A 115,343-nucleotide genomic window follows, 5' to 3' on the forward strand; every position below is an offset into this window, starting at 1 on the left:
GGCTAGTGCGAAGGCCGCTTCCTTGTGGGGGATCGTGACGTTGCCGCCGACAAAGCCCGAGCGGCCGTCCTTTAGTGTCTCGATGAATTCCGCGAAAGCCTCCGGCGCGACCTCTTTAGCCGAATAGCTTCCGGCGATACCGAAGCGTTTCAGCCAGTATCCGTGGATCATGGGCGATCGGGAATGGCGAACTGGATAGCCGGTTACAAATGCCGCCGGCGATTTTGTTTCACGTGAATCATGCATCCAAGACATCCAGTGTACGTAGAATTTGAAGAAGCAGCAGCAGGGGCAGACCGAGAATGGTGAAGTAGTCGCCTTCGATCTTTTCGAAGAGCTGTATCCCCTCGCCTTCGAGTTGATAGCCGCCGACACTCAGCAATGCCTTGTCTCCGACAGTCTCTATATAGCGGTCCAGAAAGCGATCGCTGAAGGCCCGCATGGTGAGGTCCGCGTGGCTGACAAACTGTTCGACCACAACGCCTTCGCGTGCAATCGCGACGGCACTGTTCAGGCGATGCGTGCGTCCGGCAAGCTTTGCCAGTTGTCGCCTCGCCTCCTCGGACGACTTCGGCTTGTGAAACAGCGTCCCGTCGAGCGACATGGTCTGATCGGATCCGATCACATAGGCGTTCGGATACCGGCGGCTGACCTCCAGGGCCTTTTCCGCAGCGAGACGGCTGGCGACGCCCTCCCCCGTTCTCTCCGCTGCCGGCATGCTCTCCTCGATCGCCCGCTCATTGATATCGGCGGAGACGCTGGAGAATTGAAGGCCGGCATTCTCCATCAGCATGCGACGGAAGGGGCTGGTCGAGGCGAGAATTAATGTCGGCTGCATGGAAGGCCTTTCGGTGACTGTCGCCGGATTATCGCAAGCGGGGGCGCAGGGCAACAATGGCCGCGGCCGTCTCCTCGATCGAGCGGCGTGTCACGTCGATCACCGGCCAGTTGTTTCTCGAGAAGATGGCCCTGGCATATTTCAGTTCCTCGGCGATCGCGGCCCTGTCGATGTAACTTCCCTTGTCGAAGCCGGGTGTGGAACCAAGATCGCGATTGCCGCGCACCTGCGAGATGCGGTCGCTGGTGGCGATCAATCCCACGATCAACGGTCTCGTCACCTTCACGAGCTGCTCGGGCAGCGGCACACCCTGGACGATCGGGATGTTGATGGTCTTGATGCCACGGTTGGCGAGATAGATGCTGGTCGGCGTCTTGGACGTTCGGCTGATGCCGACAAGAATCACATCCGCCTCGTCCAGATCCTCGGGCATCTGTCCGTCGTCGTGATCCATCGTGAAATTCAGTGCCTCGATGCGGGCAAAGTAATCGGCGTTCATATCGTGTTGCGCGCCCACTCGCCGCCGCGAGGGAGCACCGAGATAGGTCTGGAAGACGGAGATCACCGGCTCCAGCACATTGACTGACGGAATGCCGATCTCGATGCAGGTGTGATCGAGGATCGTGGCGAGCTCCTGATCGACGATTGTATAGAGAACGATTCCCGGTTCGGCATCGACCTTTTCCAGGACGGAAACCAATTGTTTACGATTTCGCACTAGAGGATAGACGTGTTCAATGGCGTGGCTCCCGTTGAACTGTGCCGAAGCGGCACGCCCCGCCGAGATGAGAGTCTCGCCGGTTGAGTCAGAAATCAGATGGAGATGGAAGAAGTTTTTTCTGTTCTCCACGCTAAGATCCTTTGCCTGTTGATAAGCCGGGACAATCTGGGCTGTCTGGAATCGGGCGCCCTAGCCTGTGGGAAAAAGGTCCAGATATCCACATTTCGACTTTCCGGGATGATTTGCCACTATGCCTGTGGGTTCTGGGGATGGCTGCCGTTTGTAAAACGTTATCAACAATCGATCCACAAGGCTCAGCGAATTTCATTCTGCCATATCTCTTTGAAATTCCTCGTGTTGTGAAGATAATCCCGATAATTTTCCATTCCTTGTGAATTTGTATCCCTTCAGCGGTTCAATTTCCTCGAACCGGGAACATTCGGTGAATTGATTTTAATCCTTGCTACTCACCGACTCTAAGAAATAGAAGCCTATTTAGATTCATTTCTTATTTATTGGGAAGGATGCGCTTTGCTGAGCGAAGAGCGTAAGATTATGCGGGTGTTGAGCGGACAAACCGTTTCTCCTCCGCCAATCTGGCTGATGAGACAGGCAGGGCGGTATCTTCCGGAATATCGTGAGACACGGGCCAAGGCAGGCAGTTTTCTCGATCTCTGTTACACGCCGGAACATGCGATCGAAGTGACGATGCAGCCGATCCGGCGTTACGGTTTTGATGCGGCGATTCTCTTTTCGGACATTCTCGTCATACCGGATGCCTTGAAGCGGAACGTGAAATTTACGGAAGGCTTCGGTCCGTCGATGGATCCGATCACCGAGGATGGCATCCGGAAGCTGACGCCGGAAGGCGTTCTCGATTACCTGGCCCCGGTCTTCGAAACGGTAACGGGCATTCGTTCAGCCCTGCCGCAGGAAACCACGCTGCTCGGCTTCTGCGGTGCGCCCTGGACGGTGGCGACCTACATGATCGCGGGGCATGGAACGCCTGACCAGGCGCCGGCCCGGCTTTTCGCCTATCAGCACCCGGAAGCCTTCGATCATCTGCTGGCGCTTCTGGCCGATATCTCAGCCGAATATCTGATCCGCCAGATCGATGCCGGCGCGGATGCGGTGCAGATTTTCGATTCGTGGGCTGGCGTTCTTGGCGAGCAGGAATTCGAGCGCTTTGCGGTGGGACCCGTTCGCCGGATGGTCGATCGCGTGAGATCGAGCCGGCCGAGCGCGAAGATCATCGCCTTCGCCAAGGGAGCTGGCTACATGCTCAAGGGATACCGTCAGGGTACGGATGCGGATGCGATCGGCCTCGACTGGTCGGTGCCGCTTTCCTTTGCCGCTGAGCTGCAGAAGGACGGAGCGGTCCAGGGCAATCTTGATCCGATGCGTGTCGTCGCAGGCGGCAAGGCGCTCGAGGACGGGATTGATGCGATCCTGCAGGTGCTCGGGAATGGCCCGCTGATCTTCAATCTCGGCCACGGCATTACGCCGCAGGCGAACCCGGATCATGTGACGGCGCTCGTCGATCGCGTGCGGGGCAACGGGTGAGAGGCGGGCGATGACGGGGAAGGCTGTCGACCGGATTGCCGGGCGGAAGGCTGCGCTACGCGCAGGGTTTGCGATCGCGGTGTTTCTCGGAATTCTGGGTGTCGTCTATCTGGCGCAACCGGACAATTTCTTCCTCTGGATCAAGGCTTTTCACATCGTTGCGGTGATTTCCTGGATGGCGGGTCTGTTCTATCTGCCCCGACTTTTCATCTACCATACGGATGCCCTGCCCGGCTCGGAGCTGTCTGAAACCTTCAAGGTAATGGAACGCCGGCTGTTTAAGGTGATCATGCGTCCGGCGATGGTGATCACCTGGCTTCTGGGTCTCTATCTCGCCTGGAGCATGTATGGTTTCATGGGTGGTTGGCTGCATGCGAAAATCCTTCTTGTCGCCATAATGACCGGATTTCATGAGCATCTCGGTCGGGCCGTTCGGAATTTCGAATCGGATGGGCCGAGAAAGTCGGTGCGCTATTGGCGCCTTGCCAATGAAGTTCCGACAGTCCTGATGATCTTCATCGTCATTCTGGTCGTGGTTAAACCGTTTTAGCCGGCGGCCCGTTCGAATAAATCGATGGCCTGAAAGGTTTTTCCTTGCGGGGTTTCACGTGAATCGCTATTTTCCGGCCATCTCTTCTCCGTGGTGCGTGCAAGATCGAGCTGCCGGCAAATGATGCTGGAGCAGCCCGCAAAAAGAATAAGCGCACCGATCTCCTCAGAAATTGGATATGGTTTCCCTTCATGGCTGAAATGAAGCTTCAAGAACTCAAGAACAAGACGCCGACGGATCTGCTGGCTTTCGCAGAATCGCTGGAAGTCGAAAACGCCAGCACGATGCGCAAGCAGGAACTGATGTTTGCGATCCTCAAGGTGCTGGCGAGCCAGGATGTGGAGATCATCGGCGAAGGCGTGGTGGAAGTGCTTCAGGACGGTTTCGGCTTCCTGCGTTCCGCAAATGCGAACTATCTTCCGGGTCCGGACGATATCTATATCTCACCCTCCCAGATCCGACGCTTCTCGCTGAAGACGGGCGACACGGTAGAGGGGCCGATCCGCGGGCCGAAGGAAGGCGAGCGTTATTTCGCCCTGCTGAAGGTCAACACGATCAATTTCGACAATCCGGAAAAGATCCGTCACAAGATCCATTTCGACAATCTGACGCCGCTCTATCCGAACGAACGCTTCAAGATGGAGCTGGAGAATCCGACCACCAAGGACCTCTCGCCCCGCGTGATCGATCTCGTGGCGCCGCTCGGCAAGGGCCAGCGCGGTCTGATCGTGGCGCCGCCGAGAACCGGTAAGACGGTTCTTCTGCAGAACATCGCCCACTCCATCACCGCCAACCATCCGGAATGTTATCTGATCGTCTTGCTGATCGACGAACGGCCGGAAGAAGTGACCGACATGCAGCGTTCGGTTCGCGGCGAGGTCGTGTCCTCGACCTTCGACGAGCCGGCCGTGCGTCACGTGCAGGTGGCGGAGATGGTCATCGAGAAGGCCAAGCGTCTCGTCGAGCACGGCCGCGACGTCGTGATCCTGCTGGACTCGATCACCCGCCTCGGTCGCGCCTACAACACCGTGGTGCCGTCCTCCGGCAAGGTTCTGACCGGCGGTGTGGATGCCAATGCGCTCCAGCGGCCGAAGCGCTTCTTCGGCGCTGCCCGTAACATCGAGGAAGGCGGCTCGCTGACGATCATCGCCACGGCCCTGATCGACACCGGCAGCCGCATGGATGAAGTCATCTTCGAAGAGTTCAAGGGTACTGGTAACTCCGAAATCGTGCTGGACCGCAAGGTCGCCGACAAGCGTATCTTCCCGGCCATGGATATCTTGAAGTCGGGTACGCGTAAGGAAGACCTTCTGGTGCCGCGCCAGGATCTGCAGAAGATCTTTGTCCTTCGCCGGATTCTCGCGCCCATGGGCACCACGGATGCGATCGAATTCCTCATCGACAAGCTCAAGCAGACAAAGAACAACGGTGATTTCTTCGATTCGATGAACACCTAATTTTTATTAGCCGGATTCTCTGACGGGTCCGGCGTTCCAGTCATTCCATGGCGATTGTCCGGCCCGTTACCCTGCATTGGGTTGACGGGCTGACTTTTTATTCCGACCTTCGCATAACGGTTTACTCTTGATCCCGTGGGCGTGCCGGCGGGGACAGTCGGTTTGGCTGACGTGGATATCGACACTTGAAATCATCGGTCGCATTGGCCATAAGCATTGGCCGTTGGCGGCGTGAAACGCATGGGGCCGTCGGCTTTCGCGCTTATGCTGCTTGGCAGCGTCGACGGCGTCGAACCCCCAATCGGACAAAGTAGCAGTGACATGGCATCCTCTTCGGATACAATCTATGCGCTTTCCAGCGGGCATCTGCCAGCAGGTGTTGCCGTGGTGCGTATCAGTGGTCCCCGTGCCGCAGAGATCTGCCATCGATTAACCGGCAATTTGCCTGCACCGAGGATCGCCACGCTCCGAACGATTCATGACCGGAATGATCATGTCCTCGACCAGGCGATCGTGGTTTGGTTCCCCGGCCCCGCGTCCTTTACGGGAGAAGATTGCCTGGAGGTGCACGTGCATGGTGGGCGCGCGGTTGTTGTTGGTCTTTTTGATGTTATTTCAAATGGTTATGCTGGTATTCGGCATGCCGAAGCCGGCGAATTCTCGCGAAGGGCGTTCGAGAACGGCAAGCTGGATCTGACGGAGATTGAAGGTCTTGGAGATCTTATCTCGGCAGAAACGGAGATGCAGAGGCGGCTCGCGGTCGAGCAGATGCGCGGTGGTCTGTCCAGGGTCTATGCCGGTTGGGCGGATCGCCTGACCCGTGGACGGGCATTGATTGAAGCGGAACTGGACTTTTCCGATGAGGAGGACATTCCCGGTGCGGTTTCGGATCAGATCTGGTCGGACATGAGGGCGTTGGTTGACGAGATCGATTCGCATACGAAAGGAATTATCGCCGGTGAAATCATCCGTGACGGTTTCAAGGTGGTGATCGCGGGACCGCCGAATGCCGGAAAATCCAGTCTTTTGAATACATTGGCGAAACGTGATGTTGCTATAGTCACCGATGTGGCCGGCACCACGCGGGACGTTCTGAAGGTGGATCTCAATCTGGGCGGTTATGTCGTTCATCTTGTCGATACAGCGGGCTTGCGGGAATCCATCGATGTAGTTGAAGCCGAGGGGATTCGCCGTGCCCGACATGAGATGGAATCGGCACACCTGGTGCTGTTGCTCTCAGAATGCGGCCAAGTGGCGGATCCCTCTGCGGTAGAAGGCTTGAATGTGCCCTTTCTGTGCGTTGGAACCAAGTTGGATCTTCATGATGACAATGATTCAACTGGATTTGATGTCGTCATTTCGTCGAGTTCCGGTTTTGGTTTGCCTGAGCTACAGGACCTGTTGCTGAAGGCAGTGATCGATTCGGTTCCGGTATTAAATGCAGCCCTACCCAACCGCTTGAGACACAAGGATTTTCTCGATGAGGCGAGGCGATCGATTGACGCCGCAGTGCGCTCGTCAACTCTGGATTTGGAACTGCGTGCGGAACTGTTGCGGCAGGCATCCAACTCGCTGGGGAGAGTTACAGGCCGTGTCGATGTTGAGGACTTGCTTGACGTGATCTTTCGGGAATTCTGCGTTGGCAAGTGACTCACGTGAAACATTCGACGGACAAGACGACATGACTTTACAATTCATGCTAATGTTTCACGTGAAACATATTGACATTTGTGCATTCTGAGGCAAACCGAAGCGCTGCTGGATAGGGCGATGAAATGAAGACTCGGTTCGACGTGATAGTGATTGGTGGAGGTCATGCCGGCTGCGAGGCCGCTGCGGCTGCTGCGCGCATGGGCGCAAGCACCGCGTTGGTGACACATCGTCGCGATACGATCGGTGTGATGTCCTGCAATCCGGCAATCGGCGGGCTGGGCAAGGGGCATCTCGTTCGCGAAATCGACGCGTTAGACGGTTTGATGGGCCGGGTTGCCGATGCGGCGGGTATTCAGTTCCGGATGTTGAACCGGAAGAAAGGACCGGCCGTACGCGGCCCCAGGACGCAAGCGGACAGGAAGCTCTACCGATTGGCGATGCAGGACGCGATCGGGGCGGTCGACGGCCTCGAAGTGATCGAAGGGGACGTGTACGATCTGAGACTGGATGAGGGCGGAATTGCCGGCGTCGTCACGTCCGATGGTCGTTCCTTTGACTGTCGTTCAGTGGTGCTGACTACGGGAACCTTCCTTCGGGGCCTGATACATATCGGCGACAGCAAGACCCCTGCCGGTCGTATGGGCGAGGCCCCTTCCCTGGGAGTTTCTGAGACGTTGAAGAGTTTTGGATTGCGGCTCGGACGCCTCAAGACCGGTACACCAGCCAGACTGGATGGAAATACGATCGATTGGTCCTCCGTTGATCGCCAGGCTGCGGATGAAGAGCCGGTACCTTTTTCTTTCATGACGGACTCGATCAGTAATCGGCAAATCGAATGCGGTGTGACCCGTACGACTGAGGAAACTCATCGGATCATCCGCGACAATATCGGACGGTCCGCCATGTATTCCGGGCAGATCGAAGGCGTCGGCCCGCGCTATTGTCCTTCTATCGAGGACAAGATCGTCCGCTTTGGCGATCGGGACGGTCATCAGATCTTTCTGGAACCGGAAGGTCTCGACGATCAGACGGTCTATCCGAACGGTATCTCGACGTCATTGCCGCTTGATGTGCAGGAATCCTTCATTCGTTCGATTCCCGGCTTGGAGCCGGTCAGAATTCTTCAGCCTGGATATGCCATTGAATATGATCACATTGATCCACGGGAATTGCGGCCCAGCCTGGAAGTCCGTAATGTAAGTGGTCTCTTCTTTGCGGGGCAGATCAACGGCACCACGGGTTATGAAGAGGCTGGCGCACAAGGCCTTGTGGCTGGTCTGAACGCTGCTCTGCTAGCGTCGGGAGCCGAAACCCATGTTTTCAGCCGCACCAATAGTTACATAGGCGTAATGATTGACGACCTGACCAGTCGTGGCATTACCGAGCCTTATCGCATGTTCACCTCGCGGGCCGAGTATAGGCTGTCCCTTCGTGCGGACAATGCCGATGTTCGGCTGACGCAGCTGGGTATCGATATAGGCTGTGTAGGCACAGCGCGGCGCGTGAGATTTTCCAGTTATATCAAGCAGCTGGATGCCGCACGGGCGCAGTTGATGGATCTGTCTGTGACGCCGTCCGAGGGGAGTGCCAAGGGTTTGAAGCTCAACCAGGACGGCCATAGGCGGTCGGCCTACGAGTTGCTTTCCTATCCGGAACAGTCGATCGAATCCCTTTCCCAGGTCTGGCCGGAGTTGCAGGGTATTAGAGGCAAGCTGCGGGAGGCCCTCGAGATCGAGGCGGCCTATGCGGTTTACCTTCAGCGGCAGGCATCCGATATTGCCGATGTGCGGCGGGAGGAAAGCCGCCAGATTCCCGAAGACTTCGATTATTCCTCGCTTCCCGGTCTTTCCATTGAGTTGCGGCAAAAGCTGCAGGCTGCCCGGCCCGCGAACATTGCCCAAGCTGTGAAGGTGGATGGCATGACGCCCGCGGCAGTGTCGCTTCTGATCGCGTGGGTACGGAAGTTGGGCCCTGCCAATGAAAACGAGAGAGTGGCATGACGTCGTTGCATCCGATCCCGGATATCGGCCGGGAAGTTTCACGTGAAACGCAGGAGCGGCTAAGCGTCTTTGCAGATCTCTTCCAGAAGTGGGCAAAATCCATCAACCTGGTTGCGCCTTCGACGGTGGCGGAACTGTGGCGCCGGCATATCGCGGATAGTCTGCAGATTCAGCCCTTGTGCCCTGATGCCGATACCTGGATCGATCTTGGCAGTGGCGGCGGATTTCCCGGTATCATCAGCGCGATCCTCTTGGCCGAGCGAGGTTCTGGCTGGGTTCATCTGGTTGAAAGCAATCAGAAAAAATGCGCTTTCCTGCGGGCCGCCTTGCGGGAGACGGGAGGACGGGGGTCCGTTCACCCGGTCCGGATCGAGGATGCGCCGGCGGTAATTGATCGGTGCGATGCCCTGTCGGCCCGGGCGCTGGCGGAGCTCGAGCTTCTGTTTGCCTATGCGGAGCCTTGGACTTTGAGGAATGCCAAGCTGAAGGCTTTCTTCCACAAAGGCCGGGATTACGCGGCGGAAATCGACAAAGCGCGTGGTCGCTGGGAATTCGATCTGGTACAACATCAAAGCAAAATCGAGACGGATTCGGTTGTTCTCGAGATCAGCGGCCTTAGACGGCGTACCAGCGCGTAGATATTGGGTTCAGCGGCATGATTGGCACAAAGAAAAATCGCGTAATTACAGTGGCTAACCAGAAGGGTGGGGTCGGTAAGACGACGACGGCCATCAATCTTGCCACGGCTCTGGCGGCAATCGGCGAGCGCGTCCTGATCATCGATCTGGACCCGCAGGGCAATGCCAGCACCGGGCTTGGCATCGGCCGGAAAGATCGCGCGCATTCGTCCTTCGACCTGCTCATGGGCACGCATAGCGTCTCCCAGACGGTTCTGAAGACGGTTGTTCCCAACCTCTACATCATCCCGTCGACCATGGACCTGCTCGGCATCGAGATGGAAATCGGGCAGGCGTCCGACCGCGCTTTCCGGCTGCGGCGCGCCATTTCCGGTGAGGAAGCGCTGGAATACTCCTATATCCTGGTGGATTGTCCACCCTCGTTCAATCTGCTGACGATCAATGCCATGGCGGCAGCACACTCGGTCCTCGTTCCGCTGCAGTGCGAATTCTTCGCACTGGAAGGCTTGAGCCAGCTACTCGAAACGGTCAATGAAGTGCGCCAAAGCCTTAATCCGCTGCTCGATATCCAGGGAATCGTGCTTACGATGTTCGATTCGCGCAATAATCTTGCGCAGCAGGTGGTAAACGATGTTCGAACCCATCTGGGTGACAAGGTCTATCACACCCTCATCCCGCGCAATGTGCGGGTCTCGGAGGCTCCCTCCTATGGCAAGCCTGCCATTCTCTATGATCTGAAATGCGCCGGCAGCCAGGCCTATCTGCAGCTGGCGTCGGAGGTGATCCAGAGGGAGAGGCAAAGGAAGGCGGCCGCCTGAGGTCGCAAGGTTTTATGTAAGTGAGCGCTGACATGAATGATGACGTATCGAAACGCCGGCTGGGCCGGGGTCTCGCCGCCCTGATCGGAGAGATGGACCAGCCGCTGACGACGGCGCAGCCGGCAAAGACGGTGAATCCCGACCGGATGATCCCGATCGAGTTCATCGCGCGCAATCCACGCAATCCGCGCCGCTATTTCGATGACGAGGAGTTGCAGGATCTCGCCTCCTCCATCCGTCAGCATGGCATCGTGCAACCGGTTGTGGTGCGCACGATCGGCGAGAACAATTACGAGATCATCGCCGGCGAACGGCGCTGGCGGGCAGCGCAGCTGGCCGGCTTCGTCGAAATTCCGGTCATCATCCGTGATGTGGACGATCGCACGGCCCTGGAGATCGCAATTGTCGAGAACGTCCAGCGCGCCGATCTCAATCCGCTGGAAGAAGCCCTGGGATACGAGCAGTTGATCGCCGATCACGGCTACACGCAGAACAATCTGGGTGAAATCATCGGCAAGAGCCGGAGCCACGTGGCCAACAGCCTTCGGCTGCTGAAGCTGCCCGAACCGGTGCGTGACATGGTTGCCGCGGGCAGTCTTTCCGCCGGTCATGCCCGCGCCTTGGTCTCCACGTCTGATCCTGAGACCCTGGCGAAGGCGATCGTTGCGAAAGGCATGTCCGTTCGTGATGCCGAAAAGCTCGCCCAGAAGGATATTCGCGGGCCCGGACCTGTTTCCTCATCGTCTGTTCAGGCGCCAAAGGATTCCGACACGCTCGCGCTCGAGCGCACGCTCAGCGACACGCTTGGCCTTGATGTCACGATCAACCACAAGGGTGAGAGCGGCCAGGTGCGCATCGCGTACAAGAGCCTGGAACAACTTGAGGAAATCTGCCGGCTGCTGGAGAGGCGTTAATACCCTCTAACGTTTATCTGAGCCGGCGTTTGGCTTGCAGGGCTGTTGAAAGCAGTGTTTGCCGGGCGATGCTGTCTTCGAGCGCCGGCCGCTGACGCGACTGCAGGATCGCGGCGTTGATCCGGTTTGTTTCCCGACCGATATCTGCTGAAGTCCAGGCCGCGAGCGCGCGTTCGATGATCGGTTTGCGCCGGAAGTGGAGATGACGCCCGCGGTTCTGCATGACCTTGGCGAGTGGCGCATTATCGCCTTCCATCTCTCCCCGCATCAGGTCCATGAGCTGGAACGTCCTGAGGCAGCTTTGCAGGACGAGAAACATCGGCGTTTTCGAAGTGGCGATCTTCTCAATGGCTGCCAAGAAGCTCTCGGTATTGCCGGCAAGAACCGCGTCGACCGCATCGTCGGCGGAGATCGCGCTGGCATCGCCGATGATTTCACGGATATGATGCTCCTCGATCATGCCGTCCTGGCGGCAATAGAGGCAGAGTTTCTCGAGTTCGCCACGCGATGCGCGCCTGTCGCCGCCGAGAAGCGTCGTCAGCAGCGATCGGGCGTTCGGAGCGATGCGGAGGCCATGCGCTCCCAAAACCTCGTCTATGAGCCCGCTGACGGCCCTCGCATCGTCACTGTAGCAGGGAATGGAGAGAATGTGCCGGCTACCGGCCGCGGTCTTGCGCAGCGATGATGTCTTTTTCAGGTCGCTCTGCTCGATGACGACGAAGCAGGCTTCCGGTGGCGTTTCCGCCAGGATCTGCAGCGGCCCGGAAAGTTGCTTCTCGCCGGAGCCGCCGCGTATCCAGATCAGCCGCTCGCCGCCGAACAGGCCGATGGAGTTGACCTCGTCCAGAAGACGGCCGCTGTCGCCCTGCAGGTCGCTAACATCAAGGCGTACGAGAGAAAACGGATCGTCGAGGGCCACCCCGGTCTTGCGGGCAATCTCTTCGGCTCTTTCGCTTACCAAACCGCCGTCAGGCCCAAAGATCAGAAAAACCCGTGATTCAAGCGGACCCCTCTGGATCAGGCGATCAAACTCGAATGCCTTGATTTCCGTCATCGGCTACATGGGCTGCTGCGAGAGCGTCACCAGCAGATCCGCACGGATCATTTCGGCCAGTTCCTTGGCCGCGCGATTCTCGGCGTCGCGTCCCGCACGGATCTTGGCAAATTCCTGTGACGAGTAATCGACGAGAGCGGTCGCCTTCCGGCTTGCGGCACGCAAGACTTCGCCGTCGGAGAGTCTGGTCAAGGTGTAGTCACCTGTCACGACGACGCGTCCGGCGTTGGCCGTATCCGAAGAACTGTCAATGAGAACGCCCTGGCTCTTCGTGTTGATCTTGAGATTCAACTCGTAAGCCGGATTCGCAGGCTCGCCGGCGCCACCGGACATTAGGAAGATCAATCGGTTGCGAACTTCGAGCCCGACACGATCGCCTGCTTGCGATATGCCGACGGATGCGAGTTCCGCCGGCACCTTGCCTTGCTGGGAATAAAGCGGCTGGACCTGGCAGCCGGCCGATGTCAGAGCGAGGCCAAGCGTTGCGGCAACGACAAGCCGGCGAAGGATGCTGGATTTCGACTTATACGACAATGTTGACGATCCTTTGCGGCACCACGATGATCTTCTTCGGCGGCTGACCGTTCAGGTGATGCTGGACCTGCTCGAGGGCCAGAACGGCTTCCTTGACGGCATCTTGATCGGCATCGCGCGCGATTGTCAATTCCGCTCTCTTCTTGCCATTGACCTGAATGGGCAGCACGATTTCGTTGTCGGCGACCAGAGCCTCGTCATAAGCCGGCCAGCCGGTTTCCGAAATCAATGTCTCATTGCCGAGAGCCGACCAGCATTCCTCGGCCAGATGCGGCGTCATCGGGGCGATCATGTGGATGAGAAGCTCCACTGCGTCGCGTGCAGCCGCCTTGTCCTCGTCGCTTCCCTCGCCTTTGGCCAGCGCAGCAAAAGGTCCTGCCATGGCGTTGACGAGTTCGTAGATGCGGGCGACGGCCTTGTTGAATGCGAGCTTGTCGTAGTCGCCCTGCACCGCCTTCAGCGTCTTGTGCGCTGCCTGCGAAACTGCAAGGAAAGCACCTTCCTTAGCCGGATTCGCCTCAACAGATCGCAGCAGATCGACCGTTTCCGAGATGATGCGCCAGACACGTTGCACAAAACGATGCGCGCCTTCGACGCCGGCTTCGGACCAAATCACGTCGCGGTCCGGCGGAGAATCCGACAAGACGAAGAAGCGGGCCGTATCGGCGCCGTAGGAGGCGATGATGTCGTCCGGATCGACAACGTTCTTCTTCGACTTCGACATCTTCTCGATCGAGCCGATCTTGATTTCCTCGCCGGAGGACATCAGGACGGCCCGACGGTTGCCGTCGGTTTCCTCGATGCGAATATCGGCCGGAGAAAGCCATTCGCGGGCGGCACCCTCGCCGCGGCTATAGGTCTCGTGCACGACCATGCCCTGCGTGAACAGACCCTTGAAGGGTTCATCCAGGTCGACATGGCCTGTCGCCTTCATGGCCCGGGTGAAGAAGCGCGAATAGAGAAGATGCAGGATCGCGTGCTCGATCCCGCCGATGTACTGATCCACCGGCAGCCAGCGGTTGGCGACGGCGGGATCTGTCGGCGCGTCTTCCCACGGGGCGGTGAAGCGGGTGTAATACCAGCTCGAATCCACGAAGGTATCCATTGTATCGGTCTCGCGGCGCGCATCCTTGCCGCAAACCGGGCAGGCCACATGGCGCCAGGTCGGATGGCGATCCAGCGGATTGCCGGGCAAATCGAAGCTCACATCGTCGGGAAGCTTGACCGGCAGGTCCTTCTTCGGCACTGGCACCACACCGCAATCGTCGCAATGGATGACCGGGATCGGGCAACCCCAGTAGCGCTGGCGGGAGATACCCCAGTCGCGCAGGCGGAAATTGACCTTGCGCTCGCCTTGCGGCTGGTTGCCGAGAGACTGGCTGGAGAGCTTTTCGGCAACGGCCTGGAATGCGTCCGAAGTCGTCATACCGTTCAGGAAACGGGAATTGATCATGACGCCGTCGTCGACATAGGCCGTGTCACCGACCGTAAAGCTTGCAGCATCGCCGTCCGCCGGCATGACGACCGGTACGACCGGCAGGCCATACTTGCGGGCGAAATCCAGGTCGCGCTGGTCGCCGGAGGGGCAGCCGAAGATGGCGCCCGTGCCGTATTCCATCAAAACGAAATTGGCCACGTAGACCGGCAGTTCCCAATTCGGGTCCAGCGGATGCCGGACGCGAATGCCGGTTTCGATGCCCTTCTTTTCGGCTGTTTCCAGCGCTGCCAACGACGTCCCTGCCCGGCGGCATTCCTCGCAGAAAGCGGCAATCTCGGCATTTTTCTCGGCCGCGGCCTTGGCCAGCGGATGATCGGCGGCGATGGCCAGGAAGGACGCGCCGAACAGGGTGTCAGGCCTGGTCGTATAAACTGTCACTTCGCTCATGCCGTCGGGCGCAGTTTCGCCGACGATCTCCCAGCGGACGGTCATGCCCTCGGAGCGGCCGATCCAGTTTTTCTGCATCAGGCGCACTTTTTCCGGCCACTGGTCGAGTGTGTCCAGCGAATCCAGCAGGTCCTGCGAAAAATCGGTGATCTTGAAGAACCACTGCGTCAGTTCGCGCTGCTCGACCAGGGCGCCGGAGCGCCAGCCGCGACCGTCGATCACCTGTTCGTTGGCAAGCACCGTCTGGTCTTCCGGATCCCAGTTGACCTTCGACTGGCGGCGATAGACCAGGCCATGCTCGAGGAAGTCCAGGAACAGATGCTGCTGGCGCTGGTAGTATTCGACGTCGCAGGTCGCGAATTCCCGCGACCAGTCGAGGGACAGGCCCATGGATTTCAGCTGGCCACGCATGGTGGCGATGTTCTCGTAGGTCCATTCCTTGGGATGGACCTTGTTTTTCATGGCGGCATTTTCGGCAGGCATGCCGAAGGCGTCCCAGCCCATCGGGTGCAGAACGTTGTAGCCGCGGGCGCGCTTGTAGCGTGCCACCACGTCGCCCATTGCATAGTTGCGGACATGGCCCATGTGGATGCGCCCGGACGGGTAGGGGAACATCTCCAATACGTAATATTTTTCGCGGGAATCGCCGTTGTCGGTCTCGAAGACCTTGTCTTCGGTCCACTTTTTCTGCCAGCGGGGCTCGGCGTCACGCGGATTATATCGTTCGTTGGCCATGGTCTTTCAGAATTCCGGAAATCAGGGAGAATTGGGGCTGACCTTCACCACGAAACCGCTGGAGCGTCAAGTTCGGCGGCGGCGGGCGCAAGGCAAAAGCGCCGCGCTGCGGGCAAAATTTGCCGGCGTCGGCTTGGCAATGAAGGTCTGGAAGGCTACTTGGCGATACATGGTGCAAAAGGACGCAATGACAATGGTTCTCGCAGATCGTCTCGCTGAAGTTCTCAACAATATCGCCGGAACCGCAAAGCGCGCGGGGCGGGCCGAGGACAGTGTGACACTGGTCGCGGTATCGAAAACATTTGATGCCGACACCATCAGGCTGGCGATTGCTGCCGGCCAGCGGGTCTTTGGCGAAAACCGTGTCCAGGAAGCACAGTCGAAATGGCCGGAGCTGAAGCAGGAGACCGGTGGCATCGAATTGCACCTGATCGGGCCGCTGCAGTCCAACAAGGCGGCGGACGCTGTGGCTCTGTTCGATGTGATCGAGACTGTGGATCGGGAGAAGATCGCCCGGGCGCTTGCTGCGGAAATCGAGCGCCAGGACCGGACGCTTCGCCTCTATGTCCAGGTCAATACGGGGCTCGAGCCGCAGAAGGCGGGAATTGCGCCCGATGACGCGGTTGCCTTCGTCGACTTCTGCCGCAACGAGCTGAAACTTCCCATCGAGGGCCTGATGTGTATTCCGCCGGCCGGGGAAAACCCCGGTCCGCACTTCGCGCTGCTGCAGAAGCTGGCTGGCGAAGCGGGCCTTTCAAAGCTTTCCATGGGCATGTCCGGCGACTATCAGACCGCCGTCGAGTTCGGTGCGACGAGCGTTCGGGTGGGGTCGGCGATCTTCGGCGAGCGTTGAAACTGACTTTCGTCAAACCTTTTAATTTTTATCGCGGATGCACCCGCGTTCCTGCGTTTTAGCGCTTTCGAATTGATTCGGATTTTCCTATCTTTTCCCGTGAGGAGCACATGCGAATGCATGTGTAATGGGAGGAGAACATGGCAGACAACTACAAGGCGGCCTATGCCGGATGGCAGGCCGATCCCTTTGGCTTCTGGAAAAGTGCGGCGCAAGCGATTGACTGGTCGGTCTTTCCGCAGACGATCTTCGATCCGGCGATGGGCACCTATGGCCGGTGGTTTCCCGGCGGCATCACCAACACCTGCTACAATTGCATCGACAGGCACGTCATTGCCGGCAACGGCGAGCAGGCGGCGCTGATCTATGAGAGCGCCATCACCGGGCGGGATCGCGTCTATACTTACCAACAGCTGTTCGAATCGGTGAACGCCTGCGCCAGCGTTCTGAAGGATTTCGGCGTCGGCAAGGGTGACCGGGTGATCATCTACATGCCGATGATCCCGGAAGCCGTCTTCGCCATGCTGGCCTGTGCGAGGATCGGCGCCGTGCACTCTGTCGTGTTCGGCGGGTTTGCGGCCCATGAACTGGCCAAACGCATCGAGGACAGTGGAGCACGGATCGTCATATCGGCGAGCTGCGGGCTGGAGCCGAACCGGACGGTGCCTTACAAGCCGCTGCTCGATCACGCGATCGAAATTTCGAAGGTCAAGCCCGACCATTGCCTGATTGTCCAGCGTCCGGAGCTGGAGGCCGATCTCCTGGACGGTCGTGACCATGATCTCCGCGCCCTGATCGAGGTCGCGCTGGAAAAGGGCGCCCGCGTCGATTGCGAGCCGGTCGATGCGACGGATCCCCTTTACGTCCTCTATACCTCGGGAACGACCGGACAGCCGAAAGGTGTCGTGCGTGACAATGGCGGGCACATGGTGGCGCTGATGTGGTCCATGCGAAACATCTACGGTGTTTCACCGGGTGAGGCCTACTGGGCCGCCTCGGACATCGGCTGGGTGGTCGGACATTCCTACATCGTCTATGCACCGCTCCTGAACGGCAATGCCACGATCCTGTTCGAGGGCAAGCCGATCGGCACGCCGGACGCCGGGGTCTTCTGGCGGGTGATCAACAAGCACAATGTCAGGGTGCTGTTCACGGCGCCGACGGCTTTCCGGGCCATCCGCAAGGAGGATCCGAACGGCGACTTCATCGCCGAAAACCCGATGCCGGGCCTGCGGGCGCTGTTCCTCGCCGGCGAACGGGCGGATCCGGACACGCTCAAATGGGCGGAAGAGAAGCTCAAGGTGCCCGTCATCGACCATTGGTGGCAGACGGAAACCGGCTGGCCCATGGCTGGCAACCCGATCGGGCTCGACCTGCTGCCGGTCAAGCACGGATCACCGGCGGTCGCCATGCCCGGCTACGATCTGCAGGTGCTCGACGATGCCGGTCACCCGGTGCCGAACGGCACTCTCGGCAATGTCGTGGTCAAGCTGCCGCTGCCACCCGGTTGCCTGCCGACGTTCTGGAATGCGGATGAGCGCTTCCACAGCTCCTGCCTCGACGAATTTCCTGGCTATTACAAGACGTCGGATGCCGGTTATCTCGACGAGGACGGCTACATTTTCATCATGTCGCGCACCGATGACATCGTGAATGTCGCTGGGCACCGCCTGTCGACCGGGGCGATGGAGGAAGTCTGCGCCATGCATGCGGATGTCGCCGAATGCGCGGTGATCGGCATTGCCGATCCGATCAAGGGCCAGGTGCCTTGCGGCTTCCTTGTGCTCAACAATGGCGTCGATCGCGACCCCAAGGAGCTGGAGCGCGAGATCGTCGCCCTCATCCGCGAGGAAATCGGCCCGGTTGCCGCCTTCAAGATGGCGATCCAGGTCAAGCGGTTGCCGAAGACGCGATCGGGGAAGATCCTAAGGGGCACCATGCAGAAGATCGCCGATGGCATGCCGTGGACGATGCCGGCGACGATCGAGGACCCGGCGGTGCTTGACGAAATCACCGAAGCGATCCGGTCTCACTCGGCGCAGCATGCCGCATGAATGAAAAAGGCCCCGTGAGGGGCCTTTTATCGTCTGAATGATCGTCCGTGCTGAAATCAGCGGAAATCGTCTTCGTCGTCCTCGACCGTGTCCGACTTCAGCGACTTGAGCTTGGCGAAGACGGCGTCTGCGTCGATTTCCTTTTCCTCTTCCTCGGCATAGTTCGAAGAGAAGTTTTCGGTCTCGCGCGCGGATTCGAGTGTCGCACCCATTTCGGCGGCGGTCGGCAGCGGCCGGCCCTTCGATGCCTTCTCGACTTCCATGTCGAGATCGATCTGGCTGCAGAGGCCAAGCGTTACCGGGTCCATCGGTGTCAGGTTGGCGGAATTCCAGTGCGAGCGGTCACGGATCTGCTCGATTGTCGACTTGGTGGTGCCGACCAGGCGCGAAATCTGCGCGTCCTTCAGTTCCGGATGGTTGCGGACGAGCCAGAGGATGGCGTTCGGGCGATCCTGGCGCTTGGAAACCGGTGTATAGCGCGGGCCGCGGCGCTTCGATTCCGGAACCCGGACCTTCGGTTCGGCGAGCTTCAGCTTGTAGGCGGTGTCTTTTTCAGCCCGCGCTATTTCGTCGCGGGAGAGCTGGCCGGTCGAGATCGGATCGAGTCCCTTGATGCCCTGTGCGGATTCACCGTCGGCAATGGCTTTCACTTCCAGAGGATGCAGTTTGCAGAACTGGGCAATCTGTTCGAATGACAGGGATGTGTTGTCAACGAGCCAGACGGCGGTCGCCTTCGGCATCAGCAGTTGTTGAGCCATAGATAAAGTCCTTCTGTCCGTCCGCTCCGGGGGCGCGGGCCGTGGGTCAAACCACAATTTCCGGGATTTTCGCGCCTTCTATAAACGCAATGTGTCATAAATGCAATTCTTTCGAATGCGAATTGCTGACGCTTGATTGCCTTGTTTATTTCAGTTCTTATCTTGCCAGAACAAGTGGGACGGGAGGACGTCCTGTCATGCACACGGGAGGAGATTATGTCGGTGAAAACCTATCCGGTTACGAAGGCGGTCAAGGATCGCGCGCTGATCGATAACGACCGCTATCAGAAGTGGTACCAGGAAAGCATTGAGGAGCCCGAGAAGTTCTGGGACAAGCACGGGCGCCGGATCGACTGGTTCAAGCCCTATACAAAGGTGAAGAACACCTCGTTCAAGGGCAAGGTGCCGATCAAGTGGTTCGAGGACGGCATTACCAATGTCTCCTATAACTGCATCGACCGTCACCTGAAGACGCATGGCGATCGTACCGCCATCATCTGGGAGGGTGATAACCCCTATATCGACAAGAAGATCACCTATAACGAGCTTTACGAGCACGTCTGCCGCATGGCGAACGTTCTGAAGAAGCACGGCGTGAAGAAGGGTGACCGCGTCACGATCTATATGCCGATGATTCCGGAAGCGGCCTATGCGATGCTGGCCTGTGCCCGCATCGGCGCCATTCACTCGGTGGTCTTCGCCGGCTTCTCTCCTGAAGCGCTTGCCGGTCGTCTGGTCGACTGTGAGTCGACCTTTATCATCACCTGCGACGAGGGCCTGCGTGGCCGCAAGCCGATTGCTCTCAAGGAGAACACCGATACCGCAATTGACATCGCTGCCAAGCAGTATGTCATCGTCAACAAGGTGCTCGTCGTCCGCCGCACCGGCGGCAAGGTCGGCTGGGCACCTGGCCGTGATATCTGGTATCACGAGGAAATCCACACCGTTAAGGCCGACTGCCCGCCGGCAAAGATGAAGGCGGAGGATCCGCTCTTCATTCTCTATACGTCCGGCTCGACCGGCAAGCCGAAGGGCGTGCTGCATACCACGGGCGGCTACCTTGTCTACGCCTCGATGACGCATGAATATGTCTTCGACTATCACGACGGGGACATCTACTGGTGCACAGCCGACGTCGGCTGGGTCACCGGGCATTCCTACATCGTCTACGGGCCGCTTTCTAACTGTGCGACGACGCTGATGTTCGAGGGCGTGCCGACCTTCCCGGATGCCGGCCGCTTCTGGGAAATCGTCGACAAGCACAAGGTCAACATCTTCTACACGGCGCCGACTGCCATCCGCTCGCTGATGGGCGCCGGCGACGAATTCGTCAAGCGGTCCGACCGCTCGACGCTGCGGCTGCTCGGCTCCGTTGGCGAGCCGATCAATCCGGAAGCCTGGGAGTGGTATCACCGCGTTGTCGGTGACGAACGCTGCCCGATCGTCGACACCTGGTGGCAGACGGAAACCGGCGGTATCATGATCACGCCGCTGCCGGGCGCGACAGACACCAAGCCGGGGTCCGCGACGCGTCCCTTCTTCGGCATCAAGCCGGAGCTGGTCGACAATGAAGGCAACCTGCTCGAAGGAGCGACGGACGGCAATCTCTGCATTGCCGACAGCTGGCCGGGACAGGCACGTTCGGTCTACGGGGACCACCATCGCTTCATCCAGACGTATTTCTCGACCTACAAGGGCAAGTACTTCACGGGCGACGGCTGCCGCCGTGACGAGGACGGCTATTACTGGATCACCGGCCGCGTCGACGACGTGCTCAACGTTTCAGGCCACCGTCTGGGCACGGCTGAAGTGGAATCGGCGCTGGTTTCGCATCACAAGGTGTCGGAAGCCGCCGTCGTCGGCTATCCGCATCCGGTCAAGGGACAGGGCATCTATTGCTATGTCACGCTGATGTCCGGCGAAGACCCGTCCGACGCACTCAAGGCGGACCTGATCAAGCATGTCCGCAGCGAAATCGGACCGATCGCCTCTCCGGACAAGATCCAGTTCGCGCCAGGGCTGCCGAAGACCCGTTCGGGCAAGATCATGCGCCGCATCCTGCGTAAGATCGCCGAGGACGATTTCGGCGCGCTCGGCGATACGTCGACATTGGCCGATCCCGGCGTTGTCGACGATCTGATTGCCAACCGGCAGAACAAGGCCGCGGCCGCCTGACGCTGCAGTTAAATGCTCAATGAAAAAGCCCTCCCACGTTTCCGCGGGAGGGCTTTTGTTTGACTTGGCTTACGAAGCGATCGGGGATCAGCTGAAATCTGCCGGCAGGATGTCGGCCGGGATGTTCTGGTAGCAGACCGGGCGCAGGAAGCGGCGGATCGACAGAGTGCCGACCGAGGTGGCGCCGAAGTTCGTAGACGCCGGGTACGGACCGCCATGGACCATCGAATCGCAGACTTCGACACCGGTCGGGAAGCCGTTGGCCAGGACACGGCCGGCCTTGCGCTCCAGGATCGGCAGCAGCTTGCGGGCGAATTCGCTGTCGCCTGAGTCGAGATGCAGTGTCGTGGTCAGCTGGCCTTCGAGCTTGCGGGCAATCACCAGCATGTCCTCCGTCGAGTCGGCGAGGACGATGAGGCCGAGCGGGCCGAACACTTCTTCGCCGAGCTCATGGTTTTCCAGCCAGGACTTTGCATCCGTCTGGAAAAGATACGGTGCGGCATCGCGGTTGTTGCACATGGAGGTCAAAAGCGACTGGACAGCCGTGTTGCCCTCGATACGACGGGCGCCGTTTCGGTAGGCTTCGGCGATGCCGTCGGTCAGCATGGTCTGCGGTGCGACGGCAGCAAGACCTTCCTTGGCGTCCGCGATGAAGGCGTCCGCCTGCGGTCCCTTTACCAGCACGGCGATGCCGGGATTGGTGCAGAACTGGCCGGCGCCCATGGTCAGCGATCCGACCCAGCCCTTGGCAATTGCGCTGCCGCGCGCCGAAAGTGCTTCCGGCAGGATGAACATCGGGTTGACCGAACCCAGTTCGCCGAAGAAGGGGATCGGTTCCGGACGCGATGCGCAGAGATCGAAGAGCGCGCGACCACCACCGAGGCTGCCGGTGAAGCCGACGGCCTTGATCAACGGATGCTGGACGAGCGACTGGCCGACTTCGCGGCTGCCGCCCTGTATCATCGAGAAGACACCCGGATGGATGCCACTGGCCTTGACGGCGGCCAGGCCGGCTTCGGCAACGATCTCGCCGGTGCCGGGATGGGCGGAATGGCCCTTGACCACGACCGGGCAACCGGCGGCGAGTGCCGCTGCCGTGTCGCCACCGGCAACGGAGAAGGCGAGCGGGAAGTTGGACGCGCCGAAGACGGCGACCGGGCCGATCGGGCGCTGCATCATCCGCAGTTCCGGGCGCGGCAGGGGCTGGCGATCCGGGAGCGCCGCATCGTGGCGGCGGTCGAGATAGTCGCCCTTTTCGATATGGCTGGCGAACAGGCGCAGCTGGCCCGTGGTGCGGCCGCGCTCGCCCTGAAGGCGTGCCTCGGGGAGCCCCGTTTCCTGGCTGCCAATCTCGGTGATCGCCTCGGCACGGGCCTCGATCTCGTCGGCGAACTTGTTGAGGAAGGCTGCCCGTTCGGCACGGCTTGAATAGCCGAAGCTCCAGAATGCCTCTTCAGCGGCCTTGGCGGCCTTGTCGACCTGAGCCGGTGTGCCGGCCGAGAATGTATGGCTGGGGCCGTGGGCAGGCGAGGAGTCGAACGTCGTGTCGCTTGCGACCCATTCTCCGGCGATAAGGTGTTTGCCGTGCGGTTTGAAAGTCATGGATACCCTCCTCTCAGGCGCGAGATGCTGTTGGGACAAGTCGTTGTTTGATCTTCGAGCATCACTGACGAAGGTGCGCCCGGGTGAAGATGTCTAAGCGAACTGGTCTGCTGTTTGCGGCAATGAACTAGCACAAATAGTTCTGTCGCCCATAAAAAAAAGCAGGCAGCGCCGGATTTTGACGGTCGGGGCCGGATGTGCGGAGCTTTGGCTGTCGATCAGGGACGGAGCCGGTCTGGTCGTTGCCTGTGACCGACGTGGATGGCCGCGCGGCTCGTGGGAAGTGGTGAAACTGGTCCCGCCACCGTCATCATTCCAGCTTTGCGAAAGGAATGCTGTCTAGGACAGAAACCGGACGGTCGCCTGGCAAGGAACAACCGTCCGGCAGAACCGGCAAGCCGGCTCGAAGACAGGTTCGGAATCCCGGACATTCATTGTCCGCGCCGGATACAGCGATCCGGCATGAGGCGTTCTGCCTTAAGGATTTCGGCCTGTGCATGCCGACGAATGACTGCCCCCGGGCATTGCCCAGCTATCGAGGCAGGGAAAAAGGGGCGAATCATGGGCCGGCGCTATAAATTTGGTCCTTGCCCAATTCCATGTCCAGACACGGCGACCGTTTCCCATGGGCAAAATCCCGCTCGCAATGCCGGACCACCCGGCAGGCCCGGGAATCGCTTCAAATTTTATTAATCGAAAATGCGTAAGACTGAGCGTCGATGATGATCTCCCTGGGTCATCTGCCGGCCTGCGCGCCGCTGTCTAGCTCCATGAAGGGGCGCTTTCAATCAATGATGCCATATGCCGGCGCGCGTTCCCCACGCGCGGCCATGATTTCAATGCGAGAGGCTCCATGCGGAATTTTGCCCAGCGGTCCATTGCCGCAAAACTGATCCTTGTGACGGGATCGACAATTGCTCTCCTTCTTCTCATTTCGAACTTCTTCCTCATTTCGCAGACCGGCGACCGGGTGCAGCATCTTGCTCTTGACCAGGCGCAGGCCGAAGCGAAGGCGATCGCGATGAGCATTGCCGCGGATGTCGGCGAGATTTCCAGCGCTGCCCGCTCGATGGCAGGCATCATCGGCCATACGCATGCCGGCAAGCTCCTCGACCGCAAGGGTACGATCGATATTCTCAGAGCTAACCTGGAGCAGAACCCGTTTGCCTTCGGCAGCTGGATGGCGGAAGCGCCGAACGCATTTGACGGTCAGCAGGCCGAGTTCAAGGGCAAGACTGAGTTCGGCGGCAATGCGGATGGAGCATTTTCGCCTTACTGGTCGAAAGACCGAAACGGCAACATCCAGTTCGGCACCTTTGCCGTGGACTACAATGCGGAATGGTACGCCGCCGCGGCCAAGAGCCTCAAAGGCGCGATCACCAAGCCCTACCTGGCCGAAGGAACCGACGTCCCGACGATCATGAGCTCGATCGCCTATCCGGTAATGTCCGGCGGCAAGCTGATCGGCGTCTCAGGCGCCGATATTTCGCTCGCCTCCCTTTCGCAGAAGCTCGGCGCCATGAAGCCGTTCGGCACGGGCCGGGTCATGCTTCTGTCCCAGGATCTGAAATGGCTGGTCGGCCCGACCTCGGACGCGATGATGAAGGAGTTCGACGGGCAGAATCCGGAACTGATGAAGGCAGCCCTTTCCGACGCCAAGCCGGGTGAGATCGACAACATCGCCGATGCCGATGGCGAGAGCTACAGCCGGCTCATCTATCCTTTCGATCTTCCTGGCGTGAATGCACGTTGGGTCGTCCTGGTCGATATTCCAAGCGCTGTCGTCGCCGAGCAGGTCGACGCACAGACCAAGTTGATGATCGCCGGTGGTCTCGTCGTTCTTCTCGCCGCACTCGGCGGCCTCTATCTCGCTGTCCGCCGCTTCGTGCAGAAGCCGATGGCGAGCCTGGTCAGCGATGTCGCCAATCTCAGCCGCGGTGACTACACCACGCCGGTGTCCGGACAGGACCGGGCGGATGAAACCGGCGCTGTCGCCAGTGCGCTGGAAGGTTTCCGGCACAAGCTGGCGGATGCCGTGCGGCTCGAAGGCGTGGCCAACGAGCAGCGCCAGCTGACCGAAGCCGAAAAGGCCAAGGCGGAACAGGAGCGTAACGCCGCGGCGGCGATCCAGCAGGACGTTGTCTCGCGTCTGGCCGATGGTCTGTCGCAGCTTGCTGCCGGCAACCTGACCTACCGCCTGCAAGGCGATTTCCCAGGCGATTACGCGAAGCTCAAGGCAGACTTCAATTCGACGGTCGAGAGCCTCGAGGAAACCATCCAGACGCTCTCGGGTTCGGTCAGCAGCATTGGCAACGGCACGCACGAGATCTCGCAAAGCGCCAATGACCTCTCGCAGCGGACGGAAAAGCAGGCTGCCAGCCTGGAAGAAACCGCCGCAGCGCTCGACCAGCTGACCTCGCAGGTCAATTCCAGTGCCGAGAACGCACGACATGCGGCAAGTTCCGTCGACAAGGCGAATGCCGATGCCGGCAAGTCTGGCGAGATCGTGCAGAAGGCAATTGCCGCCATGCACGGCATCGAGCAGTCCTCGCAGGAGGTGAGCCGCATCATCGGCGTGATCGACGAGATCGCGTTCCAGACCAACCTTCTGGCGTTGAACGCAGGTGTCGAGGCAGCTCGTGCCGGCGAGGCGGGCAAGGGCTTTGCCGTGGTCGCGCAGGAAGTGCGCGAGCTCGCCCAGCGTTCGGCCAATGCGGCCAAGGAGATCAAGGCACTGATCAATGCCTCGGAAACGCAGGTCGGCGAAGGCGTGGATCTCGTCGGCAAGACCGGCCGTGCGCTGGAAAACATTGCCCAGCAGGTTCTACAGATCAACGGCCTGATCCAGCAGATTTCCGGCTCCGCCTCCGAGCAGGCCGTCGGCCTCAAGGAGATCAACGCTGCCGTCAACCAGATGGATCAGGTCACGCAACAGAACGCCGCGATGGTGGAAGAAACGACCGCGGCTAGCGCTGCGCTGAACGATGAGGCCAAGGTGCTGCAGTCGCTGGTCGCCCGCTTCCGCACCGGCGGCAGCGCTGCGCATTCCGCCGCGACACGCTTCACTCCGCCGATCAGCCAGCCGGCGCGCAGCGAAGTGAAGGCACCTGTCCGGCGCATGCCGGCGGTTTCCGGAAATACTGCGCTCTCCCAGGACGACTGGGAAGAGTTCTGATCCAGGATAGCACTGCACGCAACAAAGGCGGCGCCTGATGGCGCCGCCTTTTTCATGTCTGGCCCGAAGCGGTGCGTTGTCAGAAATCGATGGCCCGGCCCTTGATTTCCCAGTCACCGAAACGTGCCGGGTCGGGACCGCCGCGCCCGCCGATCTCTCGCGGCATGGCGGCTTTCTCCGCGGCCTTCCGTCGTTCCTCGGCTTCCTTCAGCGCCCTCAAGGCCGCCGGGGGCAGGTCAGGCTTCCGATCTCCGGCGTCACTGTTGTCGTTTGCCAGGTCTGGCGAATTTTTCTCTTCCATCGTCTTTTCTTACCGCTTCGTAATTGACTGGCATATTGATATCGCCCGGGGCGATCGCCACTTCATCGATGAACCATATTATAGGCCAATGCGTTCTCATGCCAATGGAAGGACAGGAGACAGGACAATGAACCTCGTTAGGACTGCAATGTTGCTGGCGTTCATGACGGCGCTGTTCATGGGCGTGGGCTACCTGATCGGCGGCCAGAGCGGCATGCTGATCGCGCTGGTGATTGCGGCAGGCATGAATTTCTTCTCCTACTGGAATTCCGACCGGATGGTGCTCTCCGCTTACCATGCGCAAGAGATCGACGAGGCCAATGCGCCTGAGTTCCATGCCATCATTCGCCGGCTGTCGCAGAATGCCGGGCTTCCGATGCCGAAGGTCTATCTCTACGAAAGCCCGCAACCGAACGCCTTTGCCACCGGCCGCAATCCCGAGAATGCGGCTGTCGCCGCATCCACCGGCCTGCTCAACAGGTTGTCTCCGGAGGAAGTTTCCGCCGTCATGGCGCACGAGTTGGCGCACGTCCAGCATCGCGACACCCTGACGATGACGATCACCGCGACTCTTGCCGGTGCGATATCCATGCTCGGGAACTTCGCCTTCTTCTTCGGTGATCGGCGGGACAGCAACAATCCCTTCGGTTTTGTCGGTGTGCTCGTCGCCATGATCGTCGCGCCGCTGGCGGCGATGCTGGTGCAGATGGCAATCAGCCGGACGCGTGAATACGAGGCGGACCGGCGTGGTGCCGAAATCTGCGGTAATCCGCTTTGGCTCGCCTCGGCGCTGGCAAAGATCGCCGGAGCGGCCGAGACGACACCGAACATGGACGCGGAGCGCAACCCGGCAACCGCGCACATGTTCATCATCAATCCGCTCTCCGGGGAGCGGATGGACAATCTCTTCTCGACCCACCCGAATACGGAAAACCGGATCGCGGCGCTGCAACAGATGGCAGCGAGCGGTGAGATGAACCACTCGACGGAGACTGTCGCCCCTGCTAAGCCGACCCGCAAGGCGCGCTCGGTTCCTGCTGCGGGATGGGGACGCGGTGACAATCAACCGCCGAAAGGTCCGTGGTCTTGAATGAACGCGTAAGCAGGAAAAAACAGAACAGGCGCAACAATACCGGCGGCGAGGCCGGTAAGGCGGCTGTCGAGCGGGAGCAGAAGCCTGGCCTTGAAGCACGCGCTGCCGCGGCCAAGTTGCTCGGCGCGGTCGTCGACCGCAAGACTTCACTAGACGGCATGCTGGATGCCGAGGGCGGCAATCCCGCCTACAAGGCGCTCAGCGCCGCCGACCAGGCACTGGTCAGGGCTATCCTGACGACGGCGCTTCGCCATCTGCCGCGGATCGATGCGGCACTGTCCATGCTCATCGATAATCCGCTGCCCGAGGGTGCGCGTTCGCTCTACCACCTGCTGGCCGTCGGGGCTGCTCAGATCCTCTATCTCGATATTCCGGACCATTCGGCGGTGGATATCGCCGTCGAACTCGCGACCCGTGACCCTCGCAGCCGACGTTTCGCGAAGCTTGCCAATGCCGTCCTGCGCAACATGTCGCGCAGGAAGCCGGACATCCTGCGAGAGACTGCGTCCATTTCGGTGATTCCGGAATGGTTCATGGAAAGGCTGGTTGCCGATTACGGCAAGGAGACGGCGCAAAAAATCGCCGAATCCCATAATCAGCCGGCTGCGATCGACCTGACGGTGAAATCGGACCCTGCCGGCTGGGCGGAGCGGCTTGGCGGCCAGGTGCTGGTGACCGGCAGCGTGCGTCTGGGTGCGGCAGCCGGCTTCATTCCCGATCTCCCCGGGTTTGCCGAGGGAGAATGGTGGGTGCAGGATGCTGCGGCCAGCATTCCCGCGCGGCTGTTCGGGGACATACGTGGCCAGCGCGTGGCGGATCTCTGCGCGGCGCCGGGCGGCAAGACCGCACAGCTAGTCCTCGCCGGCGCCGAAGTTACCGCGATCGAAAAATCCCGCAGCCGGCTGGCCCGGCTTCGCTCCAATCTGGAGCGCCTTGGCCTCCGCGCCGAGCTCGTCGAGGCAGACGCAGCCGATTACCAGCCTGAGGCGCTCTTCGATGCCGTGCTCCTCGATGCGCCTTGCTCCTCGACGGGAACGGCAAGGCGGCATCCGGATGTCTTCTGGACGAAGACTGAGGCCGACATCGAGAAGCTTGCGGGCGTGCAGCAGCGACTGCTACGGCATGCCGCCGGGCTGATTCGGGTCGGCGGCACCATCGTTTTTTCCAACTGCTCGCTCGACAAGGCCGAGGGAGAGGCGATGATCGAGAAAATATTGAGTGAAATAAACGGCTTGGAGCGCGTGCCGATTCAGGCCCAAGATTGGCCCGATTTTGCATATCTGATTTCTGGTAAAGGAGAGATCAGAACTACTCCCGATATGCAGGTCAGTGCCGAAGGTAACGCCTTCGGACTGGACGGCTTTTTTGCGTGTATTCTCAAGCGGCGCTCTTGAGATAACCTGTTATTTCTTTTCCAATACTCTGCTGATATTGATGAGGCGCGAATCGTTTTGAGCCCCACCAAGGCCACGTGACTCCTCCGTGGCGCGATCGCTTAGGACTATGCGGAGACTTTGGAATTGACCGGTAGGATGTCGGATCGACGTCACAAGCTTCAACTGTATGGACGCGAGACCCTCCGCAGGGCCCGTCGGCGGTGGGCTTTGCTCGGACGGATGTTGGGCGGCAGCGGGCCGACCGGCGACCGTCTGCTTGTGGCACCGACGGACCTGAGGGCGATCGATTCCTTTGCCGGAAACGAGGTCCTGAACGGGCGATTCGCCCTGGCAGGCTATCTTTTCGATGCCGGCGGCAAGTCGCCGTTCCGTCAGCCGTTGCCTTCCGAAGGATTTGCCGTTCAGCTGCAGTCCTTTTCCTGGCTGCGGCATGTTAGGGCTGACCGTAGCGACGAGGCCTGTGCCAATGTGCGGCGCATCATCGATGACTGGATAGCCGCCAACGGCCGCTACAAGTCCGGCCCCGCCTGGCGCGACGAGGTCGTCGCCCGCCGGGTGACGGCGTGGTTGTCGCATTCGCCGGTCATTCTTCAGGGCGCGGAGCAGGGCTTCTACAAGCGCTTCATGAAGGCGCTGAACGCGCAGATCACCTTTCTCCAGGCAATATCGAAGACGGTGCCCGACGGGGAGAACCGCCTGCTGGTAAAGATCGCGCTGGCGATGATGTCGATCTGCGTTCCAATTCGGGGACGGGTGGTGGCAAGGGCGAGCCGGGATCTCGACCGCGAACTTGAACGCCAGATTCTTGCCGACGGCGGCCATATTTCGCGCAATCCGCGGGCGACGCTCGATCTGCTGATTGATCTCCTGCCGCTTCGCCAGACCTATCTCAATCTCGGCCTGGAAGTGCCGTCGAAGCTGATCCCGGCGATCGACCGCATCTATCCGGCGCTCCGCTTCTTCCGCCACCAGAACGGCGAACTCGCGCTCTTCAACGGTGCCACGGTGACGCCGGCCAACGAACTCGTGTCGGTGCTGCGCTATGACGAAACGGCCGGACAGCCGTTCAAGGCGCTGCCGCATATGGGGTTTCATCGTATGGCGGGCGGCGCGACCACGGTGATCGTCGACACCGGCCATCCGCAGTCTCCCGACCTTTCCAGGGAGGCGCATGCCGGCTGCCTGTCGTTTGAAATGTCGTCGGGCGGCTATCGCTACATCGTCAATGCCGGGCGTCCGGAACTGCCGCAGGAAGACCTGCAGCAGGCGGCAAGGATGACGGCAGCGCATAGCGCGGTGACCCTCAACGACAGCTCGCATGCGGAATTCTCGCATTCCGACTATCTCGGTCCGATCTTCCTGAACGGTGTCACGTCGGTGGAGGTCGAGCGCAAGCAGACCAAGGCCGGCCATGACAGCCTCGCTGCGGTCCATGACGGTTACCTGCCGTCGTTCGGGCTGCTCTGCGGCCGCGAGCTGATGATGAATGCCGAGGGAACGGCCATTGGCGGACGCGACCGGTTCTTTCCGCCGGAAGGTGGCCCGATCGATCCGCAGGAAGGCCATTATGCGGTTGCGCGCTTCCACATTCACCCGGCGATCGTGGCCGAGCAGAAGTCGGCGGATACGGTGCTGCTGAATGCGCCGAATGGAGAGACCTGGCGGTTCTATTCCTTCGGCAATGACATCGTGCTGGCCGAGAGCATCTATTTCGCCGATACCACCGGCATTCGCGGCACCGAGCAGATCGAAATCGGCTTCGATCTCGGCCAGACGCCGGAAATCCGTTGGGAAATTAGCCGGATTCGCTAGGATTCGGCAGAGATCGCCGGTTTTATCTTTCACCAAGCTATGGTAACGCGGCTGCGACTTATCCCTGATCGCCGCCCTTCCCGGGCGATTTCCCCCGTCCGGGGCAAACCGGAGCTCGAACACCATGGCCGTCATCTCGAAGAAAATCCCCGCGCCCGACAAGGTCAAGATCAAGACCGCGCTGCTTTCCGTCTCCGACAAGAGCGGAATCGTGGAACTTGCCCGGACGCTGAGCGAAGGCGGGGTCAGGCTGCTGTCGACCGGCGGCACGCACAAGGCGATCGCCGAAGCCGGCCTGCCGGTGACCGACGTTTCGGAAGTCACAGGCTTTCCGGAAATCATGGGTGGCCGGGTCAAGACGCTGCATCCGAAGGTCCATGGTGGTCTGCTGGCGATCCGCGACGACGAGGAACACCAGGCTGCGATGGCCAAGCACGGCATCGACGCCATCGATCTCGTCGTCATCAACCTCTATCCGTTCGAAAGTGTGCGGGCGGCGGGCGGCGATTACCCGACCACGGTTGAGAACATCGATATCGGCGGACCGGCGATGATCCGCGCCTCTGCCAAGAACCATGCCTATGTGACGATCGTTACCGATCCGGCGGATTATGCGGAGGTGACGGACGCCCTGAAGGCGAACGGCTTCGAGACCGGCTACGCGCTTCGCCAGAACCTTGCTGCCAAGGCATTTGCCCGAACGGCAGCCTATGACGCGGCGATTTCCAACTGGTTTGCCGAAGCGCTCGATATCAAGGCGCCGCGCCACCGTGTAATCGGCGGCGCACTCAAGGAAGAGATGCGTTACGGCGAAAACCCGCACCAGAGCGCCGCCTTCTACGTCACCGGCGAGAACCGTCCGGGCGTCGCGACGGCCACGCTGCTGCAGGGCAAGCAGCTCTCCTACAACAATATCAACGACACGGATGCCGCCTTCGAACTGGTCGCGGAATTCCCGGCTGAGAACGGCCCGGCCTGCGCGATCATCAAGCATGCCAACCCGTGCGGCGTTGCCACTGGGCCGACGCTGAAGGATGCCTATACGCGGGCACTCGCCTGCGATCCGGTATCCGCATTCGGCGGCATCATCGCTCTAAACCAGGTGCTCGATGCCGAGACCGCCGAGGAGATCGTCAAGCTCTTCACGGAAGTCATCATCGCGCCGGAAGTCACCGACGAGGCGAAGGCGATCATTGCCCAGAAGAAGAACCTGCGGCTTCTGACGACGGGAACGCTTCCCGATCCGCGCTCGCCGGCGCTGACCGCCAAGACCGTTTCGGGCGGCCTGCTGGTGCAGACGCGCGACAATGTCATGGTCGAGGACCTTGAGCTCAAGGTGGTGACGAAGCGTGCGCCGACCGCGCAGGAGCTTGAAGACATGAAGTTCGCCTTCAAGATCGCCAAGCATGTGAAGTCGAATGCGGTGATCTATGCGAAGGACGGACAGACCGCCGGTATCGGCGCTGGCCAGATGAGCCGTGTCGATTCAGCCCGTATCGCTGCCATGAAGGCCGAGGATGCTGCCAAGGCCATGGGCCTGGAAACACCGCTGACCCGCGGTGCGGCCGTTGCCTCCGAGGCCTTTTATCCGTTCGCGGACGGCCTGCTGGCCGCCATTGCCGCCGGCGCCACCGCCGTCATCCAGCCGGGCGGCTCGATGCGCGACGAGGAAGTCATCGCCGCCGCCGACGAACACAATGTGGCGATGGTCTTCACCGGCGTTCGCCACTTCCGCCACTAGGCGCATCCGTCATGCGGCAGTCCGGCCGGGCGAACCGGCCGGATATGGCGTTCCGATCAGGATCGCAAGCCCGCCGCACAGGAAGACGAGCAGCATCGCCATGCCAAGATGGGCCGAACCCGTCAGGTAGGCGACCAGCGAGAAGCTTGCGGTCGCCATGAAGCTCGTGGCGCGACCGGAGAGCGCGTAGATGCCGAAATAGCGGCCGGCCTCGTCGAGCGAGATGCTGCGGGCGAGATAGGAGCGCGATGACGCCTGTACCGGGCCGAAGGCCAGGCCGATCAGCACACCGTAGAGAATATAGGCCTTCTCCGCCGCCGTCGCGAAGATGCCGCCATTGTCCACCATCGACAGATGAACGAGGCCGAACAGGGTGTAGCCCGGTCCGGTGGATATGATGCCGGCGGTGGCGACCGTCAGGCAGACAAGGCTGGAAAGTACGGTCACCTTTGAGCCGAAGATCCGGTCGATGGCGCTAGCCGCCCAGCAGCCGCCGATCGCGACGACATTGAGGATGATGCCGTAGATGCCGATTTCCATCGTCGCCCAGCCGAACATGCCAGCCGCAAAGGCGCCGCCGAGGAAGAGAAGGCCGTTGACGCCGTCCTGGTAGATCATCCGCGCGACCAGGAAACGCAGGATGGCGGGCCGGCCTCGCAACTCCTTCAGGGTCGACTTCAGGTCCGACAGGCCGTGGCGGACCGCAGCGCCGAGCGCTTCGCCCTTTTTCGCATCGGGGGTGAAGAAGAACATCGGCATGATGAAGATGAAGTACCAGACGGCCGAAATCGGACCAGTGACGCGGGCGTCTTCGCCGGCTGCCGCGTCGAGGCCGAAGAGCGGCTTGGCGCCGAGGATGGTCAGCCCCGTCTCGGGGCTTCCGGCGAGGAAAAGCACCAGGAAAATCAGGACGATCATGCCGCCGAGATAGCCGAGCCCCCAGGCGATGTTGGATATCCTGCCGACATTTTCGGTGGAGACCAAACGCGGCATCATAGAGTCGTTGAAGACGATGGAGAATTCCGCGGAAATCGACGCCAGGATCATGAAGATGACCGGATAGATCAGCGGCGAGCCCGGGGCGGCAAACCAGAGCATGAACAGGCTGGCGATCTTGATCGTCGCGAAGAAGGCGATCCATGGCTTTCGCGCTCCGCTGCGGTCGGCAATCGAGCCGAGGATGGGCGAGAGGATGGCAATGACGATCGAGGCGATCGTGCCCATGTTGCTCCATACCGTCTGCGCCGACACGGGATCGGTCGTCAGGCGGGAGACGAAATAGGGGCCGAATATGAAGGTGGTGACCACCGTGAAGAACGGCTGGGCGGCCCAATCGAAGAACATCCAGCCCAATACGCCTCTGCGCGTGGCCGGCGCAGCGTGAGCCAGTGCATCGGATGCTGAATTCAAGGCATGTCTCCGGACGAGCGACCGCCGGGGCAGGCGGCCGGGTGACGTTCAGCCGCCTGCCGGAAGTCCGCTTTGGCGGCGCTCCCTGCGGACGGCGTGTCAGACAGTCTCACCTGGAGGCGGTTTGCGCAAGGTCGTTCAGGATGCCCGCGGCGACGGCCACCTTGGCGAGCGTCGGATCGGCCTTGTCTCCCAGAATGCGCAGTTCCGCAGCCATGCGCTCGATTGCCCCCTTGTCGGCGGAAATCCAGGCGCTGACCGGTGATTTGTGGTTCGGGTTGCCGGTCATGGCGGCCACGGCGATGCGGCGGCGCGCCGATGCGATCTGATCGAGGCAGCGCACCAGCGCGAGGGTGTCGTAATGGTCGGCGGTGACCACCCTGTTGCCGGAGACGATCAACTGGTCGACATGAAGTGCCTTGCCGGCCTCGAAGAAGGCGATGGCCGCCCGCTGCAGGCTTTGCGCCGAATCCGTGGCGATCTCGATGATGTCGGGGATGACGAGAAGGCCGCGCAGGGCGGCAATTTCCTTCGCCAGTTCTTCCGGAACACCGGCATCGATCATGCGCGCTTCACGCTCCCCGATTCCCGTGGCGATCTCCTCGGAAATCAGCGTCGGAATCACCGACTTGAGCTTCTTCACCGCAGCCTTGATGGCGTCGACGTGCTCGGCCATGCCGTTCGCCGACACGCCGGTCTTGGCAAGGATCTGCGTCGCCATGGCGTGCACGGCGCAGATTTCCGCGTAGATCGCGTTCTGCTGGCTGCCGTCAATGGCGCCGTCGAGCTTGTGGGTTTCCTCCCAGAGGCGGGTCAGGTCAAAGCCGTCGCGCACGACCGCCGCGGCCTTGACGATATCGGCGGACGTGGCGCCCGTGGCATCACCGATCTGCACGATGAAGCCCGGTCCGCCCCAGTTGATCGTCTCGTTGCCCAGCAGGGTAGATATGATTTCCCGGCGCAGACGGTGCCCGGCGATGTCCTGGGCGTAGGTGCGCTGCATCTTCTGCGGAAAATAGCCGGCAAGAAGATCGGCGAAATAGGGATCGTCCGGCAGGTCGCTCGCCACCAGTTCGTCGAAGAGGACGATCTTGGCATAGGACAGCAGCACGCCGATTTCCGAGCGCGTCAGCGTCTTGCCGCTGGCGTAGCGCTCGGTCATTGCGGCATCGTCCGGCAGGGTTTCGACATGGCGGTCGAGATGGCCGTCGGCTTCCAGCACATTCATCAGGCGGCCGAGTTCCTGGCCGTTCGCGGCACCCTTGTCGGCGGTCAGCGAAATGGCGAGCGTCTGCAGGTAATTGTTGCTGAGCACCAGCTCTGCGACTTCCGGCGTCATGGAGGCGAGCAGCGTATTGCGCTTTTCGCGCGTCAGCCGTTCGTCGCGCATGGCGCTTGCGAGCGCGATCTTGATGTTGACCTCGACGTCGGAGGAATTCACGCCGGCCGAGTTGTCGATGGCGTCGGAGTTGCAGCGGCCGCCCTTGAGCCCGTAGACGATGCGGCCCTTCTGCGTGACGCCGAGATTGGCGCCTTCGCCGATGACCCGGGCGCGGACATCGCCGCCATTGATGCGGATCGGATCGTTGGCGCGGTCGCCGACTTCGGCGTCGGTCTCCTCGGGCGCCTTGATATAGGTGCCGATGCCGCCGAACCAGAGGAGATCGGCCGGTGCCTTCAGGATCGCCGTCATGATCTCGAACGGCGTCGCAACGGTCTTGTTGAGGTCGATCGCGGCTGCGGCCTCCGCGGTCAGCTTCACCGACTTCTCGGCGCGGGAAATGATCATTCCGCCCTTGGAAAGCAGGTCCTTGTTGTAGTCCTGCCAGCTGGAGCGGCCGAGATTGAACAGGCGCTTGCGCTCGGCAAGCGAGGTCGCCGGATTGGGGTCCGGATCGATGAAGATGTCGCGATGGTCGAAGGCGCCGAGCAGGCGGATCTTCGGCGACAGAAGCATGCCGTTGCCGAACACGTCGCCCGACATGTCGCCGACGCCCACGACAGTAAACGGCGTCGTCTGGATATCCGTTCCCATTTCGCGGAAATGGCGCTTCACGGCTTCCCAGGCGCCGCGGGCGGTGATCCCCATCTTCTTGTGGTCGTAGCCGGCGGAACCGCCCGAGGCGAAGGCGTCATCCAGCCAGAAGCCGGCTTCCTGCGCCAGCGCATTGGCGGTGTCGGAGAAGGTGGCGGTTCCCTTGTCCGCGGCGACGACGAAATAGGGATCGTCGCCGTCGAGGCGGATCGTGTCGGCCGGACCGACGACATCATTGCCGTCGATGTTATCGGTGATCGACAGCATCGTGCGGATGAAGGTCTTGTAGGCCTCGCGGCCGGCGTTGAAGACCTCGTCACGGCTGCCGCCTGCCGGCAGCTGCTTCGGATAGAAGCCGCCCTTGGCGCCGACGGGGACGATCACCGCATTCTTGACCTGCTGGGCTTTCACGAGGCCGAGTACCTCGGTGCGGTAATCCTGCGCGCGGTCAGACCAGCGCAGGCCGCCGCGGGCAACCTTGCCGAAGCGCAGATGCACGCCCTCGACCTCGACGCCGTAGACGAAGATTTCGCGGAAGGGGCGGGGATTGGGAAGCCCTTCCAGGGCCGCCGGGTCAAGCTTGAAGGCGAGCACGGGCTTCGGCTTGCCATCGGGGCCGGTCTGGAAATAGTTGGTCCGCAGCGTCGCCATGATCGCATTCATGAAGCGCCGCAGGATGCGGTCCTCGTCGAGGTTCGGTACGGAAGAGAGGCTTTCCTCGATCTTCTCGGTCAGGGCTTCCGTTCGCCGTGCGCGCGTCTTGTCCGAGGCAGCCGGGTCCATCCGCTCCTTGAAGAGGGTGAACAGGTCGGCTGCGATATCGGGGTATTTGTTGAGGGTTTCGGCGAGATAGCCCTGCGAATAGGTGATCCCGGTCTGGCGCAGATAGCGGGCATAGGCGCGCAGGACATTTGCTTCGCGTGCCTGAAGTCCGGCTCCGAGGATCAGCCGGTTGAAGATGTCGTCATCGACCGTGCCGGCGAAGGCGGCGATGAAGGCTTCCTTCAGCGCTGCCCCCCGCCGCTCCAGGTCGACATTCCGGCCGTCCTGCGGTTCCAGTTCCATGTCGTGGAGGACGATCACCTGGTTGCTGTCGTCGCCGGTCGAGACGTGGAGTTCGAACGTGCGCTCGCTGATGACGTTGAAGCCCAGATGCTCGAGCAAGGGGACGCGGCGCGAGAGCGCGAGATGGGAGTTGGCATGGAAGATCTTCAGCGACAGGATGTCGCCGTGATCACTGGCGCTCTTGTAGAAGTCGATGCTGATTTCGGCGCCGTTGCGGCAGGCGATCACATGCGGAAGGTCGGCAACCGCCTCTTCCGGCGTGAAGGCTTCCTGAAAGGCCTGGTTGGTTTCGATGCGCGGCGCCTTGGAGCCGGCGAGCTGGGCGAAGCGGACATCCCAGCGGCTGGCGATCTCCCTGACGGCCTCTTCCAGCTTCGCCTGCGGCACCCGCGGCGTCTTGCCGGTCGAGCGGCCGATGATGAAGTGCACGCGCGCAACGCCGCCCTCCGGGAAGGCCGGGTAGTAAGCGGAAACGCGGCCGTCGTAGACGGTCTTGAAGTAATTGCCGATCTTCTCGCGGACGGCCGAATTGTATTCGTCCCTCGGCACATAGACGAGAAGCGAGACGAAGCGATCGAAATGGTCGATGCGTGGCAGGACCCGCACGCGCGGCCGTTCGCTCAGGTCGTTGATCTGCTCGCAGAAGCGGGCGAGCAAGGGCGCGTCGATCTGGAACAGATCGTCGCGCGGATAGGTTTCCAGCGTGTTCATCAGCATCTTGCCGGAATGGCTCTGCGGGTCGAAGCCGAAATGATCGACGACCTTCTGCACCTTGGAGCGCAGAAGAGGAATTTCCGAGGTCGCCTGGGTGTAGGCGGTGGAGGTGAAGAGACCGACGATGCGTAACTCGCCGATGACGTTACCGTCCTTGTCGAAGCGCTTGACGCCGACATAATCCATGTATGCGCGCCGGTGGACGACCGATTTCACATTTGCCTTGGTGACGATCAGGAAGTCCGGTCCGTCGAGGAATTCGAGGATTTCCGGGGTCGTGGTTACGGCCTCCGGTCCCTGGCGCAGGACGAGGACGTCGGGATCGGAGAGAAGACCGAGGCCTTGTCCCTGATCGCGCTCCACCTTCGCGCTCGCACCGCTGCCGGAATAGACGTAGTCGCGCATGCCGAGGAAGGTGAAGTTCTCGTCACGCAGCCAGGTGAGGAAGGCCAGCGCTTCGTCGCGATCGGATTTCTTCCGGCTGGCATTGTAGGCGGCAAGCTCCTCCATGGCGGTGTCGAGCTTGGAAAGCATCGGGCGCCAGTCGCGGACTGCCAGATGGACCTGCGAGAGGACGTGATAGAGTCGGGTGACCAGCTGTTCGGCCTGTTCCCGGGCGAGCAGCGGCAGGTGCAGCTGGATATGGCTGACGCGGGTTTCCGATTGCGACTTCTGGCCGGGCTGGGAGAGGACGACGCTTCCGTCGGCCGATACCTCGAGGATCGGGTGAACCGCGAGAAAGAGATCACGGTGGTTCTGCGAGACCTCGGTCATGACGGAATCGTAGAGGAACGGCATGTTGCGGTCGGTGATGCACAGAACGCTTGCCGCCTGTCCACCGGGCTCCACCCCTTCGACCTGAGAGATTGTTATCCGGGTGTTTTCCCCGTCCCAGCTGAAGATTTCGCCGGCGGCGTGCACGGCGGAGCGGGCGAGCATGTCAGCGGAGTAATGCTCCAGGTCGTCATTGCTGGCTCGTCCAAACAGGTAGGCGGGGTCGATATGGGGCGCACCGCTTTCCTTGGCGAGGGCGCGGGCCTGTTCGATAAGCCGTTCGTGTCTGGAGCTGTTCCGCGAAGCCATTTAGACGTCCTCCCGTGACGATTTCGGATAAAATCCGCAAATTTTGGGCTGAATTCGCTTCAGTCGCGTTCTGGAATCTGCATTTTCCCAGTCATAACGTCGATTTTCCCTCAAAGTCGAGCGCCTTTTCTCCTCCGCCATGATTGAATCGATTTGACTTATGCAAATAATCGTAAGGCTGACGAAGGTGTTGACATCGGCCGCCTAATGGGTTGATGAGCCTTAACGTGTTTGTGGTGCCCCCGATGTCAGACGTCTCTCCGGCCGTACTCGTCATATCCAGCCATGTGGTTCGCGGCTCCGTTGGAAACCGGGCTGCGGCCTTTGCTCTGGAGGCGCTCGGCCATCCCGTATGGGCCATGCCCACCGTCGTGCTGCCCTGGCATCCGGGCCATGGGCCGGCCACGCGGCTCTCGTTCGCACCGGACGATTTCGAGCGGGCGCTGGATGATCTGGCGAATTCGCCACGGGCAGGGGAGATCAAGGCGGTCCTGACCGGCTATTTCGCCAATGAGCAGCAGGTTCACTCCGCCGCCCGCCTGATCCGTGCGCTTCGGGCCCGGCGACCTGACCTCTTTTATGTCTGCGATCCGGTGATGGGCGATTTCGGTGGCCTTTACATCCCCGAGGCGACCGCGGCAGCCGTCCGAGACCAGTTGATCCCGCTTGCCTCGCTCGCCACGCCCAACCGGTTCGAACTTGGCTGGATGGCCGGCGCTTCGCTGGAAACCAATGCCGCCGTCATCGATGCCGCGCTGTCGCTCGGGCCGGCGCAGGTGCTGGCGACCTCGGCGGTTGCCATGATGAAGGGCAGCACCGGCAACCTTTTCCTGTCGGGCCGGCATGCCCTGATGGCCGAGCACCGGGCCATCGAAGGATCTCCGAACGGGCTGGGGGATCTGCTCGCCGCTCTCATGCTGTCGCGCCTCGTCAAGGGCGAGGACGAGGAGCGGGCGCTGCAGATGGCGACGTCCAGTGTTTTCGAAGTGGCCGCCCGTGCCGTCAAGCGCGGCAGCGACGAACTGATGCTGGAGACGGATATCGCCAGCCTCTCCACGCCGATGGCGATGGTGCAGATGCGCCGGCTTCATCATCCGGCCAAAAGCCGCTAGAACCATTCCAAACAGACCAAGAACAGGGATCAAAAATCATGCTGCGTTTTCCCAAGAGGCTGCTCGATGGCTACAACGACTTCATGGGCGGCCGTTATCATGACGAGCGCGATCGGTACAAAGCTTTGGCCGAGCAGGGCCAGAAGCCGCAGACGCTGGTCATTGCCTGTTGTGACTCCCGCGCCGCGCCGGAAACCATCTTCAATTGCGGGCCAGGCGAACTGTTCGTGATCCGGAATGTCGCCAACATGGTTCCGCCCTACGAGCCGGACGGCAACTATCATTCCACCTCCGCGGCGCTGGAATTCGCCGTGCAGTCGCTGAGGGTCAAGGACATCCTGGTGATGGGACACGGGCGTTGCGGCGGCATCAATGCCGCGCTCAACCCGGATGGCGAACCGCTTTCTCCCGGTGACTTCATCGGCAAGTGGATGGGAATGCTGAGGCCGACCGCGGCGCAGATCATCGGCAATACGCTGATGACGACATCGGAACGGCAGACCGCGCTCGAGCGGGTGTCGATCCGTAACTCGCTTGCGAATCTCCGAACCTTTCCCTGTGTCAAGATCCTGGAAGACAAGGGGAAGATCCAGCTGCATGGCGCCTGGTTTGACATTTCGACCGGCGAGCTTTGGGTGATGGACGCCGATACCGGCGATTTCATTCGTCCCAACGCATAACCGGCCCGCAAGGGGCCGGTCATCATCTCGTTTCAATTGTAATGGCGGCGGCCCTTACTGGGCGCTGTCGATCTGCTGACCGATATAGGCGATCGCCTGCTGGTAGACGCCGGCGGCGTTCCAGCCCTGGATCGCACCGAAATTGGCCTGGCCGGGCTGATAGCCGGCGCCGCGACGCCAGCCGTGGCCGACGAGGAAGTTGGCCGTCGAGGCAAGAGCGTCGGCACGCGAACCGATCAGGTCGACGCTGCGGTTGCCGTCGCCGCTGACACCGTAGCGGATGACGTTGCGCGGCAGAAACTGCGTCTGGCCGATTTCGCCATGGGCGGCGCCGCGTGCCGACGGGCTGAGGTAGCCCTTCTGGACGAGTTCCAGAGCCGCATAGAGCTGGTCGGTGAAGAAGGCCGAGCGGCGGCAGTCGAAAGCGAGCGTCGTGACAGCGGACAGGGTGTGCTGGTTGCCCTGGAAGCCGCCGAAGCCGGTTTCCATGCCCCAGATGGCTATCAGCGGACCGGCCGGCACGCCGTAGCGGCTTTCGATGGCCGCAAACAGCGAGGCGTTGGCGCGCTTGACCTGCTTGCCGCGCGAGATGATCGACGCACCGCCGCGCTTGCGCATGAACTGGTCGAAGGAGAGCTTGAAGCTGTGCTGGCCGCGATCGGCACGGATCGTCGGGACGTTGTACTTGACGCCCGAGAAGGCCTTGTTCAGCGTGGATGAGCTGATGCCGCGCGATTGCGCCTGCTGCTTGAAATCCTGAACCCAGTTGTCGAATCCGGCCGAGGTATTGCCGCATTTTGCTGCCGCCGATGCGCCGGAAACGGTGGTCAGAAGTGTTGCGGCTGCCAGTGCGGCGCTCGCAAGTATCGTTTTTACTGCTCGCATGAAATTCTCCTGGGGGATTCGGAAATTCGGCGGAAACATGCCAGTTTACCGGGTTTCTGTCACCACTGCCCTACTCCGAGAGCGTTAAAAAATGGCGCATTCTCCGGCCTGTGTTGCGATATATTGACACGTAAAAGAAAAGGCGGCCTCCGGGGCCGCCTTTGGAACGTGTTTTTCTTCGCCGAAGGGTCAGGCGGCCTTCTTCTTGGCGCTGATCAGACCGCGATTGACGAGCAGCTCGGCAATCTGGATGGCATTCAGTGCCGCGCCCTTGCGCAGGTTGTCGGAGACGACCCAGATGTTGAGGCCGTTCTCGACGGTTGCGTCCTCGCGGATGCGGGAGATGTAGGTCGCATCTTCGCCGGCGGATTCGTAAGGCGTGATGTAGCCGCCGTTTTCATGCTTGTCGATCACGAGGCAACCCGGGGCTTCGCGCAGGATGTCACGGGCCTGATCGGCCGTGATCTCGTTTTCGAACTCGATGTTGACCGATTCCGAATGGCCGATGAAGACCGGTACGCGCACGGCCGTGCAGGTGACCTTGATCTTCGGGTCGAGCATCTTCTTGGTTTCGGCCAGGACCTTCCATTCTTCCTTCGTGTAGCCGTCTTCCATGAACACGTCGATGTGCGGGATGACGTTGAAGGCTATGCGCTTGGTGAACTTCTTGTTCTCGATCGGGTCGGCGACGAAGACGGCGCGGGTCTGGTTGAAGAGTTCGTCCATGCCTTCCTTGCCAGCACCCGAGACGGACTGGTAGGTCGAGACGACGACGCGCTTGATCTTGGCCGCATCGTGCAGCGGCTTCAGGGCGACGACGAGCTGGGCGGTTGAGCAATTCGGGTTGGCAATGATGTTCTTCTTCTTGAAGCCGACGATGGCGTCCGGGTTTACTTCCGGAACGATCAACGGAACCTCGGAATCGTAACGCCAGGCCGAGGAGTTGTCGATGACGACGCAGCCCTGTTCGCCGATCTTCGGGGACCACTTCTTCGATACGTCGCCGCCGGCCGACATGAGGCAGATGTCGGTGTCGGAGAAGTCATAGGTTTCAAGGTTTTTGACCGTGAGCGTCTTGTCGCCGAAGGACACTTCGGTGCCGATGGAGCGGCTGGAAGCCAGCGCTACAACCTCGTCGGCGGGGAAACCGCGCTCGGCAAGGATCGTCAGCATTTCACGTCCAACATTGCCGGTTGCGCCGGCGACTGCAATTTTGAAACCCATTTTCCTGCTCTCTTTTCTGCCTCTCCTCGGTCGGTTTGGAGGTGAACGACCGCATGTTGCGGCGTTCCGTCCCCGGCTTACCGGGGAGAGAGCGGCAGGCCGAAGGACGTCAGACGGTTTTCGTCGTTTTCGTTTTGGCCTTGGTTTTGGTCACGAAAAGGGAACATGCGGCGACATGCGCTTCAAGCGCGTCTTGGCCGGCAATGTCAAAGCGGTCTTGCATAGGACGGTTCCCTTTCAAGCCGAGGTAATACGAGCATTTTTGCAGGAGTCAAGTGGTCCGTTTGGCCTTCCAGGCGCGGATACCGCTGAAGAGCGGCAGTCGGGGTGCCGGTATGCCGTGCCGGTCGATCAGGAACACCAGGCCGTAGCGGGAGAAGACGGCGGCCATCATGAAGGAGAACCAGCTTCCATAGGCGAGGCCGGCGATCACGTCGCTCGGATAATGAGCGCCGACGATGACGCGGGTCATGCCGAAGAAGACCGCAATCAGGAAAAAGGCGATGCGGTAGCGCGGGGCGAGCAGCGCGAAGGCCATGAAGAGCGCGCCGATGGTGGTCGCATGGCCCGAGGGGAAGCTCTCGAAGCGGCTGCCGCTGAAGGCAGAGAAGTGAAACGGACCCAGATCGTCGAAATAGATCGGGCGAGCCCGGCCGATGATGCGCTTGATGATGTTGGCCGAAAGACCGGAGAGCGCGATGGACAGAAAGACATAGGCGGCGAGATTGGCGTACATCAGGGCGCGAATGCCCTGGCGCGTGCGGTTTCTCCACCATGCCGCCGTTCCGGCGATGAGGATGAATGCGCTGAGGAAAAGGATCCAGCCGGATTTGCCGACATCGGTGATGTCGCTGCCAAGCGCCCGGGTGAAGGCGGGCAGTTCCCGTGCCGACATGCCCAAGGGGATATCCAGCGTCAGTGCGGCGATGAAGACGAGACCGGCGGTGACGGCAAGAGTCTGGCGCCAATAGAGATTGGGAAACAGCGTGCAATTGCGGCGCTTGCGCCCTTCAAGCCAATTCTGCCATTCACGGAAAGATGCCTGCAAGGATTTCTCGCCTCACCTGTTTTTATCAAGTTCTGTCAAGGCCGCGGAGCAATGATTCACGTGAAACTTTTGTTTCCCGCGGCGCGCTCCCCCAACAGATAGGGAAGCGCGCGCATGGAAAACAAGGGATCAGGCGGAAAGTGTCTTGAATTCCGCCAGAATGGCGTCGCCCATCTCCGTGGTGCCGACCTGGCGGCAACCTTCACCCATGATGTCGCCGGTGCGAATGCCGCTGTCGAGGACGTTGGCGATTGCCTTTTCGAGATTGTCGGCTTCGGTGACCATGTTGAACGAATACCGCAGGCACATGGCGAACGAGGCGATCATGGCGATCGGGTTGGCAATGCCCTTACCGGCGATATCCGGTGCGGAGCCGTGCACGGGTTCGTAGAGCGCCTTGCGCTTGCCGGTCTTGGCATCCGGTGCGCCGAGCGAGGCCGACGGCAGCATGCCGAGCGAACCGGTCAGCATGGCGGCGACGTCTGAGAGCATGTCTCCGAACAGGTTGTCCGTCACGATGACGTCGAATTGTTTCGGAGCCCGAACGAGCTGCATGCCGCCGGCATCCGCCAGCATGTGGTCCAGCTTCACGTCGGAATACTTCGCCTTGTGGGTTTCGGTGACCACCTGGTTCCACAGCACGCCGGACTTCATGACGTTGCGCTTTTCCATCGAGCACACCGCATTCTTGCGGGTGCGGGCCAGTTCGAAGGCGACCGAGGCGATGCGCTCGATTTCATAGGTGTCGTAGACTTGGGTGTCGACGGCGCGCTTCTGGCCGTTGCCGAGATCGGTGATCGTCTTCGGCTCGCCGAAATAGACGCCGCCCGTCAGTTCGCGGACGATCAGGATGTCGAGGCCTTCGACCAGTTCCGGCTTCAGGGAGGAGGCATTAGCCAGCGCCGGATAGCAGATGGCCGGGCGCAGGTTTGCGAAGAGCTCCAGATCCTTGCGCAGGCGCAGGAGGCCGGCCTCGGGGCGAACTTCGTAGGGCACGCTGTCCCACTTGGGTCCGCCGACTGCGCCGAACAGGACGGCGTCGGCGGCAAGCGCCTTCTGCATGTCGCCTTCGGAGATCGCCGCGCCATGGGCGTCGTAGGCGCAACCGCCGACCAGGCCTTCGTCGGTTTCGAAGCCGGCGTTCATCTCGCTGTTCATGTAGGCGATGACCTTGCGGACTTCGGCCATGGCTTCCGGACCGATCCCGTCGCCGGGCAGGAGAAACAGATTGCGGACGGTCATGAGGGCACCTTTTTTGACTGAAAATGAGGAGTTGGCGGTTCATAAACGGCGTCAGGGGGCTTTTCAAGCCGGATAGCGGCCTTCGCCGTACGGCGCGGTACGTTTCGGGGGCAATCTCAGCGGGGTCATTACCGGCTGGGTCCCCGCGCGGCTGAATTTATTCGCGGCAATGCGGGAACCTCGGTGCGGGTTGTGCGTTGCTGTCTTGGCGCGCTCTGTGTGCTCTGCCTAAAATTGTCACAGAAATGCGCCAGGCTAAAAAATAGCCATTATCCCTTGATGATGAACAGAGGAGCATCTAGCCTTAATCATCATGACATCAGAAAATTCAGATTACCTAAGCCGCATTCTACTCATTTCAACACACGGTTACGTCGCCGCCGATCCGCCGCTCGGCGCGGCAGACACGGGCGGGCAGGTCGTTTACGTCATCGAACTTGCCAAGAAGCTGGCGCAGCTCGGCTTTGCCGTCGACATCTTCACTAGGCGGTTCGAGGACCAGCCGGAAATCGACGAGGTCGACAAGAACGTCCGCGTCGTGCGCATTCCCTGCGGCGGCCGCGAATTCATTCCCAAGGAATACCTGCACCGCCACCTGATGGAGTGGTGCGAGAAGGCGATCCGCTACATCAAGCAGAACAATCTGCAGTACTTCTTCATCAACAGCCATTACTGGGATGCGGGCGTGGCCGGCCAGCGGCTTTCCGAATCCTTCTCCATTCCGCACATCCACACGCCGCACTCGCTCGGCATGTGGAAGAAGCGCCAGATGGAGACCGATTATCCGGACAAGGCAGACCAGTTCGAGACGGAATTCAACTTTTCCGAACGCATTCGCCATGAGCTGATCATCTATCGCAGCTGCGACATGGTGGTGGCGACGACGCCCGTGCAGCTCGACATGCTGATCAACGACTACAGTCTCAGCCGCGAGGCTGTGCACATGATTCCGCCGGGCTATGACGACAACCGTTTCTTCCCGGTGTCGGAAGCAACGCGGCAGATGCTGCGCAAGAAGGTCGGTTTCGAGGGCAAGACCGTGCTGGCGCTCGGCCGGCTGGCGACCAACAAGGGCTACGACCTACTGATCGACGGCTTCTCCGTGCTGGCCGACCGCGTCCCGGACGCGCATCTGCATCTCGCCGTCGGCGGCGAGAATATGGACGAACACGAACGCTCGATTCTCGACAAGCTGAAGGCTCAAGTCAGCACACTTGGTCTCGATAGCCGGGTAACGTTTGCCGGATTCATCGCCGACGAAGATCTGCCGGATTACTATCGCGCGGCCGATATGTTCGTGCTTTCAAGCCGATACGAGCCTTTCGGCATGACCGCAATCGAAGCGATGGCCAGCGGCACGCCGACCGTGGTGACGGTGCATGGCGGGCTCTTCCGGGCGATCAGCTACGGCCGCCATGGCCTGTTTGCCGATCCTTTCGACAAGGAGGATCTGGGCATCACCATGATGAAACCCTTCAAGCATGCGCGGCTCTATGGCCGGCTTTCGCGCATGGGCGCGCACAAATCCCGCAGCCTGTTTACCTGGACCGGCATCGCCCAGCAGCTGATCGCGCTGGTCGAGGGGCGTCCCATGCGCCAGGCCATGGCGCATGACAAGGAATGGGCCGAACCCTGGCACGATGACGACTGATGACGATACGGCTGTTTTCCTCCGACCTCGACGGCACGCTGCTCGGCAACACGCTGGCAGTTTTGCGGTTTCGCGATTTCTGGCAATCCCTTGATCCGGAGTCGCGGCCGTTGCTGGTCTATAACAGCGGCCGGCTGATCGACGATATGGAGGACGTCGTGGCGGAGGAAGGCCTGCCGCCTCCGGATATCTATATCGGCGGCGTCGGCACCATGCTCTCCGGCGACCATCCGGACGTCGACCGGGCCGGTTTTCTATCGATGCTCGGTGAGGATTTCGACGTGATGGCGATCGACGAGGTGATGCGGAGTATTCCCGGCATCGAGCGGCAGCCGGAACGCTACCAGCACGGCCACAAGTCCAGCTGGTATCTGCGCGACGCCGACGAAGCGGAAATTCAGGATATTGAACAGCGGCTGCAGGAGGCCGGCTATGCGGCAAGGCTCGTCTATTCGAGCAGCCGCGATCTCGATGTCCTTCCCGACCGGGCCGACAAGGGCGAGGCGCTGACCTGGCTATGCGACAGCCTCGGCATCAGCCTAGGCCAGGTCGTCGTCGCCGGCGACAGCGGCAATGATGCCGGCATGTTCCGCCTGTCGGAGGTGCGCGGCGTGGTCGTCGGCAATGCGCTGCCGGAACTGGTGGCCCTCACGTCGAAAGACAACCGCTATTACCGCGCGAAGGCGCATATGGCCGATGGCGTGATCGAGGGACTGAAACACTGGGGCGTCGGCCAATAAAAAACCGGCCCGCCGTTTCCGATGGGCCGGTCCGTTCCTGACATCCGCCGGGCTTCAGGCCCAGGGATGAACTTCGGCGTTCTTCTTTTCGAACGTGTCGATCGACGAGACCTTTTCCAGCGTCAGGCCAATGTCGTCGAGGCCGTTCAGCAGGCAGTGGCGCTTGAATTCGTCGATCTCGAAGGAGATCTTGCCGCCATCCGGACCGGTGATTTCCTGGCTCTCCAGATCGACCGTCAGCACGGCGTTGGCGCCGCGGCTTGCGTCGTCGAGAAGCTTTTCCAGCTCTTCCGGCGTCACCTTGATCGGCAGGATGCCGTTCTTGAAGCAGTTGTTGTAGAAGATGTCGGCGAAGCTCGTCGAGATGACGCAGCGGATGCCGAAGTCGAGAAGCGCCCACGGGGCATGCTCGCGCGAGGAGCCGCAGCCGAAATTGTCGCCTGCGACAAGAATCTGGGCTTTCTGGTAGGCCGGCTTGTTCAGCACGAAATCGGGGTTGAGCGAGCCGTCGTCAAGGTAACGGGCTTCCGCGAAAAGACCCGTGCCGAGGCCGGTGCGCTTGATCGTCTTCAGGTAATCCTTCGGAATGATCATGTCGGTGTCGATATTGACGACCGGGTAGGGTGCGGCGACGCCGGTGAGTTTGACGAACTTGTCCATAAGCCCTTCCTGCCTTCTCATACATGAACCGGACGGCGCCTTATGACCGTCCGGAATTTCAGTTGCCCCGGCAATAGAGCAAAATCGGGCAAAAATGAAGAAAAAACTTCTTCTCGCTCAAAGGTCGATGATGGTGCCGCGACCGTCGTTCCAGATGCGCATCCGGTCTTCCTCGCGACCTTTGGCGGTGCGGGCGTGAACGTGGGCCGGCTTCAGGCGAAGGGAGATGGCGCGGCCGATCATCACGAGGGCGAGAATGCCGGTGAAGGCAACCGTCAGCGACGCCGCGAAAACGAACGTCAGGCCGACAAGGGCGGCTCCGGCAACGGTGAGGAGGATGGCGCGAATGTTCTGCATCGGGAAAAATCCTTTCATGATGAGCAATGTGAGATTTCATTGCGGCGCTTTCAAGAGGGATGCGGCCATTTGTCGGAGCTTGCGCGGCGCGGCAAAGCTTGGCATGACTTTGTCATGATGCCTTCAGCGCCCATTCACCCCGTCCGTATCCGCCGCTCGGTGCTTTGCGTGCCCGCGGCCAACCAGCGGGCGATCGCCAAGGTCGCCTCGCTTGGCTGCGATGCCGTGATCTTCGACCTCGAGGATTCCGTCGCCCCGGAGATGAAGGTCGAGGCGCGGCAAAATCTCTTGGACGCACTGACCGACAGGCCCGCCGGCGCAATGGAAACGATCATCCGCGTCAACGAGCCGGGGACCGCGTTTCATACCGCCGACATGGACTGCGTTCTTGCCTGCCGGCCCGATGCCGTCCTCATCCCGAAGGTCGAGGAGCCGGAGGATATCTTCGCCGTGCTCGACCGCCTGGCCGAGGCCGATGCGCCGGAAAGCCTGCGCATCTGGGCGATGATCGAGACCCCCAAGGCGATCCTGAACCTGACGGCGCTCGCGGCGTCCGGCCTTACGCAGGCGTCACGGCTCGATTGCCTCGTCGTCGGGCTCAACGACCTGCGCAAGTCGACCGGCGTCCCGCCGGAGCCCTCCCGCTCCTATCTCGTCCCCTGGCTGATGCAGACAGTGCTGGCGGCGCGGGCCTATGGCCTCGACGTGATCGACAGCGTTTCCAACGATTTCAAGGATCTCGGCGCCTTTGCCGCCGAATGCGCGCAGGGCCGGGCCATGGGGTTTGATGGCAAGATGCTCATTCATCCGGCCCAGATCGGCCCGGCCAATGCGGCGTTCGGACCCAGCGACCTGGCGCTTCGGGAAGCCGAGGCGATCATTGCCGCGTTCGCCGTGCCGGAAGCGGCGGGCATGGGCGTCATCAACATGGACGGGCGCATGGTCGAGCGGCTGCATCTTGCCGAAGCCGAAGTCCTCGTCCATAAGGCGCGCATGATTGCCGAACGCAAAAAGGCCTGACGATGAAACTCTATCGCTTTCTGACCGGTCCGGACGATGCTTCCTTCTGCCACAAGGTGACGGCGGCCCTGAACCAGGGCTGGTCGCTCGCCGGTTCCCCGACCTATGCGTTCAATGCAGAGGCCGGCGTCATGCAATGCGGGCAGGCGGTCGTGAAGGATGTTCACGGCAAGGACTACCAGCCCGACATGAAGCTTTCCGAGCAATAGCTGCGCGGTAAGCTTCAGCGGCTGATCGTATCGGCGGTTTCCTCGATGCGCTGCATGTCGTCGTCGCTCAGGCCGAAATGGTGGCCGATCTCATGGATCAGCACATGGGTGACGATGTCGCCCAGCGTCTCGTCATTCTCGGCCCAGTAGTCGAGGATCGGACGGCGGTAGAGCGTTATGTGGTTCGGCAGCTCACCGGTTTCGAGCGAGAAGCGCTCGGAAATGCCACGGCCTTCGAACAGGCCGAGCAGATCGAACGGTGTTTCCAGCGCCATGTCCTCGAAAACCTCGTCCGTCGGGAAATCGGTCACCTCGATCACGAGGTTGCCGGTCAGCTGGCGAAACTCCTCGGGAAGATTGCCATAGGCCTCTATGGCCAGCGACTCGAAGACGCTGATCGTCGGCGCGTGGCTGTCCCGCCAGTTTTCACTCAAGTCAATGCGGGCCATGTATGCTCCTTGTCATGGCGCTCATATAGCGTTTCCTGCAGATCATTTCGAGACCCTGTCCGGCAGCAGGCCAAAATCCTGAGATTTTGGTTGACTCTTTTCGAGCGCTCTGGAATCCATAAGAACATAACGGGAACATTTGGACCGTAGAGTGCGCAACGCTCCGGGCCGGTTCTGTAAACGTCAAAATTTCCAAGGAGTGAACGTCATGGCAGAGCTGGCCGTGGCGCGGCAGACTGTTGCTGCCCTGCAGGCAGAGATCGATCGCATCGAAGGGCGTGGCGCCGTGGTCGCCGCCGCGCGCAGCGATGCCGCCTGGCAGAAGCGCCAGGAGACGCCGGATCCGGTCGTGCCTCTGGGCATCGCCGAGGTTGATGAGCAACTCCAGGGCGGCCTGCCGTCCTCGGGGCTCGTTGAGCTGCGTTCCGAGCGGTTGTCCGGGGCGGCGGCCGCTAGTGGCTTCGCGCTTGCCGTCTGCGCGCTGATGCAGGCGAGGCTGGAGGCGAAGGGCGGCCATGGGCGCCTGATCTGGATTGCCGATGCCATGGCCGGACGAGAGGCGGGCCTGCCCTATGCCGCCGGGCTCAAGGATTTCGGCCTGCGGCCGGAGAGCCTGCTTTATGCGGCGTCGCGCCAACTGGAGGAAACCCTCTGGTTGACGGAAACGGCGCTCGCTAGCGGCTCGTTTTCCGCCGTCGTCCTGGAGGTCTGCGGCAATCCCAGGCATTTCGGCCTGACGGAAAGCCGCCGCCTGCATTTGCGGGCGCGGGAGGCGTGCGTCCCCCTGCTTCTCGTCCGGCAGGGCGGAGAGGAGGAGGCGAGCAGCGCGCTCCTGCGCCTCAATGTCCGCCCGGCGCCGTCCGGCCTGCGCGGGCTTTCCGACGGAAGCCGGCTGGAGGCGAGCCTTGGCCATCCCGCCTTTCGTCTTACCGTCGAAAAAAGCCATCACGCGATCCTTGCCGAGTTCGAACTGGAGTGGAACCCCGATGACCGTCAGTTTTTCCGCCCTGCCTCTCATGCCGCCGCCGTTTCCGTCCCGGCGGGATCAACGCATTCTGGCACTGGTGTTTCCGCATCTGCCGACGGATCGCATCGCCCGCAGGCGCTGGGGGCTGTCCTGGCGTTCGACAGGGCGTCCTGATCATCCGCCGGTCGCCTGCGTGGCCAAGCTCAACAACGCCATGCGGGTGACGGCGCTCGATGAGGTGGCGGAACGGATGGGCTTCAAGCGCGGCCAGGGCGCGGCGGAGGCGCGCGCCATGTCGCCCGACCTCGATGTCATTGCCGCCGACGAGGCCGCCGACCTGCGCTTCCTGGAGGCCATTGCCGACTGGTGCGACCGGTATACGCCGCTTGTGGCGCTGGATCAGCCGGACGGTCTTTTTCTGGACATCACCGGCTGCGCCCATCTCTTCGGCGGCGAGCAGGCCCTGCTTGAGGATATTCTCACACGGCTTTTCCATATGGGGCTCGATGTGCGTGGCGCGATCGCCCCCTCGCCGGGGCTCGCCTGGGCCTGTTCGCGCTTTGGCGGGCCGGCGGTTTCGTTTCAGGGGGACGAGGCCAGGATCCTCGCTCCGATGCCGCTTGCCTGTCTGCGCCTATCGGCGGAGACGCTTCTGGCGCTTTCTAAGTCGGGGCTCAAGCGGGTCGGCGACATTCTCGGGGCACCCCGCGCGCCTCTGGCCCGACGGTTCGGTCCCGAACCGCTCCTCAGGCTCGACCAGGCATTGGGATCGGTGGGGGAATCGGTGTCGCCGCGCCGTCCGGTCGCCATCTTGTCCGCCGAGCGGCGGCTCTCCGAACCGGTCGGCGATGAGGACGATCTTCTCCATCTCGCCGGACAGCTGGCGGGCTCCCTGAAATCCGGCTTCGAGGCGCGCGGAGAGGGCGGATTGCAGTTCGAGCTGCTCCTCTTCCGGGTCGACGGCAAGGTGTTCCGCATTCTTGCCGGCGCTTCCCTGCCGATCCGCGAGGCGCCGCGCATCGGCGCGCTCTTCAAGGAACGCTTTACGGCCCTGCATGAGAGCTATGATGCCGGCTACGGCTTCGAGATGCTGCGGCTCAACGTGCTGCAGGCAGCGCCCTGCCGTGAGCAGCAGCCGGATTTTACCGGCGAGGAGGATGAGGGCCGGTCGTTTGCCGCCTTCGTCGACCGGGTGAGCGCCCGGCTGGGCGCCGATTGCCTGAGGGTGCCGATGACGCGGGAAAGCCATTGGCCGGAGCGCGCCTCCGTCCTGATGCCGGCAGGCGAGGCCGCCGACTGTCTGTCCGCCGTCGGGCAGCCCCGCCCGCCGCCCTTCAGGGCCGAGCGGCCGCTGCGCATCTTCCGCCACCCCGAACCGGTGGAGGCGATGGCCGACGTGCCCGAGGGGCCGCCCGTCCATTTCCGCTGGCGCCGGGCCCTTCACCGGGTTCTGCGAGCCGAGGGGCCCGAGCGGCTGGCGGCCGAATGGTGGATTGATGGCGAGGCGCATCCGACCCGCGACTATTTCCGGATCGAGGATGAAGCCGGGCGCCGCTTCTGGCTCTTCAGGGAAGGGCTTTACGAGCGGGAAGCCGGCGTGCCGCGCTGGTTCCTGCACGGAGTTTTCGCATGAATGCGGATCAGGGGTTTGCCGAGCTCGGCCTGAAGAGCAATTTTTCCTTTCTGGAGGGCGCGTCGCATCCGGAAGAACTGGCCGTGACGGCGGCGCGAATGAAGCTTGCCGGCTTCGGTCTCGCCGACCGGAACACGGTGGCCGGTGTCGTTCGAGCGCATCTGATGGCGAAGGAGGAGAACATTCCCTATCAGCCGGGCGCCCGGCTGGTGTTTTCCGACGGCACGCCGGACATTCTCGCCTATCCGAAGAACCGCAGGGGCTGGGGGCATCTCTGCCGTCTTCTGACCCAAGGCAATCTGCGTTCGAAGAAGGGGGACTGTACGCTTCATGAAAGCGATCTCTTCGAATGGGCGGACGATCTGCTTCTCGCGGTCCTGCCGGACCGCGATGCGGGCTTTGACGATCTGCTGGCTTTCCTGTCGCGGCTTCGTCGGCGAGCCGGTAGTGATGCCTATCTGGCGCTGGTTCCCCATTATGACGGGCGGGATCGCGAGATCTTTGCCGGCCTTGCCCGGTTGGCCCAGTCAGCCGGATTGAAGCTGCTGGCCACCAATGATGCCCTCTATCACCAGCCCGAGCGTCGCCCGCTTGCCGACGTGGTGACGGCGATCCGCGAGCATGTGACGGTTACCGCCGCCGGTCATCTGCTGTCGCCCAATGCCGAGCGGCATCTGAAGCGGCCGCAGGAGATGACGCGGATTTTCCGGCACTATCCCGAGGCGGTCGCCAACAGCCTTGAATTCTTCGGCAAGCTGCAATTCTCGCTGGAGGAGTTGAAATACGAATATCCGGACGAGTCGGTCGCGGGTGAAACGCCGGCCGAGACCTTGCGGCGTCTCACCTATGAGGGTGCGGCGGAACGCTATCCGGATGGTCTTCCGGAGCGGGTGCACCGGCAGATCGAGCATGAGCTCGCTCTGGTGGGAGAGCTTCGCTACGAGCCCTATTTCCTGACGGTGTGGGATATCGTGCGTTATGCCCGCTCCCAGGGCATTCTTTGCCAGGGGCGCGGCTCGGCAGCCAATTCGACGATCTGCTTCTGCCTGAAGATCACCGAAGTCGATCCGACCCTGACGGATCTCCTGTTCGAGCGTTTCATCTCGCCGGAACGCGGCGAGCCGCCGGATATCGACGTCGATTTCGAGCACGCCCGTCGTGAGGAGGTCATCCAGTATATCTACGCGAAATACGGCCGGGACCGGGCCGGGCTGGCGGCCACCGTGATCTGCTACCGCATGCGCTCGGCTGGCCGCGAGGTCGCCAAGGTCTTCGGCCTGTCGGAGGATGTGCAGTCAGCGCTTTCCGGCAGCATCTGGGGCTGGTCGTCGTCCGATTTCACCGAACGGGAAGCGAAGGCCGCAGGGCTGTCGATGGCGGACAAGGTCACGCAACGGGTTCTCGGCTATGCCACGGCCCTCATGAGCTTCCCGCGGCATCTTTCCCAGCATGTCGGCGGCTTCGTCATTACCCGTTCACGGCTGGACGAGGTCGTGCCGCTGATGAACACGGCGATGGAGGGGCGGACCATGGTCGAGTGGGACAAGGACGATCTCGACGCGCTCGGCATCCTGAAGATCGACATCCTGGCGCTCGGCATGCTGACCTGCATGGCCAAGGCCTTCCATATGCTGGCGCTCCATTACGACCGGAAACTGACGCTTGCGACCATTCCGCAAAAGGAGGAGCAGGTTTACGACATGATCTGCCGGGCCGATACGCTCGGTGTCTTCCAGATCGAAAGCCGCGCACAGATGAGCATGCTGCCGCGGCTCAAGCCCCGCTGTTTCTACGATCTGGTGATCGAGGTGGCGATCGTCCGCCCGGGTCCCATCCAGGGCAACATGGTGCACCCCTACCTCCGGCGCCGGCAAGAGAAGGAGAAGGTGACCTATCCCAAGGAGGAGCTGCGCGAGGTGCTGGGCCGCACGCTCGGCGTGCCGCTCTTCCAGGAACAGGCGATGAAGATCGCGATCGTCGCGGCCGGCTTCACGCCGGGCGAGGCCGACAAGCTGCGCCGCGCCATGGCGACGTTCCGCCGGGTCGGAACCATTCACACCTTCCGCCAGAAGATGATCGACGGGATGGTCGCCAAGGGCTACGAGGCGGAGTTTGCCGAGCGCTGCTTCCAGCAGATCGAAGGTTTCGGCGAATACGGCTTTCCCGAAAGCCATGCGGCCTCCTTCGCCCTCCTGGTCTATGCCTCGTGCTGGATGAAGGCGCATTATCCGGATGTCTTCTGCGCGGCCATGCTGAATTCGCAGCCGATGGGGTTTTATGCCCCGGCCCAGCTGGTGCGCGATGCGCGCGAGCATGGTGTGGATATCCGCCCGGTGGACATTAACCGGTCCTGCTGGGATTCGATCCTTGAGGACGGCGTTTTCGATCCGGTGAGGACCGAGCGGCGGCATGCCGAGATGCGCGGGACGATCCGCACGCGCAAGGCGCTGCGCCTTGGTTTCCGGCAGATCAAGGGGCTTTCGCAGGATGACATGACGGCGCTCGCCGCCAATCGAGGGGCGGGGTATGATTCCGTCCGCGATCTCTGGCTGCGTTCCGGATTGTCGAAGTCGGTGATCGAGCGGCTAGCCGATGCCGATTGTTTCCGCTCCATCGGCCTCGGCCGGCGAGAGGCGCTCTGGGCCGTGCGTGCGCTTGACGGGCAGAGTGCGGCCGAACGCTTGCCGCTGTTCGAAAATGCCGGCGGCGGCGACCTGCAGAAGGAGGCGGAGATGCAACTGCCGACCATGCCGCCCGGCGAGGAAGTGCTGAACGACTACCGCTACCTGTCGCTGTCATTGAAGGCGCACCCGGTCTCCTTCCTGCGCTGCGTCTTTAATGCCGATCGCATCACGATCAACCGGGACCTGGAGACGACAGCGAACGGTCGCATGGTGTCGGTGGCCGGCCTCGTGCTCGTGCGGCAGCGGCCGGGATCCGCCAAGGGGGTCATCTTCATGACGCTGGAGGACGAAACCGGTGTCGCCAACACCATTGTCTGGCCGAAGGTATTCGAGACCTATCGGCCGGTGGTCATGGGCTCGAGGCTGGTCAAGGTGACGGGCCGGCTGCAGAAGGCGGACGGCGTGATCCACGTGGTGGCAAACCGCATCGAGAACCTCAGCCCCCTGCTTTCGCTATTGGAGGAAAAGGGGGCCGGCATCGACTGCCTGGCCCGTGCCGACGAGGTCCGAAAGCCGCAGATGTCCCGGCAATTCGGCACGCCGCGGCAATCTTACGCAGGTCTTCTGGGCAAGGACAAAGGCGAGGATCAACGTGCGCTGGAAGGGCTGATGCCGAAGGGGCGCAACTTCCACTGACGAGTGCACAGCGTCGGAAAAGCCTTGATGCTGATCGCCTTGGCGATATTTCAGGAGAGCGTGCGGGGAGAAAATTCTTGACAAACGAGCCCATGTTTAGCAGATAACCAGATAGTAAATGTCATGTTTGACGGGTCGCTTGGAAATGCTCGTTTGTAGCTGCAACTTCATCACAGACAAGGAAATCGAAGACACCATTGTCGCCTTGCTCGACGAGGATTGCTGGCAATTGATCGTGCCTTCGAAAGTCTATCACGCGATGGCGAAGCGTGGGCGCTGTTGCGGCTGCTTCCCGAATGTCGTCGACATCATCATTCGCACGACAGAGCGTTACCATCTGGAACACCCCTCGACAGAAGCCGAAATGTTCGATTTCATGTCGCGCTTGAAACGATTCCATGAAGAACAAAGGAGAGCGGACATTGAAAGGCGACAAAAAAGTCATCGAGCAGCTTAACGAGGCCCTGTTTCTGGAGCTCGGCGCTGTCAATCAGTACTGGCTGCACTACCGGCTGCTGCAGGATTGGGGCTACACCAAGCTTGCCAAGAAGGAACGCGCCGAATCGATCGAAGAAATGCAGCACGCCGACCGACTGGTCGACCGCATCATCTTCCTCGAAGGCCACCCGAACCTGCAGACAGTCGCGCCGCTTCGTATCGGCCAGAATGTCAAGGAAGTGCTTGAGGCCGATCTCGCCGGCGAATATGACGCCCGCAAGGCCTACAAGAAATCCCGTGACATCTGTCATGACGCCGGGGACTATGTCTCCATGAAGCTTTTCGAAGAGCTGCTGATGGACGAGGAAGGTCACATCGACTTCCTGGAAACCCAGCTGGAGCTCCTCGGCAAGATCGGCGAAGAAAAATACGGTCAGCTCAATTCCGATTCCGCCGACGCCGCGGAATAAACGGACAAGCGATTGCAAAAATCAGAAACCCGGCTCGAAAGGCCGGGTTTTCTTTTGGGTGACAGGTTCTGCCTTTCTCAGCCGCCGGCGAGATGCGCGAACTGTGCGACCACCTGCTCGTAGACCTTGCGCTTGAACGGCACGATCAGCTCCGGCAGGTCGCCCATCGGCTTCCAGTCCCAGGCGTCGAATTCGGCCTCATGGCCACCCGGGGGCGGATTGATGGCGATATCGCTCTCATCGCCTTCGTGGCGGAACGCGTACCATTTCTGCGTCTGGCCGCGATACTTGCCTCTCAGACCGATGCCGATGAGGTCTGACGGCAGGTCGTAGTTGATCCAGCCGTCGCTTTCGGCGAGAAGCGAGACGGATTTCATTCCGGTCTCCTCGTAGAGCTCTCGGTAGGCGGCCTTCAGCGGCTCCTCGCCCTTGTCGATCCCGCCCTGCGGCATCTGCCAGAGCTGCGGCGACCCGTCATATTCGGAGTTTCCATCCGGGATCCGTCGGCCGACCCAGACGAGGCCGCCGGCGTTCAGCACCATGACGCCCACACAGGGACGATAGGGAAGATCTTCCGCTTTCACCTTGCCGGCCTTCTTGTTCATTGACTGTCCTCGTGCATATTCCATGTCGTTCATGGCTTACTGATCATTGGCGGTCGCCAGGGCGGACACTCCGACGATCTCGATTCCCCGGCGCTCGGCGTCCTTGCTCCATTGGGCAATGGCGGCAATGCTTTCGTCGAAGGCCGAGGCGATGCCGACCGCGGACCCCTTGCGCTGGGCGATCCGCTCCAGTTCGTCGAGCTTGCCCATGATGGCGGCACGGTTTAGATCGCCGTCGAGCAGAACGTCGCCCACCGAATAGGGCATGTCGAGCGTCTTGGCGAATGTTCCGGTTAGCGAACGGCCCGAAGAGCCGTCGTCCAGGAACAGCAGGCCGCGCGAGGCGATGTCCCGCATCACCGGGTCCAATGCGTCCGAATCCGCCAGGAAGCGCGATCCGAGATAGTTCATCACGCCGGTATAGTTGGTGATCTGCCCCATGGCGCGGTGCAGCTTTTCGATGTTTTCGCTGGCGCTCTCTCCGACCGTCAGCATGTCGCGCGACAGGTCGTTCGCTGGATAGGAGAGGGGCTCGAACGGCACCTGGATCAGGATCTCGTGGCCGCCGCGGCGGGCCTCCTGCATCCATCGCTGCAGGCTGTTGCCGCTGGAGGCGAAGGCGAAGGTCACTTCCGGCGGCAGGCGGTCGATGGCGTGCTTCGTGCCGGTCTGGCTGAGGCCGAGGCCGCTGACGACGATCGCAATCCGGTTGCCATAGGCGCCGGACCACGGGCGTGCATACTGGTCGACGGGCCGCAGGCCGCCGTCGCCGACCTTCGGCAGGTCGCCATAGGGGCTCGCCTCGATCAGGTCCTGGTTCGGCACCGCGGCCATGCGCGGGTCCTGTCCGACCTGCTGGGCGCTGACGATCACCGGTCCGCTGTCGTCGCGCGAGCCGGGCGAAAACTTGGTCACGACCTTGCCGTCGTCGGTCTCGGTCCTCTCGACCCGTGCACCGGAGCGCGCATCTGCACGCGGCAGTCCCTGCGCGACCGTCTTCGCGGCGTCGCCCGGCGCTGCGGCGGCAGAAGGAGGCGGTGTGCCGGCGGCGACCTCTGTGGCCGTAATGTCGCCGGGCGCAACCGTGCCGACAAAGCGGGATGTGGCGGTGGAATAGGCAGACAGGCCGAGGATCGGCACGACGATGATGGCCGCCGCAACATGCGTGCGCGTCAGCCAGCCGAGGCGCTTGCGGCGCGGCGGTCGATCCTGTCCGAGGGGGGAATGGAGGTCCGTCTTCACGCGGCTGTCCCGGTTGAAGGCTACGGAAGCGGCAGGGCGCGGTTCCCGAATGAGAACCGCGCCCTTCGCATTACTTCTTCAGAAGCTCGGCCTTTTCCGGATTGGCCGGGAAGGCCGGATCCGTCTTCTTGCCGCGCAACAGGTCCAGCGCATAGTTGAGCTGGATGTCGTCCTTTTCATCCGGCGGCACGTAGGCGATCGAGCCCGAACCTGCATCGGTTTCGCTCTGGCCCTGGATGTGGCCGCGCAGGCTGGATTCGCCTTCGGTGCGGATCTTGCCCTTCAGGTCGTCGGGCAACGGCTGTTCGACCGTGATGTCCGGCGTGATGCCGGTACCCTGGATCGATTTGCCGGACGGCGTGTAGTAGAGCGCGGTGGTCAGGCGAAGCGCGCCGGCATCGCCGAGCGGGATGATCGTTTGAACGGAGCCCTTGCCGAAGGACCGGGTGCCGACAACGGTTGCGCGATGCAGATCCTGCAGGGCGCCGGCGACGATTTCCGAAGCGGAAGCCGAACCGCCGTTGACGAGCACGATGACCGGCTTGTTATCGGCGAGATCACCCGGACCGGCGTTGAAGCGGCGGGTTTCCTCCGGATTGCGGCCGCGGGTCGAAACGATCTCGCCGCGTTCCAGGAAGGCGTCGGACACGTTGATCGCCTGGTCGAGGAGACCACCCGGATTGAGCCGCAGATCGAGCACGTAGCCCTTCAGCTTGTCTTCCGGCACCTGCTCCTTGATCTTGTCGAAGGCCTTTTCGAGATCCGGGAAGGTCTTCTCGGTGAAGGAGATGATGCGCATGTAGCCGACGTCGCCGTCATTCGCCTTCTCGACCCGCCACTTGACGGCCTGGACGGCGATGATGGCGCGTTTGACCTCGATATCGATCGGCTTGTCGGCGCCCTTGCGCAGGATGGTCAGCTTGATCGGCGAACCGACCTCGCCGCGCATCTTGTCGACCGCCTGTGCCAGCGTCAGGCCGCGAACATCGGCGCCGTCGATGGCGGAGATGAGGTCGCCGGAGAGAACGCCTGCCTTGGCGGCCGGCGTGTCGTCGATCGGCGTGATGACCTTGACGAGGTCATTCTCCATCGTGACTTCGATGCCGAGACCGCCAAATTCGCCACGCGTCTGGGTCTGCATGTCGGCCGCGTCCTGGGCGTTCATGTAGCTCGAATGCGGATCCAGAGACGTCAGCATGCCCGAAATGGCGGCTTCGATCAGCTTCTGTTCGTCCGGCGGCGTCACGTACTGGGCGCGAATCCGCTCGAAGACGTCACCGAAGATGGCAAGCTCCTTATAGGTCGAAATCCCTGCTGCCTGGGCGGGGATGCCGGCCGAATAGAGAACACCCATCGCCGTTGCTCCCATGAGAGCCCCTGCGACAACGAGAGAGACCTTACGTATCATTGCGTGCCTTTCCAGTGCTTTTCCCGGTCCACCAGGGGGCAGAATCAACCGGCTCCCCGTCATGTCTGAATTCAATGTAAAGTGTTGGCTGACTTGTTTCCAGCGCCAATGCGGCGGCGCTTGCAACTCGTGTCGCGCCCATGACCGCCAGCGGTTCGCCGGCAAAGACAAACTTACCCTGACTGGTCTTCAGCGAGTCCATGCCCGATAGGATCATATGGTAGCCATCACCCATGTCGAGAATGATCATCTGTCCGTAGCTGCGGAACTTGCCGGCATAGACCACCTGAGCGTCCGCGGGCGCTATCACGAGCATTCCCGCATTCGTCGCGATCGTCATACCCCTTGCAGGATGGCCTGTCCCGTCCGAATCCCCGTATTTGCGCACCACATCACCAGCGACCGGGAATTGCAGTTTATTCTTCAAGTCTTTGAACGGATATGCGGGCGCAATGCGGTTTTTATCGGGCAGTCCACCGTCGGCCAGGCCCTTTGCGTCGTCCGTCTGGCCCTCGCTGTTCTTCAGCCTTTCGACTTCCGCGGCCCTTGCCGCCTCCTTCGCGTCCCGCAGCGTGCCGATTTCACTTTCCAGTGAAGCGATCAAATCCTGCAGGTTGGTCGCCTTGGCGGCGAGTTCTTCGGACTTCTTGCGCTCCGCTTCCAGCTTGGCGGTGTTTTCGTTGTTGACGCGGTCGTTTTCGGCGAGAAGCAGGTCCATGCGCTTTTCCTCTTCCAGGTTCTGCTGGATGATGGAGGCGTAATTGGCCTTCTCGTTGCGCATCGCTGTCTCGACCGATGTCAGCTGCTTGAGTGCCGAAATGAGCTTGTCGGTTTCCTGGCGGATGCCCGGCACGACGGCGCCGAGCAGGATGGCGCTGCGCACCGAGGCGAGCGCATCCTCCGGGCTGACGAGCAAGGCCGGCGGCGGATTGCGTCCCATGCGCTGCAATGCGGCCAGAACTTCGGCCAGAACGCCGCGGCGCTCGTGTAGCGATTCGCGGATCTTGTCCTGCTCCAGACCGAGGGATGACAGCTTCTTTTCGCTTTCGATGACCTTGTCTTCGAGTTGCCGGCGCTTTTCGGCGGATTCGATCAGGGCCTGCTTGATGGAGGCGCTGGTTTTTTCCAGCTCCGCGATGCTGTCCTCGAGCTCCTTGGCCCGCTGGTCGGAGAGCTTCATGCTGTCGGCAAGCGCCTGCATCTCCGCGCGTGTCTGCTCCCGCTTTTCTTCCAGCGCCTTGGCGGGATCTTCGGGGGCGGCTGTATCGGCACCGGCGCCACCGGCAGGAATGGAGTCGGTCGGTGGTTCCTGGGAGTAGACCGGATCCGCAAAGCCCGGCACGCCGAAAAACACGAACAGCAACAGGCCGCCTGCCAGCAGTGGCGGCGCCAGAAGCCAGGCATGTCTCTTGTTGGCTGCGATCTTCATTCCCTCCCAGCGTAAGCCGGCAAGATTGCGCGAAACTATGGCCCGAGGCGGGCCGGCTCCCTCCTTAGCGGAAAAAAGTCAGGAGCGGGAGTGCGCGACGGGTCAGGCGGTCATGCCCGGTGATAGGGATGTCCGGACAGAATGGTGACGGCGCGGTACAACTGTTCTGCGATCAGGATGCGCACGAGCTGGTGCGGCCATGTCATGCGTCCGAGGTTGAGCACGTAATCCGCCTTCTGGTGCAGATCGGGATCGAGCCCGTCGGCACCGCCAATGGCGACCATTAGGTCGCGGCGGCCGTTGTCTTTCAGTGTCTCGAGAAGTTTCGCGAAATCTTCGCTGCCGATCGTCTTGCCGCGCTCGTCGAGGAGAATGAGTGCCGAACCGGTCGGCAGCGCCTTTTCCAGCATCGCGGCTTCTTCGCGCTTGCGCGTCGCGGCGTCGGAGGACCGGCTTTCCTGGACTTCGGTCACGCGGGTGAATTCCAGCCCGATCGCGGGGCCGGCCTTGGAGAAGCGGTCGAGATAGCGCGCCGACAAATCCTTCTCGGGCCCGGCTTTCAGCCGCCCTACCGCAAAAAGGCCAATTCGCATGCTTCTCCCGCCATTTTTTGCGGCGAGCATCCCTGCCGGCCCTTCGAGGCCGTCCGGCGTGCGTTGCCACAATTTTTAACTCAGGCGATCAGATCATGCCTGAGTGCTGCATCAATGCAGTGTTTCGTCCTGAATGTCCGGCGCGGCCCACATCTTCTCGAGGCTGTAGAACTCGCGTACTTCCGGGCGGAACACGTGAATGATGACGTCACCGGTGTCGATCAGGACCCAGTCTCCTGTTTCCAGACCTTCGACGCGGGCGCCGGAAAAGCCGTCATCCTTGAGATCGGAAATCAGGCGGTCGGCGATCGCGGTGACATGCCGGTTGGATCGCCCGGAGACCACGACCATGTAGTCGCCCAGCGCGGATTTTCCAGCAATGTCGATGGTGACGATATCTTCTGCTTTGGAGTCCTCGAGGCTGGCGAGGACAGTTTCAAGAGCACGGGCCGCGGCATCGGCGCCACGTTCCTGGCTCTGCGGGAGATGGACTGGCGTCCTTCCCTTTGCGTGTACTGTTGTCAGGGTTGTTCCTTTCGATCAAAAACAGCACTTTCGACTCGGCTAATGTTTTGCCGAACCGTTAACAAGATAGGCACCGAATGGTTAATGTTTCAAGACGCGGGCCGTCCGGCAGTTAATATCTTGTAAAATGCTGTTGCAGCTTTACCAGTCACTTGGGGCGATGTGGGGGCTCTCATTCGGCTGAGGCCTGGCTGCCGTTGCGTATGGCCGTCGAGCTCAGCGCGGAGCGGGGGCCGTGAATGAAGGTCCATGCCGGTGCCTTGCGGGCCGAGAGCGTGCCGGCATCCTCCTCGTCGATCCTGGCGCGGGCAAAGGTCTTTGCCATCTTGGAGGACAGGTAGGAGAGGGTCGAACCCGGCCGGTCGATGACGGCGATGGGAAAGGTTTCGGCGATGCCCTGCCAATGCTGCCAGCGATGGAAGGACTTCAGATTGTCCGCGCCCATGATCCAGACGAAGCGGACGTCGGGGTTGCGCGCCTTGACGAAGGCGAGCGTCCTGGCCGTGTAACTCTGGCCGAGCGACTTCTCGAAGGCGGTGATCTTGATCCGCGGATCGTGTGCAAGCCTCTCGCTCTGCTCCAGCCGTTCGGCAAGCGGCGCGAGGCCGGAATGGTTCTTCAGCGGATTTCCCGGCGTCACCAGCCACCATACCTGATCCAGGCGCAGGCGACGTAGCGCGATCTCGGCGACCAGCAGGTGCCCCTCGTGCGGCGGATTGAACGACCCGCCGAACAGGCCGACCGCCATGCCCGGTTCCACGTGCGGCATGATCAGGTGCCGTCGTTCTATCGCTTCCGTCCCCACGTCGGCAGTTTCCCCTCGGTTGGAGCCGGCTTACGGCCGGGTCTGGCCGCTGCCGCGGACACGATACTTGAACGAGGTCAGCTGTTCGACCCCGACAGGGCCGCGGGCGTGCATCTTGCCCGTTGCAATGCCGATCTCCGCGCCCATGCCGAACTCGCCGCCATCGGCGAACTGGGTGGACGCATTGTGCAGCAGGATCGCCGAATCGATCTCGTTGAAGAAGCGTTCGACGGCTGCCGGGTCCTCGGCGATGATCGCTTCGGTGTGGTGCGACGAATACTTATTGATGTGGTTGATCGCTCCGGAAACGCCATCGACAAGGGCGACCGAAATGATCGCGTCGAGATATTCGGTCGACCAGTCCTCTTCCGTCGCCGGCTTGAAGGCCGGGAAGACCTTCAGCACGGTGGCGGAGGCGCGAATTTCGCAGCCGGCCTCGGTCAGTGCTTCCAGGAGCGGCATCAGGTGCGTGCCGATTGCGGCACCGTCGACCAGCAGCGTTTCGGCGGCACCGCAGACACCGGTCCGGCGCATCTTGGCGTTGACGACGATCTTCTTGGCCATTTCCAGGTCGGCGGAAGCATCGACATAGATGTGGCATATGCCTTCCAGATGGGCGAAGACGGGAACGCGTGCCTCGCTCTGGACGCGGGCGACAAGGCTCTTGCCGCCGCGGGGAACGATGACGTCGATCGCGCCGTCAAGGCCGGTCAGCATCGCGCCAACCGCCGCGCGGTCGCTGACGGGCACGAGCTGGATGGCATGTTCCGGCAACCCGGCGGCCTTGAGGCCGGCAACCAGGCAAGCGTGGATCGCGCGCGATGAATTGAGCGAATCCGATCCGCCACGCAGGATAACGGCATTGCCGGCCTTGAGGCACAGTGCGCCGGCATCCGCCGTCACATTCGGGCGGCTTTCGTAGATCACGCCGATGACGCCCAGCGGGGTGCGGACGCGCTCGATCTGGAGGCCGTTCGGACGGTCCCAGGCGGCGATGACTTCGCCCACCGGATCCTTCAGATCGGCAATCTGGCGGATGCCCTCGGCCATGCCGGCAATCCGCTCTTCCGTCAGCGTCAGGCGATCGACGAAGGAATCGGCGAGGTCGTTCCTTGCGGCGTTCTGCAGATCGATCGCGTTGGCGGCGAGAATGTCTTTGCTGGCGGACGCCAGCGCGTCGGCCATGGCCAGCAGCGCCTGGTTCTTCCGCTCCGTCGAGGCGATGGCGACCTTGCGCGATGCCGCCTTGGCATTGCGGCCGATCTCGCTCATCAATGCATCGATGCTGATCATGCCGTCAGACATGGCTTGCGTCCTTCTCCCTGTCGGTCCTGCGTGCCGACGCTGTCGCCGTCATCACAAGATCGTCCCGGTGCACCATGGCCGAACGGCCGGCATATCCGAGTATCGCTTCAATTTCATTGGACTTGCGGCCGGTGATCTGGCGCGCCTCGCTCGCGTCGTATCCGGCAAGTCCGCGGGCGATTTCGCGGCCGGAAGGACCGAAAATCGCAATTGTGTCGCCGCGTTCGAACTGGCCGTTCACCAGCGTGACGCCCGCGGGCAGAAGGCTCTTTCCGGCGGAAAGCGCTCGTTCCGCGCCGGCATCGACATGCAATTCGCCGGCCGGCTGCAGCTTGCCGGCGATCCAGGTCTTGCGGGCGGTGACCGGCGTGCCGGACGGAGCAAACCATGAGGAGCGCGCGCCCTTGTCGATCGCCGAGAGCGGATGGTCCATCTTGCCGGAGGCGATGATCATGGCGCAGCCCGCCGACGTGGCGATCTTGCCGGCATCGATCTTGGTGCGCATGCCGCCGCGCGACAGTTCCGATGCCGCGCCGCCGGCCATCGCCTCGATTTCTGGGGTGATTTCGGCGATCGCCTCCAGGAATTTCGCATCCGGGTCGAGATGCGGCGGCGCCGTGTAGAGCCCGTCGATGTCGGACAGGAGAACCAGCAGGTCGGCGCCGGTCATGGTGGCGACGCGGGCGGCGAGACGATCATTGTCGCCGTAACGGATCTCGGTCGTGGCCACCGTGTCGTTCTCGTTGATGATCGGCACGGCGCCGAATTTCATCAGCTGGCTGATCGTGGCGCGGCCGTTGAGATACCGGCGGCGCTCCTCGGTATCGCCGAGCGTCAGCAGGATCTGGCCGGCGATGATCTCGTCGCGCGACAGCGCTTCCGACCATGCGCGTGCCAGCGCGATCTGGCCGACGGCCGCCGCCGCCTGGCTTTCCTCAAGCTTCAGCGTGCCGGAGGGAAGCTGCAGCACCGACCGACCGAGCGCGATTGCGCCCGACGAGACGACCAGCACGTCGGTACCCGCAGCCTTCAGCGCTGCAATGTCCGCGCAGACGCTGTCGAGCCAGGCTTTCTTAAGTCCGGACTTTCGGTCGACGAGCAGGGCCGAGCCGATCTTGACGACGATGCGCTTGTAAGCGGAAAGCGGCTGGCGCTGCTGCATGCTATTCCTCGTCCTGCGTCTCGATGTCGGAATGGCGGCCCTTGTCGCGCTTTTGGCGCGGGATGGCGAGGTCTTCCTCTGAGCCGCTGGAGACGATCACGTCGCGCACCGCCCTGAGCGCCTCGGTCATGCCGAGGCCGGTGACGGCGGAAAGCTGGAAGGGCGTCTTGCCGCTGGCCTTGGCAAGCGCCTTGGTCTTCTGCTTCAGCGTCTCCTTGTCGAGAATGTCGATCTGCGACAGGGCGACGATTTCTGGTTTATCGTGAATGCCGTGGCCATAGGCCTCCAGCTCGTTCTTCACGGTCTTGTAGGCCTTGGCGACGTCTTCCTCCATGGCCGAGACCAGATGCAGGAGAACGCGGGTCCGCTCCACGTGGCCGAGGAAGCGGTCGCCGATGCCGACGCCTTCGTGGGCGCCTTCGATCAGGCCAGGAATATCGGCCAGCACGAACTCGCGGTCGTCGATGGTGGCGACGCCGAGATTGGGATGCAGCGTGGTGAAGGGGTAGTTGGCGATCTTCGGCCGGGCGCGGGTGACGGAGGCGAGGAAGGTCGACTTCCCGGCATTCGGCAGGCCCACCAGCCCCGCGTCGGCGATCAGCTTGAGGCGCAGCCAGACCGTCTTCTCGACGCCCGGAAGGCCGGGATTGGCCCAGTCCGGTGCCTGGTTGACCGAGGATTTGAAGTAGGCATTGCCGAAGCCGCCATTGCCGCCAGCGGCCAGCCGGTAGCGCTGGCCTTCCTCGGTGATGTCGATGATCAGCGTTTCGCCGTCCTCTTCCAGGATCTGCGTGCCCACGGGCACCTTCAGGGTGATCGAGTCACCATTGGCGCCTGTGCGGTTGCGGCCCATGCCGTGCATGCCGACTTTTGCCTTGAAATGCTGCTGGAAACGGAAATCGATGAGCGTGTTGAGGCCGTTGACCGCTTCAACCCAGACGTCGCCGCCGCGGCCGCCGTCGCCGCCGTCGGGACCACCGAACTCGATGAATTTTTCGCGCCGGAAGGAGACGGACCCCGCGCCGCCGTCGCCGGACTTGATATAGATTTTCGCTTCATCGAGAAATTTCATGGCAATGCCGTTCTTTCGCTGGCCGAGGCCCTTATTTTCGCGGCTACCGATATAGCCGGACGGTTTCAAGGTCAAAGATAATTGTCACCGGAGGGGCCGCAAGGGCCCCGCCGGCAGATGAAGGATCGGGCGCCGCTTGAGGTCAGGGGCGCCCGATCGTGATGTCAGATCGGCATGTAGCTGCCGAAGGTCAGTTCCGTGGTGATCACGGTGACCGTTTCGCTGCGCGCGGCACACCAGACCTCCCTGCAGCCGGTGACCGCGAAGCCGATCTTGTCCTGGATGGCCAGCGACGCGGCGTTATCGGCGACCGCGCCGGAATGCAGCGTTGCTGCCAGCATCGCGCCGAAGAAACGTTCGGCGACGGCGCTTGCCGCTTCGCTCATCAGCCCCTGGCCCCAATGGGGCCTGGCAAGCCAGTAGCCGAGATGCCATTCGCCGTCGCGGTTCTCGATCGAGATCACCCCGATCAGAGGGCCGCCGTCACGGGTGATGGCAAAGCACCAGCCTTCGGCTTCACCGGACTGCCAGCGTCCCAGCCATTCCTCCGCATCCTCGCGGTAATAGGGCTGCGGAACCGGCGGCAGCATGCGCGCCACGGCATGGTCGTCCAGGCCAAGCGCAATCGCCTCGACATCCGTTGCCGTCACCTGCCGCAGGATCAGGTTCTGCGTGCGGATCTCGGGCTGGCGGGCAAAGGAGATGCGCGCAATGTGCAGTTCTCTTGCGATCGCGTTCATCGTCCGTCCCTCCAGCTCTTCAGCGACAGCCAGGTCTTCCGGTCGAGCCTGAACCATTCGACGGGCATCATGCCGCCGACGGCGAGGCACGGGATCATGCCGGAACCCTGGAACTGGAAGCCGCACTTCTGGATGACCCGGCGCGAAGCGACGTTGACAACCCGGCAGCGCGCATCGATCGCGTCGATGTCACGGGTGCGGAAGGCCATGTCGATGAGCGCGTGGGCCGCTTCCGTGGCGTAGCCCTTGTTCCAGTGCTGCTCGCCGATCCAGTAGCCGATCTCGACGATGCCGGCATCTTCCATATCCGGCTCTATGCCGCAGCAGCCGAGGAATTCTCCATTGGCGGCGTTCGTAATGGCATAGACGCATTTGCCAATCACGCCATTTTCCTTCGCACGTCGGACGAAGTCATGGGCATCGTTGACCGTGTAGGGATGAGGCATGCGCGACACCATGGTCGCAACTGCGGCGTTGTTGGCGAGATGGGCAAGGGCGTCAATGTCGTCTTCGTGCGGGGCGCGCAAAACCAAGCGCTCCGATAACAAGACGGGGCAATCGCTTCTTAACCTGTCCGGCCTTAACCGGCTTTCGGGAGACCGCGATTGGCTCTCCCTCAACAATTCTTCCTGCATGGTTCAGTCCTCCTTCGGAGCAAAAGATAAAGGGGAGTTGGGTGGCGCCCCATCTCCCCTTTTGATCTTGGCCTGAACCTTACAGTCAGCCGGGTCGATGCGACGCCGGCTGTTTAGAGAGTGACCGGCTTACTCTGCTGCTTCTGCCGTTTTCGGCATTACGGACACGTATACGCGGCCGTTGGCCTTCGTGCGGAAGGACACGTTACCCTCGGTAAGCGCGAAAATCGTGTGGTCCTTGCCGAGGCCGACATTGGCGCCCGGATGCCACTTCGTGCCGCGCTGACGGACGAGGATGTTGCCTGCTGCGACGGCTTCGCCGCCAAACTTCTTCACGCCAAGGCGCTTGGATTCAGAATCGCGACCGTTGCGCGAGGAACCGCCAGCTTTTTTGTGTGCCATTGGAGTTCTCCTTTAAACCTTCGTAATCCGTTGTCTTACTTGCCGGCCACGATGTCCGTGATACGGACGACCGTGTGGTGCTGGCGGTGGCCGCGCGAACGCTTGGAGTTCTGGCGGCGGCGCTTCTTGAAGGCGATGACCTTCTTGCCGCGGTTGTGCTCAACAACTTCAGCCTTGACGGCAGCGCCTTCTACGAAGGGAGCGCCGAACTTGGCATCGGCGCCGGCGCCGACAACGAGTACTTCGGTGAATTCAACAGTAGCACCGGCGTCTGCTTCAAGCTTTTCGATGGTCAGCACGTCGTTTGCTGCCACGCGGTACTGCTTGCCGCCGGTTTTGATGACTGCGAACATTTTTTTATCCTTTCATGTTCGTTCCGGCTCTCTCCGGGAAATCGCCCGGGCGGCCGTCTTTTTGTCAGTCGATGTTAAGCAGCGTTTTCAAGAGGTTGAGGTCTCGAACCCGGTCTGCCGGTGAAGCTTTGCAACCATGCAAAGAATTGGTGGGCCTTTTACGGGCTTTTCCAGTCGAAGTGGCTGATACGTGAGAAGCCAAAATCTGTCAAGGCGACATCCCCGGAAACATTTGATTTTCGCCCTTGCCAGCCAGAATTTTCATCGCTATGAGACACCCCGCGCAAATCAAGCGCCGACCAGTTATGCGGAGAGGTGGCAGAGTGGTCGAATGCACCGCACTCGAAATGCGGCATACGGGCAACCGTATCGGGGGTTCGAATCCCCCCCTCTCCGCCATGGTTTTCCTGGGTTTGCCAGGGTTTCCCACTAAATGTAGTTCGCCTTTGCGTTTGACTGTTTCTGCTTGTGTTCGGCAGGGCCACAGTCGGGGCGCTGGTCGGCGAATTCTAGTGCGTCAGCCATTTCACTTTGCTCGCTTCAGATGTGTAAGCCAAATCCATTTCGTTTAACGTATGGGCGTGACGTGTTAAGAGAATGCGTATTTTTTAACGCATCGAGTCGCACATGTTAAAGCCATCCTACCAGTTGCCCAATCTCACAGAGATTGACGGATTGGAGACCGTCGAGGTTCTCAAGGCCCTGGCTTCTGCCAACAGATCTCTTGCTGAGCTGAAAGGGCGCGCGGCAGCAATACCCAACCAAGGCATTCTGATCGACACCCTTGCTCTTCAAGAAGCAAAAGCCAGTTCCGAAATCGAAAATATCGTCACTACCCAAGACGAGTTGTTTCAGGCCGATCTGTTTCCTGAAGGACCCGAGTCGCCGGCTGCGAAGGAGGTGGCGCTCTATCGTGATGCGGTGAAATATGGATTTGCACAGCTGAGCCAGTTCGAGGGCTTGATTACCAATTCAACAATTATTGGTATGTTTCAGCTTCTCAAGCAGCGAGATGATGGGTTTCGGCGGACGTCAGGAACGGCGTTGAAGAACGACCGCACCGGACAAATTGTCTATGTTCCGCCGCAGGACCAGCGGGAAATTGTTGCGGCTATGGATGCCTTGGAGCGGTTCATCAATGATGATCGCTTGTCGTCGCTCGATCCCCTCATCAAGATGGCACTCGTTCATCACCAATTTGAGAGCATACATCCATTTCCTGATGGAAATGGCCGGATCGGCCGAATTTTGAATGTGCTCTATTTGACGCGAGCCGATCTGCTCGAAATTCCGATCCTATATCTCAGTCGAGCGATCAATAATTCGAAGAGCGAATATTACCGCCTTCTGCAGCATGTGCGTGATACTGGAGAGTGGGAAGATTGGATAGTCTACATTCTCAGAGCGGTTGATGAGACAGCAAGGACGACGCTAGATCTTGTCGAAAATATTCGTGACCAGATGGCTTCAATGAAGAGAAGGCTTCGGGAAGAGCTACCGAAACTCTATTCTCAGGACCTGTTGAACAATCTCTTCCGGCACCCATACACGCGGATCGATTATCTTCAAAATGATCTCGGCGTCACCCGACAGACCGCAGCAAAATATCTGGACACTCTTGCGGAGTATGGCTTTCTTGAGAAGCACCAAAGTGGCAGGAATAATTACTACATCAATGAGCCATTGGTTGCTTTGTTTTTGAGCGTATCTGAATAGAGTGCGACGTCCCAAAACAAATAGCCGGGATAATCCTTGGCACCCCTCCAGGGGCATCCTACGCGTAACCTTCAATATCCGTTGGAGGTCACATGGCGACGATCCGGAAGCTCAGAGGGCGCTGGCAAGCGCAGGTGCGTCGGCGTGGTATGAAACCCCGGTGCAAATCCTTTGACAGCAAGCTCGAAGCCGAGAAGTGGGCGCGCGATCTGGAAGCCCAAGTCGATCGCTTTGGTGCTGCTCCAGACACGAAAATCCTTGAAAGCACGACGCTCGGCCAGCTCCTGGAGCGCTACCAACGCGAGATCTCGCCCACCAAGCGCGGGTCCGTGCAGGAGATCCAGCGGATCGACGTTCTGCGTCGTCATGATCTCGCCTACCGCACACTGATCGGGCTCAGCCAGCAGGACATCGCCTCGTTCCGCGACGAGCGCCTACAGTCGGTAGCTCCATCTACCGCTGTCCGCGAGCTAGCGATCCTGAGCCACGTCCTCGAGGTCGCCATCCGTGATTGGGGCTTTCCACTTGCCAAGAACGTCGTCAAGCTGGTTCGCCGTCCGGTGATCCGCAATGAGCGGAGCCGGCGACTGACTGGTGACGAGGAGCAGCGTCTGCTTGATGGCTGCGACGGCGGACAGACGCCATACCCAAAGACGCTGCTCATCCTGGCAATCGAGACCGGGATGCGCCGAGGGGAAATCCTTGGGCTGCGCTGGTCCGACATTTCGCACAATCGCCGTGTCATCACACTCGCCCTGACTAAGAACGGTTCCGGTCGCGAGGTGCCGCTGTCCCAGCGTGCATTCGACGCGCTGATGGATTGGAAAGATCGTGCGCCGGTAGATCAATCTACAGTTTTCCCGATGACGCCTGGAGCTCTGGAACAGGCATGGCGCCGATTACTGATCCGGGTAGGGATTAAGTCGTTACGCTTTCACGATTTGCGCCACGAAGGCGTCAGCCGTCTCTTCGAGCGCGGGCTGAACGTGATCGAGGTTTCCACGATCAGTGGACATAAAGAACTCCGGATGCTTAGGCGCTACTCACATCTATCAGCCGACGATCTGGTCGCGCGCTTGGGATAGATTCATCTACGGCTAACGGCGTTGCCTTGCGCAACGTTTACATCAACCTTGCCTGAGAGCCGCATGCGACAAGGTTGCGGGCAAAATTGGCATCAAATACGTATCCAAGGTTGCGGAAATCCTTGCCGAAACCTGCGGAGATGCCGAATTTTCATTGCCGACCTTTACATGAAGTTTACATTAACTTGACGGATTTGCCCGTTTCGAGCGTTTTTGGCGTTTGTGTAAAGGTTGCGCAACGCGCCTGGGTTGCATTGGTCGGTTGGCGTCTCTTTCCTATGAATCAACCAGCTCTGACTGCCAAATTTCGCGACCGGGGGACGGTTGAGCCGGATGTGGGACGCTACCAAGCACCTTTGGTGCCAGTGGCAAAAACATATCTGCCGGCGCGCCAGGACGCAGCCGTAGGTCCATCCATGTGACTGCGCCGACGCGTAAGAATAAGTATGACCCGCGACGAGAAGCTGACAGCAGTCGCGCGATGCCAACCGCCTCATCTTTCCGTGGACGATCCAGAGCAGAGCTTCCACCTCTCGTTCACGTCCGCCCGGTGCCGCCGGACCTCCTCTGCTATGGCCGCGGATATGGTCAGTCATAGTCCAGTCTGATCACCGGACATCGAAGTCCTAGAAAAAATCAAGCTGCACGATGGGGATGCCTTCCGTAGCGGCGATGATTGGGTGCTCTATCCTCCCATGCCTGCGACGATAAGGCAGAGATGTGTCTGTGGCAGTTGCTTAGCTCTGAACTGCTACCTTTTTGTCGAGGTTGTTCCCTGGCACTAGCTGTCATACTCAGATGGGTGAAAGTAGCTGGCGCCGACCGAGCGCGCCGGTGAGCACCTGTGTAGATCCCCTCCCGGATGAGAACTCCATTCCCGTCCATCTATCGTAAATATGTATATATACTAATAGAATATATATACTTAATATTACGGTGAATTCATTCTCGTCCGGGAGGGAGAGGACTTTCATGCCGGCATTGCGGAACAGCGTCGCTAATGAAAACTCTGCAATCGTTTAGAGTTTTCACTGTGCGTGGAGTTGCAGTCGGTTCAGAAGGTTCTTGCATCCGTTGTAAGACCATTTAGAGCCGCGTGCTGGCTGTATTCCTTGCTCATTAAGGTGGTGCATCAACTTTGTCGGTGTAAGCGGCTCTCCGATCGGCGGAACTGGAACAACAGTATTGCCCAGCTTCGTGGCATTGATGTTCGCTTGGCTGGCCCCCGGAGTTGCAATTGAACGAAGAAAATTTTGATAGCGCGGAGATGACAGGACGGCGTGAATAAAAAATGGATCGTTGAAACGATTAACTCGCAATCTGATGAGGTAGCTGGCGAACGAAGCGTCTATGGTTTCTCTCGCAATTGCAATCTTTCCAACGAGTTCGCGACTATTCGTTCGATTGAATAGTAGGTCGCCGCGCAAGATGTTATGTTTTTCCTTGGTAGCGTCATCAAGCACGGCATACTTCAGGCCGCCCAACGAAAGTTCGCCGTCCTGGATGTTTCCCATTCTCAAAATAGGCGTTCCAACGGGCGCAGATCTCAGAGATGCATTCAGGCCATAGGTGCTGCTATCGAGCAACGTTGAAAGCGGAGCGACCTCCCACTCCTCCGGGATTTCCCCGATCTCCGTTTGCTTGAGCCGCGTATGCCCGATGCCCCTAGTGAGCAGACGCTCCAGCACGCCGTGCTTGACCTTCCGGGTCTGCACGATCACCGCCCGGGTTGCCGCAATGGCCTCTTCGACGCTGGACAGGACTTCAGCAATACGACGTTGTTCGTGGAGCGGGGGCAGCAGTATTGGCATCGTCTTTAGCGCGCCGACGTTGAGGTTTTGTTGCGCCCCGCCAGCCTGCAATTTTTGAACGGCTACACCACCAAGATCTGAGTTCATCCAAACCACAAGGAACGCCGGCAAGAGGCGGTTTTTGTCTGGGCGCGTTATCAGGGTGGTAAATGTTTGAGCACCTTCAAGACATGCAGGAACCAAGGCTGAACGACCGGGATATCCAGTTCTCATAGAAACAACGTCACCAACCCTCACGCGTTTCGACGCGTTCAAAGCATCGTATTCTGGAGAAAGGTAGAGCAGTTCGCTAGTGTCAATGCGTCCATAATTGATGTTCTGGTTGCGAATAAGAGGCACGCCTGTCGTCCGGTAGGCGTGGGTGGCGGATGAAGCGATGCCAACAGAAATATCTTCACAAACGTCGTCGAGCTGTTCGTATACCCATCCCTCCGGCACCTCACGCGACATAACCAAGCTCCCGCAGAAAGACCATTATCCGCGCTTCCGCCGCATCCCGCTCGGCCTGAAGCTGGACCAGCGTTTCCACTTCCGCTGCAACATCGACCTCAGCTGCCTCTTCGCCCAGATGCACATAGCGGCTGATATTGAGGTTGAAATCGTTCGTCTCGATCTCGCTTGCGGGCACCAGTCGCGCCAGCCGCTCCGCGTCGGTAAAGTCGCCATAGGTCTTCGCCAGCGTGGCGACATTGGCGTCCGACAGATGGTTTTGCGCCTTACCTTCGACGAACTGCTCGGCGCCGTTGACGATCAGGATCTTGCCCCTGCGCGCCGCTGGCTTTTGCTTGCGCAGGATCAGAATGCAGGCCGGAATGCCCGCGCCGTAAAACAGGTTGGGAGCGAGGCCGATGACGGCCTCGATCAGATCGTCTTTGATCAGACCCTCGCGGATCTTGCCTTCCGCGCCGCCGCGAAACAGCACGCCATGCGGCAGCACCACGCCGCACACGCCGTCTTCCTTCAGGCTCGCCACCATATGCTGCACGAAGGCGAGGTCGCCATAGGATTTCGGCGGGCAGCCATAGCGGTCGCGGCCATAGGCATCGCCCTTTGACCAGATATCATGGCCCCAGCTTTTGAGCGAAAAGGGCGGATTGGCCAGCACCCGATCAAAGGTGCGGATGGCCTTTACGCTGTCGCCCGTCAGATGTTTGGGCTCCAGCAGCGTATCGCCGCGCGCCACCTGTGCGTCGTCGATATCATGCAGGAAGAGATTCATCTGGCAGATGGCCCAGGTGTTGAGGTTCCGCTCCTGGCCGAACAGCGACAGGCTTTTCGGGTTTTTGCCCTGTCGCTCCAGATGATGCACGGCCTCCAGAAGCATGCCGCCCGAGCCGCAGGTGGGGTCATAGATCGACATGTCCTCTTCCGGCTTCAGGCATTCGACGATCAGACGCACGACCATCTTCGGCGTATAGAACTCGCCACCCTTCTTGCCGGCATCATCGGCAAACTGCGCGATCAAATATTCATAGGCCTGGCCCAGCACATCCGGCTCGACATCGGAATTGCGCAGCCGATAGGTCTCGAAATGCTGCAGCAGCTTTTCCAGCATGGCATCCGGAAAGCGGTCCTTGTTGTTGAAATCGACATCCTGGAAGACGCCGCGCAGCTTCATGTTCGCGTCTTCAATGGCGCGGAAGGCGGCGTTCAGATGGGTGCCGATATCGGTCGTGTGCTTGCGCACATCCTTCCAGAAATGGCCCTTGGGGATATCGAAGCGATGCTCATCCGGATCAGCCGCCAGATCGGCATCGTGATAGCGCGCCAGCCGCTCCTCATACTCCTCCCCCCAGACATCCGAGAGACGTTTGAAGAACAGAAGACCGAAAATGTAGTGCTTGTAATCGCCGGAATCGATAGATCCCCGCAGGATATCCGCCGCCCGCCAGAGATGGTTCTCCAGCTGCGAAAGGGTGAGTGTGCTCACGATATGCCTTCCCCCGTCATGCTTTGCGCCCACAATAGCAAATCGGAGCGCCAGGGCAATTTAGCTGGACATGAAGCTCCAGGCGAATAGAAATTCGTATGCAATCAAAAGTGATGATGATCGGGGTGGGGCGTGAGCGATATCAAACTGTTTCAGTTCGGGCAGGAAGGCGTCGCCGAATTGCCGGGAACGGCTGTCCAGGTCGAAAAATCACTGCAGCTGATGTTCGAAGCGAACCTCGAGGCCCTTCTTGGCGTGCGGTTCCTGGCGAGCGAACACTCGACCGGACCGATACACGGCGGCCGGATTGATACGCTCGGCCTGGACGAGGACAATTCGCCTGTCATCATCGAATACAAGCGCTCCGTGAACGAGAACGTCATCAACCAGGGCCTCTTCTATCTCGACTGGCTGATGGACCACCGGAAGGAATTTCAGTGGTTGGTGATGGAGCGCCTGGGGCAAGAGGTTGCGAATTCCGTTGATTGGTCAGCGCCGCGGCTGCTCTGCATTGCCGGCGACTTCACGCGCTATGACGAGCACGCCGTAAAGCAGATCGCCCGCAACATCGAGCTCATCCGCTATCGGAGGTTCGGAGACACGCTGTTGATGATGGAACTGGTGCATGCGCCGAAGACTGCGAGCGTTAGCACGCGTCAGGGTGTAAGGACAAAGCCAGCAATATCCATTGATGCTGTGACCGATGAGGAGGCTGGCGATGAACTCGATCCTTACTGGATGAGCCGACAAGCCTACCGCCTGTCCCAGGCCTCCAGTGAACTGAGAGACATCTTTGATGCAGCCTACCAGTTTCTGGTGGGTATCGGTGATGACGTGCAGGTGAAGGAGCTCAAGCAGTATACAGCGTTCAAGCGAATCAAGAACTTCGCCTGCCTTCAGATCTACCCACAATCTCGCAACGTCACGGTCTATCTGCGCCTTGATCCGGCGACCGTAGAACTTGAGGACGGGTTCACTCGCAATGTCACTGATGTTGGTCACCAAGGCACGGGCGACCTGGAGATCATGCTGCGATCGATGGCCGACTTCGAGAAGGCGCAACCGCTGTTGCGGCGGGCATATGAAGGTGGGTGATAGACGAACTGTTCGTTTGCCCACCATTTTTCGGCCTTTTTGGACGGCAAACCTGTTTGTAACCCTTCCGCGGAAGACAAGACGATTTGACTTTCACAAAGAGTCCTGAGTGGAAGTCAAGCTGCATTGAGTCCCACAGGCGGAACTCAAATGATTTTGTCTCTCAAAAAATAGATATTTTGACAGTCAATTGGTCGTTGTGTCATACCGGCGCGGTCAGGCTTTAAGTTAAAGTTGCACAACTGGACCAAATGTCATGAACCGCCCTAGTCTCGATCTCAGCGAAGCCGTGACCTATCATTACGATCAGTTCCCGCCTTCAAATATGGATGCAAATCAGCTGATTATGCCGATTGCTTCGGCGTCCGCGGCGCTGGCACGGTATGACCAGATGCTCAAGGGAATGCATAACAGCGAAATCCTGCTCGCTCCTCTGCGAAACCAGGAAGCCGTCGTCTCATCGCGTATGGAGGGCACCGTTAGCACGCTCGACGAGGTTCTGCGCTACGAGGCCGACCAAGAAGACAATGAGGATGTCGCCAGCGGCAACTACCGCAATGAGGCCGTAGAAGTCTTCCTCTATAGCCGAGCCTTGACCGCTGCCCAGCGAGCTATGGAACAAGGTGCCCCGTTATCGAGCTTTCTGATCAAGAGCGCACACAAGGTGCTTCTTGGTTTCGGGCGAGGTGCGCAGTTGTCGCCAGGCGAATTCAAGAGTGAGCAGAATTATCTAGCCGACAGGACAAGGCGAAAAGTCTTGTTCGTGCCGATGCGCCCCGAACAGCTCAACGACGGGATGGAGCGACTATTCGCCTTCATCCAGTCCGAAGAATGGCAAATCCTTATCAAGACGGCGCTCGCTCATCTCGAATTTGAGGCGCTGCATCCATTCAAGGACGGTAATGGCCGCATCGGTCGGATGCTTATCACGTTGATGCTCTGGCAGTCTGGTGCGATCTCGGCACCCCATTTTTACATCAGTAGCTACTTTGAGGATCGCCGCGATGAATATATCGACCGAATGAGGGAGGTTTCGAAGTCTGGCGCGTGGACAGAATGGACTGTGTTCTTTCTTGAGGCCCTGGAGGCACAAGCCCAGAAGAACCTGACGACAGCCGAGCGGATCCGAGACCTCTATGAAGAGCTAAAAAAAGAGTTTCCTCAGCTTCTCAGCTCTCAATGGGCTACGGCAGCGCTCGACTTCTTGTTTTCACGCCCGGTGTTCCGCAACAATATTTTTACCAGCCGGTCTGGCATTCCCGAGACCACGGCACACCGTTTCACACGCATTCTGGTCGAGAGTGAGCTGATCCGCACACTAGAGCCGGCAGCCGGGCGTCGACCGGCGCTCTACAGCTTCGAACCGTTGCTGCAAATTGTTCGAGACTGAGGCACATCTCGGCCACAGCCTCCGGGCTGGTCTGTCCAGTTTCCGGACGAGCCAGCTAGATCAACTGTCGCTATGTGAAAGCCCGCGCAGCAATGCGTCGACCAAATCACGCGGAGAGGTGGCTGAGAGGTCGAAAGCACCGCACTCGAAATGCGGCATACGGGCAACCGTATCGGGGGTTCGAATCCCCCCCTCTCCGCCAACTCAATAAAACTTTTCCATAAAGTTCAATTACATGATCAGTTGGATATGGCTAACGCCCCCAATTGACCCCACATTTTCTTGGCTGTTTTGTACGCGCAGTGTGACTGGCTTCATCACCGGTATTATCTGCTGCGGAAACATGTCGCCTCATCGGCACTCAGAATTCGATGTTTGAAAAAGATGCTGCATGGGTTGCCAGAAAATCCGTCAGATGCGGCCTGCTCTTGGCGAGCAAATAAACCTGACAACACCCTGGCAGATCGTCGATCTTGGAGCCGATTTCCGAATGCGGCGGATAACGATAAACGATCGTTTGTGAACGTCTCTAGTGTGCGTCCCCGCTATCCTATTGAAGCTGAAGCGGATGAAAGCGGATTTTTTGCTCCATGGAATTTGAAAAAGGTGGGCTGGCTTAACGTGGTGTCGGAAAGCCTGACAGCAGTTCACTGAGTATTCTGACCATCGTCAATACCCATTCCTGCTTTGCAACGACCACTGATCTTCGGTTCAATGATCGGGGTGAAGAGTTCGTCTAAATCGTGCAACGGGATTGCCCGGTGGTGGTTTATCCGTAGACGATCAGGCTGGACAACGTCGAAGCATAGGGGAAAGCTCGGTTCGAGAAGTCGGGTAGAGGGGCATCTGTACGCGACTGAATGCCCTTGAAATCTTTACTCAGGCGGGCTCCGCCGTCTGAGCTGCCCGGACATCAGATGCGGCGCAAGCAGGCATGGCCACACTTCGCTCTCGGCTGATCGCCGACTGAATAGTTTCAACGTCTAGGCTGTTGATATCCATATGCGCCATTGCGCAAAGATCCGCTCCATTTATTTTTGAAAACCATTTGACGAAATAGCGATGCGGTGGCAATCTTGCCCTCATCAGGAGAAATTCAAATGACTTTGCGCGGAACCAATCAGGAATCGGGACGGCCCTTCAACAGGCGTATCGTGCTTGAATCGATTCGCCTTTATGGTCCGACGACGCGCGGCGACATTGCCGCCCGCGTTGGACTGACGGTCCAGACCGTATCGACCATCGTGCGTGAGTTGGAGGAGCAGGGGCTCACCCTTTCCGTCCGGGAAGAGCCGAAGGGCCGCGGCATTCCGCCGTCAAAGCTGACCATCAATCCGGAAGGCGGCCATGCTGTCGGCATCCACCTAACGCCGCTCGGCATAGAGGCCGCTCTGGTAAATTTGCGTGGCGATGTCGTTGAAAGCCGCCGGCGCGACGCCTCCAATCCCACACCTGATGAAGCCTTCGGTCTGATCAGCGACATAGTCAGCGAACTCAAGGCCAGCCCGCTGCGTGGCCGGCTTCTTGGCGCGGGCCTGGCATTGCCGGGTCCTTTCGACGTGGAATCCATGAGTTTCGTTGGCCCGACAACGATGACGGGCTGGAAGAATGTTGATATTCCCCAGCGCCTTGCTGCAGCGACAGATCTGCCGGTTTTCATTGAGAACGATATGGCTGCTGCGGCTCTTGGCGAACAGCTTTACGGCCTTGGCCAGCAGTTTTCCGATTACTACTACCTGTTTTTCAGCGTCGGTCTTGGTGGAGCCATGATGAGCGATGGCATGGTGATGCGCGGCGCATGGGGCAATGCCGGAGAAATCGGCCATATTCCCGCGATACCCAATGGAGAGCCGTGCCCTTGCGGAAACCACGGCTGCCTCGAACGCTATCTGTCGCTTGATGCCTTCAAAAGGCGCGGTCTCTCAGAGGCCGAATGGGTCTGTGAGGTCGCGCCAATGTTCCGCCATGCGATCCGAACGATCGAAAATCTGTTTGATCCGCAAACCGTTGTGATAGGGGGCCTGGCGCCGCAATCCCTGATCGAGCGACTGACAACGCTGGTCGAGGGGCTCGACAGTTCGGTGTCCGCGCGCGCCAACCGCATCCATCCACGCGTCGTCGCGGCTAGCGACTGTCAACATTCTGCGCTTCGCGGTGCGGCCGCGCTCGCGGTCTTCGGGATCCTGTCGCCACGACACGGGCAAATGTTTGAATCACAAGAAAAGGGGAATGCCAATGAACGAGAAACTACTCGTCCTGGATAACATACGCATGAGCTTCGGAGCAATCGAGGCCCTCAAGGGCATCAGTTTCTCCATTGGCAAGGGCGAGGTCGTGGCTCTTCTGGGCGACAACGGCGCCGGAAAATCTACCCTGGTCAAGATCATTTCCGGTGGGCAGAAAGCGACGTCCGGGCGCATGATTTTCGAGGGCAAGGAGTATCAGGCAAACACGCCTGCCGAAGCCAAGGCCGCCGGCATCGAAACCGTTTATCAGGATCTTTCGCTCTGCACCAATATCGACGTGGTCGGCAATTTTTTCATGGGCCGCGAAATCACCCGCAAGATCGCCGGCATCCCCTTTCTCGATGAGCGAGCGATGGAGGAGGTCACAAGCAAGGCCCTCGCCAATGCCGGCACCCGTATTCCCTCCATGCGCGGTAAGGTCGAACATCTGTCGGGTGGTCAACGCCAGGCCATCGAACTGAACCGTTTCGTTCACTGGGGCGGCAAGCTGATCCTGCTTGACGAACCTTTTGCCGCGCTTGGCGTCGAACAGACGCGGCGTGGGCTGGAAATGATCCGCCATGTCGCCAATCAAGGCATCGGTGTCGTCATCATCACCCACATCATGCAGCAGGCCTTCCAGGTCGCAGATCGTATCGTCGTCATCCGCCAAGGCGTTGTCGCCGGCGATGTCGAATGCAGCAAGACAAACGCAGATGCCGTGATCGAGATGATCACAGGGCAAACACTCGCCGGAGCCGGATCGGCGAGCAAATAATGAAAAGGGAACCGGCCTAAACTGGAGAAAATGATAATGAGACGAATAGTGATGATCTTGCTGGGCAGCTTGTTGCTCGGCCTATCCATGATCACAACGGTAGCCGCTCAGACCAAGGGCATGGTCTACTATCTAGTGCCTACCTTGAACGATGAGTTCCAGACCGGCTCGGTCAGCGCCTTGGGCATGTTCCTGAAGCAGGTTGGCTATGACCTGACAACACTCAACGCCGACAACAAGACAGAAGCACAACAATCGCAGATGAATGACGTCATCGCGCTGAAACCCACAGCGATCATTCTTGCCGCGGTCGATTTTAACGCGTTGAAGCCTTCCATTGAATCGGCTCGTGCCGCCGGCATCCCGGTCATAGAGTTTGACCGTCAGATCACCTCGACCCCGTCCGACTTCACCTCAGTCGCAGGCACTGTCGAAATCGGCCATATCGCTGCCGAACAGGCCGAGGCCATGCTTAAGGACCGAAATGGGGCTGTAAGCGGCAAGATCCTTCAGGTTCTCGGCGATCCTGGCGATCCCTACACGCTCGACATCCAGAAGGGCTTCGAGGAGAAGATGAAGGCCTTTCCCGACGTCAAGATCATCTCGCTACCCGCCCTGCAGTGGGAAGCAAGCAATGCCGGAACGATCGTTGCCGACCAGCTGCAGTCCAACCCCGACATCGACCTGATCTTCCTGCATGCTGCCAGTCTTTCGGTCGCAGCGGCCGCCTCTCTTGAATCGGCTGGCAAGAAGCCCGGTGACATCATGATGATGAGCTCGAACGGTGCCCCCGTGGGTCTCGACCTGATCCGCAAGGGTTGGCTGAATGTCGAAGTGGAACAGCCCCTTTATGCTCAGGCTGCCGCCATTGCCATGTTCATGGACAAGATCGTCGCAAAGCAGGAAATCAAGCCCGGCGAATATGACGTCATCGGCCTCAAGGGCGTCCTGACAAACGAAAGCTGGGGACCGAACATCAAAATCCCTGGTACTGCAATCACCAAAGCCAATGTCGACAATCCTGCCTTCTGGGGCAACCTGAAGCCGCCGACAGGCGCCATCCAGTCCGTCAAGTGACGGCTTTTCCACCGGGGTCCTGGCGGCCCCGGCCTTTTCCTCCTCCAATCCGGATTTGCCGTATGACTCCTGGAACACGCAAAACTCTTGAATTCATCCTCAATAATCTTGTCTGGTTCATGCTCATTGTCGTGCTTGCATTGTTCTCAGCCCTGATTCCGAACTATTTCCAACTCGGTATTTTCGCTAATATCATCGAAGCCTCGAGCGTTCTCGGCGTCATGTCGATTGGCCTTGCCATCGTTATCATCACCGGGCACATGGACCTTTCGGTCGAGTCGGTTGCCGCCTTGGGGGCGATGGCCGTCAGCATCCTTTTCTGCTCTGCAGGCATCGGTCTTGGTTACAAGCTGTCGCCTGAATGGTTGATGGTACCTGTCTCTCTGGCCGTTGCGTGCGCCATTGGCGCGCTGATCGGCTTTCTGAACGGCATTCTCGTCGTAAAGCTGAAGATGAGCGCCTTCATCATCACGCTCGCCTCCTTCATCTGGGTCCGCGGTCTTGTACTTGCCGTTTCGGGCGGACGTTCCGCGCAGGATCTTGCTCCGGCCATCCGCTGGTTCGCCATCGAACGCCTTTTCGGCATTCCGCTGTCGGCCTGGATCGCGATTGCCTGCTTCCTCATTTTCTCGATCATGATGGAAAAGACGCCCTTCGGCCGCCATCTGATCATGATCGGCGGCAATGAAACCGCGGCCTTCCGCGCGGGCATTCCCGTCAGGCGCAATCTGATCATCGCCTTCGTCATGGCTGGTGCCATTGCTGGTCTGGCGGGCTGGCTGCTTTCGGTGCGCACTTCGGGCGCTACAGCCAATCTCGGCGTCGGTCTGCTGTTCAACGCCTTTGCCGCCGTCGTGATTGGTGGCGTCAGCCTCAAGGGCGGGGTCGGAGCATTGCCCGGCGTCTATGCCGGCGTGCTGCTGCTCTCGGCCATCAACACCGCCATCAATCTCATGGGCCTGCCGGCAACCTACACCCAGGTCATTCATGGCCTGCTGGTGCTTGCGGCCGTTCTTCTCGACACATTCAAACAAAGGCTCCACCAGAGGCTCGCATGACAGAAAGATTGAAAGACAAAGTCGCACTGGTCATTGGTGCATGCCGCGGGATCGGCAAGGCTGTGGCCGTGCGTTTCAAGGAAGAAGGGGCCAAGGTCGTCATCGCCGATTTCGAGGAAGAGGCTGGCCGCCTTGCCGCCGAAGAAATCGGTGCCGACTTCGTCATGACCGACATCTCAAAAATGGACGACGCGGTCGCGGCTGTCGATTTCGTGCTCAAGCGGCACGGCAGGCTCGATTCGATTGTACAGAATGCAGGTATCTATCCTTGGCAGCTGATCGAGGACACGACGCCTGAGGATTGGGACCGGGTGCTGGCCATCAACTTGCGCGGCTGCTTCAACGCCGCACGCGCAGCCCTGACGCCAATGAAAAAACAGGGCTCGGGACGGATTCTCTTCACGTCTTCGATTACCGGACCGCATGTGACCAGCCCTGGCCATGGACACTATGCCGCCAGCAAGGCCGGCATCAACGGTTTCATCCGTTCGGCAGCGCTGGAATTCTCCTCCTATGGCATCACGGTCAATGGTGTCGAGCCTGGCAACATCCTGACCGAAGCAATCCAGTTGCACCGTAGCGCTGCGTTTATCGAAAATATGGAGGTCGCAATCCCGCTCGGACGTCTAGGCTCTCCCCGTGATGTCGCCAATGCTTTCCTGTTCCTGGCGTCTGACGATGCCAGCTACGTGACAGGAACCACTATTGTCGTAGACGGCGGACAATTGCTGCCTGAGGGTGCCGATTTCAGGCTCCTGCCTCCCTAAAGCTAGATTCCGATCATATCCCACATCAACATGCCGACGGCGCGCAATCGCCGTTGGCATAGACACATTCCTGATCGCATTGGTATCAGACGCTCGCTCCGTGGGCGAGCGATCGGCCATCATGCCGCGAACCCGAATATGACCGCAGGCTGCTGCAATTTACCAGGTACACCTGCTGCGTCAGGTTGATCAAAGACGAGGACAATGGGAAATGGAAATGACTAACCGCGCGAATCTGGTGTTGGAAGGATCAAGCGGACTGCGTGCCGAATTCGCCCCGAGCGGTGCGCGACTGTTGCGGCTCGATATTCCCGACAGCAAAGGCGGCAGCACACAAATCGTCATGGCCACTGCCCAGGACGCTGCCCAACCGAATGGCGACACCTGGGGCGGCACGATTTGCGGCCGCTTTGCCAACCGGATTGCAGACGCGATTTTTGAGCTCGACGGCGTCCGTTACAGACTGCCTGCCAATCACGGTTCGAGTTCCCTGCACGGCGGACCGCAAAGCTTTGCCCTGCGCGACTGGGAGGTCGAAAGCGGGGAGCAGACACTGACCTTTCGGCTGACATCGCGCGATGGCGAGATGGGCTATCCGGGCAACCTCGATGTTGTCGCCATCTATGGCTTTTCAGAAAAGACATTCTGGCTGGAAATGACCGCTCGGACTGACAAGCCCACCATTGTCAACCTGACTCATCACGCCTATTGGAACCTCAAGGGCAAGGGTAATGCGCTGGGGCATGAGATAGAAATCCCCGCTTCGTACTATTCTGCAGTCGATGAACGGTTGATTCCGCTGGGTGCGCCTGAGGCTGTGGATGGAACGATTTTCGACTTCCGCGCAATGCGCCCGATCGCCATGCCCTATGATCACAGTTTTTGTCTGGATGCAGGTCGCGGTAGTCTGCATCTGGGAGCACGTGTGCGAGAACCCGAGACGGGGCACGTCATGGAGGTGTGGACAACGGAACCCGCCATTCAGCTCTACACAGCAAATCATTTTTCCAGCGAATTGGTCGCGCCTTACTCAGAGATGGTCGTGAACGGCGCAATTGCATTGGAACCGCAGACATATCCCAATGCGCCCAACGAGCCGACCTATCCTAGCGCGGTCCTACGACCGGGAGAAACCTATCGTCATCGCATCGAGTGGCGCTTTTCCGGCTTCTGAACGTTAAGTTAGAGCCCAGCGGCCTTGGTGAGGTTGACCCGGAAGCGATCGCGCCGGCGCTGGTAGCGGCGGGTCATCTCGGCGGACGTGTGGCCGAGTTGCTTCTGGACGTAGCGTTCGTCCACCTCGGCGGAAGAGGCGAGACCTGCGCGCAATGAATGGCCGGAGAAGAGCCTGACACGCTCGGCCTCCGGCAGATCGCCGCGAATGCCGGCGGCGAGCACGGTTTTCTTGACGAGCCGGGCGATTTCCTGATCCTTCAGGCGTTCCGTCCCGACCTCCTTGCCCCTGGCGCGCACGCGGCGGAAGAGGGGGCCGTGAGCGATCCTGCCGAGCTTCAGCCAGGTCTCGACGGCATGGACGGGGCAGGTGAGATCGGAGGAGCCGCGGCCGATCTCCACCTCGCGCCAGCCGGTCTTGCCGCGCAGCGTCACCAGCAGTCCCTTGTCGAAGATCTCGATCCAGCCGGCGCCATCCGGCGTCTGGTCGCGGCCGCAATCGAGCGCGACGATTTCCGAACGGCGCAGGCCGCCGGCAAAGCCGATGAGCAGCATGGCGCGATCGCGCAGGCCCCTGAGCGTGCCCCGGTCCAGCGTCTCGACCATGGCGATCAGCTCCTCAGGCAGGATCGCTTCTTTCTGGCGCGGGAGTGCGGCGTGGCGGTTGCGGATGCCGGCGAGTACTGTGGCGATGTGGCGGTCGCGACGGTCGAGCAGCAGACCGCGCTGCGTGTAGTTCCAGGATATGGCCGACAGGCGCCGCTCGATCGTGGCAACCGAGCTTGCCTTCGCTCTGGGAGCGGCTTCACCGGCGGCGAGCGCCGTGATGTAGAGCCCGACGGTCTCGGGATCCGGGGGGAGGGGAGAGAGCCCCTGGCGCCGGCACCATCCCGAAAAATGCTTCCAGTCGGCCGTGTAGGCGCGTCGGGTATTCGCCGAACTCGATGCTTCGACATAGCCGCGCGCCCGCTCCACCAGCGGCGCCAGATGCGCCGCCGCCGCCACTGACAACCCGGAAGGCTGCGTATGCTCATCCAGAGCCGTGCTGAGAGACGGAGCAGAGTACGGATTGCGACCGTTTTCGGCAGCAGGTCACCGCTCTCATCAAACTATATTGGATGAGAATGAGCAAGCTTCATACACGACCCAACCGGGGCTTGGTTGTGCCGGGATGCTCCTTGGCACCCCTCCATGCGCATCCAACCACCGCCTCATTCGCCACAGCTCCGCCCTCAAATTCGCCTCTTATCCGCATTGCCTCCTGCAACATTCCCGTTACAATCGCCCTGTCAAAAGACGGACAGCTTTGGGAGGAGTGATACGTGAGACGGATGTGGCCAGACGAATACGCCTTTCTGCTGGATGACGCGGAAGAGGTCGAGCTTCATATTCCGGCGGTGGCGCAGGAGGATGGTTCGCCGGGCAAGGCAATCACGCGCAAGGCCTTGAAGGTCCGCATCAGCCAGCAGGACTTCGAGAAGATCTGGCCGCTTGCCGAGGCGCGCTACCGGCTTGGCGGACGGTTTTCGGGCAAGGCGATCACGCTGATCACCAACAACCCGCATTACAGCAACTGGCATCCGTCCGACGGCGGCAGTGTCGAGAGCGTCTCCGACAGCGGGAAGTATTACACGACCTCCTATGTGGTCGTGCATTTTCTCCTCGATGACGTGCGGGAGACGGCCGAAGCCTGAGGCTAACGCGACCGCTTCAGCGTCTGCGATCGTGCTGGCCGGTCTCGAAGAGCTTGAAGGAGTTCTTGCCCTCGCCCTTGGCGGCATAGAGGGCACGGTCGGCGCGTGAGAAGACGTCCTTCGGCTCGATCTCGCCATTGACCGGCGCGCCGCCGACCGAGCTGGTGATCGTCAGATTGCCGATGCCGAGATGCCATTGCATGCCCTCGACGATGCGCTCGCCGAGCTGTTCGAGACAGTCGGGGGAGCGGCATGGATGGAGGACGGCGAATTCGTCGCCGCCAAGCCGGCTGACCAGCGTCGCGTCCGGCAGGGCCGCGGTGAGGCGGTTTCCGGCTTCCTTCAGGCACGCGTCTCCCGCCTGGTGGCCGAGACGGTCGTTGACCGCCTTGAAACCGTCGAGGTCGATCAGCAGCAGCGCATGCGGAACCTCGGCCGCGGCGGCGTAGACATCTTCGAACACGGCCTCGAATTTCGCGCGCGAGGCGAGCCCGGTGACGGTATCGACTTCCGCCAGATGGCGAATGTGGTCGATCATCGCCTTCTCGGCGGTGATGTCCTGCTTCATGCCGAAGAGGCGGACAGGGCTGCCGTCGACACGCTCGACGATCGCGGTGATCCTGATCCAGCGGCGATTGCCGGTCGCGGTGATGATCTCGGCATCAAGCGTGAAGCTGTCGCCGCCGGCGATCGTGGCGCTGCGGACTTCCGAGAGCTTCCTACGGGATTCTTCCGTGTAGAGCGCGACGATGTCATCGCGGCTGAGCGCGCATTGCGGCTCCAGGTCGAACAGTTCGTAGACCGTGTCGGTCCAGGTGAGGACCTCGTCCGGCAGGCTGCATTCCCAGATGCCGATGCGGGCCGCCTTGAACGACTTGTCGAACAGCGCCTGCAGATGGTCGAACTGGGCCGAAGGGGTCGCATTGGCGGTCTGCCTGTCCGGACGCATCCTGTGCAGCCGCGCCGTTGTTTGCAACGTTTTCGACACCTGTTTCCCCCTACGCTTTATAGCGCTGATGGATCAGAGCGTAAGGACAAAACGTTGCTGTTGCGTTTCCGTCTGTCCTGGCAACAGGAAAAAACTGACAATTCGCAATCCGGCCCGCGCCGGATCTGCTGCAAGGGTTTTGATCTTCGACTTCAAGGAGATGGCGCTTCCCGGTTGCGCTCGCCGTCGGCGATCAGCCAGTCGCGCACCGCGCGGGCACGCTGGCTGAGTTCACGGGTGCGGGGCCAGACCACGTAAAAGGCGGCGCCGGTATGGACCACATGCGTGGTGACCGGCTGCAGCAGGCCGGCTTCCATCTGCGGTTCGATCAGGTGGCGCCAGCCGAGCGCCACCCCCTGGCCGGCCAGCACCGCCTGGATGACGAGCACATAGTCATTGATGACCAGCCTGCGGGCCTGGCGGGGCAGGGCGAAGCCGCCGGCGGCAAACCATTGAGGCCAGTCGAGCGCTGTGCGCACCGGCTCGTCCAGCCAGATCAGCCTTTGGCGGGCAAGCGTTTCCAGGCTGTCGTCGATGCCGTTCTTCTCCACGAAGGCGGGGCTTGCCACCGCGTTGATCACTTCCGAGGCGATCGGAGCGGCATGATAGTGCGGCCAGTCCTCGGGGCGACCGCCGCGCACGGCAAGAGGCACGGGTTCGTTGACGAGATCAAGGTCGCGCACACTCGTCTGGATCCGCAGGTCGATGTTCGGCAGGTCCTCGCGGAACCGTTCCAGGCGCGGCAGCATCCACATCGAGGCAAAGGCGCTCGATGCGGCGATCGTCACGCTCGCATCCCGGCTCTTCTGGCGGATGTCCTCGACCGTCTTCTGGATGCGGCCCATGCCGGTGGATACGTCGATGAACAGGCGCTCGCCGGGATCGGTCAGTTCCACGGCGCGGTGAACCCGCAGAAAAAGCTGGACGCCGAGATCGTCCTCCAGTGCCCGCACCGCCTGCGAGACGGCGGCCTGGCTCACGCCCAGTTCCTTGGCAGCACGGCTGAAATTCAGATGCCGGGCGGCGGCCTCGAAGAGGATGAGACGGGACGCGGAAGGCAGCAGGCCACGAAGATTTTCCATAATTATATCTTATAGGAAGGAAAAGAAATTTCCAAGATTACAGGTCATCCGTGTCTCGATACTCTAATTCAAATTTATGGGAGATCGCCAATGGACGCCGCAGACATCACCATCGAAAGACGGCCGCGACCAGCGGGGCGCGGCGTGCGGCGGGACAGTTCCGCGAAGATCAAGGGTGTTCCCTATATCGTCCGCAATATTCCGACCTATGACATTCTCGGCGAGGAAAGCCTTCTTCGCATCGAGGGTACGGCCGACCGCATCTTGAGCGAGGTCGGTATCGAATTTCGAGACGACCCGGCGACGCTCGATCTCTGGCGTGACGCCGGCGCCAGGGTCGAGGGCGTTCTCGTCCGCTTCGAACCCGGCATGCTGAAGGAGATTCTTGCGAGCGCGCCGATCGAGTTCACCCAGCATGCGCGCAATCCGGAAAAGTCGGTCAGGATCGGCGGCAGCAATGTCGTCTTCTCGCCGGCCTATGGGTCGCCCTTCGTCATGGATCTCGACAAGGGGCGGCGATACGGCACGATCGAGGATTTCCGCAATTTCATCAAGCTGGCGCAATCGAGCCCCTGGCTGCATCATTCCGGCGGCACGATTTGCGAGCCGGTGGACCTGCCGGTCAACAAGCGCCACCTCGACATGGTCTACAGCCACATGCGCTATTCGGACCGTCCGTTCATGGGATCGATCACCGCGGAGGACCGCGCCGAGGATTCGATCGCGATGGCGCGCATTCTCTTCGGGGCCGATTTCGTCGACCGCAATTGCGTGATCCTCGGCAATGTGAACGTCAATTCGCCGCTCGTCTGGGATGGCACGATGACGAAATCGCTCAGGGCCTATGCACGAGCGAACCAGGCCGCCGTCATCGTTCCCTTCATCCTTGGCGGAGCGATGGGGCCGGTCACGAATGCCGGAGCGATCGCGCAATCCTATGCGGAGACGATGGCCGGCTGTGCGCTCACGCAGCTGGAGCGCAAGGGCGCGCCGGTGATCTTCGGCAATTTCCTGTCCTCGATGTCTCTGCGTTCGGGATCGCCGACCTTCGGTACGCCGGAGCCGGCGATCGGCTCGATGGTGATCGGCCAGCTCTGCCGTCGCCTCGGCCTGCCGATGCGCTGTGCCGGCAACTTTTCAAATTCGAAGCTGCCGGATGCACAGGCGATGCAGGAGGGCGTGATGTCGATGCTGTCGGCGGTCCATTGCGGCGCCAACTTCATCCTGCATTCGGCCGGCTTTCTCGACGGGCTTCTCTCGATGTCCTACGAGAAGTTCGTCATGGACGCCGACTTCTGCGGCGCGCTGCACTCCTATCTCGCCGGCGTCGTGGTCGATGACAATACGCTGGCCATGGACGCCTTCACGGAAGTCGGGCCTGGAAGTCATTTCCTCGGCTCCGCCCATACGATGCGCAACTACCAGACAGCATTCTGGGATTCCGGTCTTTCGGACAACGAGCCGTTCGAAAAATGGAGCCAGGAAGGCGGATCGACGGACATGGGGACGCGCGCCAACCGGCAATGGAAGAAGATGCTCGCCGAATACGAGGCGCCGCCGCTCGACGAGGCCGTCGACGAGGCGCTCCTGGATTTCGTCACCCGCAAGAAGACGGCTCTGCCGGATGCGTGGTACTGACGGGCGTTTCTTCCCCGCCCGCTAGGGTTTGTCGTTCTCGGCAAGCCATGTTTCCAGCGCGGCAATGACGGCAAGCCGCAGGCTCGAGCCGTGGATCAGCGCCCGGGCGAGCGTGGTGTCGCGCCTGTCGAAGCCCATTTCCGCCATGATGTCGGCAGGCTTCATCTTTCGGCGGATCATGATGCTCTCGACCCGCGCCGCCGCATGCGGCAGCAGATATCGGCCTGCGGCGATCGCGGAGGCGCGGGGACCGACAAAGCTCGGCGAGGACGGCATTGCCGCTTTTCCCGGCGGCTGCGGCTGCTGCATGGCTATGCCACCGAGCCATGTCAGGAAGTCGTCCTGTTCGCCGCGGCTCGCTTTTGTCCAGGCGGCCTTCAGATCGTCCAGCCGGTCGCGCCGCTTCTTGATGCCTGCGGCAATGGCGGCGTCCGCGACGCTTGCATATTTTCCGGCGCGCAGATCCTCGTGGATCTCCGGGAATTCCTTCTTGAGCCGCTTCTTGTAGTCGGCGCGGCCGCGTTTCGGCTTCGGGGACATCCGCTCTCCTGATGCTTGCGGCCTCCTCATAGCGGCGTCGCCGTCGAACCGCCACCGCAAACTCCGCGCCTTCAAGGCCGGCACGACCCTGAACGGCGTTCGGCAGGTGACTTTGCCGGCGGGCCGTGCCATAGGGGGCGCGATTTTCCTCAAGGCCATCGCTTCCATGATCCGCATCGAAAACATCAGCAAGTCCAACAGCCATCGCATTCTCTACATCGAGGCGTCGGCCGCCCTGAACCGTGGCGAGAAGATCGGCCTTGTCGGTCCGAACGGTGCCGGCAAGACGACGCTGTTCCGGATGATCACCGGGGAGGAGCTGCCGGACGAGGGGCAGGTTTCCGCCGAAAAGGGCATCACCATCGGCTACTTCAACCAGGATGTCGGCGAGATGGCCGGCCGTTCGGCGGCTGCCGAGGTCATGGAAGGCGCAGGGCCCGTCAGCGAAGTGGCGGCCGAGCTGCGCGATCTCGAGGCTGCGATGTCCGATCCCGACCGCATGGACGAGATGGACACCATCATCGAACGCTACGGCGAGGTGCAGGCGCGCTACGAGGAGCTCGACGGTTATGCGCTGGAAGGACGGGCTCGCGAAGTGCTGGCGGGCCTGAGCTTCAGCCAGGAAATGATGGATGGTGACGTCGGCAAGCTCTCCGGTGGCTGGAAGATGCGCGTGGCGCTGGCCCGCATCCTCTTGATGCGTCCCGATGTCATGCTGCTCGACGAACCGTCGAACCATCTCGACATCGAAAGCCTGATCTGGCTGGAGGCGTTCCTGAAGAACTATGACGGCGCGCTGATGATGACCTCGCATGACCGCGAGTTCATGAACCGCATCGTCACCAAGATCATCGAGATCGATGCCGGGTCGCTGACCAGCTATTCGGGCGACTATGAATTCTACGAGGGGCAGCGGGCGCAGAACGAGAAGCAGCAGCAGGCCCAGTTCGAGCGCCAGCAGGCGATGCTGGCCAAGGAGATCAAGTTCATCGAGCGCTTCAAGGCGCGCGCCTCGCATGCAGCCCAGGTGCAGAGCCGGGTCAAGAAGCTGGAAAAGATCGACCGCGTCGAGCCGCCGCGCCGGCGCCAGACGGTGGCGTTCGACTTCCTGCCGGCACCGCGTTCGGGCGAGGACGTGGTCAACCTCAAGGGCGTGCACAAGGCCTATGGCAGCCGGACGATCTATGACGGGCTCGACTTCATGGTCCGCCGCCGCGAGCGCTGGTGCATCATGGGCGTCAACGGCGCCGGCAAGTCGACGCTCCTGAAGCTCGTCACCGGCACGGCCGAGCCGGACAAGGGTGTCGTGACGCTCGGCGCCAGCGTCAAGCTCGGCTATTTCGCGCAACATTCGATGGACCTGCTCGATGGCGACCTGACCATCCTGCAATGGCTGGAGGAACGCTTCCCGAAGGCCGGCCAGGCGCCGCTCAGGGCGCTTTCCGGCTGCTTCGGCTTTTCCGGCGACGATGTCGAAAAGCGCTGCCGGGTGCTGTCGGGCGGCGAGAAGGCGCGGCTGGTGATGGCGGCTATGCTGTTCGACCCGCCGAACTTCCTCGTGCTCGACGAACCGACCAACCACCTCGACCTCGACACCAAGGAAATGCTGATCAAGGCGCTGTCCTCATTCGAGGGAACCATGCTCTTCGTGTCCCACGACCGCCACTTCCTCGCTGCTCTTTCCAACCGCGTGCTGGAGCTGACGCCGGATGGCATCCATCAGTACGGCGGCGGATATACGGAATATGTCGAGCGCACCGGCCAGGAAGCGCCGGGGCTGCATTCCTGAGCGCCGCGGCCGGTTTCGAGCCGGCAAGATGGGGCTTGTCTGGCTAAGTCCCGGCCTGACGGGATCGATCGGCTGCGGGCGGCTTTGGCTTTCGAGACGCACAGCCTTGCGACCCTTTGTCGTTCCCCGGCCTCGGCCTAAATGCCGCGCGCCCGCTGGACTTGGGTGATCGGAGTCCCAAGTGTTCTCCCTAACGGTCGCAACCGAAGGAGGACAAACTCATATGGTAGGGTTCATACGCCGCACCATCATTCCCATCACCGCTTTCATCATCTCCATCCTCTGTCTTTTCCTGATGGCGCGGAATGTCTGGTGGTTCCTGCTTCTGGTGCCGGCTGTCGGGCTCGTGGTGCTCGGGCTCTACGATTTCTTTCAGACACGCTGGACCATTACCAGAAACTATCCCGTTGCCGGGCGCCTGCGCTGGTTCTTCTATGATCTTCGCCCCTTTCTGCGCGCCTATATCGTCGAGGACGATCTCAACGGAACGCCGTTTTCCTTCGAGGCGCGCAATCTCGTCCATGCCCGGGCACGCGGGGTCACCGACACGCATCCCTTCGGCACCGAGCGCGACACCGACGCCAGCACCTATCACTGGCTGTCGCACTCCATCGCGCCGGCCGAAAATCCGGATCGTTCGCCGCGGGTCCATGTCGGCAACGACCAGACGCGCAAACCCTACGACGCTTCGATCCTGAACATCTCGGCCATGAGCTTCGGCGCATTGTCCGCGAATGCGGTCGAGGCGCTCAACATGGCGGCGAAGAAGGGCGGCTTCTATCACGACACCGGCGAGGGTGGTGTCAGCGACTATCACTTGAAGCATGGCGGCGACCTCGTCTGGGAACTGGGCTCGGCCTATTTCGGCGCGCGCGACAAGGACGGGCATTTCGACGCCGGGAAGTTTCGCGACGGTGCGCAGCGCGACAACGTGAAGATGACGGAAATCAAGCTCAGCCAAGGTGCGAAGCCCGGCCATGGAGGCCTGCTGCCGGCCGCCAAGGTGACCGAGGAGATCGCCCGCATCCGGCAGATCCCGGTTCATCAGGATGCGCTGTCGCCGCGCGGTCATACGGCCTTTTCCACGCCGATCGAGATGCTCGAGTTTGCCGCCCGCATGCGCGAGCTTTCCGGCGGCAAGCCGGTGGGGCTGAAACTCTGTGTCGGCCAGCCGCATGAGGTCTTCGCCATCGTCAAGGCGATCCTGAAGACCGGCATCACGCCGGAATTCATCGTCGTCGACGGTGCCGAGGGAGGCACGGGTGCCGCGCCGCTGGAGCTTTCCGACTGGGTCGGCATGCCGCTGAAGGAAGGGTTGATCCTGATGCGCAACGCGCTGGTCGGGGCCGGGCTAAAGCCGAAGATCAAGCTCGCCGCCTCCGGCAAGGTCTATTCCGGCATGGGGCTCGCCTACAACATGGCGATCGGGGCCGACTGGTGCAACGCGGCCCGCGCCTTCATGTTCTCCGTCGGCTGCATCCAGGCGCAGCGCTGTCATCTCGGCACCTGTCCCACCGGCGTGACGACGCAGGATCCCTCGCGAATGCGGGCGCTGGTGCCGGAGGTACAGGCCGAGCGAGCCGCGCGCTTCCACGCCAAGACACTCGATTCGCTGGCCGACATGATCGCTGCCGCCGGCCTCGAACATCCGCGCGAACTGTCGCCGCATCACGTCATGCACCGGGTCGGGCCGGAGAAGGCCGAGACCATGGACCTGATCTATCCCTTCCTGCCGGAAGGTGTGCTGCTCGATGCACCGGAGGACACGGTCTATGCGGACTGGTGGCAGGCCGCGACGCCGGAAAGTTTCAAACCGCGGACCGATCTGGAGAGCGTCCGCGCCAAAAAAGGCAGCCAGCAGGCCGTCGTCTAGGAGTATCCCATGTCAAAAACCGTATCCGAGGTCATCGTCGACACGCTTCTGAAGGCAGGAGCCGAGCGCTGCTACGGGATTGTCGGCGACACGATCAATCACTTCGTCGATGCCATTCATTCGTCCGATCTTCGATGGGTGCATGTGCGCCATGAGGAGACCGGCGCGTTTGCCGCCGGCGGCGAGGCCTACATGACGGGCGAACTCGCGGTCTGCGCCGGGACGACCGGTCCGGGCAGCCTGCATTTCGTCAACGGCATCTTCGAAAGCCACCGTAACGGCGCACCGGTGGTCCTGATCGCCTCCAACATCGACCGGCAGGAGGTCGGGTTCGGCTTTCCGCAGGAGGTCGACCAGCAGCGGATCTACGAGCAGGCCTCCGTCTTCTGCAAGCCGATCTCCCATCCCGACCAGGCCCGGCGGATCACCGCCATGGCGGCGCAGGCGGCCCTCAATCGCAAGGGCGTGGCGGTGATCATCGTCAATGGCGACATGTTCAAGGAAAAGGTTGCCGACGAGACGCCTTGGGCCGTCAACCGGCCACGGCCCGTAATCCGGCCGAGCGACGATGAGCTCGGCGCGCTGGCCCGGCTGATCGGCGAGCATGAGAAGGTGACGATCTATGCGGGCATTGGCGCCCGCCACGCGCATGACCAGGTGGTGGCGCTTGCCGAAAAGATCGGCGCGCCGGTCGTTCATACCACCCGATCGAAGGAGTTCATCGAGCCGAACAATCCGCATAATGTCGGGATGACCGGCATTCTCGGCAACCGCGCCGGCATGGACGCCATCGGCAGCTGCGACCTGCTCCTGTGTCTCGGCACGGATTTCGCCTATTCGCAATTCTATCCGGAGAAGGCGAAGATCGCTCAGGTCGACATTTCGACGGACAATATCGGCAAGCGCACGCCGGTCGATCTCGGCTTGGTCGGCGATGTCGGTGCGACGATCGACGCCTTACTGCCGATGATAGAGCAGCGGCCGGGCGGCAAGCATCTCGATGCAGCTCTCGAGCAATGGAAGGAGGATCGGGATGCCTACGCCGCCTCCGCGGAGGAAAAGGACGACAGCCTCATCCATCCGCAATTCGTGACGCAGATGCTCGATGAGCTTGCGGACGAGGACGCGGCCTTCACCGCCGATGGCGGCAGCCCCATGCTCTGGAGCCTGAGGCACCTGACGGCCAATGGCCGGCGCCGGTTCCTAACGAGCCTTCTGCACGGCACGATGGCGAACGCCTATCCGCAGGCGATGGGAATTGCCGCGGCCTATCCCGGGCGGCAGGTGGTGGCGCTTTGCGGTGACGGCGGCATGACGATGCTGATGGGCGATCTGCTGACGCTCGTGCAGGAGAAACTCCCGGTCAAGCTTCTGGTCTACAACAACGGTTCGCTCGGCTTCGTGGAAATGGAGCAGCGGGTGGAGGGCATGCTCGATGCCTTCACGGAACTGAAGAACCCTGATTTTGCCCGGCTGGCGGAGGTTTGCGGCTTCTGGGGCCACCGGGTGGATCGCGCCTCCGATCTCAGGCCGGCGATGGAGCGCTTCCTCGCCCATGACGGTCCGGCGCTTCTCGACGTCAAGGTGAACCGGATGGAGCTCATCATGCCGCCGAAGGTCGAGTTCGGACAGGTCGCCTCGACCGCGCTCTTCGGTGCCAAGGCCGTTCTCAACGGGCGCACCGACGAGGTGATATCGCTGCTGCGCGACAATTTCCTGCGGTAAGCACGGCGCCGGTTGCTGGGGCTTCCCACAAAAGCGAAAGGGCGACGTCCGATAAGGCGCCGCCCTTTCCAATGGAGTGCCTGCCGCGATCAGTGACGGGACGAACGCGGATCCAGTGCGTCGCGCAGCGCATCGCCGACATAGTTGATGCTTAGTACCGTCAGCGAGATCGCCAGGCCCGGCCAGAAGACGCGGGCCGGGGTGATCTGCAGGAAGGGCGAACCGTCAAACAGAAGCCGGCCCCAGGTCGGATAGTCGGACGGGAAGCCGAGCCCGAGGAAGCTCAGCGCCGATTCCGTGATGATCGCCGAGGCGATGCCGAGCGTCGCCGAGACCATGATGGAGCTCATCACGTTCGGCAGCAGGTGGCGCAGGATGATGTTGTATTCCCGCGTGCCGCCGCTCTTGGCCGCCAGGATGAACTCCTGGTTTTTGATCGCCAGCACATCGCCGCGCACAATTCTGGCCGTATGCATCCAGCTGGTGATCCCGATCACGAAGACGATCAGGATGAAGATGCCGGTGGTCGGGCCGAAGGCCGAGCGCAGAGTATCGCGAAAGAGCATGATGACGACGAGCAGCAGCGGCAAGAGCGGCAGGGCCAGAAACAGGTCGGTCAACCGCATCAGCGGACCGTCCAGCCATTTGATGTAACCGGCAAGGACACCGACAAAGGTGCCGATGACGATTGCAAGCAGCATGGCGGTTATGCCGACCGCGAGCGACACCTTCCCGCCGGCCATGACCTGCGCCAGCATGTCGTGGCCGAGATTGTCCGTTCCGAAGGGATGGAGAAGCGAGGGACTCTGGTTCTTGGCGCGAATGTCCAGCTTGTTCGGATCCACGGTGTGGACCAGCGGCCCGAGATAGACGACCGCCAGGATGAAGAGGAAGGTGAACAGGCCGACCGCTCCGCCCTTGTGGCGGCGAAAGCGGTGCCAGAGGTCGCCGAGCGCGCTCCGGCGCTTTTCCGGCAGGGCTGGCTGGGCGATGTCAGTCATAGCGGATCCTCGGGTCAAGAATGCCGTAGAGCACGTCCGCGATCAGGTTGAAGAGCACGATCAGGACGGCGAAGATGAAGGTGAGCGTTTGCACCAGCGGCAGGTCGGCGCCCTGTATCGCGGTGATCAGCAGCTGGCCGAGACCGTTCACGCGGAAGATCTGCTCGGTGATGATGGCGCCGGAAAAGATCGTCGGCACGCCTAGGGCGATGACGGTCACGACCGGAATCAGGCTGTTGCGCAGCACATGCACCAGAAGCACCGTCTTTTCCTTCACGCCCTTGGCGCGTGCCGTGCGCACATAGTCCTGATGCAGGTTTTCCAGCATCGAGGCGCGGACGAAACGGCTGATCTGCGACGTGTTGTAGAGGGTCAGCACCGTCACCGGCAGCACCATCTGCTTCACTTGCGCGACGAAGGATGACCAGTCTGTCACGGAAAGCGTCGTGTCGTAGACGGACGGGAACCATTGCAGGGTGGAACTGAAGATGACGATGAAGAGAACGCCGGTGAAGAAGGTCGGCACCGAATAGCCGACCATCGAGACGAAGGTGCCGATCTGGTCGAAGATCGAATACTGCTTGTAGGCGGAGATGACGCCGATCGGAATCGCCAGCATGATGCCGAAAACATAGGACAGGCCGACCACCCACAGGGTCTGCGGCATGCGCTGCACGATCAGGTCGACAACCGGGCTCCTGGTCGCCCAGGACAGGATCCGCAGCCGATGCGGATCACCGATCACGATGCCTGTCGTCTGCTGCAGGATGTTGAGCGGCTCGTTGACGAAGAACTGGTGCAGCCATTTCAGGTATCGGATGAGGAAGGGCTGATCGAGGCCGAGCGCGTTCCTGATCTGCTCGCGAACTTCCGGTGGAATGGTCAGGGGAAGGTCGCTCAGGGGATCGGCAGGCGCCAGATCGAGCAGGGCGAAGATAATCAAACTTATGACGAGCAGCGTCGGAATTGCGAAGAACAATCGACGCAGCGTGTAATTAAACATGGGAATTTGCTCCGGTCCGCATTACCGCTTCATGCAAGGGCCGGACCCGGGCGATCTGCCCGGGTCCGGCAAAGCGGATTACTTCTTGCGGGACCAATCGGCCACGTTCCAAAGCTCGGAATCCCAGCCACTCATGCGCACGCCTTCGAGCGTGTTGCTGACCGCGGAGACCTGACCGCGGTGGATCAGCGGGATCTGCGCGAACTCGTTCGTCAGCATGTCGTTGAGCTTCTTGGCAATCGTCGCGCGCTCTTCGAGCTTTGCGGTCTTGCCGAGTTCCTTCACCAACGCATCATATTCCGGATTGCAGTAGCGAACGATGTTTTCGCCCTGCCAGCCGTTGGCCGGGCCCGGGATCTTGTCGCACATCCAGCTCGCCATGTACTTCTCAGGATCGGTTCCGTCGAAGTTGTTGGTGTACATCTGCACGTCGGCATAGAACTTCTGGAAGGTGTCCGGAGATGCCGGGTCGCCGCCGAAGAAGACGTTGGCGGAGATGTTGCGCAGTTCGGTTTCGACGCCGATCTGGTTCCACCAATCCTTGATCAGGGCCTGGCTGCCCTGACGGACGGAGTTGGTCGAGGTCTGGAAGAGGTAGGAGAGGCGAACGCCGTCCTTGACGCGCACGCCATCCGGGCCGGGCTTCCAGCCGGCATCGTCGAGAAGCTTCTTGGCGCCTTCGATGTCCTGCTTGAGGCACCAGTCGACATCGGTCGAAGCATAGATTTCCGGAGCCGGCAGAATGTTGCAGGTCGGCTTGCCGGCAGCGCCGTAGCCGGCTTCAACCAGCACTTCGCGGTCGATGGCGAGCGAAAGTGCCCGGTCGACGGCGGGATCGGCTAGAGACGGATGCGGACCGGCTTCCTTGGTCGAACGCTTGTCGCCGAGCGCGGGATCCGGGTTGTAGTGGTTGATGTCAATACGCTCGACCTGTGTGCCGAAGGCGGTTTCGAGATGGCCCTTGCCGGCCTGCATCATCTGGTCGAGGATTTCCGGCTCGACCTGCATGTTCCAGGCGTAATCGAACTCGCCCGTTTCCAGAACGGAACGTGCAGCCGAAGCAGCGTCGCCGCCGCCTTTCAGCGTGGCGGTCGCGAAGGCCGGCTTTTCAGCGTCGCGATAGTTTGGATTGGCTTCGAAGGTCACGACGTCGTTCGGCTTGAAGTCCTTGACGACGAACGGGCCGGTGCCGATCGGATGGAAGTTGGCGTCCGTGCATTCCGGTGCCTTGATGCCCATGCAGTCCTTGAACTGTGCTGCCTGGATGATCGGCGACTGGGCGCCGACGAAGGCGCTGTACGGATAAGGCTTGGCTTCCGAGAAGGTGATCTTGACCGTCTGCGGATCGACGGCCTCGACATTGCTCACGCCTTCGAAATAGGCGCCCTGGGCGCAGCCGCCATCCGGCGCCGTGCAATATTTCCAGGTGAAGACGGCATCGTCAGCCGTGACCGGCGAGCCATCCGACCATTTCAGGTCAGGCTTCAGCTTCCAGGTCATGCTCTTGAGGTCGGACGCCACGCCGCCGTTTTCCACGGTCGGAATTTCCGCGGCGATCATCGGAACGAGATTGCCCTTCTCGTCGTAGCGGGCCAGCGGTTCGATGACCATGGACGCCGCGTAGACTTCCTTCGTTCCTCCCGAAAGATACGGGTTCATGGTCGAAACGGCCTGCCAGAAAATGATCTTCAGATCGCCGTCCGTGCCGCGTGCCGCATGCGCGACGCCGCCGAGAACGGACACTGCCAGAGCCGTACCGGCCATGAGAGCCTTCAGTTTCTTCATAACACTATTCCCCTTGTGTTTTTGTCATGAGAGCAGCCAGGTCTTGATGATTTTCAGACCTGGAATGTCTTGGCGCGCCCTATTTTAGTCGTTGATAATTATGGGTTTTTCCCAACGGGCGGCAGAAAGATATTTGTGAGTCTCCTCAAGCGTTTGACAGGGTTGTGCCAACAGCCCCACTAAAATCGCTGGCATCTAAGCACGCTCCTATTTTCCATTCAAGAAAGAAAATTGCACCTTGCAAAACCTGTTTACGGCTGTGCAATATCCCGCTCAAACATCCATTTTTATAACGAACGGGAACTGAAAATGCCTTTGATCAATCGCGCCACGGACATGCTGGAAGAGGTTTCCGGCTGGCGTCGCCACATCCACCAGAACCCCGAATTGCTTTACGACGTGGTCAAGACGTCGGCCTTCGTTGCTGAGAAGCTCAAGGAGTTTGGCTGCGATGTGGTGGAGACTGGTATCGGCCGCACCGGTGTCGTCGGCCTGATCAAGGGCCGCCACGGAGAGGGGCCGACCGTCGGCCTGCGCGCCGACATGGATGCGTTGCCGATCAGTGAGACCAGCGGCGTGCCATGGGCGTCGAACACACCCGGCAAGATGCATGCCTGCGGGCATGACGGGCATACGGCAATGCTGCTCGGTGCCGCCCAGTACCTCGCCGAGACGCGCAATTTCAAGGGTTCCGTTGCCGTCATCTTCCAGCCTGCCGAAGAGGGCGGTGGCGGCGGCCTCGCCATGGTCAAGGACGGCATGATGGAGAAGTTCGCTATCAGCGAAGTCTACGGCATGCACAACATGCCCGGCCTGCCGGTTGGTCAGTTCACTACCCGAAAGGGTTCGATCATGGCGGCGGCCGACACCTTCGACATCACCGTCATCGGCAGGGGCGGCCATGCCTCGACGCCGCACAAGACGATCGATCCGGTCGCCATTGCCGCCCATGTCATCATCGCCCTGCAGTCGTTGGTGTCGCGCCAGACGGATCCGCTGGAATCGCTGGTCATTTCCGTCACCATGCTGCGCGGCGGCGACGCCTACAACGTCATTCCGAACGAGGTGAAATTGTCGGGTACGGTCCGCACGCTATCGCCGGAAGTCCGCGAATTCGCAGCGACCCGGATCGAGGAAGTGGCAACGGCGACCGCAGCCATTTATGGCGGTAGTGCCAAGGTGGATTACCGCCGCGGCTACCCCGTCACCGTCAACCATGACCGCGAAACCGATTTCGTCGTCTCCGTCGCCCGCAACGTTGCCGGAGCTGCCGCAGTCGAGGACGAGGTCGCGCCGTTGATGGGCGCCGAGGACTTCTCCTACATGCTGGAAAGCCGGCCGGGCGCCTTTGTCTTCATCGGCAATGGTGACACGCCGATCCTTCATCATTCATCCTACGATTTCAACGACGAGGCGATCCCGTACGGCATCAGCTACTGGGTGACGCTCGCCGAAACGGCTCTTGCTGCCTGACGCTCAATCAAAAGGCCGAAAAGGTCGATACTATAAGGGGAAATCATGCTCGGCGCCGAAACATCGCAAATGCAATCGGGGGGCCTGGCCGGCCCGGTTCTCTCCGTCAGGGATCTGACGACCGCGTTCCGCGTGGACGATCAATGGCGGACTGTCGTCAATTCGATCTCCTTCGACATCAACCCGCGCGAGACCGTGGCGATCGTCGGTGAATCCGGCTCCGGCAAGAGCGTGACGTCGCTGTCGATCATGCGGCTCCTGCCGAAGAATACGAGCCGGATTACCGGGCAGGTGATGCTCGGCGGCCGCGACCTGCTTGCGCTTCCCGAAGAGGAGATGCGCAAGGTTCGCGGCAACGACATCTCGATGATCTTCCAGGAGCCGATGACCAGCCTCAATCCGATCTTTCCGATCGGCAAGCAGATCGCCGAGGCGATGACCTGCCACCGCGACATTTCGGCGGCGAGCGCGAGGGCTGAAACGATCCGGCTGCTGGAGAAGGTGCGCATTCCGAATGCCGCCAACCGCTTCGACGAATATCCGCACCAGTTTTCCGGCGGCATGCGCCAGCGCGTCATGATCGCCATGGCGCTCGCCTCGAAGCCGAAGTTGCTGATCGCCGACGAGCCGACGACCGCGCTCGACGTGACGATCCAGGGGCAGATTCTCGATCTCATCAAGGAGCTGCAGGAAGAGGAGGGCATGTCGGTCCTCTTCATCACCCACGACATGGGCGTGGTCGCCGAAATCGCCGACCGCACGGTCGTCATGTTCCGCGGCGACGTCGTCGAGGAAGGGCCGACCGAGGATATCTTCCACCGTGGCCAGCATGCCTACACGCGGGCGCTCCTCTCGGCCGTGCCCAAGCTCGGCTCGATGGAGGGCAAGAAGTGGCCGCTGAAGTTCCCGATCGTTGACATCAATACCGGCGAGAGCAGCGAGCCGGTCGAGGTCGACAGCACGATCGACAAGAGCCGCAGGCCCATTCTCGAAGTCAAGAACATGACGACCCGTTTCGACATCGTCTCCGGCCTCTTCGGGCGCAAGAGCGGTGCGGTTCATGCTGTCGAGAACGTCTCGTTCAATCTCTACGAGGGCGAAACCCTGTCGCTCGTCGGCGAATCCGGTTGCGGCAAGTCGACCACCGGCCGATCGATCACCCGTCTCGTCAACCCGACCAGCGGTTCGATCATCGTTGACGGCTATGACGTGATGAAGCTGTCGAATTCCGAGTTGAGAAAGATGCGGCGCAGCATCCAGATGGTCTTCCAGGATCCGTTCGCCAGCCTCAATCCGCGCATGAGCGTGGGCTCCGCGGTCGCCGAACCGTTCCTCGAACATGGGCTCGGTAGCCGTTCGCAGGCCCGCGAAAAGGCCGCTGACCTCCTGGAGAAGGTCGGTCTGAGCGCCGACATGATGAAGCGCTATCCGCACGAGTTCTCGGGCGGCCAGCGCCAGCGTATCTGCATCGCCCGCTCCCTGATGCTCGATCCGAAGATCATCGTCGCGGATGAATCCGTCTCGGCGCTCGACGTGTCGATCAAGGCGCAGGTGGTCAATCTGCTTCTGGAACTGCAGCAGAGCCTCAACCTCGCCTATCTGTTCATCTCGCATGACATGGCGGTCGTCGAGCGCGTCAGCCACCGCGTCGCTGTCATGTATCTCGGCGAGATCGTCGAGATCGGTCCGCGCGAGGCGGTGTTCAGCGATCCGCAGCATCCCTATACGAAGAAGCTGATGGCTGCGGTTCCCGTACCCGATCCGTCGCGTCGCGGCATCAAGCGCAACCTGTCGGCCGACGAAATCAAGAGCCCGGTGCGGCCACTGGGCTTCGAGCCGCCGCGGCGGCAGTACAAGACGATCTCCGAGGGCCACCTCGTGATGATGTAAGCGGCCTCGCCCGCTGTCAGGCTCAGAGGCCGCCGGCGATCCAGCGGGCGGCCTTTTCGGCGATCATCAAGGTCGGCGCATTGGTGTTGCCGCTCGTGATCGTCGGCATGACGCTGGCGTCGGCAATTCTCAGCCCCCTGATGCCCCTCACTCTCAGATGGCTGTCGGTGACGGCCAGAGGATCATCGGCCTTTCCCATCCTGGCGGTGCCGACCGGGTGGAAGATCGTCGTCGCGATGTCGCCGGCGAGGCGTGCGAGTTCCTCGTCGGACTGGTACTGGACGCCCGGCTTCCATTCTTCCGGCTGGTATTTCGCCAATGCCGGCTGGCTCGCCACCTTGCGGACATGACGCAGGCTGTCGGCGGCGATCTTCCGGTCTCCCTCGGTACTCAGATAGTTCGGCGCGATTGCCGGTGCGGCACGGAAGTCGGGGCCCTTGAGGCGCACGGCCCCGCGGCTTGTCGGGTTGAGATTGCAGACGCTCGCGGTAAAGGCCGGAAAGGCGTGCAGCGGTTCGCCAAAGGCGTTCAGGCTCAGCGGCTGCACGTGGTATTCGATGTTGGCGTGCGGCTGGTCGGGATCGGACCTGGCGAAAGCGCCGAGCTGCGATGGCGCCATGCTCATCGGACCGCTGCGCTTCAGCATGTATTCGAGACCGATCATCGCCTTGCCGAACATTGTGCTCGCCAGTGTGTTGAGTGTCTTGACCCCGTTCACCTTGAAGACGGCGCGGATCTGCAGGTGATCCTGCAGGTTGCCGCCGACGCCCGGCAGTTCATGCACCGTGTCGATGCCGTTCTCGCGAAGATGGTCGGCCGGTCCGATGCCGGAAAGCTGCAGGATATGCGGCGTGCCGATCGCGCCGGAAGAGAGCAGCACTTCGCCGCGCGCGCGGACCGTCCGCCGCTCGCCGCCGCGATGCACGACGACGCCGGTGCAGCGCAATGCGCCGTCGGCGCCAGCGCCAGGCTCCAGGACGAGCTTTTCCGCCTGAGTGTCCGTCCAGATCTCAAGGTTTGGCCGGCCGGCCGCAGGCCGCAGGAAGGCCTTCGAGGAATTCCAGCGCCAGCCGCCCTTCTGGGTCACGTCGAAATAGCCGACGCCTTCATTGTCGCCGCTGTTGAAATCATCGGTGCGGGGAACGCCCGCCTGCACCATGGCGTCCTGGAATGCGTCCAGCACATCCCAGCGCAATCTTTGCTTTTCAACGCGCAGTTCGCCGCCATGGCCGTGCACATCGGAAAAATGCTTGTTGCCGGCGGATGGCGGATCCTGTCCGTCGTCGAGACGGTAATGGTCCTCGTGGGCCATGAAGTCCGGCAGGGCTTTGTTCCAGCTCCAGGCGTCGTCGCCGCTGGCGTCTGCCCAGCTGTCATAGTCGCGGGCCTGGCCGCGCATGTAGATCATGCCGTTGATCGACGAGCAGCCGCCGAGCGTTCGCCCGCGCGGGTAAAGCAGGCTGCGGCCGTTCAGGCCCTTCTCCGCCTCGGTCTTGAAGAGCCAGTCGGTGCGCGGGTTGCCGATGCAGTAGAGATAGCCGACCGGAATGTGGATCCAGTGGTAATTGTCCCTGCCGCCGGCTTCGATCAGCAGAACACGCTTCTCCGGATCGGCGCTCAGCCGGTTGGCAAGCAGGCAGCCGGCGGTACCAGCCCCGACGATGACGTAGTCGAATACTGTTTCTGGCATGGGTTTCGGGTCTCCTCCCCGTAATGCTCCCATCATCCTTAGCGGGCGGAATGGATTTTTTCAAAGCGACCATTTTGCCGTCGTCCGTTTTCCCTGCCGCCTCGCATGGAAAAAACCATATCTATGCCGTCTGCCGACAGGAACCTATGATGAAGATCAATATGGTCATCATGTCTTCGGAAATTCGGATTTCGCACATGCAGAACAATGACATCTGTCTTTCACGACTGGAGTGTGGGCCCCGCCGCAAGGCCACTTTGCTGCGATGGCCGGACTTGCCACTCCTCACGCTTGCCGGCTCGATCCTCTTCGTCTGCGCGCTGACGGCCGGCTTCATTTCCTGATTTTCAATGTAAGCAGCGGCTTTTTCTTGAGTGGAATTTTTTTACCTCGAGGATAGAATTTCAATGGCTGTCACATTACTGTGCTAGTGCAGCAGCAGTGAATGAGGGGTGGAATGGCGAAATCCGTGGCGAGCAGTGACGTAGTCGAGGGCATTCCCGCCGTGGAATATGCGGCCAGCAAGACCTCCCTCAGCCAGGATCCCCATAGCCATCGTGATCCCAAGGTCAACAATCTCGAGATCGCCATTGGTCACGAGGTTCGTGCCTTCCGCAAGAAGCTCGGCATCACCGGCGCGGACCTTGCCTCGGCGACCGGTATTTCGCTCGGCATGCTTTCCAAGATCGAGAATGGCAACACCTCGCCCTCGCTGACCACCCTGCAGTCGCTGGCGCGCGCGCTCGGTGTACCGGTGACGGCGTTTTTCCGCCGGTTCGAAGAAGTCCGAAATGCGGTGTTCGTCAGGGCCGGATCCGGTCTGGAGATCGAGCGGCGCGGCACCCGTTCCGGTCACCAGTACAATCTGCTCGGCCATATCGATCACTCCGCCGGCGGCGTCCAAGTAGAGCCCTACCTGATCACGCTGACCGCGGATTCCGATGTTTTTCCGGCTTTCCAGCATGAGGGTATCGAGTTCATCTACATGCTGGAGGGCGAAGTCAAATACCGGCACGGCGACAAGCTTTATACGCTTCTGCCGGGCGACAGCCTGTTTTTCGATGCCGACGCGCCGCATGGGCCCGAGGTTCTTGTGACGTTGCCGATCCGGTTTCTTTCCATCATCTCCTATGCGGATAGAAATGGTGCAATATGAGCGCCGGTCGTGATGAACGCTCCTCGCACAAGTCTAAATGCGGCCATTATTCTATTGCACTGCCACAGGCGCAATTCTTGCGATCATCCTTGGTCCGGCGTTTTCGCTGGCCGGCTTTTCCTGAAGGGATCTAGAGCCTCGGAACCAACCCGATCTTGAAACGTTTAGCGTTCAATTTGCCGCCGTCCTCGCGCCATCCGTTTGCCGGGGATCAGAGATGAGCCGTTCCGAGAGTGTGACTTCGACTTTGCCGTACAGGACAGGTGCGGCAATCAATTTCCCGGAAATACAAGAATCCCATCGTTGACATCATGACATCTACACCTCAGCCCCCCGCGACCAATCCCGAAGCCGAAGCCAGCGTGGTGGACCATAATGGTTCGATCCGCGCGGAGTTCTTCAACGCTGATGAATTGCGAGAATACGGCGAGCGGGCATCGCGCGAAGGCGTGAGCGCGCTGCCGCTGCTCGTCCCTTTCGATTTCCACTCCCGCAGCCGCGACAACGAGAAGGAAATCCTGCGGGTCTATCGCACCACGGCCGCGGATGTGGAGGAAGGCGAGACCATCACGCCGGCGGCGGAGTGGCTGCTGGACAATCATTACATCGTCGAGGAAGCGATCCTGCAGGTGCGCCGGGACCTTCCGCGCAAGTTCTATCGCCAGCTCGCCGAGATCGAAGTCGGTGGCATGAAGATGCCGCGGGCGCTGGCGCTCGCCTGGCTTTACGTCGCCCACACGCACAGCACGGTCTCGCAGGCGAGCCTCAAGGCACTGGTCGACGGCTACCAGACCAACGTCACGATGGAGATCGGCGAGCTTTGGGCCCTGCCGTCGCTCCTGCGATTCGTCCTGATCGAGAACCTGCGGCGGATTTCCATCCGGGTCGAACGGGCGCGGCGCATGCGCGGCAAGGCGAACGATCTTGCCGACCAGCTCATCCGTCTGGCCGATCCGGCCAAATGCGCCGATCTGCTTGCCAATGCCGCGCCGATCGCGGCCGATTGCACCTTCGCGACGCAGTTCCTTTACCGGCTGCGTGACGGCTCGCAGACCTCCGGTTTCGCCGTTTCCTGGCTCGACGATTGCCTGAAGAAAGCCGGGACCGACAGCGAGGAGATGATCCTCGCCGAGCACAACCGGCTTGCCTCCGGCAACGTCACGATGGGCAACATCATCAAGAGCCTGCGTGAGATCGACGATGCCGAGTGGCCCGTCTGGTTCGAGGATGTCTCCGTCGTCGACAAGATCCTGCGCGAAGGCACCGACTTTGCCGACCTCGACTTCGGCACCCGCGACGTCTACCGCGATCGCGTCGAGCGTCTCGCCCGCCGTTCGGAACTTTCCGAAGAGGAAGTCGCGCGCCGTGCCATCTCCATTTCCGGCCATTGCGGCGAAGCGCTCGTCGATGGCAGCGAGGCGGAAAATGTCGGCGAGTTTCTCGTCGGCTCAATGCGCGCGACCTTCGAGAAGAATATCGGCTACCAGCCGAGCGTCCTCGATCGCCTGATTGCGCTCGGCCGCCGGCTGAGCTGGATCTCCATCGCCCTGCCGGTCATCTCGATGACGCTGATCGCAATGGCGCTCGTCGGCAAGCTGCTGCTGTGGCAGCAAATTCCGACCGTGGATGTCGCCCTGCTGCTCATCCTCTTCGCCCTGCCGGCCTCGGAAGGCGTCACCGGCCTTTTCAATACCGTCATGTCGTTCATGATCCGGCCGGCGCGCCTTGCCGGCTACGAGTTCAAGTCGGGCATCCCGGCCGAGGCGCGCACGCTGGTCGCCGTACCCTGCCTGATCTCCAACCGCGACGGCGTCGACGAACTGATCCGCAATCTCGAGGTTCACTATCTCGCCAATCCGCGCGGCGAGATCTATTTCTCGCTCTTGAGCGACTGGCCGGACAGCCAGCGGGCGGAATCCGAGGCGGACCAGGAAATCCTCGCCTATGCCCGTCAGGAAGTCGACCGTCTGAGCAGCCGCTACGCCCATGACGGCAAGCGCCGCTTCTATCTCTTGCATCGCCGCCGGCTCTACAATCCGTCGGAAGGCGCGTGGATGGGCTGGGAGCGCAAGCGCGGCAAGCTGCACGAGCTCAATCTCCTGCTGCGCGGCGACCGCGACACCAGCTACCTGGCGACGCCGGAACAGCTGCCGGCCGATATCCAGTATGTGATGACGCTCGACGCGGATACCCGCATCACCCGCGACGCGGTGACCAAGCTCGTCGGCAAGATGCACCATCCGATCAACCGGCCGGTGCTCGACCCCGCCTCCAAGCGCGTCGTCAGCGGCTACGGCATCCTGCAGCCGCGCGTCACGCCGTCGCTGACGACCGGCAAGGACGCCTCGGTCTTCCAGCGCATCTTCTCCATCAATCGCGGTCTCGATCCCTACGTCTTCACCGTCTCGGACGTCTACCAGGACATTGCCGGCGAAGGCACGTTCACGGGCAAGGGGCTCTATCATGTCGACGCCTTCGAGGCGGCGCTGAAGGGCCGCATCGATGAAAACACCGTCCTCAGCCACGACCTTCTCGAAGGCTCGTTCGCGCGTTGCGCACTGGTGACCGACGTCGAGCTCGTCGAGGATTTCCCGATCCGCTACGAAGTGGAAATGTCGCGCCAGCATCGCTGGGCCCGCGGCGACTGGCAGCTTCTGCCGTTCATCTTCAACCCGAAGAAGGGCATTCCTGCTTTGGGTCGCTGGAAGATGGCGGACAATCTGCGGCGTTCGCTGACGCCGATCTCCTGGCTTCTGTCGTCCTTGTGCGGCTGGTTCATCATGGATGCCACGGGCGCGCTTGCCTGGCAGATCTTCATGATCTTCTCGCTGTTCGTCGCCCCGACGCTTTCGCTTCTCTCGGGCGTCATCCCGCGCAGCACGGATATCATCGCCAAGGCGCATTTCTCGACCGTCTGGGCCGACATCCGTTCGGCCAATGCCCAGGTCGCGCTCAGGATTGTCTTCATTGCCGATACCGCCTGCATGATGGGCGATGCGATCGTCCGCTCGCTGTTCCGCATGTTCGTCAGCCACAAGCACATGCTGGAATGGCGCACGGCGGCCAGCGTGCAGGCAAGCTCGCAGGGAAGCATCCTCTCTTATTACAGCAACATGCGCCATGCGCCGCTGATCGGGCTGTTCATCTATTTCCTCGCGGTGATTTCGGCCGATCCGGGCTTTTATGTCGGCGTGCCGTTCGCTACGCTCTGGATCCTCTCGCCGCTGATCGCCTGGTACGTCAGCCAGTCGGCGGAAACCGAAGACCGGCTGATCGTCGCGGAGCCGGTGTCGGAAAGCCTGCGCGCGATCGCCCGCAGGACCTGGCGCTACTTCGAGACCTTTGTGACCGCAGAGCACAATTTCCTGCCGCCGGACAATTATCAGGAAATTCCGGAGCCGACCGTTGCCAACCGGACGTCGCCGACGAATATCGGCGTCTATCTTCTCTCCGTCATCTCGGCCCGCGAGTTCGGCTGGATCAGCTTCGAGCAGACGATCGAGCGGCTGGAACAGACTGTCGCCACGGTCGATCGGATGGAGAAGTACCGCGGCCACCTGCTGAACTGGTATCACACCGATACCCTGAAGCCGATGAAGCCGCGTTATGTGTCCGCCGTCGACAGCGGCAACCTTGCCGGCCACCTGATCGCCGTGTCTTCTGCCTGCCGTGACTGGGCGGAAGCGCCGGCGGCCTATCTCCAGGGCAATCTCGACGGCGTCGGCGATGTCGCCCGCATCCTCAAGGAAGTGCTGGCCGACCTGCCGGACGACCGCAAGCCGCTGCGCCCGATGCGCCGCCGCCTCGAGGAGCGCATCGCCGGCTTCGGCGCCGCGCTCTCGGCGATCCGCCGCGAACAGGCCTTCACGTCGCTGCGCATGTCGAACCTCACCGTGCTGTCCGGCGATATCGAAAAGCTCGCCGTCAATCTCGATCACGAGATCGGCTCTCCGAAGAGCAGCGAAGTGACGAAGTGGGCGCGCTCGCTCGTCGCCGTCTGCCAGGCGCACATCAATGACAGCCTGTTCGACCTGTCGAACATCGAGCCGTTGCGCGAGCGCCTTGCCAAGGTGCGCGATCGGGCGCGTGACATCGCCTTCTCGATGGATTTCGGCTTCCTGTTCCGTCCGGAGCGCCGCCTGCTGTCGATCGGCTACCGCATCGACACCAACGAGCTTGACGACGCCTGCTATGACCTCCTGGCATCCGAAGCGCGGCTGACCAGCCTGTTTGCCATCGCCAAGGGCGACCTTCCGAACGAGCACTGGTTCCGTCTCGGCCGGACCGTCGTTCCGGTCGGCGCACGCGGCGCGCTGGTTTCCTGGTCGGGATCGATGTTCGAGTATCTGATGCCGCCGCTGGTCATGCAGGAGCGGCAGGGCGGTATCCTCAACCAGACCAACAATCTCGTGGTCAAGGAACAGATCGCCTACGCCAAGCGGCTCGGCATTCCGTGCTGGGGTATCTCGGAAGCGGCGTTCAACGCTCGCGACCATGAACTGACCTACCAGTATTCCAATTTCGGCGTGCCGACGCTGGGCCTCAAGCGCGGCCTCGGGCAGAACGCGGTCATCGCACCCTACGCCTCGCTGCTCGCCAGCCAGTACGACCCGGAAGAGGCGCTCGAAAACCTGGAACGGCTGCGCGGCCTCGGCGCGCTCGGCATCTACGGCTTCCACGATGCCGTCGACTTCACACCGACCCGGCTGCCGGAAGGGGCGACCAGCGCGGTGGTTCGCAACTACATGGCCCACCACCACGGCATGTCGATCGCCGCAGTCGCCAACGTCGCCTTCAACGGTCGCCTGCGCTCACTCTTCCATTCCGATCCGGTGATCGAGGCGGCTGAACTTCTGCTGCAGGAAAAGGCGCCGCGCGAGATCCAGCAGGTGAACGGCGGCCAGAAGGCCGAGTCGGTCGGAACGGTGAAGGCAGAACTGCCGCATCCGGAAATGCGCATCATCGACGATCCGGCCAACCGCCGGCGCGAGGCCGCGTTCCTGTCGAACGGTCATTACTGCGTCATGCTGACGGCAGACGGTCACGGCTATTCGCGCTGGAACGGCCAGTCCGTCTCGCGCTGGAAGGCCGACGAGACCGATCAGCCCTGGGGCACCTACATCTTCCTGCGCGATGCGGAAAACGGCCAATGCTGGTCGGCGACGCCGGCGCCGCGGGCGGCGGAAGGCGAGAAGGCCGTCGCCATCTTCGGCGACGACAAGGCGGAATTCCAGAAGACGGTCAACGGCATCTATACCTCGGTCGAATGCATCGTCGCGACGGAACACGATGCCGAAGGGCGGCGCGTCAGCATCACCAACAACGGCATGCAGGACCGCTTCATCGAGGTCACCTCCTATATGGAGCCGGTGATTTCCTCCGATGATTCCGATGCCGCGCATCCGCTGTTTTCCAAGATGTTCGTGCAGACGGAAATCGGCCGCAGGGGCGACGTCATTCGTGTCTGGCGCAACAAGCGCAACGAGAACGAGCCGGACATGTTCGTCGCCCACCTCGTCAGCGATGACGCAGGTTCTGCCCGGCCGACCGAATTCGAAACCGACCGCCGCCGCTTCATCGGCCGGGGCCGCATGCTGGCCGATGCCGCCGCGTTCCTGCCCGGTGCGACGCTTTCGAGCACCGACGGCTTCACCCTCGACCCGATCCTGTCGCTCCGGCGCGTCGTGCGCGTGCCGGCGGGCAAGAAGGTTGCGGTGATCTTCTGGACCATTGCGGCACCGGTGCGCGAAGAGGCCGACAAGGCGATCGAGCGTTACCGTCATCCCGAATCCTTCGCGCATGAGATGGCGCATGCCTGGACGCGTGCGCAGGTACAGATGCGCCATATCGGCGTTACGTCGGCGCAGGCTTCCGCCTTCAGCCAGTTGGGACGCTGCCTCGTCTATCCGGATACCGACCTCAGGGCCGACGCCGGCACGGTGCGCAGCGGCCTGCAGGCGCAGTCGGCCCTTTGGCCGCTGTCGATCTCCGGCGATTTTCCGATCTATGCTGTCCGCATCAACGACGATCTCGACCTCGATATCGTCCGCGAAGCGCTGACGGCTCAGAGCTATCTGCGGCTGCGCGGCGTCATCGCCGATCTCGTCATCGTCAATGAGCGTGCCACCTCCTATGCGCAGGACATGCAGCAGGAAATCGACATTCTCTGCGAGAACCTGCGCCGCCGGACCCAGTCCGAAGTCGGACGTCCGCATGTGTTCTCTGTTCGCCGCGATCTGATGAGCGAGGAGACCTGGAGAGCGCTGCTGTCGGCTTCGCGCGCCGTGTTCCATGCCCGAAACGGCAAGCTCACGGACCAGATCGTGCGCGCTATCGGCCTGCACCAGTCGGCCAATGCCGGCACGACCGCAAAGCTGCCGGCCAAGCCGCTGGCGCTGCCCGCGCCTTCCGCGGACCATCCGGCGGACGGGTCCGACCTCGACTTCTGGAACGGTTTCGGCGGCTTCTCGAAGGACGGCAAGGAATATGTCGTCCGTCTGTCGAGCGGCCAGTCGACGCCGCATCCGTGGGTCAATGTGATCGCCAACGAGAACTTTGGCTTTCACGTCAGCGCCGAGGGCAACGGTTTCACCTGGAGCTGCAATTCGCGCGACTACCAGCTGACGTCATGGTCGAACGATCCGGTGATCAACCGCAGCGGCGAAGCCTTCTACATCGCCGACGTCGACAGCGGACAGGTGCTGGCACCGGTCCCGGCGCTGTCGTTGCGTCCCGACGTCCATTTCGAGGCGCGGCACGGGCTCGGTTCTTCGCAGTTCAAGTCGCAGCAGGACGGTCTCGACATCGAGATGACGCAGACGGCCAGCCGCGACATGCCTGCGAAGCTGACGCGCATCCGCATCCGTAACAGCGGCATGGAGACGCGTCACGTCAAGGTCTATGGCTATGCGGAATGGGTGCTCGGCAATCGTCGGGAAAAGACCGTTCCCTATATCCTGACATCACAGGACGAAAAGACGGGAGCGCTGTTTGCGCGCAACCCCTACAGCGTCGACTATTCGCAGCGCACGGCCTTCTTCCTCAGTAGCGAGAAGGAAGCGAGTGTCACGGCCTCGTCGTCGGAGTTCCTTGGCCGGCACGGTTCTGTCCTGTTGCCGGAAGCGGTCGCCTCCATGTCCGATTTGTCCGGCAATGTCGGCACGATTGGCGATCCCTGCGCGGCGCTCTGCACGACGATCACGATTGCCCCGTACGAGACGCGGGAAGTCTGCTTCCTTATCGGTGACGGCGAAAGCGAGCAGGCCGCCCGCGACATCATCCGCCGCATGCGCAAGATTGCGTTCGCCGCGGTGCTCAAGGAAAACCAGGACTACTGGGCCGAGCTGACCGGTAAAGTGCGGATCAAGACGCCCGACACGTCGATCAACAACCTGGTCAATTACTGGCTGCCCTATCAGGCGCTGTCGTGCCGGATCACGGCGCGGGCGGGCTTCTATCAGGCGAGCGGGGCCTTCGGCTTCCGCGACCAGTTGCAGGACAGCCTGGCGATGCTCGCCTATGATCCGTCGCTTGCCCGCAACCAGATCCTGCGTGCCGCCTCCCGGCAGTTCCAGGAGGGCGACGTGCAGCATTGGTGGTTGCCGGAAAGCGGCGCCGGTGTGCGCACCCATATCGCCGACGACGTCGTCTGGCTCGCCTATGCCGCCGCCCATTACAGCGACGTGACCGGCGACCTGACCCTGCTCGACGAGGAGGTGCCCTTCATTCACGGCCCGGTGCTGTTCCCCGGACAGCATGATGCCTTCTTCAAGCCGGATGTGGCTCAGGAAACGGCGTCGCTCTACGAGCACGTCGCGATCGGCCTCGACCTTGCCCTGTCTCGCACGGGCCCGCAGGGCCTGCCGCTGATGCTCGGCGGCGACTGGAACGACGCGATGAACCGCGTCGGCGAGAAGGGCAAGGGCGAAAGCGTATGGCTCGGCTGGTTCCTCGCCAATGCGCTGAAGTCCTTCATCCCGCATGCGCAGCAGCGGGGCGACGAGGCGCGCGCGACCGGTTGGCAAAACCGGTTGGACGACCTCCTGAAGGCGCTCGAAAGCGCCGGATGGGACGGCAGCTACTATCGCCGCGGCTTCTACGATAACGGCCAGCCTCTCGGCTCGGCCGCAAGCGAGGAATGCCGGATCGATTCCATTTCGCAGTCCTGGAGCGTGCTCTCCGAACTGGCCGACCCGAAGCGGGCCGGCATGGCGATGGACGCGGTCGTCGACAAGCTCGTCGACGAGCAGGCCGGCCTGATCCGTCTCTTCGATCCGCCGTTTGCAACGTCGAAGGCGGATCCCGGCTATATCAAGGCCTATCCGCCCGGCGTGCGTGAGAATGGCGGCCAGTACACCCACGCGGCAATCTGGGTGTTGATGGCGCTTGCCAAGCTCGGTCGTCCGGAGGACGCTTGGCGCTGCCTTTCGATCCTCAACCCGGTCAATCATTCGCTGACGCCCGAGGATGCCGAAACCTATCGCTGCGAGCCCTATGTGGTTGCCGCGGACATCTATGGCGAGCGCGAAAAGAGCGGCCGCGGCGGCTGGAGCTGGTACACCGGCTCGGCCGGCTGGCTGCATCGCGCCATCATGGAGTCCGTGCTCGGCATCAGCCGCCGCGGCGGTGATGTGCTGGTCGCTCCCATGCTTCCGGCGCATTGGGATGGTTTTGAGGCGGAACTTTCCGGCGGGTCCGAGAGTTGCCGTATTGAGGTCCAAAAACGGCCTGACGATGAAGGCTATAGTGTCCGCGTGAATGGGAAGGCCGTTGAGTCTTCCGCGAATGCGATTTTGGTCGGCAAAGCATCCTGAGCGTCTTGCCGACCTTTAGGCCATAGAAACGAAAAAGTTTGGAACGGAGCGGCATAAGGTCTCTCCGCAGGGTGAATTGATGCTGTCAT

General features: G+C 61.1%; 91 protein-coding genes and 2 tRNA genes (2 of these 93 only partly in view). 51 read left to right on the top strand and 42 right to left on the bottom strand.

The genetic code is table 11. The annotated features are described in order from the left end of the window. The 3 genes in view from ACU5AY_RS17585 to ACU5AY_RS17595 are tightly spaced (at most 28 nt apart) and all read right to left on the bottom strand, a layout consistent with a single transcriptional unit that may run on beyond the window. A protein-coding gene (locus ACU5AY_RS17585; protein WP_446827166.1) for a shikimate dehydrogenase crosses the window boundary here: on the bottom strand, positions 1 to 246 show its beginning. The gene continues 618 nt to the left of window position 1, outside the view; 246 of the gene's 864 nt are visible here — the first part of the coding sequence; the start codon lies at positions 244 to 246; its stop codon lies off the left edge, out of view. Then, the gene (locus ACU5AY_RS17590; RefSeq protein WP_446827167.1) at positions 239 to 838 is read right to left on the bottom strand and encodes a Maf-like protein; all 600 of its coding nucleotides are present in this window, start codon (positions 836 to 838) and stop codon (positions 239 to 241) included. The genes ACU5AY_RS17585 and ACU5AY_RS17590 overlap by 8 nt, the downstream gene beginning before the upstream one ends. A 28-nt stretch (positions 839 to 866) precedes the next feature. Next, positions 867 to 1,688: a pyruvate, water dikinase regulatory protein gene (locus ACU5AY_RS17595; protein WP_446827168.1), complete on the bottom strand. Its 822-nt coding sequence runs from the start codon at positions 1,686 to 1,688 to the stop codon at positions 867 to 869. Positions 1,689 to 2,114: 426 nt separating this feature from the next. Between ACU5AY_RS17595 and hemE the strand changes: the two genes are divergently transcribed. The 8 genes from hemE (at position 2,115) to ACU5AY_RS17635 (ending at position 11,152) form a co-directional block, all read left to right on the top strand. Next, a complete protein-coding gene (gene hemE / locus ACU5AY_RS17600; RefSeq protein WP_446827169.1) occupies positions 2,115 to 3,122 on the top strand; it encodes a uroporphyrinogen decarboxylase in 1,008 nt (335 codons plus the stop codon). A 10-nt stretch (positions 3,123 to 3,132) separates the two neighbouring features. Continuing rightward, a complete protein-coding gene (gene hemJ / locus ACU5AY_RS17605) occupies positions 3,133 to 3,672 on the top strand; it encodes a protoporphyrinogen oxidase HemJ (protein WP_446827170.1) in 540 nt (179 codons plus the stop codon). 191 nt (positions 3,673 to 3,863) lie between these two features. Continuing rightward, the gene (gene rho / locus ACU5AY_RS17610; protein WP_261928325.1) at positions 3,864 to 5,129 is read left to right on the top strand and encodes a transcription termination factor Rho; all 1,266 of its coding nucleotides are present in this window, start codon (positions 3,864 to 3,866) and stop codon (positions 5,127 to 5,129) included. Positions 5,130 to 5,450: 321 nt separating this feature from the next. Beyond that, entirely contained in the window at positions 5,451 to 6,779 is a 1,329-nt protein-coding gene (mnmE, locus tag ACU5AY_RS17615; RefSeq protein ID WP_446829051.1) for a tRNA uridine-5-carboxymethylaminomethyl(34) synthesis GTPase MnmE, read from the top strand. A gap of 125 nt (positions 6,780 to 6,904) precedes the next feature. After that, a complete protein-coding gene (gene mnmG, locus ACU5AY_RS17620) occupies positions 6,905 to 8,782 on the top strand; it encodes a tRNA uridine-5-carboxymethylaminomethyl(34) synthesis enzyme MnmG (RefSeq protein ID WP_446827171.1) in 1,878 nt (625 codons plus the stop codon). After that, positions 8,779 to 9,420 carry a 16S rRNA (guanine(527)-N(7))-methyltransferase RsmG gene (rsmG, locus tag ACU5AY_RS17625; RefSeq protein WP_446827172.1) on the top strand — a complete coding sequence of 214 codons (642 nt, stop codon included), beginning with the start codon at positions 8,779 to 8,781 and terminating at the stop codon, positions 9,418 to 9,420. The genes mnmG and rsmG overlap by 4 nt, the downstream gene beginning before the upstream one ends. A gap of 17 nt (positions 9,421 to 9,437) precedes the next feature. Further along, on the top strand, positions 9,438 to 10,238 hold the full coding sequence (locus ACU5AY_RS17630; RefSeq protein WP_446822371.1) for a ParA family protein: 801 nt from the start codon (positions 9,438 to 9,440) through the stop codon (positions 10,236 to 10,238). A 32-nt stretch (positions 10,239 to 10,270) separates the two neighbouring features. Continuing rightward, a complete protein-coding gene (locus tag ACU5AY_RS17635) occupies positions 10,271 to 11,152 on the top strand; it encodes a ParB/RepB/Spo0J family partition protein (RefSeq protein WP_446827173.1) in 882 nt (293 codons plus the stop codon). A gap of 13 nt (positions 11,153 to 11,165) precedes the next feature. Here the strand turns inward: ACU5AY_RS17635 and holA are convergent, their stop codons facing one another. Genes holA through leuS form a run of 3 tightly spaced genes read right to left on the bottom strand, consistent with a single transcriptional unit; the run spans position 11,166 to position 15,360 of the window. Further along, positions 11,166 to 12,206 carry a DNA polymerase III subunit delta gene (gene holA / locus ACU5AY_RS17640; RefSeq protein WP_446827174.1) on the bottom strand — a complete coding sequence of 347 codons (1,041 nt, stop codon included), beginning with the start codon at positions 12,204 to 12,206 and terminating at the stop codon, positions 11,166 to 11,168. Between the two features lie 3 nt (positions 12,207 to 12,209). After that, complete coding sequence (gene lptE / locus ACU5AY_RS17645) at positions 12,210 to 12,740, bottom strand: LPS assembly lipoprotein LptE (RefSeq protein WP_446827175.1); 531 nt, start codon at positions 12,738 to 12,740, stop codon at positions 12,210 to 12,212. Further along, positions 12,730 to 15,360: a leucine--tRNA ligase gene (leuS, locus tag ACU5AY_RS17650; RefSeq protein WP_446827176.1), complete on the bottom strand. Its 2,631-nt coding sequence runs from the start codon at positions 15,358 to 15,360 to the stop codon at positions 12,730 to 12,732. Before leuS ends, lptE begins: the two co-directional genes overlap by 11 nt. 193 nt (positions 15,361 to 15,553) lie before the next feature. Here leuS and ACU5AY_RS17655 point away from each other — a divergent pair, with 193 nt between their 5' ends. Beyond that, positions 15,554 to 16,213: a YggS family pyridoxal phosphate-dependent enzyme gene (locus tag ACU5AY_RS17655; protein WP_446827177.1), complete on the top strand. Its 660-nt coding sequence runs from the start codon at positions 15,554 to 15,556 to the stop codon at positions 16,211 to 16,213. A 140-nt stretch (positions 16,214 to 16,353) separates the two neighbouring features. Then, entirely contained in the window at positions 16,354 to 18,267 is a 1,914-nt protein-coding gene (locus ACU5AY_RS17660) for a propionyl-CoA synthetase (protein ID WP_446827178.1), read from the top strand. Positions 18,268 to 18,323: 56 nt separating this feature from the next. On the opposite strand, the gene ACU5AY_RS17665 is transcribed toward ACU5AY_RS17660, so the two are convergent. Beyond that, positions 18,324 to 19,025, bottom strand: a complete 702-nt coding sequence (locus ACU5AY_RS17665) for a DUF1013 domain-containing protein (RefSeq protein WP_446822378.1) — start codon at positions 19,023 to 19,025, stop codon at positions 18,324 to 18,326. A 216-nt stretch (positions 19,026 to 19,241) separates the two neighbouring features. Between ACU5AY_RS17665 and acs the strand changes: the two genes are divergently transcribed. Continuing rightward, a complete protein-coding gene (gene acs, locus ACU5AY_RS17670) occupies positions 19,242 to 21,200 on the top strand; it encodes an acetate--CoA ligase (RefSeq protein WP_446822379.1) in 1,959 nt (652 codons plus the stop codon). Between the two features lie 87 nt (positions 21,201 to 21,287). On the opposite strand, the gene ACU5AY_RS17675 is transcribed toward acs, so the two are convergent. Then, positions 21,288 to 22,802 (bottom strand): aldehyde dehydrogenase (NADP(+)), encoded by a 1,515-nt coding sequence (locus ACU5AY_RS17675; RefSeq protein WP_446827179.1) that lies wholly within the window; start codon positions 22,800 to 22,802, stop codon positions 21,288 to 21,290. Positions 22,803 to 23,655: 853 nt separating this feature from the next. Here ACU5AY_RS17675 and ACU5AY_RS17680 point away from each other — a divergent pair. Further along, complete coding sequence (locus ACU5AY_RS17680; protein ID WP_446827180.1) at positions 23,656 to 25,977, top strand: methyl-accepting chemotaxis protein; 2,322 nt, start codon at positions 23,656 to 23,658, stop codon at positions 25,975 to 25,977. A gap of 79 nt (positions 25,978 to 26,056) precedes the next feature. Here the strand turns inward: ACU5AY_RS17680 and ACU5AY_RS17685 are convergent, their stop codons facing one another. After that, positions 26,057 to 26,278 carry a DUF1674 domain-containing protein gene (locus tag ACU5AY_RS17685; RefSeq protein ID WP_446822382.1) on the bottom strand — a complete coding sequence of 74 codons (222 nt, stop codon included), beginning with the start codon at positions 26,276 to 26,278 and terminating at the stop codon, positions 26,057 to 26,059. Positions 26,279 to 26,405: 127 nt separating this feature from the next. Here ACU5AY_RS17685 and htpX point away from each other — a divergent pair, with 127 nt between their 5' ends. From htpX to purH, 4 genes are all read left to right on the top strand, one after another. Continuing rightward, the gene (gene htpX, locus ACU5AY_RS17690; protein WP_446822383.1) at positions 26,406 to 27,368 is read left to right on the top strand and encodes a zinc metalloprotease HtpX; all 963 of its coding nucleotides are present in this window, start codon (positions 26,406 to 26,408) and stop codon (positions 27,366 to 27,368) included. Continuing rightward, positions 27,359 to 28,765, top strand: a complete 1,407-nt coding sequence (locus tag ACU5AY_RS17695; RefSeq protein ID WP_446827181.1) for an RsmB/NOP family class I SAM-dependent RNA methyltransferase — start codon at positions 27,359 to 27,361, stop codon at positions 28,763 to 28,765. Before htpX ends, ACU5AY_RS17695 begins: the two co-directional genes overlap by 10 nt. Before the next feature lie 138 nt (positions 28,766 to 28,903). Continuing rightward, positions 28,904 to 30,580, top strand: a complete 1,677-nt coding sequence (locus ACU5AY_RS17700) for a heparinase II/III family protein (protein WP_446827182.1) — start codon at positions 28,904 to 28,906, stop codon at positions 30,578 to 30,580. Positions 30,581 to 30,704: 124 nt separating this feature from the next. After that, complete coding sequence (gene purH / locus ACU5AY_RS17705) at positions 30,705 to 32,321, top strand: bifunctional phosphoribosylaminoimidazolecarboxamide formyltransferase/IMP cyclohydrolase (protein ID WP_446827183.1); 1,617 nt, start codon at positions 30,705 to 30,707, stop codon at positions 32,319 to 32,321. A 9-nt stretch (positions 32,322 to 32,330) separates the two neighbouring features. Here the strand turns inward: purH and ACU5AY_RS17710 are convergent, their stop codons facing one another. Both ACU5AY_RS17710 and ACU5AY_RS17715 read right to left on the bottom strand, forming a co-directional pair. Beyond that, on the bottom strand, positions 32,331 to 33,665 hold the full coding sequence (locus ACU5AY_RS17710) for an MFS transporter (RefSeq protein WP_446829052.1): 1,335 nt from the start codon (positions 33,663 to 33,665) through the stop codon (positions 32,331 to 32,333). A gap of 175 nt (positions 33,666 to 33,840) precedes the next feature. Next, positions 33,841 to 38,628, bottom strand: a complete 4,788-nt coding sequence (locus ACU5AY_RS17715) for an NAD-glutamate dehydrogenase (RefSeq protein WP_446827184.1) — start codon at positions 38,626 to 38,628, stop codon at positions 33,841 to 33,843. 245 nt (positions 38,629 to 38,873) lie between these two features. On the opposite strand from ACU5AY_RS17715, the gene pdxY reads away from it, so the two are divergent. After that, on the top strand, positions 38,874 to 39,740 hold the full coding sequence (gene pdxY / locus ACU5AY_RS17720) for a pyridoxal kinase PdxY (protein WP_446827185.1): 867 nt from the start codon (positions 38,874 to 38,876) through the stop codon (positions 39,738 to 39,740). A 38-nt stretch (positions 39,741 to 39,778) separates the two neighbouring features. After that, on the top strand, positions 39,779 to 40,420 hold the full coding sequence (locus ACU5AY_RS17725; RefSeq protein ID WP_446822389.1) for a carbonic anhydrase: 642 nt from the start codon (positions 39,779 to 39,781) through the stop codon (positions 40,418 to 40,420). A gap of 54 nt (positions 40,421 to 40,474) precedes the next feature. Here the strand turns inward: ACU5AY_RS17725 and ACU5AY_RS17730 are convergent, their stop codons facing one another. From ACU5AY_RS17730 to leuB, 4 genes are all read right to left on the bottom strand, one after another. Next, positions 40,475 to 41,305, bottom strand: coding sequence for a lytic murein transglycosylase (locus tag ACU5AY_RS17730; protein WP_446827186.1), 831 nt, complete (start codon positions 41,303 to 41,305; stop codon positions 40,475 to 40,477). A 189-nt stretch (positions 41,306 to 41,494) separates the two neighbouring features. Beyond that, entirely contained in the window at positions 41,495 to 42,529 is a 1,035-nt protein-coding gene (locus tag ACU5AY_RS17735; RefSeq protein ID WP_446822391.1) for an aspartate-semialdehyde dehydrogenase, read from the bottom strand. 271 nt (positions 42,530 to 42,800) lie between these two features. Beyond that, complete coding sequence (gene lpxE / locus ACU5AY_RS17740) at positions 42,801 to 43,577, bottom strand: lipid A 1-phosphatase LpxE (protein ID WP_446827187.1); 777 nt, start codon at positions 43,575 to 43,577, stop codon at positions 42,801 to 42,803. Between the two features lie 129 nt (positions 43,578 to 43,706). Beyond that, positions 43,707 to 44,819, bottom strand: a complete 1,113-nt coding sequence (gene leuB / locus ACU5AY_RS17745) for a 3-isopropylmalate dehydrogenase (RefSeq protein ID WP_446827188.1) — start codon at positions 44,817 to 44,819, stop codon at positions 43,707 to 43,709. 313 nt (positions 44,820 to 45,132) lie between these two features. Between leuB and ACU5AY_RS17750 the strand changes: the two genes are divergently transcribed. Further along, positions 45,133 to 46,470: a glycosyltransferase family 4 protein gene (locus tag ACU5AY_RS17750; RefSeq protein WP_446822394.1), complete on the top strand. Its 1,338-nt coding sequence runs from the start codon at positions 45,133 to 45,135 to the stop codon at positions 46,468 to 46,470. Further along, positions 46,470 to 47,210: an HAD-IIB family hydrolase gene (locus ACU5AY_RS17755; protein WP_446827189.1), complete on the top strand. Its 741-nt coding sequence runs from the start codon at positions 46,470 to 46,472 to the stop codon at positions 47,208 to 47,210. The genes ACU5AY_RS17750 and ACU5AY_RS17755 overlap by 1 nt, the downstream gene beginning before the upstream one ends. 54 nt (positions 47,211 to 47,264) lie before the next feature. Here ACU5AY_RS17755 and leuD read toward each other — a convergent pair whose 3' ends face one another. Both leuD and ACU5AY_RS17765 read right to left on the bottom strand, forming a co-directional pair. Continuing rightward, on the bottom strand, positions 47,265 to 47,870 hold the full coding sequence (gene leuD, locus ACU5AY_RS17760) for a 3-isopropylmalate dehydratase small subunit (protein WP_446822396.1): 606 nt from the start codon (positions 47,868 to 47,870) through the stop codon (positions 47,265 to 47,267). Positions 47,871 to 47,987: 117 nt separating this feature from the next. Next, positions 47,988 to 48,227 carry a hypothetical protein gene (locus ACU5AY_RS17765; protein WP_446827190.1) on the bottom strand — a complete coding sequence of 80 codons (240 nt, stop codon included), beginning with the start codon at positions 48,225 to 48,227 and terminating at the stop codon, positions 47,988 to 47,990. 114 nt (positions 48,228 to 48,341) lie between these two features. Here ACU5AY_RS17765 and ACU5AY_RS17770 point away from each other — a divergent pair, with 114 nt between their 5' ends. Continuing rightward, positions 48,342 to 49,247, top strand: coding sequence for an HpcH/HpaI aldolase/citrate lyase family protein (locus tag ACU5AY_RS17770; RefSeq protein ID WP_446827191.1), 906 nt, complete (start codon positions 48,342 to 48,344; stop codon positions 49,245 to 49,247). Between the two features lie 2 nt (positions 49,248 to 49,249). Further along, the gene (locus ACU5AY_RS17775) at positions 49,250 to 49,456 is read left to right on the top strand and encodes a DUF1737 domain-containing protein (protein ID WP_446822399.1); all 207 of its coding nucleotides are present in this window, start codon (positions 49,250 to 49,252) and stop codon (positions 49,454 to 49,456) included. A 14-nt stretch (positions 49,457 to 49,470) separates the two neighbouring features. On the opposite strand, the gene ACU5AY_RS17780 is transcribed toward ACU5AY_RS17775, so the two are convergent. Then, positions 49,471 to 49,905, bottom strand: coding sequence for a metallopeptidase family protein (locus ACU5AY_RS17780; protein ID WP_446822400.1), 435 nt, complete (start codon positions 49,903 to 49,905; stop codon positions 49,471 to 49,473). A 208-nt stretch (positions 49,906 to 50,113) separates the two neighbouring features. On the opposite strand from ACU5AY_RS17780, the gene ACU5AY_RS17785 reads away from it, so the two are divergent. The 5 genes from ACU5AY_RS17785 to bfr all read left to right on the top strand — a co-directional run bounded on the left by ACU5AY_RS17785 (position 50,114) and on the right by bfr (position 56,733). Beyond that, positions 50,114 to 51,046 carry an ImuA family protein gene (locus ACU5AY_RS17785; RefSeq protein WP_446827192.1) on the top strand — a complete coding sequence of 311 codons (933 nt, stop codon included), beginning with the start codon at positions 50,114 to 50,116 and terminating at the stop codon, positions 51,044 to 51,046. After that, complete coding sequence (locus ACU5AY_RS17790) at positions 50,970 to 52,505, top strand: Y-family DNA polymerase (RefSeq protein WP_446829053.1); 1,536 nt, start codon at positions 50,970 to 50,972, stop codon at positions 52,503 to 52,505. The genes ACU5AY_RS17785 and ACU5AY_RS17790 overlap by 77 nt, the downstream gene beginning before the upstream one ends. Continuing rightward, positions 52,502 to 55,825, top strand: a complete 3,324-nt coding sequence (locus ACU5AY_RS17795) for an error-prone DNA polymerase (protein WP_446827193.1) — start codon at positions 52,502 to 52,504, stop codon at positions 55,823 to 55,825. The genes ACU5AY_RS17790 and ACU5AY_RS17795 overlap by 4 nt, the downstream gene beginning before the upstream one ends. A 145-nt stretch (positions 55,826 to 55,970) precedes the next feature. Then, positions 55,971 to 56,282 (top strand): (2Fe-2S)-binding protein, encoded by a 312-nt coding sequence (locus ACU5AY_RS17800; RefSeq protein WP_446825985.1) that lies wholly within the window; start codon positions 55,971 to 55,973, stop codon positions 56,280 to 56,282. Continuing rightward, a complete protein-coding gene (gene bfr / locus ACU5AY_RS17805) occupies positions 56,248 to 56,733 on the top strand; it encodes a bacterioferritin (RefSeq protein WP_446822403.1) in 486 nt (161 codons plus the stop codon). The genes ACU5AY_RS17800 and bfr overlap by 35 nt, the downstream gene beginning before the upstream one ends. A 77-nt stretch (positions 56,734 to 56,810) precedes the next feature. On the opposite strand, the gene ACU5AY_RS17810 is transcribed toward bfr, so the two are convergent. From ACU5AY_RS17810 to rplU, 14 genes are all read right to left on the bottom strand, one after another. Then, entirely contained in the window at positions 56,811 to 57,338 is a 528-nt protein-coding gene (locus ACU5AY_RS17810) for an RNA pyrophosphohydrolase (protein WP_446827194.1), read from the bottom strand. A 36-nt stretch (positions 57,339 to 57,374) separates the two neighbouring features. Further along, entirely contained in the window at positions 57,375 to 58,580 is a 1,206-nt protein-coding gene (locus tag ACU5AY_RS17815; RefSeq protein WP_446827195.1) for a divergent polysaccharide deacetylase family protein, read from the bottom strand. Positions 58,581 to 58,650: 70 nt separating this feature from the next. Continuing rightward, on the bottom strand, positions 58,651 to 59,988 hold the full coding sequence (locus ACU5AY_RS17820; RefSeq protein ID WP_446827196.1) for a S41 family peptidase: 1,338 nt from the start codon (positions 59,986 to 59,988) through the stop codon (positions 58,651 to 58,653). Then, a complete protein-coding gene (locus ACU5AY_RS17825) occupies positions 59,978 to 61,417 on the bottom strand; it encodes a murein hydrolase activator EnvC family protein (protein ID WP_446827197.1) in 1,440 nt (479 codons plus the stop codon). The genes ACU5AY_RS17820 and ACU5AY_RS17825 overlap by 11 nt, the downstream gene beginning before the upstream one ends. A gap of 110 nt (positions 61,418 to 61,527) precedes the next feature. Continuing rightward, positions 61,528 to 62,010 carry a 23S rRNA (pseudouridine(1915)-N(3))-methyltransferase RlmH gene (gene rlmH / locus ACU5AY_RS17830; protein WP_446827198.1) on the bottom strand — a complete coding sequence of 161 codons (483 nt, stop codon included), beginning with the start codon at positions 62,008 to 62,010 and terminating at the stop codon, positions 61,528 to 61,530. A gap of 111 nt (positions 62,011 to 62,121) precedes the next feature. Beyond that, on the bottom strand, positions 62,122 to 62,535 hold the full coding sequence (gene rsfS / locus ACU5AY_RS17835; RefSeq protein ID WP_446825986.1) for a ribosome silencing factor: 414 nt from the start codon (positions 62,533 to 62,535) through the stop codon (positions 62,122 to 62,124). A 172-nt stretch (positions 62,536 to 62,707) separates the two neighbouring features. Continuing rightward, the gene (locus ACU5AY_RS17840) at positions 62,708 to 63,304 is read right to left on the bottom strand and encodes a nicotinate-nucleotide adenylyltransferase (protein WP_446827199.1); all 597 of its coding nucleotides are present in this window, start codon (positions 63,302 to 63,304) and stop codon (positions 62,708 to 62,710) included. Positions 63,305 to 63,370: 66 nt separating this feature from the next. Beyond that, positions 63,371 to 64,645 (bottom strand): glutamate-5-semialdehyde dehydrogenase, encoded by a 1,275-nt coding sequence (locus ACU5AY_RS17845; protein ID WP_446827200.1) that lies wholly within the window; start codon positions 64,643 to 64,645, stop codon positions 63,371 to 63,373. Then, on the bottom strand, positions 64,638 to 65,807 hold the full coding sequence (gene proB, locus ACU5AY_RS17850; RefSeq protein WP_446827201.1) for a glutamate 5-kinase: 1,170 nt from the start codon (positions 65,805 to 65,807) through the stop codon (positions 64,638 to 64,640). Before proB ends, ACU5AY_RS17845 begins: the two co-directional genes overlap by 8 nt. Before the next feature lies 1 nt (position 65,808). Beyond that, positions 65,809 to 66,879: a GTPase ObgE gene (obgE, locus tag ACU5AY_RS17855; protein ID WP_446827202.1), complete on the bottom strand. Its 1,071-nt coding sequence runs from the start codon at positions 66,877 to 66,879 to the stop codon at positions 65,809 to 65,811. A 164-nt stretch (positions 66,880 to 67,043) separates the two neighbouring features. Then, positions 67,044 to 67,619, bottom strand: coding sequence for a GNAT family N-acetyltransferase (locus tag ACU5AY_RS17860; RefSeq protein ID WP_446827203.1), 576 nt, complete (start codon positions 67,617 to 67,619; stop codon positions 67,044 to 67,046). Continuing rightward, positions 67,616 to 68,254, bottom strand: a complete 639-nt coding sequence (locus tag ACU5AY_RS17865; RefSeq protein WP_446827204.1) for a GNAT family N-acetyltransferase — start codon at positions 68,252 to 68,254, stop codon at positions 67,616 to 67,618. The genes ACU5AY_RS17860 and ACU5AY_RS17865 overlap by 4 nt, the downstream gene beginning before the upstream one ends. Positions 68,255 to 68,383: 129 nt before the next feature. After that, positions 68,384 to 68,656, bottom strand: coding sequence for a 50S ribosomal protein L27 (gene rpmA, locus ACU5AY_RS17870; protein ID WP_446822415.1), 273 nt, complete (start codon positions 68,654 to 68,656; stop codon positions 68,384 to 68,386). Positions 68,657 to 68,691: 35 nt separating this feature from the next. Continuing rightward, entirely contained in the window at positions 68,692 to 69,009 is a 318-nt protein-coding gene (gene rplU, locus ACU5AY_RS17875; RefSeq protein WP_446822416.1) for a 50S ribosomal protein L21, read from the bottom strand. 309 nt (positions 69,010 to 69,318) lie between these two features. Between rplU and ACU5AY_RS17880 the strand changes: the two genes are divergently transcribed. The 3 genes from ACU5AY_RS17880 (at position 69,319) to ACU5AY_RS17890 (ending at position 71,810) form a co-directional block, all read left to right on the top strand. Next, a tRNA-Ser gene (locus ACU5AY_RS17880) sits at positions 69,319 to 69,408 on the top strand. 228 nt (positions 69,409 to 69,636) lie between these two features. Next, positions 69,637 to 70,725 carry a Fic family protein gene (locus tag ACU5AY_RS17885; protein ID WP_446827205.1) on the top strand — a complete coding sequence of 363 codons (1,089 nt, stop codon included), beginning with the start codon at positions 69,637 to 69,639 and terminating at the stop codon, positions 70,723 to 70,725. Positions 70,726 to 70,817: 92 nt separating this feature from the next. Beyond that, the gene (locus tag ACU5AY_RS17890; protein ID WP_446827206.1) at positions 70,818 to 71,810 is read left to right on the top strand and encodes a site-specific integrase; all 993 of its coding nucleotides are present in this window, start codon (positions 70,818 to 70,820) and stop codon (positions 71,808 to 71,810) included. Positions 71,811 to 72,838: 1,028 nt separating this feature from the next. Here ACU5AY_RS17890 and ACU5AY_RS17895 read toward each other — a convergent pair. Beyond that, on the bottom strand, positions 72,839 to 74,071 hold the full coding sequence (locus ACU5AY_RS17895; RefSeq protein WP_446827207.1) for a restriction endonuclease subunit S: 1,233 nt from the start codon (positions 74,069 to 74,071) through the stop codon (positions 72,839 to 72,841). After that, positions 74,061 to 75,551 (bottom strand): N-6 DNA methylase, encoded by a 1,491-nt coding sequence (locus tag ACU5AY_RS17900; protein WP_446827208.1) that lies wholly within the window; start codon positions 75,549 to 75,551, stop codon positions 74,061 to 74,063. The genes ACU5AY_RS17895 and ACU5AY_RS17900 overlap by 11 nt, the downstream gene beginning before the upstream one ends. A 132-nt stretch (positions 75,552 to 75,683) precedes the next feature. Here ACU5AY_RS17900 and ACU5AY_RS17905 point away from each other — a divergent pair, with 132 nt between their 5' ends. The 10 genes from ACU5AY_RS17905 to ACU5AY_RS17950 all read left to right on the top strand — a co-directional run bounded on the left by ACU5AY_RS17905 (position 75,684) and on the right by ACU5AY_RS17950 (position 85,115). Then, positions 75,684 to 76,646, top strand: coding sequence for a DUF5655 domain-containing protein (locus tag ACU5AY_RS17905; protein ID WP_446827209.1), 963 nt, complete (start codon positions 75,684 to 75,686; stop codon positions 76,644 to 76,646). A 256-nt stretch (positions 76,647 to 76,902) separates the two neighbouring features. After that, positions 76,903 to 78,036, top strand: coding sequence for a Fic family protein (locus ACU5AY_RS17910; protein ID WP_446827210.1), 1,134 nt, complete (start codon positions 76,903 to 76,905; stop codon positions 78,034 to 78,036). A gap of 112 nt (positions 78,037 to 78,148) precedes the next feature. Next, positions 78,149 to 78,238 (top strand) — tRNA-Ser (locus tag ACU5AY_RS17915). Positions 78,239 to 78,411: 173 nt separating this feature from the next. Then, positions 78,412 to 78,690, top strand: coding sequence for a hypothetical protein (locus ACU5AY_RS17920; RefSeq protein WP_446827211.1), 279 nt, complete (start codon positions 78,412 to 78,414; stop codon positions 78,688 to 78,690). A gap of 446 nt (positions 78,691 to 79,136) precedes the next feature. Beyond that, positions 79,137 to 80,300 carry an ROK family transcriptional regulator gene (locus ACU5AY_RS17925; RefSeq protein ID WP_446827212.1) on the top strand — a complete coding sequence of 388 codons (1,164 nt, stop codon included), beginning with the start codon at positions 79,137 to 79,139 and terminating at the stop codon, positions 80,298 to 80,300. Continuing rightward, positions 80,272 to 81,039 (top strand): ATP-binding cassette domain-containing protein, encoded by a 768-nt coding sequence (locus ACU5AY_RS17930; protein WP_446827213.1) that lies wholly within the window; start codon positions 80,272 to 80,274, stop codon positions 81,037 to 81,039. The genes ACU5AY_RS17925 and ACU5AY_RS17930 overlap by 29 nt, the downstream gene beginning before the upstream one ends. Positions 81,040 to 81,126: 87 nt before the next feature. Then, positions 81,127 to 82,116: a sugar ABC transporter substrate-binding protein gene (locus ACU5AY_RS17935; RefSeq protein ID WP_446827214.1), complete on the top strand. Its 990-nt coding sequence runs from the start codon at positions 81,127 to 81,129 to the stop codon at positions 82,114 to 82,116. 62 nt (positions 82,117 to 82,178) lie between these two features. After that, positions 82,179 to 83,174: an ABC transporter permease gene (locus ACU5AY_RS17940; RefSeq protein WP_446827215.1), complete on the top strand. Its 996-nt coding sequence runs from the start codon at positions 82,179 to 82,181 to the stop codon at positions 83,172 to 83,174. Continuing rightward, entirely contained in the window at positions 83,171 to 83,941 is a 771-nt protein-coding gene (locus tag ACU5AY_RS17945) for an SDR family oxidoreductase (RefSeq protein ID WP_446827216.1), read from the top strand. Before ACU5AY_RS17940 ends, ACU5AY_RS17945 begins: the two co-directional genes overlap by 4 nt. Positions 83,942 to 84,158: 217 nt before the next feature. Next, a complete protein-coding gene (locus tag ACU5AY_RS17950; RefSeq protein WP_446827217.1) occupies positions 84,159 to 85,115 on the top strand; it encodes an aldose epimerase family protein in 957 nt (318 codons plus the stop codon). Positions 85,116 to 85,123: 8 nt separating this feature from the next. Here ACU5AY_RS17950 and ACU5AY_RS17955 read toward each other — a convergent pair whose 3' ends face one another. Next, positions 85,124 to 86,152: a tyrosine-type recombinase/integrase gene (locus tag ACU5AY_RS17955; protein WP_446829054.1), complete on the bottom strand. Its 1,029-nt coding sequence runs from the start codon at positions 86,150 to 86,152 to the stop codon at positions 85,124 to 85,126. Between the two features lie 293 nt (positions 86,153 to 86,445). On the opposite strand from ACU5AY_RS17955, the gene ACU5AY_RS17960 reads away from it, so the two are divergent. Next, entirely contained in the window at positions 86,446 to 86,808 is a 363-nt protein-coding gene (locus ACU5AY_RS17960; RefSeq protein ID WP_446829055.1) for a hypothetical protein, read from the top strand. A 16-nt stretch (positions 86,809 to 86,824) separates the two neighbouring features. Here the strand turns inward: ACU5AY_RS17960 and ACU5AY_RS17965 are convergent, their stop codons facing one another. Then, positions 86,825 to 87,796 carry a GGDEF domain-containing protein gene (locus tag ACU5AY_RS17965; protein ID WP_446827218.1) on the bottom strand — a complete coding sequence of 324 codons (972 nt, stop codon included), beginning with the start codon at positions 87,794 to 87,796 and terminating at the stop codon, positions 86,825 to 86,827. 152 nt (positions 87,797 to 87,948) lie between these two features. Next, positions 87,949 to 88,878 (bottom strand): LysR substrate-binding domain-containing protein, encoded by a 930-nt coding sequence (locus ACU5AY_RS17970; RefSeq protein WP_446827219.1) that lies wholly within the window; start codon positions 88,876 to 88,878, stop codon positions 87,949 to 87,951. 90 nt (positions 88,879 to 88,968) lie between these two features. Here ACU5AY_RS17970 and ACU5AY_RS17975 point away from each other — a divergent pair, with 90 nt between their 5' ends. After that, a complete protein-coding gene (locus ACU5AY_RS17975; RefSeq protein WP_446827220.1) occupies positions 88,969 to 90,516 on the top strand; it encodes a trimethylamine methyltransferase family protein in 1,548 nt (515 codons plus the stop codon). 21 nt (positions 90,517 to 90,537) lie between these two features. On the opposite strand, the gene ACU5AY_RS17980 is transcribed toward ACU5AY_RS17975, so the two are convergent. Continuing rightward, positions 90,538 to 91,056, bottom strand: a complete 519-nt coding sequence (locus tag ACU5AY_RS17980; protein WP_446827221.1) for a hypothetical protein — start codon at positions 91,054 to 91,056, stop codon at positions 90,538 to 90,540. Between the two features lie 166 nt (positions 91,057 to 91,222). Here ACU5AY_RS17980 and ACU5AY_RS17985 point away from each other — a divergent pair, with 166 nt between their 5' ends. The 3 genes from ACU5AY_RS17985 (at position 91,223) to ACU5AY_RS17995 (ending at position 96,443) form a co-directional block, all read left to right on the top strand. Next, a complete protein-coding gene (locus ACU5AY_RS17985) occupies positions 91,223 to 92,845 on the top strand; it encodes an ABC-F family ATP-binding cassette domain-containing protein (protein ID WP_446827222.1) in 1,623 nt (540 codons plus the stop codon). 223 nt (positions 92,846 to 93,068) lie between these two features. Next, positions 93,069 to 94,718 carry an FMN-binding glutamate synthase family protein gene (locus ACU5AY_RS17990; RefSeq protein WP_446827223.1) on the top strand — a complete coding sequence of 550 codons (1,650 nt, stop codon included), beginning with the start codon at positions 93,069 to 93,071 and terminating at the stop codon, positions 94,716 to 94,718. Positions 94,719 to 94,727: 9 nt separating this feature from the next. Beyond that, a complete protein-coding gene (locus ACU5AY_RS17995; RefSeq protein ID WP_446827224.1) occupies positions 94,728 to 96,443 on the top strand; it encodes a thiamine pyrophosphate-dependent enzyme in 1,716 nt (571 codons plus the stop codon). An 89-nt stretch (positions 96,444 to 96,532) separates the two neighbouring features. Here the strand turns inward: ACU5AY_RS17995 and ACU5AY_RS18000 are convergent, their stop codons facing one another. The 3 genes from ACU5AY_RS18000 to ACU5AY_RS18010 all read right to left on the bottom strand — a co-directional run bounded on the left by ACU5AY_RS18000 (position 96,533) and on the right by ACU5AY_RS18010 (position 100,232). Beyond that, complete coding sequence (locus tag ACU5AY_RS18000; RefSeq protein ID WP_446827225.1) at positions 96,533 to 97,444, bottom strand: ABC transporter permease; 912 nt, start codon at positions 97,442 to 97,444, stop codon at positions 96,533 to 96,535. Next, positions 97,437 to 98,447 (bottom strand): ABC transporter permease, encoded by a 1,011-nt coding sequence (locus ACU5AY_RS18005; protein ID WP_446822427.1) that lies wholly within the window; start codon positions 98,445 to 98,447, stop codon positions 97,437 to 97,439. The genes ACU5AY_RS18000 and ACU5AY_RS18005 overlap by 8 nt, the downstream gene beginning before the upstream one ends. Positions 98,448 to 98,525: 78 nt before the next feature. Then, positions 98,526 to 100,232 (bottom strand): peptide ABC transporter substrate-binding protein, encoded by a 1,707-nt coding sequence (locus ACU5AY_RS18010; protein ID WP_446827226.1) that lies wholly within the window; start codon positions 100,230 to 100,232, stop codon positions 98,526 to 98,528. 309 nt (positions 100,233 to 100,541) lie between these two features. On the opposite strand from ACU5AY_RS18010, the gene ACU5AY_RS18015 reads away from it, so the two are divergent. Beyond that, complete coding sequence (locus tag ACU5AY_RS18015) at positions 100,542 to 101,705, top strand: M20 aminoacylase family protein (protein WP_446827227.1); 1,164 nt, start codon at positions 100,542 to 100,544, stop codon at positions 101,703 to 101,705. Between the two features lie 45 nt (positions 101,706 to 101,750). After that, complete coding sequence (locus tag ACU5AY_RS18020) at positions 101,751 to 103,595, top strand: ABC transporter ATP-binding protein (RefSeq protein ID WP_446827228.1); 1,845 nt, start codon at positions 101,751 to 101,753, stop codon at positions 103,593 to 103,595. A 22-nt stretch (positions 103,596 to 103,617) separates the two neighbouring features. Here the strand turns inward: ACU5AY_RS18020 and ACU5AY_RS18025 are convergent, their stop codons facing one another. Continuing rightward, the gene (locus tag ACU5AY_RS18025) at positions 103,618 to 105,285 is read right to left on the bottom strand and encodes a GMC family oxidoreductase (RefSeq protein ID WP_446827229.1); all 1,668 of its coding nucleotides are present in this window, start codon (positions 105,283 to 105,285) and stop codon (positions 103,618 to 103,620) included. 149 nt (positions 105,286 to 105,434) lie between these two features. Between ACU5AY_RS18025 and ACU5AY_RS18030 the strand changes: the two genes are divergently transcribed. The 4 genes from ACU5AY_RS18030 to ACU5AY_RS18045 form a co-directional block, all read left to right on the top strand. Continuing rightward, positions 105,435 to 105,629, top strand: a complete 195-nt coding sequence (locus ACU5AY_RS18030; RefSeq protein ID WP_446827230.1) for a hypothetical protein — start codon at positions 105,435 to 105,437, stop codon at positions 105,627 to 105,629. A 113-nt stretch (positions 105,630 to 105,742) separates the two neighbouring features. Then, positions 105,743 to 106,441 (top strand): helix-turn-helix domain-containing protein, encoded by a 699-nt coding sequence (locus ACU5AY_RS18035; RefSeq protein WP_446822433.1) that lies wholly within the window; start codon positions 105,743 to 105,745, stop codon positions 106,439 to 106,441. A 311-nt stretch (positions 106,442 to 106,752) separates the two neighbouring features. After that, complete coding sequence (locus ACU5AY_RS18040; protein ID WP_446827231.1) at positions 106,753 to 115,254, top strand: GH36-type glycosyl hydrolase domain-containing protein; 8,502 nt, start codon at positions 106,753 to 106,755, stop codon at positions 115,252 to 115,254. Positions 115,255 to 115,333: 79 nt separating this feature from the next. After that, positions 115,334 to 115,343, top strand: partial view of an OpgC family protein gene (locus ACU5AY_RS18045; RefSeq protein ID WP_446827232.1) — the beginning only. Its footprint extends 1,199 nt past the window's final position; only the first 10 of its 1,209 coding nucleotides appear in the window; it begins with the start codon at positions 115,334 to 115,336; its stop codon lies beyond the right edge, outside the window.

This window comes from Rhizobium sp. PAMB 3174 (assembly GCF_052908375.1).

Coding starts and splice junctions, on each gene's coding strand:
- ACU5AY_RS17590 (WP_446827167.1), bottom strand. CDS start 838: ATGCAGCCGACATTAATTCTCGCCTCGACCAGCCCCTTCCGTCGCATG.
- hemE (WP_446827169.1), top strand. CDS start 2,115: ATGCGGGTGTTGAGCGGACAAACCGTTTCTCCTCCGCCAATCTGGCTG.
- hemJ (WP_446827170.1), top strand. CDS start 3,133: ATGACGGGGAAGGCTGTCGACCGGATTGCCGGGCGGAAGGCTGCGCTA.
- rho (WP_261928325.1), top strand. CDS start 3,864: ATGGCTGAAATGAAGCTTCAAGAACTCAAGAACAAGACGCCGACGGAT.
- mnmE (WP_446829051.1), top strand. CDS start 5,451: ATGGCATCCTCTTCGGATACAATCTATGCGCTTTCCAGCGGGCATCTG.
- mnmG (WP_446827171.1), top strand. CDS start 6,905: ATGAAGACTCGGTTCGACGTGATAGTGATTGGTGGAGGTCATGCCGGC.
- rsmG (WP_446827172.1), top strand. CDS start 8,779: ATGACGTCGTTGCATCCGATCCCGGATATCGGCCGGGAAGTTTCACGT.
- ACU5AY_RS17630 (WP_446822371.1), top strand. CDS start 9,438: ATGATTGGCACAAAGAAAAATCGCGTAATTACAGTGGCTAACCAGAAG.
- ACU5AY_RS17635 (WP_446827173.1), top strand. CDS start 10,271: ATGAATGATGACGTATCGAAACGCCGGCTGGGCCGGGGTCTCGCCGCC.
- holA (WP_446827174.1), bottom strand. CDS start 12,206: ATGACGGAAATCAAGGCATTCGAGTTTGATCGCCTGATCCAGAGGGGT.
- leuS (WP_446827176.1), bottom strand. CDS start 15,360: ATGGCCAACGAACGATATAATCCGCGTGACGCCGAGCCCCGCTGGCAG.
- ACU5AY_RS17655 (WP_446827177.1), top strand. CDS start 15,554: ATGGTTCTCGCAGATCGTCTCGCTGAAGTTCTCAACAATATCGCCGGA.
- ACU5AY_RS17660 (WP_446827178.1), top strand. CDS start 16,354: ATGGCAGACAACTACAAGGCGGCCTATGCCGGATGGCAGGCCGATCCC.
- ACU5AY_RS17665 (WP_446822378.1), bottom strand. CDS start 19,025: ATGGCTCAACAACTGCTGATGCCGAAGGCGACCGCCGTCTGGCTCGTT.
- acs (WP_446822379.1), top strand. CDS start 19,242: ATGTCGGTGAAAACCTATCCGGTTACGAAGGCGGTCAAGGATCGCGCG.
- ACU5AY_RS17675 (WP_446827179.1), bottom strand. CDS start 22,802: ATGACTTTCAAACCGCACGGCAAACACCTTATCGCCGGAGAATGGGTC.
- ACU5AY_RS17680 (WP_446827180.1), top strand. CDS start 23,656: ATGCGGAATTTTGCCCAGCGGTCCATTGCCGCAAAACTGATCCTTGTG.
- ACU5AY_RS17685 (WP_446822382.1), bottom strand. CDS start 26,278: ATGGAAGAGAAAAATTCGCCAGACCTGGCAAACGACAACAGTGACGCC.
- htpX (WP_446822383.1), top strand. CDS start 26,406: ATGAACCTCGTTAGGACTGCAATGTTGCTGGCGTTCATGACGGCGCTG.
- ACU5AY_RS17700 (WP_446827182.1), top strand. CDS start 28,904: ATGTCGGATCGACGTCACAAGCTTCAACTGTATGGACGCGAGACCCTC.
- purH (WP_446827183.1), top strand. CDS start 30,705: ATGGCCGTCATCTCGAAGAAAATCCCCGCGCCCGACAAGGTCAAGATC.
- ACU5AY_RS17710 (WP_446829052.1), bottom strand. CDS start 33,665: ATGTTCTTCGATTGGGCCGCCCAGCCGTTCTTCACGGTGGTCACCACC.
- ACU5AY_RS17715 (WP_446827184.1), bottom strand. CDS start 38,628: ATGGCTTCGCGGAACAGCTCCAGACACGAACGGCTTATCGAACAGGCC.
- pdxY (WP_446827185.1), top strand. CDS start 38,874: ATGTCAGACGTCTCTCCGGCCGTACTCGTCATATCCAGCCATGTGGTT.
- ACU5AY_RS17725 (WP_446822389.1), top strand. CDS start 39,779: ATGCTGCGTTTTCCCAAGAGGCTGCTCGATGGCTACAACGACTTCATG.
- ACU5AY_RS17730 (WP_446827186.1), bottom strand. CDS start 41,305: ATGCGAGCAGTAAAAACGATACTTGCGAGCGCCGCACTGGCAGCCGCA.
- ACU5AY_RS17735 (WP_446822391.1), bottom strand. CDS start 42,529: ATGGGTTTCAAAATTGCAGTCGCCGGCGCAACCGGCAATGTTGGACGT.
- leuB (WP_446827188.1), bottom strand. CDS start 44,819: ATGACCGTCCGCAATCTGTTTCTCCTGCCCGGCGACGGGATCGGTCCG.
- ACU5AY_RS17750 (WP_446822394.1), top strand. CDS start 45,133: ATGACATCAGAAAATTCAGATTACCTAAGCCGCATTCTACTCATTTCA.
- ACU5AY_RS17755 (WP_446827189.1), top strand. CDS start 46,470: ATGACGATACGGCTGTTTTCCTCCGACCTCGACGGCACGCTGCTCGGC.
- leuD (WP_446822396.1), bottom strand. CDS start 47,870: ATGGACAAGTTCGTCAAACTCACCGGCGTCGCCGCACCCTACCCGGTC.
- ACU5AY_RS17765 (WP_446827190.1), bottom strand. CDS start 48,227: ATGCAGAACATTCGCGCCATCCTCCTCACCGTTGCCGGAGCCGCCCTT.
- ACU5AY_RS17770 (WP_446827191.1), top strand. CDS start 48,342: ATGATGCCTTCAGCGCCCATTCACCCCGTCCGTATCCGCCGCTCGGTG.
- ACU5AY_RS17775 (WP_446822399.1), top strand. CDS start 49,250: ATGAAACTCTATCGCTTTCTGACCGGTCCGGACGATGCTTCCTTCTGC.
- ACU5AY_RS17780 (WP_446822400.1), bottom strand. CDS start 49,905: ATGGCCCGCATTGACTTGAGTGAAAACTGGCGGGACAGCCACGCGCCG.
- ACU5AY_RS17785 (WP_446827192.1), top strand. CDS start 50,114: ATGGCAGAGCTGGCCGTGGCGCGGCAGACTGTTGCTGCCCTGCAGGCA.
- ACU5AY_RS17795 (WP_446827193.1), top strand. CDS start 52,502: ATGAATGCGGATCAGGGGTTTGCCGAGCTCGGCCTGAAGAGCAATTTT.
- ACU5AY_RS17800 (WP_446825985.1), top strand. CDS start 55,971: ATGCTCGTTTGTAGCTGCAACTTCATCACAGACAAGGAAATCGAAGAC.
- ACU5AY_RS17810 (WP_446827194.1), bottom strand. CDS start 57,338: ATGAACAAGAAGGCCGGCAAGGTGAAAGCGGAAGATCTTCCCTATCGT.
- ACU5AY_RS17820 (WP_446827196.1), bottom strand. CDS start 59,988: ATGATACGTAAGGTCTCTCTCGTTGTCGCAGGGGCTCTCATGGGAGCA.
- ACU5AY_RS17825 (WP_446827197.1), bottom strand. CDS start 61,417: ATGAAGATCGCAGCCAACAAGAGACATGCCTGGCTTCTGGCGCCGCCA.
- rlmH (WP_446827198.1), bottom strand. CDS start 62,010: ATGCGAATTGGCCTTTTTGCGGTAGGGCGGCTGAAAGCCGGGCCCGAG.
- ACU5AY_RS17840 (WP_446827199.1), bottom strand. CDS start 63,304: ATGCCGCACGTGGAACCGGGCATGGCGGTCGGCCTGTTCGGCGGGTCG.
- ACU5AY_RS17845 (WP_446827200.1), bottom strand. CDS start 64,645: ATGTCTGACGGCATGATCAGCATCGATGCATTGATGAGCGAGATCGGC.
- proB (WP_446827201.1), bottom strand. CDS start 65,807: ATGCAGCAGCGCCAGCCGCTTTCCGCTTACAAGCGCATCGTCGTCAAG.
- obgE (WP_446827202.1), bottom strand. CDS start 66,879: ATGAAATTTCTCGATGAAGCGAAAATCTATATCAAGTCCGGCGACGGC.
- ACU5AY_RS17860 (WP_446827203.1), bottom strand. CDS start 67,619: ATGAACGCGATCGCAAGAGAACTGCACATTGCGCGCATCTCCTTTGCC.
- ACU5AY_RS17865 (WP_446827204.1), bottom strand. CDS start 68,254: ATGCAGGAAGAATTGTTGAGGGAGAGCCAATCGCGGTCTCCCGAAAGC.
- rpmA (WP_446822415.1), bottom strand. CDS start 68,656: ATGGCACACAAAAAAGCTGGCGGTTCCTCGCGCAACGGTCGCGATTCT.
- rplU (WP_446822416.1), bottom strand. CDS start 69,009: ATGTTCGCAGTCATCAAAACCGGCGGCAAGCAGTACCGCGTGGCAGCA.
- ACU5AY_RS17885 (WP_446827205.1), top strand. CDS start 69,637: ATGTTAAAGCCATCCTACCAGTTGCCCAATCTCACAGAGATTGACGGA.
- ACU5AY_RS17890 (WP_446827206.1), top strand. CDS start 70,818: ATGGCGACGATCCGGAAGCTCAGAGGGCGCTGGCAAGCGCAGGTGCGT.
- ACU5AY_RS17895 (WP_446827207.1), bottom strand. CDS start 74,071: ATGTCGCGTGAGGTGCCGGAGGGATGGGTATACGAACAGCTCGACGAC.
- ACU5AY_RS17910 (WP_446827210.1), top strand. CDS start 76,903: ATGAACCGCCCTAGTCTCGATCTCAGCGAAGCCGTGACCTATCATTAC.
- ACU5AY_RS17925 (WP_446827212.1), top strand. CDS start 79,137: ATGACTTTGCGCGGAACCAATCAGGAATCGGGACGGCCCTTCAACAGG.
- ACU5AY_RS17930 (WP_446827213.1), top strand. CDS start 80,272: ATGAACGAGAAACTACTCGTCCTGGATAACATACGCATGAGCTTCGGA.
- ACU5AY_RS17935 (WP_446827214.1), top strand. CDS start 81,127: ATGATCACAACGGTAGCCGCTCAGACCAAGGGCATGGTCTACTATCTA.
- ACU5AY_RS17940 (WP_446827215.1), top strand. CDS start 82,179: ATGACTCCTGGAACACGCAAAACTCTTGAATTCATCCTCAATAATCTT.
- ACU5AY_RS17945 (WP_446827216.1), top strand. CDS start 83,171: ATGACAGAAAGATTGAAAGACAAAGTCGCACTGGTCATTGGTGCATGC.
- ACU5AY_RS17950 (WP_446827217.1), top strand. CDS start 84,159: ATGACTAACCGCGCGAATCTGGTGTTGGAAGGATCAAGCGGACTGCGT.
- ACU5AY_RS17960 (WP_446829055.1), top strand. CDS start 86,446: ATGTGGCCAGACGAATACGCCTTTCTGCTGGATGACGCGGAAGAGGTC.
- ACU5AY_RS17970 (WP_446827219.1), bottom strand. CDS start 88,878: ATGGAAAATCTTCGTGGCCTGCTGCCTTCCGCGTCCCGTCTCATCCTC.
- ACU5AY_RS17975 (WP_446827220.1), top strand. CDS start 88,969: ATGGACGCCGCAGACATCACCATCGAAAGACGGCCGCGACCAGCGGGG.
- ACU5AY_RS17980 (WP_446827221.1), bottom strand. CDS start 91,056: ATGTCCCCGAAGCCGAAACGCGGCCGCGCCGACTACAAGAAGCGGCTC.
- ACU5AY_RS17985 (WP_446827222.1), top strand. CDS start 91,223: ATGATCCGCATCGAAAACATCAGCAAGTCCAACAGCCATCGCATTCTC.
- ACU5AY_RS17990 (WP_446827223.1), top strand. CDS start 93,069: ATGGTAGGGTTCATACGCCGCACCATCATTCCCATCACCGCTTTCATC.
- ACU5AY_RS17995 (WP_446827224.1), top strand. CDS start 94,728: ATGTCAAAAACCGTATCCGAGGTCATCGTCGACACGCTTCTGAAGGCA.
- ACU5AY_RS18000 (WP_446827225.1), bottom strand. CDS start 97,444: ATGACTGACATCGCCCAGCCAGCCCTGCCGGAAAAGCGCCGGAGCGCG.
- ACU5AY_RS18005 (WP_446822427.1), bottom strand. CDS start 98,447: ATGTTTAATTACACGCTGCGTCGATTGTTCTTCGCAATTCCGACGCTG.
- ACU5AY_RS18010 (WP_446827226.1), bottom strand. CDS start 100,232: ATGAAGAAACTGAAGGCTCTCATGGCCGGTACGGCTCTGGCAGTGTCC.
- ACU5AY_RS18015 (WP_446827227.1), top strand. CDS start 100,542: ATGCCTTTGATCAATCGCGCCACGGACATGCTGGAAGAGGTTTCCGGC.
- ACU5AY_RS18020 (WP_446827228.1), top strand. CDS start 101,751: ATGCTCGGCGCCGAAACATCGCAAATGCAATCGGGGGGCCTGGCCGGC.
- ACU5AY_RS18025 (WP_446827229.1), bottom strand. CDS start 105,285: ATGCCAGAAACAGTATTCGACTACGTCATCGTCGGGGCTGGTACCGCC.
- ACU5AY_RS18030 (WP_446827230.1), top strand. CDS start 105,435: ATGAAGATCAATATGGTCATCATGTCTTCGGAAATTCGGATTTCGCAC.
- ACU5AY_RS18035 (WP_446822433.1), top strand. CDS start 105,743: ATGGCGAAATCCGTGGCGAGCAGTGACGTAGTCGAGGGCATTCCCGCC.
- ACU5AY_RS18040 (WP_446827231.1), top strand. CDS start 106,753: ATGACATCTACACCTCAGCCCCCCGCGACCAATCCCGAAGCCGAAGCC.